General features: G+C 71.3%; 101 protein-coding genes and 2 tRNA genes. 38 read left to right on the forward strand and 65 right to left on the reverse strand.

The window, feature by feature from the left end; all coding sequences use genetic code 11:
• Positions 1–128 precede the first annotated feature (128 nt).
• From nadD to rplU, 10 genes are all read right to left on the reverse strand, one after another.
• Entirely contained in the window at positions 129–725 is a 597-nt protein-coding gene (gene nadD, locus QM626_RS12915) for a nicotinate-nucleotide adenylyltransferase (protein WP_415077361.1), read from the reverse strand.
• Positions 726–730: 5 nt separating this feature from the next.
• Complete coding sequence (locus QM626_RS12920) at positions 731–952, reverse strand: hypothetical protein (protein ID WP_415077362.1); 222 nt, start codon at positions 950–952, stop codon at positions 731–733.
• Positions 953–997: 45 nt separating this feature from the next.
• Positions 998–2,257 carry a glutamate-5-semialdehyde dehydrogenase gene (locus tag QM626_RS12925; protein WP_415077363.1) on the reverse strand — a complete coding sequence of 420 codons (1,260 nt, stop codon included), beginning with the start codon at positions 2,255–2,257 and terminating at the stop codon, positions 998–1,000.
• A 9-nt stretch (positions 2,258–2,266) separates the two neighbouring features.
• The gene (locus QM626_RS12930; RefSeq protein ID WP_415077364.1) at positions 2,267–2,545 is read right to left on the reverse strand and encodes an SHOCT domain-containing protein; all 279 of its coding nucleotides are present in this window, start codon (positions 2,543–2,545) and stop codon (positions 2,267–2,269) included.
• Between the two features lie 129 nt (positions 2,546–2,674).
• A complete protein-coding gene (locus QM626_RS12935; protein ID WP_415077365.1) occupies positions 2,675–3,337 on the reverse strand; it encodes a response regulator in 663 nt (220 codons plus the stop codon).
• Positions 3,334–4,506, reverse strand: a complete 1,173-nt coding sequence (locus QM626_RS12940; RefSeq protein ID WP_415077366.1) for a histidine kinase — start codon at positions 4,504–4,506, stop codon at positions 3,334–3,336. The genes QM626_RS12935 and QM626_RS12940 overlap by 4 nt, the downstream gene beginning before the upstream one ends.
• An 88-nt stretch (positions 4,507–4,594) precedes the next feature.
• Positions 4,595–5,431 (reverse strand): glutamate 5-kinase, encoded by an 837-nt coding sequence (gene proB / locus QM626_RS12945; RefSeq protein ID WP_415077367.1) that lies wholly within the window; start codon positions 5,429–5,431, stop codon positions 4,595–4,597.
• Positions 5,428–6,915, reverse strand: a complete 1,488-nt coding sequence (gene obgE, locus QM626_RS12950) for a GTPase ObgE (RefSeq protein ID WP_415077368.1) — start codon at positions 6,913–6,915, stop codon at positions 5,428–5,430. The genes proB and obgE overlap by 4 nt, the downstream gene beginning before the upstream one ends.
• Positions 6,916–6,993: 78 nt before the next feature.
• Positions 6,994–7,251 (reverse strand): 50S ribosomal protein L27, encoded by a 258-nt coding sequence (gene rpmA / locus QM626_RS12955; protein ID WP_415077369.1) that lies wholly within the window; start codon positions 7,249–7,251, stop codon positions 6,994–6,996.
• Positions 7,252–7,271: 20 nt separating this feature from the next.
• Complete coding sequence (rplU, locus tag QM626_RS12960) at positions 7,272–7,580, reverse strand: 50S ribosomal protein L21 (protein ID WP_415077370.1); 309 nt, start codon at positions 7,578–7,580, stop codon at positions 7,272–7,274.
• Between the two features lie 152 nt (positions 7,581–7,732).
• Here rplU and QM626_RS12965 point away from each other — a divergent pair, with 152 nt between their 5' ends.
• A complete protein-coding gene (locus tag QM626_RS12965; RefSeq protein WP_415077371.1) occupies positions 7,733–8,026 on the forward strand; it encodes a DUF4031 domain-containing protein in 294 nt (97 codons plus the stop codon).
• Here QM626_RS12965 and QM626_RS12970 read toward each other — a convergent pair.
• On the reverse strand, positions 8,010–10,193 hold the full coding sequence (locus QM626_RS12970; RefSeq protein WP_415077459.1) for an Rne/Rng family ribonuclease: 2,184 nt from the start codon (positions 10,191–10,193) through the stop codon (positions 8,010–8,012). The two genes, QM626_RS12965 and QM626_RS12970, sit on opposite strands and share 17 nt — an antisense overlap.
• Positions 10,194–10,431: 238 nt before the next feature.
• Here QM626_RS12970 and QM626_RS12975 point away from each other — a divergent pair, with 238 nt between their 5' ends.
• Entirely contained in the window at positions 10,432–11,028 is a 597-nt protein-coding gene (locus QM626_RS12975; protein WP_415077372.1) for a vitamin K epoxide reductase family protein, read from the forward strand.
• Positions 11,029–11,039: 11 nt separating this feature from the next.
• Here QM626_RS12975 and ndk read toward each other — a convergent pair whose 3' ends face one another.
• From ndk to ileS, 4 genes are all read right to left on the reverse strand, one after another.
• The gene (gene ndk, locus QM626_RS12980; RefSeq protein ID WP_415077373.1) at positions 11,040–11,456 is read right to left on the reverse strand and encodes a nucleoside-diphosphate kinase; all 417 of its coding nucleotides are present in this window, start codon (positions 11,454–11,456) and stop codon (positions 11,040–11,042) included.
• A 4-nt stretch (positions 11,457–11,460) separates the two neighbouring features.
• The gene (locus QM626_RS12985; protein ID WP_415077374.1) at positions 11,461–11,862 is read right to left on the reverse strand and encodes a DUF4233 domain-containing protein; all 402 of its coding nucleotides are present in this window, start codon (positions 11,860–11,862) and stop codon (positions 11,461–11,463) included.
• The gene (locus QM626_RS12990) at positions 11,859–13,202 is read right to left on the reverse strand and encodes a bifunctional folylpolyglutamate synthase/dihydrofolate synthase (protein WP_415077375.1); all 1,344 of its coding nucleotides are present in this window, start codon (positions 13,200–13,202) and stop codon (positions 11,859–11,861) included. The genes QM626_RS12985 and QM626_RS12990 overlap by 4 nt, the downstream gene beginning before the upstream one ends.
• A gap of 106 nt (positions 13,203–13,308) precedes the next feature.
• Positions 13,309–16,659 carry an isoleucine--tRNA ligase gene (ileS, locus tag QM626_RS12995; protein WP_415077376.1) on the reverse strand — a complete coding sequence of 1,117 codons (3,351 nt, stop codon included), beginning with the start codon at positions 16,657–16,659 and terminating at the stop codon, positions 13,309–13,311.
• A 217-nt stretch (positions 16,660–16,876) separates the two neighbouring features.
• Here ileS and QM626_RS13000 point away from each other — a divergent pair, with 217 nt between their 5' ends.
• Both QM626_RS13000 and QM626_RS13005 read left to right on the forward strand, forming a co-directional pair.
• Positions 16,877–17,536 (forward strand): hypothetical protein, encoded by a 660-nt coding sequence (locus tag QM626_RS13000; RefSeq protein ID WP_415077377.1) that lies wholly within the window; start codon positions 16,877–16,879, stop codon positions 17,534–17,536.
• A 29-nt stretch (positions 17,537–17,565) separates the two neighbouring features.
• Entirely contained in the window at positions 17,566–18,873 is a 1,308-nt protein-coding gene (locus QM626_RS13005; protein WP_415077378.1) for an MFS transporter, read from the forward strand.
• 151 nt (positions 18,874–19,024) lie between these two features.
• On the opposite strand, the gene QM626_RS13010 is transcribed toward QM626_RS13005, so the two are convergent.
• On the reverse strand, positions 19,025–19,870 hold the full coding sequence (locus QM626_RS13010) for an endonuclease domain-containing protein (protein WP_415077379.1): 846 nt from the start codon (positions 19,868–19,870) through the stop codon (positions 19,025–19,027).
• A gap of 277 nt (positions 19,871–20,147) precedes the next feature.
• Between QM626_RS13010 and valS the strand changes: the two genes are divergently transcribed.
• From valS to QM626_RS13030, 4 genes are read left to right on the forward strand one after another with little or no spacing between them, the layout of a single operon-like run.
• Positions 20,148–22,718, forward strand: coding sequence for a valine--tRNA ligase (gene valS / locus QM626_RS13015; RefSeq protein ID WP_415077380.1), 2,571 nt, complete (start codon positions 20,148–20,150; stop codon positions 22,716–22,718).
• Between the two features lies 1 nt (position 22,719).
• A complete protein-coding gene (locus QM626_RS13020) occupies positions 22,720–22,968 on the forward strand; it encodes a hypothetical protein (RefSeq protein ID WP_415077381.1) in 249 nt (82 codons plus the stop codon).
• A gap of 21 nt (positions 22,969–22,989) precedes the next feature.
• On the forward strand, positions 22,990–25,032 hold the full coding sequence (locus QM626_RS13025) for a M3 family metallopeptidase (protein WP_415077382.1): 2,043 nt from the start codon (positions 22,990–22,992) through the stop codon (positions 25,030–25,032).
• Between the two features lie 17 nt (positions 25,033–25,049).
• Positions 25,050–26,627 carry an MFS transporter gene (locus QM626_RS13030; RefSeq protein WP_415077383.1) on the forward strand — a complete coding sequence of 526 codons (1,578 nt, stop codon included), beginning with the start codon at positions 25,050–25,052 and terminating at the stop codon, positions 26,625–26,627.
• A gap of 10 nt (positions 26,628–26,637) precedes the next feature.
• Here QM626_RS13030 and clpX read toward each other — a convergent pair whose 3' ends face one another.
• The 5 genes from clpX to QM626_RS13055 all read right to left on the reverse strand — a co-directional run bounded on the left by clpX (position 26,638) and on the right by QM626_RS13055 (position 31,037).
• The gene (gene clpX, locus QM626_RS13035; protein WP_415077384.1) at positions 26,638–27,906 is read right to left on the reverse strand and encodes an ATP-dependent Clp protease ATP-binding subunit ClpX; all 1,269 of its coding nucleotides are present in this window, start codon (positions 27,904–27,906) and stop codon (positions 26,638–26,640) included.
• Between the two features lie 128 nt (positions 27,907–28,034).
• Positions 28,035–28,700 carry an ATP-dependent Clp protease proteolytic subunit gene (locus QM626_RS13040; protein WP_415077385.1) on the reverse strand — a complete coding sequence of 222 codons (666 nt, stop codon included), beginning with the start codon at positions 28,698–28,700 and terminating at the stop codon, positions 28,035–28,037.
• A 31-nt stretch (positions 28,701–28,731) separates the two neighbouring features.
• Positions 28,732–29,316: an ATP-dependent Clp protease proteolytic subunit gene (locus QM626_RS13045; RefSeq protein WP_415077386.1), complete on the reverse strand. Its 585-nt coding sequence runs from the start codon at positions 29,314–29,316 to the stop codon at positions 28,732–28,734.
• Between the two features lie 141 nt (positions 29,317–29,457).
• On the reverse strand, positions 29,458–30,891 hold the full coding sequence (gene tig, locus QM626_RS13050; protein ID WP_415077387.1) for a trigger factor: 1,434 nt from the start codon (positions 30,889–30,891) through the stop codon (positions 29,458–29,460).
• A 72-nt stretch (positions 30,892–30,963) separates the two neighbouring features.
• Positions 30,964–31,037, reverse strand: a tRNA-Pro gene (locus QM626_RS13055).
• A gap of 135 nt (positions 31,038–31,172) precedes the next feature.
• Here QM626_RS13055 and QM626_RS13060 point away from each other — a divergent pair.
• Positions 31,173–31,243: transfer RNA gene (locus tag QM626_RS13060), tRNA-Gly, on the forward strand.
• Here the strand turns inward: QM626_RS13060 and QM626_RS13065 are convergent.
• The gene (locus QM626_RS13065; RefSeq protein ID WP_415077388.1) at positions 31,215–31,772 is read right to left on the reverse strand and encodes a gamma carbonic anhydrase family protein; all 558 of its coding nucleotides are present in this window, start codon (positions 31,770–31,772) and stop codon (positions 31,215–31,217) included. The two genes, QM626_RS13060 and QM626_RS13065, sit on opposite strands and share 29 nt — an antisense overlap.
• Positions 31,773–31,781: 9 nt before the next feature.
• The gene (locus QM626_RS13070; protein ID WP_415077389.1) at positions 31,782–33,914 is read right to left on the reverse strand and encodes an acyltransferase family protein; all 2,133 of its coding nucleotides are present in this window, start codon (positions 33,912–33,914) and stop codon (positions 31,782–31,784) included.
• Between the two features lie 171 nt (positions 33,915–34,085).
• On the opposite strand from QM626_RS13070, the gene QM626_RS13075 reads away from it, so the two are divergent.
• A complete protein-coding gene (locus QM626_RS13075) occupies positions 34,086–34,571 on the forward strand; it encodes a Dps family protein (protein ID WP_415077390.1) in 486 nt (161 codons plus the stop codon).
• 33 nt (positions 34,572–34,604) lie between these two features.
• Here the strand turns inward: QM626_RS13075 and QM626_RS13080 are convergent, their stop codons facing one another.
• Genes QM626_RS13080 through QM626_RS13090 form a run of 3 tightly spaced genes read right to left on the reverse strand, consistent with a single transcriptional unit; the run spans position 34,605 to position 37,386 of the window.
• On the reverse strand, positions 34,605–35,606 hold the full coding sequence (locus QM626_RS13080; RefSeq protein ID WP_415077391.1) for an Fpg/Nei family DNA glycosylase: 1,002 nt from the start codon (positions 35,604–35,606) through the stop codon (positions 34,605–34,607).
• Positions 35,606–36,151: a ribose-5-phosphate isomerase gene (locus tag QM626_RS13085; protein WP_415077392.1), complete on the reverse strand. Its 546-nt coding sequence runs from the start codon at positions 36,149–36,151 to the stop codon at positions 35,606–35,608. Before QM626_RS13085 ends, QM626_RS13080 begins: the two co-directional genes overlap by 1 nt.
• 23 nt (positions 36,152–36,174) lie before the next feature.
• On the reverse strand, positions 36,175–37,386 hold the full coding sequence (locus tag QM626_RS13090; RefSeq protein WP_415077393.1) for a ferrochelatase: 1,212 nt from the start codon (positions 37,384–37,386) through the stop codon (positions 36,175–36,177).
• 329 nt (positions 37,387–37,715) lie between these two features.
• Here QM626_RS13090 and pepN point away from each other — a divergent pair, with 329 nt between their 5' ends.
• From pepN to QM626_RS13110, 4 genes are read left to right on the forward strand one after another with little or no spacing between them, the layout of a single operon-like run.
• Positions 37,716–40,265 (forward strand): aminopeptidase N, encoded by a 2,550-nt coding sequence (gene pepN, locus QM626_RS13095; protein WP_415077394.1) that lies wholly within the window; start codon positions 37,716–37,718, stop codon positions 40,263–40,265.
• A 7-nt stretch (positions 40,266–40,272) separates the two neighbouring features.
• Positions 40,273–41,340, forward strand: a complete 1,068-nt coding sequence (locus QM626_RS13100; protein ID WP_415077395.1) for a mechanosensitive ion channel family protein — start codon at positions 40,273–40,275, stop codon at positions 41,338–41,340.
• On the forward strand, positions 41,337–41,726 hold the full coding sequence (locus QM626_RS13105; protein WP_415077396.1) for a globin: 390 nt from the start codon (positions 41,337–41,339) through the stop codon (positions 41,724–41,726). The genes QM626_RS13100 and QM626_RS13105 overlap by 4 nt, the downstream gene beginning before the upstream one ends.
• A gap of 19 nt (positions 41,727–41,745) precedes the next feature.
• Positions 41,746–43,407: an FAD-binding dehydrogenase gene (locus tag QM626_RS13110; RefSeq protein WP_415077397.1), complete on the forward strand. Its 1,662-nt coding sequence runs from the start codon at positions 41,746–41,748 to the stop codon at positions 43,405–43,407.
• 6 nt (positions 43,408–43,413) lie between these two features.
• Here QM626_RS13110 and QM626_RS13115 read toward each other — a convergent pair whose 3' ends face one another.
• The gene (locus tag QM626_RS13115; RefSeq protein WP_415077398.1) at positions 43,414–44,124 is read right to left on the reverse strand and encodes a beta-ketoacyl-ACP reductase; all 711 of its coding nucleotides are present in this window, start codon (positions 44,122–44,124) and stop codon (positions 43,414–43,416) included.
• A gap of 126 nt (positions 44,125–44,250) precedes the next feature.
• On the opposite strand from QM626_RS13115, the gene QM626_RS13120 reads away from it, so the two are divergent.
• The 5 genes from QM626_RS13120 to QM626_RS13140 are packed head-to-tail and all read left to right on the forward strand — an operon-like array spanning position 44,251 to position 46,461.
• Entirely contained in the window at positions 44,251–44,577 is a 327-nt protein-coding gene (locus QM626_RS13120) for a DUF4190 domain-containing protein (RefSeq protein WP_415077399.1), read from the forward strand.
• Between the two features lie 7 nt (positions 44,578–44,584).
• Positions 44,585–44,971: a DUF4190 domain-containing protein gene (locus QM626_RS13125; protein WP_415077400.1), complete on the forward strand. Its 387-nt coding sequence runs from the start codon at positions 44,585–44,587 to the stop codon at positions 44,969–44,971.
• Between the two features lie 40 nt (positions 44,972–45,011).
• Positions 45,012–45,371, forward strand: coding sequence for a DUF3099 domain-containing protein (locus tag QM626_RS13130; RefSeq protein WP_415077401.1), 360 nt, complete (start codon positions 45,012–45,014; stop codon positions 45,369–45,371).
• Positions 45,368–45,571 carry a hypothetical protein gene (locus QM626_RS13135; RefSeq protein ID WP_415077402.1) on the forward strand — a complete coding sequence of 68 codons (204 nt, stop codon included), beginning with the start codon at positions 45,368–45,370 and terminating at the stop codon, positions 45,569–45,571. Before QM626_RS13130 ends, QM626_RS13135 begins: the two co-directional genes overlap by 4 nt.
• A complete protein-coding gene (locus QM626_RS13140; RefSeq protein ID WP_415077403.1) occupies positions 45,568–46,461 on the forward strand; it encodes an SURF1 family protein in 894 nt (297 codons plus the stop codon). The genes QM626_RS13135 and QM626_RS13140 overlap by 4 nt, the downstream gene beginning before the upstream one ends.
• Positions 46,462–46,492: 31 nt before the next feature.
• Here the strand turns inward: QM626_RS13140 and QM626_RS13145 are convergent, their stop codons facing one another.
• Entirely contained in the window at positions 46,493–48,091 is a 1,599-nt protein-coding gene (locus QM626_RS13145) for an ABC-F family ATP-binding cassette domain-containing protein (RefSeq protein ID WP_415077404.1), read from the reverse strand.
• 197 nt (positions 48,092–48,288) lie between these two features.
• Between QM626_RS13145 and QM626_RS13150 the strand changes: the two genes are divergently transcribed.
• Positions 48,289–48,942, forward strand: a complete 654-nt coding sequence (locus QM626_RS13150) for a biotin transporter BioY (RefSeq protein WP_415077405.1) — start codon at positions 48,289–48,291, stop codon at positions 48,940–48,942.
• Positions 48,943–49,005: 63 nt separating this feature from the next.
• Here QM626_RS13150 and QM626_RS13155 read toward each other — a convergent pair whose 3' ends face one another.
• From QM626_RS13155 to sufB, 11 genes are read right to left on the reverse strand one after another with little or no spacing between them, the layout of a single operon-like run.
• Positions 49,006–50,040 (reverse strand): iron-siderophore ABC transporter substrate-binding protein, encoded by a 1,035-nt coding sequence (locus tag QM626_RS13155; protein ID WP_415077406.1) that lies wholly within the window; start codon positions 50,038–50,040, stop codon positions 49,006–49,008.
• A gap of 28 nt (positions 50,041–50,068) precedes the next feature.
• Positions 50,069–50,890 (reverse strand): ABC transporter ATP-binding protein, encoded by an 822-nt coding sequence (locus QM626_RS13160; protein ID WP_415077407.1) that lies wholly within the window; start codon positions 50,888–50,890, stop codon positions 50,069–50,071.
• Entirely contained in the window at positions 50,887–51,936 is a 1,050-nt protein-coding gene (locus QM626_RS13165) for a FecCD family ABC transporter permease (protein ID WP_415077408.1), read from the reverse strand. The genes QM626_RS13160 and QM626_RS13165 overlap by 4 nt, the downstream gene beginning before the upstream one ends.
• Complete coding sequence (locus QM626_RS13170) at positions 51,933–52,946, reverse strand: FecCD family ABC transporter permease (RefSeq protein WP_415077409.1); 1,014 nt, start codon at positions 52,944–52,946, stop codon at positions 51,933–51,935. The genes QM626_RS13165 and QM626_RS13170 overlap by 4 nt, the downstream gene beginning before the upstream one ends.
• Positions 52,943–53,866, reverse strand: coding sequence for a siderophore-interacting protein (locus tag QM626_RS13175; RefSeq protein WP_415077410.1), 924 nt, complete (start codon positions 53,864–53,866; stop codon positions 52,943–52,945). The genes QM626_RS13170 and QM626_RS13175 overlap by 4 nt, the downstream gene beginning before the upstream one ends.
• Before the next feature lie 45 nt (positions 53,867–53,911).
• Positions 53,912–55,066 carry a MalY/PatB family protein gene (locus tag QM626_RS13180; protein WP_415077411.1) on the reverse strand — a complete coding sequence of 385 codons (1,155 nt, stop codon included), beginning with the start codon at positions 55,064–55,066 and terminating at the stop codon, positions 53,912–53,914.
• A gap of 16 nt (positions 55,067–55,082) precedes the next feature.
• Positions 55,083–55,412, reverse strand: a complete 330-nt coding sequence (locus QM626_RS13185; RefSeq protein ID WP_415077412.1) for a metal-sulfur cluster assembly factor — start codon at positions 55,410–55,412, stop codon at positions 55,083–55,085.
• A gap of 9 nt (positions 55,413–55,421) precedes the next feature.
• Positions 55,422–56,192 carry a Fe-S cluster assembly ATPase SufC gene (gene sufC, locus QM626_RS13190; RefSeq protein WP_415077413.1) on the reverse strand — a complete coding sequence of 257 codons (771 nt, stop codon included), beginning with the start codon at positions 56,190–56,192 and terminating at the stop codon, positions 55,422–55,424.
• Between the two features lie 2 nt (positions 56,193–56,194).
• The gene (locus tag QM626_RS13195; protein WP_415077414.1) at positions 56,195–56,521 is read right to left on the reverse strand and encodes a non-heme iron oxygenase ferredoxin subunit; all 327 of its coding nucleotides are present in this window, start codon (positions 56,519–56,521) and stop codon (positions 56,195–56,197) included.
• Positions 56,518–57,705 (reverse strand): Fe-S cluster assembly protein SufD, encoded by a 1,188-nt coding sequence (gene sufD / locus QM626_RS13200; RefSeq protein WP_415077415.1) that lies wholly within the window; start codon positions 57,703–57,705, stop codon positions 56,518–56,520. Before sufD ends, QM626_RS13195 begins: the two co-directional genes overlap by 4 nt.
• Before the next feature lie 34 nt (positions 57,706–57,739).
• On the reverse strand, positions 57,740–59,158 hold the full coding sequence (gene sufB / locus QM626_RS13205; protein ID WP_415077416.1) for a Fe-S cluster assembly protein SufB: 1,419 nt from the start codon (positions 59,156–59,158) through the stop codon (positions 57,740–57,742).
• Positions 59,159–59,412: 254 nt separating this feature from the next.
• Between sufB and QM626_RS13210 the strand changes: the two genes are divergently transcribed.
• Complete coding sequence (locus QM626_RS13210) at positions 59,413–60,387, forward strand: COX15/CtaA family protein (RefSeq protein ID WP_415077417.1); 975 nt, start codon at positions 59,413–59,415, stop codon at positions 60,385–60,387.
• 87 nt (positions 60,388–60,474) lie between these two features.
• Positions 60,475–60,885, forward strand: coding sequence for a hypothetical protein (locus QM626_RS13215; RefSeq protein ID WP_415077418.1), 411 nt, complete (start codon positions 60,475–60,477; stop codon positions 60,883–60,885).
• A 132-nt stretch (positions 60,886–61,017) separates the two neighbouring features.
• On the opposite strand, the gene QM626_RS13220 is transcribed toward QM626_RS13215, so the two are convergent.
• Positions 61,018–61,941, reverse strand: coding sequence for a heme o synthase (locus QM626_RS13220; protein ID WP_415077419.1), 924 nt, complete (start codon positions 61,939–61,941; stop codon positions 61,018–61,020).
• Between the two features lie 333 nt (positions 61,942–62,274).
• On the opposite strand from QM626_RS13220, the gene tkt reads away from it, so the two are divergent.
• Genes tkt through pgl form a run of 6 tightly spaced genes read left to right on the forward strand, consistent with a single transcriptional unit; the run spans position 62,275 to position 70,375 of the window.
• A complete protein-coding gene (gene tkt, locus QM626_RS13225) occupies positions 62,275–64,371 on the forward strand; it encodes a transketolase (protein WP_415077420.1) in 2,097 nt (698 codons plus the stop codon).
• Positions 64,368–65,480, forward strand: a complete 1,113-nt coding sequence (gene tal / locus QM626_RS13230) for a transaldolase (protein WP_415077421.1) — start codon at positions 64,368–64,370, stop codon at positions 65,478–65,480. The genes tkt and tal overlap by 4 nt, the downstream gene beginning before the upstream one ends.
• Positions 65,477–67,096 (forward strand): glucose-6-phosphate isomerase, encoded by a 1,620-nt coding sequence (locus QM626_RS13235; protein WP_415077422.1) that lies wholly within the window; start codon positions 65,477–65,479, stop codon positions 67,094–67,096. The genes tal and QM626_RS13235 overlap by 4 nt, the downstream gene beginning before the upstream one ends.
• A 13-nt stretch (positions 67,097–67,109) precedes the next feature.
• Complete coding sequence (gene zwf / locus QM626_RS13240) at positions 67,110–68,660, forward strand: glucose-6-phosphate dehydrogenase (RefSeq protein WP_415077423.1); 1,551 nt, start codon at positions 67,110–67,112, stop codon at positions 68,658–68,660.
• The gene (locus QM626_RS13245) at positions 68,657–69,592 is read left to right on the forward strand and encodes a glucose-6-phosphate dehydrogenase assembly protein OpcA (RefSeq protein WP_415077424.1); all 936 of its coding nucleotides are present in this window, start codon (positions 68,657–68,659) and stop codon (positions 69,590–69,592) included. The genes zwf and QM626_RS13245 overlap by 4 nt, the downstream gene beginning before the upstream one ends.
• An 18-nt stretch (positions 69,593–69,610) precedes the next feature.
• Positions 69,611–70,375 (forward strand): 6-phosphogluconolactonase, encoded by a 765-nt coding sequence (gene pgl / locus QM626_RS13250; RefSeq protein ID WP_415077460.1) that lies wholly within the window; start codon positions 69,611–69,613, stop codon positions 70,373–70,375.
• A 1-nt stretch (position 70,376) separates the two neighbouring features.
• On the opposite strand, the gene QM626_RS13255 is transcribed toward pgl, so the two are convergent.
• The 11 genes from QM626_RS13255 to QM626_RS13305 form a co-directional block, all read right to left on the reverse strand.
• The gene (locus tag QM626_RS13255; RefSeq protein WP_415077425.1) at positions 70,377–70,730 is read right to left on the reverse strand and encodes an RNA polymerase-binding protein RbpA; all 354 of its coding nucleotides are present in this window, start codon (positions 70,728–70,730) and stop codon (positions 70,377–70,379) included.
• A gap of 2 nt (positions 70,731–70,732) precedes the next feature.
• Positions 70,733–70,984, reverse strand: coding sequence for a preprotein translocase subunit SecG (gene secG, locus QM626_RS13260; RefSeq protein WP_415077426.1), 252 nt, complete (start codon positions 70,982–70,984; stop codon positions 70,733–70,735).
• 61 nt (positions 70,985–71,045) lie between these two features.
• Positions 71,046–71,834, reverse strand: coding sequence for a triose-phosphate isomerase (tpiA, locus tag QM626_RS13265; protein WP_415077427.1), 789 nt, complete (start codon positions 71,832–71,834; stop codon positions 71,046–71,048).
• Positions 71,825–73,039, reverse strand: coding sequence for a phosphoglycerate kinase (locus QM626_RS13270; RefSeq protein ID WP_415077428.1), 1,215 nt, complete (start codon positions 73,037–73,039; stop codon positions 71,825–71,827). The genes tpiA and QM626_RS13270 overlap by 10 nt, the downstream gene beginning before the upstream one ends.
• 9 nt (positions 73,040–73,048) lie before the next feature.
• Positions 73,049–74,059 (reverse strand): type I glyceraldehyde-3-phosphate dehydrogenase, encoded by a 1,011-nt coding sequence (gap, locus tag QM626_RS13275; RefSeq protein ID WP_415077429.1) that lies wholly within the window; start codon positions 74,057–74,059, stop codon positions 73,049–73,051.
• A 123-nt stretch (positions 74,060–74,182) separates the two neighbouring features.
• Positions 74,183–74,809, reverse strand: a complete 627-nt coding sequence (locus QM626_RS13280) for a superoxide dismutase (RefSeq protein WP_415077430.1) — start codon at positions 74,807–74,809, stop codon at positions 74,183–74,185.
• Positions 74,810–74,933: 124 nt separating this feature from the next.
• Positions 74,934–75,911 (reverse strand): DNA-binding protein WhiA, encoded by a 978-nt coding sequence (whiA, locus tag QM626_RS13285; RefSeq protein WP_415077431.1) that lies wholly within the window; start codon positions 75,909–75,911, stop codon positions 74,934–74,936.
• Positions 75,912–75,951: 40 nt separating this feature from the next.
• On the reverse strand, positions 75,952–76,833 hold the full coding sequence (rapZ, locus tag QM626_RS13290; protein ID WP_415077432.1) for an RNase adapter RapZ: 882 nt from the start codon (positions 76,831–76,833) through the stop codon (positions 75,952–75,954).
• A 25-nt stretch (positions 76,834–76,858) separates the two neighbouring features.
• On the reverse strand, positions 76,859–78,721 hold the full coding sequence (uvrC, locus tag QM626_RS13295) for an excinuclease ABC subunit UvrC (RefSeq protein ID WP_415077433.1): 1,863 nt from the start codon (positions 78,719–78,721) through the stop codon (positions 76,859–76,861).
• A gap of 1 nt (position 78,722) precedes the next feature.
• Positions 78,723–81,620: an excinuclease ABC subunit UvrA gene (uvrA, locus tag QM626_RS13300; protein WP_415077434.1), complete on the reverse strand. Its 2,898-nt coding sequence runs from the start codon at positions 81,618–81,620 to the stop codon at positions 78,723–78,725.
• A gap of 67 nt (positions 81,621–81,687) precedes the next feature.
• Positions 81,688–82,122, reverse strand: a complete 435-nt coding sequence (locus QM626_RS13305) for a MarR family winged helix-turn-helix transcriptional regulator (RefSeq protein WP_415077435.1) — start codon at positions 82,120–82,122, stop codon at positions 81,688–81,690.
• 31 nt (positions 82,123–82,153) lie between these two features.
• Between QM626_RS13305 and QM626_RS13310 the strand changes: the two genes are divergently transcribed.
• Positions 82,154–82,396 (forward strand): hypothetical protein, encoded by a 243-nt coding sequence (locus tag QM626_RS13310; protein WP_415077436.1) that lies wholly within the window; start codon positions 82,154–82,156, stop codon positions 82,394–82,396.
• 93 nt (positions 82,397–82,489) lie between these two features.
• Positions 82,490–82,648, forward strand: a complete 159-nt coding sequence (locus QM626_RS13315) for a hypothetical protein (protein WP_415077437.1) — start codon at positions 82,490–82,492, stop codon at positions 82,646–82,648.
• A gap of 28 nt (positions 82,649–82,676) precedes the next feature.
• Here the strand turns inward: QM626_RS13315 and uvrB are convergent, their stop codons facing one another.
• The 7 genes from uvrB to rpsA all read right to left on the reverse strand — a co-directional run bounded on the left by uvrB (position 82,677) and on the right by rpsA (position 93,012).
• Positions 82,677–84,755 carry an excinuclease ABC subunit UvrB gene (uvrB, locus tag QM626_RS13320; protein WP_415077438.1) on the reverse strand — a complete coding sequence of 693 codons (2,079 nt, stop codon included), beginning with the start codon at positions 84,753–84,755 and terminating at the stop codon, positions 82,677–82,679.
• A gap of 54 nt (positions 84,756–84,809) precedes the next feature.
• Entirely contained in the window at positions 84,810–85,406 is a 597-nt protein-coding gene (coaE, locus tag QM626_RS13325) for a dephospho-CoA kinase (RefSeq protein ID WP_415077439.1), read from the reverse strand.
• Positions 85,407–85,434: 28 nt separating this feature from the next.
• Complete coding sequence (locus QM626_RS13330; protein ID WP_415077440.1) at positions 85,435–86,619, reverse strand: hypothetical protein; 1,185 nt, start codon at positions 86,617–86,619, stop codon at positions 85,435–85,437.
• Between the two features lie 5 nt (positions 86,620–86,624).
• On the reverse strand, positions 86,625–88,364 hold the full coding sequence (locus QM626_RS13335; protein WP_415077441.1) for an ATP-binding protein: 1,740 nt from the start codon (positions 88,362–88,364) through the stop codon (positions 86,625–86,627).
• A 49-nt stretch (positions 88,365–88,413) separates the two neighbouring features.
• Entirely contained in the window at positions 88,414–89,619 is a 1,206-nt protein-coding gene (locus QM626_RS13340; RefSeq protein ID WP_415077442.1) for a hypothetical protein, read from the reverse strand.
• Complete coding sequence (locus QM626_RS13345; protein ID WP_415077443.1) at positions 89,616–91,382, reverse strand: sensor histidine kinase; 1,767 nt, start codon at positions 91,380–91,382, stop codon at positions 89,616–89,618. Before QM626_RS13345 ends, QM626_RS13340 begins: the two co-directional genes overlap by 4 nt.
• 175 nt (positions 91,383–91,557) lie before the next feature.
• Positions 91,558–93,012: a 30S ribosomal protein S1 gene (rpsA, locus tag QM626_RS13350; protein ID WP_415077444.1), complete on the reverse strand. Its 1,455-nt coding sequence runs from the start codon at positions 93,010–93,012 to the stop codon at positions 91,558–91,560.
• Positions 93,013–93,270: 258 nt separating this feature from the next.
• Here rpsA and msrA point away from each other — a divergent pair, with 258 nt between their 5' ends.
• The 3 genes from msrA to QM626_RS13365 all read left to right on the forward strand — a co-directional run bounded on the left by msrA (position 93,271) and on the right by QM626_RS13365 (position 96,334).
• Positions 93,271–93,816: a peptide-methionine (S)-S-oxide reductase MsrA gene (gene msrA / locus QM626_RS13355; protein ID WP_415077445.1), complete on the forward strand. Its 546-nt coding sequence runs from the start codon at positions 93,271–93,273 to the stop codon at positions 93,814–93,816.
• Between the two features lie 46 nt (positions 93,817–93,862).
• Positions 93,863–94,894, forward strand: a complete 1,032-nt coding sequence (locus QM626_RS13360; RefSeq protein ID WP_415077446.1) for an LLM class flavin-dependent oxidoreductase — start codon at positions 93,863–93,865, stop codon at positions 94,892–94,894.
• Between the two features lie 102 nt (positions 94,895–94,996).
• Entirely contained in the window at positions 94,997–96,334 is a 1,338-nt protein-coding gene (locus QM626_RS13365; protein WP_415077447.1) for a DUF222 domain-containing protein, read from the forward strand.
• A 26-nt stretch (positions 96,335–96,360) separates the two neighbouring features.
• Here the strand turns inward: QM626_RS13365 and arr are convergent, their stop codons facing one another.
• From arr to QM626_RS13385, 4 genes are read right to left on the reverse strand one after another with little or no spacing between them, the layout of a single operon-like run.
• The gene (gene arr / locus QM626_RS13370) at positions 96,361–96,783 is read right to left on the reverse strand and encodes an NAD(+)--rifampin ADP-ribosyltransferase (protein WP_415077461.1); all 423 of its coding nucleotides are present in this window, start codon (positions 96,781–96,783) and stop codon (positions 96,361–96,363) included.
• 22 nt (positions 96,784–96,805) lie between these two features.
• Positions 96,806–97,372: a YdeI/OmpD-associated family protein gene (locus tag QM626_RS13375; protein WP_415077448.1), complete on the reverse strand. Its 567-nt coding sequence runs from the start codon at positions 97,370–97,372 to the stop codon at positions 96,806–96,808.
• Positions 97,369–97,935, reverse strand: coding sequence for a ribonuclease H family protein (locus QM626_RS13380; protein WP_415077449.1), 567 nt, complete (start codon positions 97,933–97,935; stop codon positions 97,369–97,371). The genes QM626_RS13375 and QM626_RS13380 overlap by 4 nt, the downstream gene beginning before the upstream one ends.
• Before the next feature lie 22 nt (positions 97,936–97,957).
• Positions 97,958–98,536: a flavin reductase family protein gene (locus tag QM626_RS13385; protein ID WP_415077450.1), complete on the reverse strand. Its 579-nt coding sequence runs from the start codon at positions 98,534–98,536 to the stop codon at positions 97,958–97,960.
• A 90-nt stretch (positions 98,537–98,626) separates the two neighbouring features.
• Here QM626_RS13385 and QM626_RS13390 point away from each other — a divergent pair, with 90 nt between their 5' ends.
• Genes QM626_RS13390 through QM626_RS13400 form a run of 3 tightly spaced genes read left to right on the forward strand, consistent with a single transcriptional unit; the run spans position 98,627 to position 100,837 of the window.
• Complete coding sequence (locus tag QM626_RS13390) at positions 98,627–99,289, forward strand: LON peptidase substrate-binding domain-containing protein (RefSeq protein WP_415077451.1); 663 nt, start codon at positions 98,627–98,629, stop codon at positions 99,287–99,289.
• A 22-nt stretch (positions 99,290–99,311) separates the two neighbouring features.
• On the forward strand, positions 99,312–99,788 hold the full coding sequence (locus tag QM626_RS13395; RefSeq protein WP_415077452.1) for a hypothetical protein: 477 nt from the start codon (positions 99,312–99,314) through the stop codon (positions 99,786–99,788).
• A gap of 17 nt (positions 99,789–99,805) precedes the next feature.
• A complete protein-coding gene (locus QM626_RS13400; RefSeq protein ID WP_415077453.1) occupies positions 99,806–100,837 on the forward strand; it encodes an FUSC family protein in 1,032 nt (343 codons plus the stop codon).
• A gap of 3 nt (positions 100,838–100,840) precedes the next feature.
• Here the strand turns inward: QM626_RS13400 and QM626_RS13405 are convergent, their stop codons facing one another.
• On the reverse strand, positions 100,841–101,182 hold the full coding sequence (locus tag QM626_RS13405) for a TraR/DksA family transcriptional regulator (protein ID WP_415077454.1): 342 nt from the start codon (positions 101,180–101,182) through the stop codon (positions 100,841–100,843).
• A gap of 20 nt (positions 101,183–101,202) precedes the next feature.
• Positions 101,203–101,793, reverse strand: a complete 591-nt coding sequence (locus tag QM626_RS13410; protein WP_415077455.1) for a nucleoside deaminase — start codon at positions 101,791–101,793, stop codon at positions 101,203–101,205.
• 96 nt (positions 101,794–101,889) lie between these two features.
• Here QM626_RS13410 and QM626_RS13415 point away from each other — a divergent pair, with 96 nt between their 5' ends.
• On the forward strand, positions 101,890–102,426 hold the full coding sequence (locus QM626_RS13415) for a hypothetical protein (protein WP_415077456.1): 537 nt from the start codon (positions 101,890–101,892) through the stop codon (positions 102,424–102,426).
• A complete protein-coding gene (locus tag QM626_RS13420; protein WP_415077457.1) occupies positions 102,417–103,181 on the forward strand; it encodes a hypothetical protein in 765 nt (254 codons plus the stop codon). The genes QM626_RS13415 and QM626_RS13420 overlap by 10 nt, the downstream gene beginning before the upstream one ends.
• A gap of 1 nt (position 103,182) precedes the next feature.
• Here QM626_RS13420 and QM626_RS13425 read toward each other — a convergent pair whose 3' ends face one another.
• On the reverse strand, positions 103,183–103,893 hold the full coding sequence (locus tag QM626_RS13425; RefSeq protein ID WP_415077458.1) for an IclR family transcriptional regulator: 711 nt from the start codon (positions 103,891–103,893) through the stop codon (positions 103,183–103,185).
• Positions 103,894–104,041: the final 148 nt, after the last annotated feature.

Here is a 104,041-nt window from a genome sequence, read left to right on the forward strand (position 1 = left end):
GGCCGCGCGCGGCAGCGGCGCGGGCTCCGCCGGCGGGGGCGCGGCGGGGACCACCGGCGTCGCACCGGTGTTGCGGATCTCCCGCATCTGGCGCCGGGTCAGCGGCGGGGTGGGCTCTTCAGGGGTGCTCATGCCTTGCTCCGATAGAGGTCGTGCTTCGCAATGTACTGGACGACCCCGTCCGGTACGAGGTACCACACCGGCTTGCCGCGGCGAACGCGATCACGGCAGTCGGTGGACGAGATCGCCAGCGCGGGGATCTCCAGCAGGCTGACCTCGTCGCTGGGGAGGTCGGCCGCCGAGAGGGCGTGACCGGGGCGCGACACGGCGACGAAGTGCGCCATCCCCCAGAGCTCCTCGTGGTCACGCCAGCTGAGGATCTGCGCGACGGCGTCCGCTCCCGAGATGAAGAACAGCTCGGCGCCCGGGCGCTGCGCCTGCAGGTCTCGCAGCGTGTCGATCGTGTAGGTCGGCCCGGCTCGATCGATGTCCACCCGGCTGACGGTGAAATCCGGGTTGGCGGCGGTCGCGATGACGGTCATCAGGTAGCGATGCTCGCTGGGCGTGACCTTCGCCTTCTGCCACGGCTGACCGGTGGGCACGAACACGACCTCGTCGAGGTCGAAGGATGCCGCGACCTCGCTCGCCGCCACCAGATGGCCGTGGTGGATGGGATCGAACGTCCCACCCATCACCCCGATCCGCGGGGGTCGCTTCGCCGACATCGCCCTCAGTGGCCGTGCTCCGTAGGCTGCAGATCCTTCGCGTGCTTCTCGGCGTACGCGGCGGACTTGTGCGGGTGACGGTTGGCCACGTTGCGGTACGACAACGCCACGAGAGCCAGCGCGATGAAGGCCACGGCCGCGATGATCGGGAAGACGGCGGTCTCGAGCATCACGTTTCCGTGCGACTCGGTCTCCTCGGCGGCAACGGCCAGCAGCGTGGCGATCATGTCAGAAGGCTCCGTTCGGGTGGGTCGGTCGTGTCAGTCTATCGCTCAGGCCCGCACCTGACCGGCGCCCCGGACCAGCCACTTCTGGCTCGTGAGCTCGGGCAGGCCCATCGGGCCGCGGGCGTGGAGCTTCTGGGTCGAGATGCCCACCTCCGCGCCGAAGCCGAACTCGCCGCCATCGGTGAAGCGGGTGGAGGCGTTGGCCATCACGACCGCGGAGTCGACCTCGGCGAGGAAGCGCTCGGCGACCGCGTCGTCGTCGGTGATGATCGACTCGGTGTGATGGGTGGAGTAGGTGCGGATGTGCTCGAGCGCCGCGTCGACATCGTCGACCACCCGCATCGAGAGGTCGAGGCTGAGGTGCTCGGTGGCCCAGTCCGTCTCGTCTGCGGGCAGGATGCCGTCGGCCCGCGCAGCGGTCGCGGCGTCCCCGTGCACGGTGACGCCGGCATCCTGGAGCGCCGCCACGACGGGGCCCACGAGCCGGTCGGCCGCCCCGCTGTGCACGAGCACGGTCTCGACCGCGTTGCACACGCTGGGGCGCTGCACCTTGGCGTTGACGACGATGTCGCGGGCGCGGTCGAGCGGGGCCGTCTCGTCGAGGTAGATGTGCACGACCCCGGCTCCGGTCTCGATGACCGGCACGGTCGATTCGGTGACGACGCGCTCGATGAGCGCGGCGCTGCCGCGCGGCACGAGCACGTCGACGAGCCCGCGGGCATGCATGAGCTCGGCCGCGCCGTCGCGTCCGAAGGAGTCCAGCGTCTGAATCGCCTCGGGGTCGACGCCTTCGGCGGCGAGAGCGCCCCGCATCGCGGTCACCAGCGCCGCGTTCGTCTGCTCTGCCGCGGTGCCGCCGCGCAGCACGACCGCGTTGCCGCTGCGCAACGCGAGGGCGGCGATGTCGACGGTGACGTTGGGGCGCGCCTCGTAGATCGCGCCCACGACACCGAACGGCACCGCGACCTTCGTCAGCTCCAGCCCGTTGGGCAGCGTGCGCCGCTCGAGCTCCCGACCGACCGGGTCGGGAAGCTCGGCGACGTCGCGCACCGCGGCTGCGAGGCCGGCCACACGGGCCTCGTCGAGCCGGAGGCGGTCCTGCAATCCCTCGCTCAGGCCGTTCTCACGGCCCCGCCGCAGGTCCTCCGCGTTGGCGGCCACGATCTCGGCCGCCGCGGTCTCGATCGCGTCCGCCATCGCCCGCAGCACGGACGCCTTCTCGGCGTCGCCGAGCAGCCCGATCCGGCGAGAGGACTCCTTCGCCAGGAGCAGGCGCTCCGCAGCGGTCGCGGCGGTGAGGGTCATCCCTCCAGTCTACCGAGCGCGCAGCGTCTCGAGCCGAGCGCGGTACTCGGCCTCCTCGATCTCGCCCCGGGCGAAACGCTCGGCGAGGATCTGCTCGGCCGAGGCCCGACCAGCCCACGGCGGCCCGTACGTCGCGAACCGGCGGCGGCGGAACACGAGGCCGAAGATCAGCCCGAGCACGAGCAGGAACAGCAGCGGGAACACGATGAAGAACGGCCAGAACGGCGCGCCGGCCCAGACGCCCGCATGCGTCGCGACGGAGAGAGCGGTGACGGTGGTGGTGATCATGATGTGCATCCTTCGATCCGGCCGGCCGCCTTCCGGCCGGCACGATCCCAGCCTCGCCGTGGCCGCCCGGGCGCGAATCCCGCCGGCGACGTCTTCTCGGATGCTCCCGCGGGAGTAGCGGGGCCGGCCTCACTGCCATCCGGGGGAGACCAGGCCGGTCTCGTAGGCGACGACGACCAGGTGCACGCGGTCCCGCGCCTGCAGCTTCGCCATGATCCGGGACACGTGCGTCTTGGCGGTGAGCGGGCTCAGGAACAGCTCGCGCGCGATCTCGTCGTTGGTGAGACCGAGACCGACCAGCCGCAGCACCTCGCGTTCCCGAGCGGTGAGCGCGTCCAGCGCGGCGCCCGCGGGGACCTCGCGCGTCCCGCTCGCCACACGGGCGAGCAGACGCCGGGTCACGCCGGGCGACAGCAGCGCGTCACCGGCGTGGGCGGCGCGGACGGCGCGGACCAGATCGCGCGGCTCGGTGTCCTTGACGAGGAAGCCCGCGGCGCCCGCGCGCACCGCCCGGATAACGTACTCGTCCAGCTCGAAGGTCGTCACGATGACGACGTGGATGCCGGCCAGCGCAGGATCGGCGGCGATCTGCTCGGTCGCCCAGAGCCCGTCGCCGTCCGGCATCCGGATGTCCATCAGGACGACGTCGACGGGGGTGCGGCGGAGCGCGTCGAGCAGCGCGTGACCGCCGGCCGCCTCGACGACGACCTCGATGTCCGGCTCGGCGTCCAGCAGCGCCCGGAACCCGGCGCGCACGAGCAGCTGATCGTCGGCCAGCGCGACCCTGATCATGCCGTCGACCCCCATGGGAGGACCGCGACGATGCGCGCGCCGCCGGCCGCGGCGTCGCCGGTCTCGACCGTGCCCCCCAGCAGGGCGGCGCGCTCGCGCATGCCGCGGATGCCGCGGCGATCGGCGTCCTCCGGGCCGGTCCGGCCGAAGCCGACGCCGTCGTCCTCGATCGTCACGATCAGCGCGGGTCGTGCGCCCTCGACGCGATCGAGCGTGACCGTCACCCACGTGGCACGCGCGTGACGCAGCGTGTTGGTGAGCGCCTCCTGCACGATCCGGTAGACCGCCAGCTGCGTGGCCTGCGACGGACGTGCGCCGTCGAGGCGATCCGTCAGCACCGCTCGCAGCCCGGGTCCCGCCGTGCGCTCGACGAGCTGCGGCAGCTCATCGAGCCCGGACGACGGTGCGAGCGGCGCCTCGCCGTCACGAAGCACTCCGAGCACGCCCCGCACCTCGTCGAGCGCGAGCTTCGAGGCCTCCCTCACGTTCGCCAGCGCCGCCCTCGCCTGTTCCGGGTCGCGGTCGAACAGGTGCAGGCCGACGCCGGCCTGCACGCTGATCTGGGACAGCGCGTGACCCAGCACGTCGTGCAGCTCCCTCGCGATCCGCACCCGCTCCCGCTCCTCCGCGCTGACGCGATGGCGCATCGCCGCCTCCCGCGAGGCCAGCGCCCGTGCGCGGCGACCGCGGATGAATCCGCCGACCCCGAAGCACGCCACGAGCCCGAGAGTGGCCGCGACGACGACCGGCGGACGCCATTCCCGCCCGCCGAGCGAGGCGACGAGGATCGCGGTCGACCATCCGATGCCCACCGACACGGCCGCCCAGGCGGTCGCGCCGCGGGCCACCGCCGCGATGATCGCGAAGCCGAGCGCGACGTACGGCGGACCCGCCACCGGGACCGCCAGCACGTCCGTCAACGCGAATGCGCTGACCAGTGCGACGACCGGACCCGGCCAGCGCCGCCCGGCGAGCAGCGCGAGCGGACCGAGGACCGACAGCGCCAGGTGCAGCACCGCGATGGGGGTCGCGAGCCGTGCCGGGTTCGCCGTGTACCAGACGGACGCCGGCACCTGCACCAGCGCGCTGATGACCACGGGGGCGATCAGACGGGCGCGAGCGGACGGCCGCCGCCGGCGGGCGAACGCGCTCTCGTCGGCTTCCGGCATCCCCCGATGCTATTCCCGCCGCCCCGCCGCCCACATCAGCCCCTCGCAGGCGGCCGCCGTACTCCCCCGGGCGTAGTGCGCCCCCCGCTCAGTCGCGGCCGGCGACGGTGGGAACCGATCCGGTGAGCGGCGGGCGCACGGCATCCGGGTTCGGCTCGAACCAGGTGCCGACCTGCTGGCCGGCCAGCGCCGGGGTGACCAGGTCGATGCTCGTCACGAGCACGGCGATCCCGGACGCCGATGCGACCTTCGCGGCGGAGGCCTTCGTGGCCGCTCCTCCGGTGCCGACGCTGTTGACCACGACCGAGCCGAACTGGAAGCCGGAGAGGTCGTCGTCGTGGGCGACGCGATCGATGGGTCTCGCGCCGGGCTCGTCCGGCGGGCGGGTGTAGAGGCAGTCGATGTCGCTGAGGAGCACGAGCGCGTCGGCGCCGATGAGCCGGGCCACGAGCGCCGCGAGCCGGTCGTTGTCGCCGAAACGGATCTCATGGGTGGCGACGGTGTCGTTCTCGTTGACGATCGGGAGGATCCGCAGGCCCAGCAGTCGCTCCATGGCGCGGCGGGCGTTGGAGCGGGGCGTGGGGTCTTCGAGGTCGCCCGCGGTGAGCAGCACCTGCCCGGCGACGATCTCGAACGGGCGCAACGCCGCCTGGTAGCGGTAGACGAGCACGTTCTGACCCACCGCGGCGGCGGCCTGCTGGGTGGCCAGGTCGCTCGGACGCGTGTCGAGGTTCAGGAACGGCATCCCGGTGGCGATCGCGCCGGAGGAGACGAGCACGACCTCGGTGCCGCGCGCGTGCGCGGCGGCCAGCGCCCCGACGAGCGGCTGGATGTTGGCGGCGTTCTCGCCGCTGATCGAGGACGATCCGACCTTCACGACCACGCGCCTGGCGGTGGCCAGCTCGGCGCGCTCGCGCAGGGTCATTCGCCGTCTCCGGTCCGCTCGGCCTCGAGCTCGACGCGGGCCGCGGCCTTCGCGTCCATGCGCTCGTGGTACTGCTCGCGACGCTGGCTCGTGGTGCGGCGCGTGCTGTCGTCGAGGCGGGGGTCGGTGCCGCGGGGCGCGACCATGACCTCGGCGGCCGAGGTGAGCGAGGGCTGCCAGTCGAAGACGATGCCGTCGCCCTCGCCGATGACGACGGTGGCCCCGGCCGTGGCGCCGGCACGCACCAGCTCGTCCTCGACGCCCAGCTTGTTGAGCCGGTCGGCGAGGAAGCCGACCGCCTCGTCGTTCTGGAAGTCGGTCTGCGCCACCCAGCGCACCGGCTTCTCGCCCAGGATGCGGTAGACCGGGCCGTACGTGCCGCCCTCGACGCGTACGCGGAACTCCTGCTCCGCGCCGCGCGGACGGATGACGATGCGCTCCGGCGCGGGCGCGTTCGCGACGGCCACGCGGTGCTCCTCGACGAGGCCGGCCAGGGCGAAGCTGAGCTCACGCAGCCCGGCGCGGCTGACGGTGGAGATCTCGAACACGCGGTAGCCGCGTTCCTCGATCTCGCCGCGGACGAAGTCCGCCAGCTCGTGCGCCTCGGGCACGTCGACCTTGTTCAGCGCCACGACCTGCGGGCGTTCGAGCAGCGGCGTCTGACCGGCCGGCACCGGGTAGGCCGCCAGCTCGGCGAGGATGACGTCGAGGTCGCTGAGCGGGTCGCGCCCGGGCTCGAGCGTGGCGCAGTCGAGCACGTGCACGAGCGCGCTGCACCGCTCGACGTGACGCAGGAACTCGAGGCCGAGACCTCGTCCCTCGCTCGCGCCCTCGATGAGACCGGGCACGTCGGCGACGGTGTAGCGGATGTCGCCGGCCTGCACGACGCCGAGGTTGGGATGCAGGGTCGTGAAGGGGTAGTCCGCGATCTTCGGCCGCGCCGCCGACAGCGCCGCGATGAGGCTCGACTTGCCCGCCGACGGGAAGCCGACCAGAGCGACGTCGGCGACGGTCTTCAGCTCGAGGAGGACGTCCCCCTCCCAGCCCGGGGTGCCGAGCAGGGCGAAGCCGGGCGCCTTGCGCTTGGGCGACGCCAGCGCCGCGTTGCCGAGGCCGCCGCGGCCGCCGGGGGCCGCGATGAAACGCATCCCGGGCTCGACCATGTCGACCAGCACCGTGCCGTCGGCGTCCTTCACGACGGTGCCGACCGGCACCGGCAGCTCGAGAGACTCGCCCAGGGCGCCCGAACGGTTGTCGCCCATGCCGAAGCCGCCGTTTCCGGCGGAGCGATGCGGTGAGTGGTGATACGAGAGCAGGGTCGTGGTCTGCGGGTCGGCGACGAGCACGATGTCGCCGCCGTTGCCGCCGTTGCCGCCGTCGGGACCGGCGAGCGGCTTGAACTTCTCGCGGCGCACGGAGACGCAGCCGTTGCCGCCCTTGCCGGCGCGCAGGTGCAGGGTCACGCCGTCGACGAAGGTGACCATGGAGCCTGCTCTCTGTGAAAGAAGGCGAGGGGCGAGCCGAAGCCCGCCCCTCGCCGAAGAATCTGCGCGAACGCGGAGTTACTCCGCGGCCGCCACGATGTTGACGACCTTGCGGCCGCCCTTCGTGCCGAACTCGACGGCACCGGCGGACAGCGCGAACAGCGTGTCGTCGCCGCCACGGCCGACGTTCACGCCGGGGTGGAAGTGGGTGCCGCGCTGGCGGACGATGATCTCGCCGGCGTTGACGGTCTGGCCGCCGAAACGCTTGACGCCGAGGCGCTGCGCGTTCGAGTCACGGCCGTTGCGGGTGGAGCTTGCGCCCTTCTTGTGTGCCATCTGTTCCGTCCCCTCTGGCCTTACTTGATGCCGGTGATCTTGACGCGCGTGAGGTCCTGACGGTGACCCTGGCGCTTCTTGTAGCCGGTCTTGTTCTTGAACTTCTGGATCACGATCTTCGGACCGCGCTCCTCGCCGATCACCTCGGCGGTCACGGTCACCTTCGCGAGCTTGTCCGCGTCGGTCGTCACGGTCTCGCCGTCCACGTGCAGCACCGCGGGCAGCTCGATGGTGTCGCCCACCGACGCCGCCTGACGGTCGAGCACGACGATCGTGCCGACCTCGACCTTTTCCTGCCGGCCGCCGGCGCGCACAACTGCGTAGACCACTTCACACCTGTTTCGTCTGGGGAGCGCTCGGCTCCGATATCTGAAGACCCGGTGCGGATGTCTCGACGCACCAAAGGAATACTTTACCCGATGGATCACGCTCGGGCAAAAGCGCTCCGGGCCGTGTCGCGGACCGCTCCTAGGATGGCGCCGTGACCATCCTGATCGACGACCCGCGGTGGCCGGCGCACGACCGGCTGTGGGCGCACCTGATCAGCGACACCGACCTCGAAGAGCTGCACGCGTTCGCGCTGGCCAACGGCATCCCGCGTCGCGCGTTCGATCTCGACCACTACGACGTGCCCGCCCAGGCGCACGCCCGGCTCGTCGCCGCCGGGGCCACCCATGTCGACGGGCACACCCTCGTGCGCACGCTCATCGCGTCGGGGCTGCGCGTCACGGCGCGCCAACGCCGCGGGCGCGGACCGGCTACGACGGATCGGTGAGGTTGTCGACCGGGGTGCCGCTGAGCGCCGCGGTGGTGACCCGGCGACGCGAACGCCCCTGACCGGGCGCCTTCGGCTCGGGCAGGGCGCTCAGCACCGAGTCGAGCAGCAGCTCCTTCTCGGTCTTGGGCGCGGCGGCCTTCGGCGCGCTCTCCCGCTTCTTGCGCTGCTTGCGCGGCCGCTCCTCCGCCGCGACCTCGACCGGGGCGGCGTCCGGAACCGTCTCGGCCTCGTCATGGTGGATCGTGGACGCCGCGATCTGCGCGAGCGCCGACTTCACGCCCTCGGTGATCACATGCGTTCCGCCCGCCACGCCCGCGGCGGTCGGGGCGGTGCGCCCGCGTCGGCCGTTGCCGTTCGCCTGGCCGCCGCTCTGGGCCCCGGCGCGGTGCTTGACCACCGGATCGTGATGGACGATCACGCCACGGCCGGCGCAGATCTCGCACGGCTCGCTGAAGGTCTCCAGGAGCCCCAGACCGAGCTTCTTGCGGGTCATCTGCACGAGGCCGAGCGAGGTCACCTCGGCCACCTGGTGCTTCGTGCGGTCGCGGCTCAGGCACTCGACGAGTCGGCGCAGCACGAGGTCGCGGTTGGACTCCAGCACCATGTCGATGAAGTCGACGACGATGATGCCGCCGATGTCGCGCAGCCGCAGCTGGCGCACGATCTCCTCGGCCGCCTCGAGGTTGTTCTTGGTGACGGTCTCCTCGAGGTTCCCGCCGGAGCCGACGAACTTCCCCGTGTTCACGTCGACGACGGTCATCGCCTCGGTGCGGTCGATGACGAGCGACCCGCCGGAGGGCAGCCACACCTTGCGGTCCAGCGCCTTCTCGATCTGCTCGGTGACGCGGAACTCGTCGAACGGGTCGCGCTCGCCCTCGTAGCGCTCGACGCGCTCGAGGAGGTCGGGGGCGACGCCGGCGAGGTAGCTCTCGATCGTGTGCTGGGCCTCTTCGCCCTGGATGAGCATCTTGGTGAAGTCCTCGTTGAAGACGTCGCGGACGATCTTCACGAGGAGGTCCGGCTCGGAGTGCAGCAGCGCCGGGGCCTGCTGGGTCTCCACCAGCCGGCTGATGTGCTCCCACTGCGAGGTGAGGCGCTGCACGTCGTGTGTCAGCTGCTCCTCGGTGGCGCCCTCGGCGGCTGTCCGCACGATCACACCGCTGGAGGAGGGCAGCACCTCCTTGAGGATGCGCTTGAGGCGCGCCCGCTCGGTGTCGGGCAGCTTGCGCGAGATGCCGTTCATGGCCCCGCCGGGCACGTACACGAGGTAGCGGCCGGGCAGCGAGATCTGGCTCGTCAGGCGGGCGCCCTTGTGCCCCACCGGGTCCTTCGTGACCTGCACGAGCACGCGGTCGCCGGACTTCAACGCCAGCTCGATGCGGCGCGGCTGGTTGCCGGTCTCCACCCCATCCCAGTCGACCTCTCCGGAGTAGAGCACGGCGTTGCGGCCGCGGCCGATGTCGACGAACGCCGCCTCCATGCTGGGCAGCACGTTCTGGACCCGGCCGAGGTACACGTTCCCGATCAGCGACGCGTCCTGGTTGCGGGCGACGTAGTGCTCGACCAGCACGTGGTCCTCGATCACCGCGATCTGGATGCGGCCGTTCTTGGAGCGCACGACCATGACGCGGTCGACGGCCTCGCGCCGGGCGAGGAACTCGGCCTCGGTGACGACCGGCCGCCGGCGTCCGGCGTCGCGGCCGTCGCGGCGGCGCTGCTTCTTGGCCTCGAGCCGCGTGGAGCCCTTGATGCGCTGCGGCTCGGTGATGACCTCCACCGCGCGCTGCTTCGACTGCCTGGCCGTCTCGTTCTGCGTCCCGACGCCGTCGGCCGCGCGCTCGGCGGCGGTGCGACGGCGACGGCGACGCGCGGCGCTGGTCGACGGCTCGTCGGTCTCGTCCTCGGGCAGCGCGGGCAGGGCGACGACCTCGGGGGCATAGAAGTGCAGCGCCGTGCTGACGGCGGACACGAAGGTCTCGGGCAGCAGGCCGAGCGACACCGCCGTGGGGAGGGCGGGGACCTCAGGCTCGGCTGTCGGCTTCTCCTCGGCCGTCACGGACGGCGCATCCGCGCCCGAGTCGTCACCTGGATACTGTTCTGCGTCATCGGCGTTCACCGGCGTACTCCCGGCCGGAGACGGCACCGCGCGCCGTCCCGGCGAAATCTCGTGCGGCGCCGCACCAGCGGTGCCGCGAACTCACTCGGTCTGCAGCCGGCCTGTGGCACGGGCTGCGCGGGCGCTCATCGCCCGAAAGTCTGCGTCGATGCCCACGCGGCGCGGCCGCGGGTGGCATCGACGTCCATTATCGCATCCCTGTCGCGAATGTGCGTATGCGGGGGCGTCGGCGCGTTTCTCCCGGTGCGTCAGGCTCCGATCGGGCGCGTGTGGAAGGATCCGAGGCATGTCCGATGCACCGCTGACCCGCCCGCCGATCGCTCTGGCGAGCCTGCTCGTCGTCGGGGGGCTGCTCGGCCTCCTGGCAGCGTTCTCGCTCACGATGGACGAGATCCTGCTGCTGAAGGATCCCGATGCGGGCCTCACCTGCAACGTCAACACGTATCTCCAGTGCGGCGCGAACATCCAGTCGCCCCAGGGCAGCGTGTTCGGCTTCCCCAACCCGCTGCTGGGGCTGATGTGCTTCCCCGCCCCCGTCGCGGTCGGTGTCGCGCTGCTGGCCCGGGCCCGCTTCTCGGCGTGGTTCTGGTGGCTGTTCGATGCGGGGATGACCTTCGCGATCGTGTTCGTGTTCTGGCTGGCCTTCCAAAGCATCTTCGTGATCGGCACGCTGTGCCCCTGGTGCGCGCTGGTGTATCTGGTCGTGGTGCCGATGTGGACGGCGGTGACCGTCCGCAATCTCGGTGCCGGCCTGGCCGGCGCCACGCTGCAGCGCGTCGGGCAGGCGCTCGCCTGGTGGGTGCCGCTGATCAGCCTCGGCGGTCTGCTCGTGATCTTCGGGGCGGCGCAGGCGCACCTCGACATCCTCGGCTCGCTGTTCTGAGGCCCCGCCGCTCAGCCGAACCAGATGCCGAGCTCGCGGGCGGCCGACTCCGGGCTGTCGCTGCCGTGCACGAGGTTCTGCTGCACCTTCACGCCCCAGTCGCGGCCGAGATCGCCGCGGATCGTCCCCGGCGCCGCCGTCGTCGGATCGGTGGTCCCCGCCAGGGAGCGGAAGCCCTCGATCACGCGGTGCCCGGACAGGCGGACGGCGACCGAGGGGCCGGAGAGCATGAACTCCAGCAGCGGCTCGTAGAACGGCTTGCCCTCGTGCTCGGCGTAGTGCTCGGCGAGGCGATCGCGATCCGGCTGCACCAGGCGCAGGTCCACGATCGCGTACCCCTTCGCCTCGATGCGGGCGAGGATCACGCCGGTCAGCCCCCGCGCGACGCCGTCCGGCTTGACCAGGACGAGGGTTTCTTCAGCGGCCATGGTGTCAGTCTCCGTTCACATCGGCGGCCTGTGCCGCCAGCAGGGCGTTGCGGCGGTCCAGCTGCGCCCCCTTGATGGTCGCATACGCCCACATGCCGCCGAAAATGAGGACGACGATCAGGATCGCCGGCACCAGGAGGGCGGCGGCGAGCACGACGACCTGGAGCGCCCAGCCGAGCACGATGCCCCATCTGCGCCGCAGGGTGCCGGTCGCCGCGACCATCACGACCGCGACGAGACTGCCGCCGACGATCCCCCACCACGACTCCACACCGGCGGGCAGCGCCTTGAGGCCGAAGATCACGAGGCCCGCGAGGAACACGATGACGGCCTCGAACCCCAGCACCACCTGGCCGAGCGACTCCTGCGCGCCGCGGACGCGGCGCACGCGCGGTTCGCGGCTCATGCGCTCCTCCAGTCCTCGGCTGCGGCGAGCGTGAGCGCCTCGCCGGCCAGCACGACGGATCCGACGATGACGACGGCGCGACGATCGGATGCCGAGGCCCATTCCCGCGCGGCCTCCGCGGCGTCCGCGAGGTCCCGATGCACGGTCACGGGGATCTCGGCCCGCTCCGCGAGGTCGGCGACGGCGTCGGCGTCCCGCGCACGTTCCGAGTCCGGCGCGGTGGCGAACACCGTCGTCGCGACCGGGGCGAGCTCGGCGACGATGCCCGCGGCGTCCTTGTCCGACAGCACGCCGAGCACGACCCCCCATTCGTCGAAGTCGAACGCCTCGGTCAGAGCCGCCGTCAGCGCGTGCGCGCCGTGCGGGTTGTGGGCGGCGTCCACGAGCACCGTCGGGTTCGTGCCGATCAGCTGCAGGCGTCCGGGCGAGGTCACCTGTCCGAAGCCCTCGGTCACGAGGTCGGGTGAGAGCCGCTCCCCCTCATGGCCGATGAGCGACTCGACCGCCGCCAGCGCGAGTGCGGCGTTGCGGCCCTGATGCGCACCGTAGATCGGCAGGTACTGCTCCTCGTACCGGCCGCCGAGGCCACGGATGTCCAGCAGCTGGCCGCCGACGGCGAGCCGCTGCCCGTCGAGTCCGAACTCCCGCCCCTCGACGGCGAGCGTCGCGCCCGCCGCGTCGGCGGCGCGGGCGATGGCCTCCGCCGCCGACGGCTCCTGCGCGGCCGAGACGACGGCGGCGCCCGACTTGATGATCCCGGCCTTGACGGTCGCGATCTCGGCGATCGTGTCGCCGAGGCGGTCGGCGTGGTCCATGCCCACCGGGGCGATCACGGCCACGTCGCCGTCGGCGGTGTTGGTGGAGTCCCATGCGCCGCCCATGCCGACCTCGACCACGGCGACGTCGATCGGCGCATCGGCGAACGCGACGAAGGCGAGAACGGTGAGCAGCTCGAAGAAGGTGAGGGGCGCGTCCCCCGCCGCCGTCAGCTCGGCGTCGACGAGGTGGACGAATGGCTCGATCTCGTCCCACGCCTCGGCGACCGCGGCGTCCTGGATCGGCTCGCCGTCGATCACGATGCGCTCGGTGAAGCGCTCCAGGTGCGGGCTCGTGAACAGGCCGGTGCGCAGGCCGTGGGCACGCAGCAGGCTCTCGATCATGCGGCTCGTCGAGGTCTTGCCGTTCGTGCCCGTGACGTGCACGACCCGGTAGGTGCGCTGCGGATCGTCGAGCAGCTCCAGCACCCGCCGGGTGCGCTCGACGCGGGGTTGCACCCACTGCTCGCCCTGCCGTGTCAGCAGCGACGCGTAGACGGCGTCCGCCCTGCTCCGGTCGCTCATGCGGTGCCCTCATGTCCCAGTTTGATGCGGTTGATGTCCCAGTTCGGCGCGGTATGGCAGGCCGATTCCGCGCCGAACTGGGACATGGATACGGCCGACACATCGCTCATGCGGCGCCTCCGATCCGGGTGACGGCGACGGTGAACGCGCCGCGGTTCGCGAAGTCGGCCGCGGCGAAGGATGCGGTGTGCTCGGCGGCGGATGCCGCGTCGAAGGTGCTGCCGACGAGCACCTCGCCGTTCACCGTCGCGCTCAGGGCGAGGGTCTCGGCGGCGACGCCGGCAGCCGCGAACGCGCCGCGCACGGCATCCGCGTCGTCGGCGTCGTCGAAGGCGAGGGACAGCGCGATGCGGTCGCTCACCTCGAAACCCGCCGCCTTGCGCGTGTCCTGCACCGCGCGGATCACGTCGCGGGCCAGTCCCTCCGCCTCCAGCTCCGGGGTCGTGGCGGTCGCCAGCAGCACGAAGCCGCCGCCGGAGAGCACGGCGAGCGCCTCCCCCTCGGGCCGCCCCGAGGTCTCGAGCACGAGGTCGTACTCCCCCGGTTCGAGCACGACGCCGCCGACGGTGACGATGCCGTCGTGCTCGGTCCAGTCGCCGGCGCGCGCGGCGCCGATGACCTGCTGCACCTGCTTGCCGAGGCGTGGGCCGGCGGCGCGCGCGTTGACGGTGAGGCGGTGCGTGATGCCGTACTCGGCGGCGGTGTGCGCGCGCAGCTCGGCGAGCTCGACCGCCTTCACGTTGAGCTCCTCGCGCAGGATGTCGTCGAACTGGGCGAGCGTCTCGGCGTCCGGCACCACGACCGTCAGCAGCGGCAGCGGCAGGCGCACGCGCCTGCCCTCCTTCTTGCGCAGGGCGTTGGCGACCGACGACACCTCGCGCACGGCATCCATCGCCGTTCGGATGTCGGCGGCGTCTGGGAAGGCCCCGGCGTCCGGCCAGTCCTGCAGGTGCACGCTGCGCCCGCCGGTGAGGCCCTGCCAGACGCGCTCCGCGATCAGCGGGACGAGCGGTGCGGCGACGCGGGTGACCGTCTCGAGCACGGTGAACAGCGTGTCGAAGGCCTCCGTCGAACGGGGATCATCGGTCGCGCCGAGCCAGAACCGGTCGCGCGAGCGACGGATGTACCAGTTGGTCAGCACCTCGGCGAAGTCGCGCAGCCGCTCCGCGGCGGTCGTGGAGTCGAGCTGCTCCAGGTCGGCGGCGACATCGCGCACGAGGTCGCCGGTGAGCGCCAGGATGTAGCGGTCGAGCACGTCGGTCGAGTCGGTGCGCCACGACGCCGTGTACCCGTCGGCGCCGGAGGCGTTCGCGTACGTCGCGAAGAAGTACCACGCGTTCCACAGCGGCAGCAGGAACTCGCGGACGCCGGCGCGGATGCCCTCCTCGGTGACGACGAGGTTGCCGCCGCGCAGCACCGAGCTGGACATCAGGAACCAGCGCATCGCGTCGGAGCCGTCGCGGGTGAAGACCTCGCCGACGTCCGGGTAGTTGCGCAGCGACTTCGACATCTTCTGGCCGTCGCTGCCGAGCACGATGCCGTGGCAGCTCACCCCGATGAACGCGGGACGGTCGAACAGCGCTGTCGAGAGCACGTGCATGACGTAGAACCAGCCGCGCGTCTGCCCGATGTACTCCACGATGAAGTCGGCCGGCGAGTGCTCGTCGAACCAGTCGCGGTTCTCGAACGGGTAGTGCACCTGCGCGTAGGGCATCGAGCCGGAGTCGAACCAGACGTCGAACACGTCCTCGATGCGGCGCATCGTGCTGCGCCCGGTGGGGTCGTCGGGATTCGGCCGGGTCAGCTCGTCGATGTACGGCCGGTGCAGGTCGACCTGGCCCTCGTCGTTGCGGGGCAGGCGGCCGAAGTCGCGCTCCAGGTCGGCGAGGGAGCCGTACACGTCGACGCGCGGGAACGCGGGATCGTCGCTCTTCCACACCGGGATCGGCGAGCCCCAGTAGCGGTTCCGGCTGACCGACCAGTCGCGAGCGCCCTCCAGCCACTTGCCGAACTGGCCGTGCTTGACGTTCTCCGGCGCCCACGTGATCTGCTCGTTGAGCTCGACCATGCGGTCCTTGAACTCTGTCACGCGCACGAACCAGCTGGAGACGGCCTTGTAGATCAGCGGGTTCCGGCAGCGCCAGCAGTGCGGGTAGGAGTGCTCGTACGACGCCTCGCGCAGGAGCCGCCCCTCGGCCTTCAGGAGCCGGATCAGCGGCCGGTTGGCATCCATCCACAGCTCGCCCGCGACGTCGGCGACCTGCGGCAGGAAGCGGCCGCCGTCGTCGAGGCTGACGATGGTCGGGATGCCGGCGGCGTCCGCCACGCGCTTGTCGTCCTCGCCGTAGGCGGGTGCCTGGTGCACGATGCCGGTGCCGTCGGTCGTGGTGACGTAGTCGTCGACCAGGATGCGCCAGGCCTCGCCCGTGCCCCAGACGTCGACGTCCGCGTAGTAGTCGAACAGGCGGTCGTAGGCGACGCCGTCGAGCTCGCTGCCTGCGAGCTCGCGCTCGACCGCGGCGGCGGCCGCCTCGGCCGACTCGTATCCGAGATCCTTCGCATAGCCGGCCAGCAGGTCGGCGGCCAGCAGATACCGGTGCGCCAGCGCGCTCTCCGTGTCGTCGCCGGCCGGCACGTCGGCGGCGCCGTTCGGGCCGCCGGGCACCACGACGTAGCGGATGCCGCCTCCGACGGCGAGCGCGAGGTTCGTCGGCAGCGTCCACGGGGTCGTGGTCCAGGCGAGCACCCGCACCCCGGTCAGGCCCAGCGCCTCCGCCTTGACCCCGACCAGCGGGAAGGTCACCGTGACCGACGGGTCCTGGCGCATCTTGTAGACGTCGTCGTCCATGCGCAGTTCGTGGTTGGACAGCGGCGTCTCGTCGCGCCAGCAGTACGGCAGCACGCGGTAGCCCTCGTAGGCGAGCCCCTTCTCGTACAGGCTCGCGAACGCCCACAGCACGGACTCCATGAAGCCGAGGTCGAGCGTCTTGTAGCCGCGCTCGAAGTCGACCCAGCGCGCCTGACGCGTGACGTAGTCCTCCCACTCGCGCGTGTAGGTCAGCACCGACTCGCGGGCCTTCGCGTTGAAGGTCGCGAGCCCCATGGCCTCGATCTCGCTCTTCTCGGTGATGCCGAGCTGCTTCATCGCCTCCAGCTCTGCGGGCAGACCGTGGGTGTCCCAGCCGAACACGCGGTCCACCTTCTTGCCGCGCATGGTCTGGAAGCGCGGGAACACGTCCTTGGCGTAGCCGGTCAGCAGATGGCCGTAGTGCGGCAGCCCGTTCGCGAACGGCGGCCCGTCGTAGAAGACCCACTCCGGGGCCCCGTCGCGCTGCGCGACCGAGGCGCGGAAGGTGTCGTCGCGCCGCCAGAACGCGAGCACGTCCTCCTCGATCGCGGGGAAGCGCGGGCTCGGGGTGAGGTCCGGGACGGACGCGGAAGGCTTCGGGTAGGTCATCTCACTCCAGCAGGTCGCAATGCTCTCCTGCGAGGACGATCCTCGGACCGCGGTACCACCCCGCTTGCCGGATGCTCCGGCCCCTCTCACCGCGGCTGTGACGGGCCTGCCCCGCTCGGTTCTACCAGGCTTGCGCCGTTCTTCCGAGAGCTCCCCGGTGATGGCCGGATCGATGCCGATGCGAACGATTCTATCCGCCCCGACCTATGCTCGGCACGTGCCCCGCTCCGTTCCGCGTCCGCTGTCCCCGCGGCCGGTGGTCCCGGACGTCGCCGCCGACCTGACCGAGGCTCCCGCACCCTCCCCCGGCGCCGATCTGACCGGCGTCGCCATCGACGGCCTGCGGGGGGACGTCGACGCCACCCGGTCCGCGTTGACGGCCAGCGCTCTCACCGACGCGGCGGTGCAGCGGCTCGTGCTCACCCACGCCCGGCTCCTCGACGTGGCCATCGTCGACCTGCGCGCCACCGAGGTCCCGGCCGCGCACTCGCGGTGGCGGGAGGTCTCGATCGATGGCGGCCGCATCGGCACCCTCGACCTCACCGGCGCGGTCGTCGACGGCCTCGTGCTGCGCGGCGTGCGGGTCGACTACCTGGGTCTGCGGCAGGCGCGCATCGAGGACCTGCTGCTGGTCGGCTGCCGCATCGGCGCCCTCGATCTGCCGGAGGCCGAGCTGGCGCGGGTGCGGTGCGAGGACTGCGACATCGACGACATCGACACCCGCGGCATGCGGGCCCGCGACACCGATCTGCGCGGCGTCGACGTGCTCACCGTGACGGATGCCGCGGCGCTGCGCGGCACGACCCTGACACCCGTGCAGGCACTCGGCCTGGCCGAGGCCCTCGCCCTCGCCGCCGGCATCGACGTGAAGGACTGAGCCGGGTTTCTGGACCCGTGCCAGGATGGATGTCCGTGACTTCTGCGACATCCACGGCATCCGTCCCCTCGCCGATCTCCGTCCCGCCCCGCCGCGTCGCGTGGGCGTCGATGGTGGGGACGTCGCTGGAGTCGTTCGACTTCTACGTCTTCGCCTATTTCTCGGCGTTCTTCGTCGGCCCGCTGTTCTTCGAGCCGTTGGGCGCCGCCGGCGCGACCCTCGCCTCGTTCACGACGATCGCGGTCGCGTTCGTGGTGCGCCCGATCGGCGCCCTCGTGTTCGGGTGGATGGGCGACCGGCTCGGCCGGCGCACGACGCTGCTGTGGACGGTGGGCGTCATGGGCGTCGCCACCGGGCTGATCGGCGTGCTGCCGACCTACGGGCAGGCCGGGTGGCTCGGCGCCGTGCTGCTGGTGGTGCTGCGCGTGGCGCAGGGACTGTCCCTGGGCGGCGAATGGGGCGGGTCGATCCTGCTGGCGACCGAGCACTCCTCGCGGGTGAAGCGAGCCTTCTACGCCGCGATCCCGCAGCTCGGGTCGCCGGTGGGCTCCATCCTGTCGGCCACGGTGTTCATCGTGCTGGTGTCCGCTCTGCCGACGGATCAGCTCGCGGCGTGGGGCTGGCGCATCCCGTTCCTCGTGGCGCTGCCGCTGCTGCTGGTGTCGCTGTACCTGCGCTGGTCGATCTCGGAGACGCCGGTGTTCGACGAGCTCGTCGCCGAGCACCGCCGTGACCGCGCGCCCGTGCTGACGATGTTCCGCGAGCGCCCGGTCGCCCTGCTGGTCGCCGTGGGCGCGGCGCTGCTCGGCATCGGCTCGTACTCGCTCATGAACACCTACACGATGAACTACGGCTCGACCCAGCTGGGATACAGCTACATGGACCTGCTGTCCGCCGCCACGATCGGCGCGCTGCTGCAGCTGGTGACGGTGCCGCTGTTCGGTGCGTGGGCCGCCCGCATCGGGTCCGCGCAGGTCGTCGCCTGGGGCGCGGTGGGCACGCTCGTGATCGCGTTCCCGATGTATGCGCTGCTGCAGTCGGCCGGCTTCGGGGTGCTGGTGGGCATGATGGTGGTCGGCGGCATCCTGCCGACCATGTCGTGGGCGGCGCTCGGCGGGCTCATGGCAGACCTGTTCCCGGACCGGTTCGGCTACTCCGCGCTGTCGTTCGCGTACGCGATCGCCGCGACCGTCAGCGGTTTCATCCCGCTCGCGACTGCCGCCCTCGGCGAGGCGACCGGTCAGGCCTGGTGGCATCCGGGCCTCGTGCTGGCCCTGCTGTCCGCGGTGACCCTCGTGGCGTCGCTCGCCGCGCGCTCTCTCGCGGTACGTGGTTGACCGCTCGCCGTCTCCCACTCGACATGCCGCACCTGGGCTTCGCGCCGCCTCCCTGCTTCGCACAACCTCAGCGATCCGCACAACCTCAGCCGGAATCCCCCACCGCAACGGAGGTTGCGCGAATCGCTGATGTTGCGGCGAGAACGACCGCCTAGGCCCGATGCAGTCCCTGTGCGACGGCCTGCATGATGAGGTCCTGCACCTCATGCCAGCAGTGCATGACCTGGTCGTAACCGACGCGGATGACGTGGTAGCCCATGAGCGTGAGCTCGGCGTCGTGCCGGATGTCCTCGGCGCGCTGCGCACCGACGTGGTGGCCGCCGTCGATCTGCACGACCAGCCGGTCGCCGATGAGGATGTCGACGCGGTGACCACGAATCCAGATCTGAGTGCGAATGGGCAGCCCCATCCATCTCAGGCGCACGACGAACAGCGTCTCGAGCCCGGAGTCGGCCCACGGCGTGACCTCGACGGCGAGTACCCGCGCCGTGCCGGTCCATGGCAGCCGCGCCAGCGCCGACAGCTCCACCAGCCGCTTGTTCAACGCCGACTCCCAGATCGCCTTCGCCCGCTCGTAGGGCTGGCAGCATGCCACGGTCATCAGCACGTTCTGCACGGTGTCCTCGAGCGCGTCGGGATGCCGCGGCACGACGGGATGCTGCCAGTGCACCACGGCTCCCGGCAGCCGGGCCACCCGGCCGTGGCCGGGATGTGCGACGTGCGGCAGCGCGGGAGCCTCCGCGACCCACAGCCCCAGCCGCCGCGCCATCGTCACGCACGACAGCACGACGCCGTTCCGCGCGGCGGCGATGAGCTGCGGATCGGCGGACGGAGTCGCCACCCAGTCGCGACGCACCCGCACCAGCAGCCCGGCATCCAGCGCCTGCCCGACCCGGTAGCGGCTGTGACCCTCGCGAGCAAGCACCGTCGGACGGGCGACGCCGCCGAGGGCGGTCACGCGCGACACCACGGCGCGGACGGGGTCGGAGCGGTCCATGAGGGGATCCTGTCGCCGCCGGGCACGACACCTCCGCCCGCGTCGCGATCTGTGCATGACCGGTCGCTTCCACCGGTCTGTGGAGAACCGGGCGGCCTGCGCAACCTCTGCGATTCGCATAGCCTCCGCCGATTCGGCGCCGCGCAGCTGAGGTTGCGCGAATCGCGGAGGTTGCGAGAGGCACGGACGCCGGCACGGACACGACCCCGCCGGTAGACTGTTCCGGTTCCCACACTCAGGCACGCACACACGGTGCCGCACATATCGAGGAGTCCCCATGGCCGTTCCCGACAAGCCCGCTCTCGAGGGTCTCGAGTCGACCTGGGATGCCGCATGGCGCGAGCGGGGGACGTACCTGTTCGACCGCGACGCCGCCAAGGCGAGCGGCCGCGCCGGCGTCTTCTCGGTGGACACTCCCCCGCCGACGGCGTCGGGGAGCCTCCACATCGGCCACGTCTTCAGCTTCACGCACACCGACCTCAAGGCCCGGTTCGAGCGGATGCGCGGCAAGACCGTGTTCTACCCGATGGGCTGGGACGACAACGGGCTGCCCACCGAGCGCCGGGTGCAGAACTACTACGGCGTGCGCTGCGACCCGAGCCTGCCGTACGACGCCGACTTCACCCCGCCCTTCGAGGGCGGCGACAACAAGTCCACGAAGGCCGCGGACCAGATCCCGATCAGCCGCCGCAACTTCATCGAGCTGTGCGAGCGGCTGACGGTCGAGGACGAGAAGCAGTTCGAGGACCTGTTCCGCACGCTCGGCCTGTCCGTGGACTGGACGCAGACCTACCGCACCATCTCGGACGACACGATCCGCACCAGCCAGCTCGCGTTCCTGCGCAACCTGGAGCGGGGCGAGGCGTATCAGGCCCTCGCCCCCACCCTGTGGGACGTGGACTTCCGCTCCGCGATCGCGCAGGCCGAGCTCGAGGACCGCGAGCAGCAGGCCTCCTACCACCGGCTCGCCTTCCACCGCACCGACGGTGAGGGCGAGGTGCTCATCGAGACGACCCGGCCCGAGCTGCTCGCGGCGTGCGTCGCCCTCGTCGCCCACCCCGACGACGAGAGGTACCAGCCGCTGTTCGGCACGACCGTGACGACGCCCCTGTTCGGCGTCGAGGTGCCGGTCAGGCCGCATCCGCTCGCCCAGCCGGACAAGGGGTCGGGCATCGCCATGATCTGCACCTTCGGCGACGTGACCGACATCATCTGGTGGCGCGAGCTCGACCTGCCCAATCGCACGATCATCGGCCAGGACGGCCGGGTCGTCGCCGATGCGCCCGACGTGATCACGACGGATGCCGCCCGCGCGGCCTATGCCGAGCTCGCCGGCAAGACGGTCTTCAGCGCCAAGAAGCGCATCGTCGAGCTGCTCGAGGAGTCGGGCGACCTGCGCGAGGTGTCGACGCCGTTCACCCACCCGGTGAAGTTCTTCGAGAAGGGCGACCGGCCGCTGGAGATCGTCTCGACCCGGCAGTGGTACCTGCGCAACGGCGCCCGCGATGCGGCGCTGCGCGAGAAGCTCATCGAGCTCGGCCGCGAGCTGAGGTGGCACCCGGACTTCATGCGCGTGCGCTACGAGAACTGGACGAACGGCCTGACCGGCGACTGGCTCGTCAGCCGGCAGCGGTTCTTCGGCGTGCCGATCCCGGTCTGGTACGGCCTCGACGCCGACGGCGAACGCGACTACGACCGCGTCCTCATCCCCGATCTCGCTCAGCTGCCGGTCGACCCGACCGTGGACGTGCCCCCGGGGTTCTCCGAAGCCCAGCGCGGCGCACCGGGCGGGTTCGACGCGGAGCGCGACATCTTCGACACCTGGGCGACGAGCTCGCTCACCCCGCAGCTGGCCGGCGGCTGGCAGCGCGACGACGAGCTGTGGGACCTGGTCGCCCCCTTCGACCTGCGCCCGCAGGGGCAGGACATCATCCGCACCTGGCTGTTCTCGACCATGCTGCGCAGCGCGCTCGAGGACGACCGGTCGCCCTGGACGGATGCCGCCATCAGCGGCTTCATCGTCGACCCCGACCGCAAGAAGATGTCGAAGTCGAAGGGCAACGTCGTCACCCCGGCGGCGATCCTCGACCAGCACGGCTCCGACGCGGTGCGCTACTGGGCGGCCTCGAGCCGCCTGGGCACGGATGCCGCGTTCGACGCGCAGAACCCGACACAGGTCAAGATCGGCCGCCGCCTGGCGATCAAGGTGCTCAACGCCGCGAAGTTCGTGCTGTCGTTCCCGGTGCCGGACGGCGCGCAGATCACGCACGCGCTGGACGCCTCCATGCTCGCGACGCTCGACCAGGTGGTCCGCGACGCGACCCGCGCGTTCGAGGCGTACGACCACGCCCGCGCGCTGGAGGTCACCGAGGCGTTCTTCTGGACGTTCTGCGACGACTACCTCGAGCTCGTCAAGGAGCGCGCCTACGATCGGACCGACGTCGGCCAGGCCTCCGCCGCCCTCGCGCTGCGCATCGCGCTCGACACGCTGCTGCGGCTGCTCGCCCCGGTGCTCGCCTTCGCCGCGGAGGAGGCGTGGTCGTGGTTCCACGACGACTCGGTGCATCTCGCCTCGTGGCCGGAGCCCACCGGCATCGAGGGCGACCCGGCGGTCCTCGCAGCGGTGGGCGAGGCACTCATCGCGATCCGCCGTGCGAAGACGGAGGCGAAGGCCTCGCAGAAGACACCCGTGGCGCGTCTCGCGCTCGCCGCGCCCGCGGACGTGCGTGACGTGCTCGCCCTCGCCGAGGGCGATCTGAAGGCCGTCGGCCGCATCGCCGACCTCGGATTCCAGGACGCCGAGGAGATCGGCATCCTGGAGATCGAGTTCGCACCGCAGGAGGCCTGACATGCGGCTCGGCACCCGTTGGACCGCACGCACGCAGCCCCCCGCCGCCGTGCCGGCGGCGTTGCGCCCTCAGATCGCCGCGGTCGAGGAGGCGTTGCCGCCGGATCAGCTGGGTCAGCCCGCGCCGAGCTGGACGCTGACCTTCCTCGAGGGCCGGCCGGTCGCCGAGCTCGACACCGGCATCGTCGTCCAGATCGACCGCGACGGCGAGGTCGTGGTGCATCACGACCCGGACGACGAGTTCGCCTGAGCCACGTTCTACGCTGACAGGGTGACGGATGCCGCCAACCCCCTGCTGAGTCCGAGCCCGCTGCCGTACGGCATCCCGTCGTATCCCGACATCCGCCCCGAGCACTACCTGCCCGCGTTCGAGGCGGCTTTCGCCGAGCACCGGGACGAGATCGCCGCGATCACACGGGTGCGCTCGACGCCGACCTTCGAGAACACGCTGCTGCCGCTGGAGCGCGCGGGGGGCCTCCTCGCCCGGGTGAGCCGCGCGTTCTACAACGTCTCCTCCGCGGACGCCACACCCGACATCCAGGCGATCGACGAGCGGCTCGCGCCGCTCATGTCCGCGCACTGGGACGCGATCACCCTGGACGCGGCGCTGTTCGCCCGCATCGGCGCGGTCCACGACGAACGGGACGCCGCCGGTCTCACGCCCGAGCAGCGCTATCTCGTGGAGCGCCGCTTCACGGGCATGTCCCGCGCCGGCGCCGGCCTGGACGACGAGGCGAAGGCGCGGCTGACCGCGATCAACACGCGGCTCTCGACGCTGACCACGCAGTTCGAGAAGCACCTGCTCGCCGACACGAACGAGCTGGCGGTCATCGTGACGGATGCCGCCGAGCTCGACGGCCTCGCCGCCGGCGAGCGGTCGGCCGCCGCTCGCGCGGCCGCCGACCGCGGCATCGAGGACGCGTGGCTGGTCACCCTGCCGCTGTTCACCGGGCATCCGTGGCTCGCGCAGCTGCGTGACCGCGGCACGCGCGAGCGCATCATGGCGGCGTCGCGCAGCCGCGGCACCCGAGGCGGTGCCAACGACAACCGGGCGACGCTGCGCGAGATCGTCGCGCTGCGCGCCGAGCGCGCCGGAGTGCTCGGCTATGACAGCCACGCCGCCTACGTGACGGCCGACCAGACCGCCGGCTCCCCCGGGGCGGTCCTCGACCTGCTGCGCCGGCTGGCCGTCCCGGCCGCGGCGAACGCCACGAGGGAGAAAGCCGCCCTGCAGGCGCTGAGCGATGACATTCCGATCGAGGCATACGACTGGGCGTTCGTGACGGAGAAGGTGCGCCAGGCCGAGTACGACATCGACTCCGCGGCGCTGCGGCCGTGGTTCGAAGCGGAGCGCGTGCTGCGGGACGGCGTCTTCTTCGCCGCCGAGCGGCTGTACGGCGTGACGTTCGCCGAGCGCACGGACATCCCGGCGTATCACCCCGAGGTGCGGGTCTTCGAGGTCCGTGAGCAGGACGGCACCCCGATCGGGCTGTACCTGCTCGACCTCTACACCCGCGACACGAAACGCGGCGGCGCCTGGATGAACTCGCTCGTCACGCAGTCGGGACTGCGCGGCACGGCTCCCGTCGTCGTCAACAACCTCAATGTCGCCCGGCCCGAGCCGGGCACGGCGACGCTGCTGACGCTGGACGAGGTCACCACGCTGTTCCATGAGTTCGGCCATGCCCTGCACGGCCTGTTCGCGAGAGTCGAATACCCGTCGTTCGCGGGCACCGCGGTACGGCGCGACTTCGTCGAGTTCCCGAGCCAGGTCAACGAGATGTGGATCCTGTGGCCGGAGGTGCTCGCGAACTACGCGCGCCACGTCGAGACCGGCGAGCCGCTGCCCGCGGACGTCGTCGAACGGCTGCACGCGAGCGAGGTCGCGGGCCAGGGCTTCGCCACGAGCGAGTACCTCGCCGCATCCTGGCTGGACATGGCCTGGCACACCCTCACCCCCGCGCAGGCTGCGGAGGCGACCGACGTCGCCGCGTTCGAGACCGCGGCGCTGCGCGAGATCGGCCTCGACGACCCGGCGGTGCCGCCGCGGTACGCCAGCACGTACTTCGCGCACGTCTTCTCGGGCGGCTACAGCGCCGGGTACTACTCGTACATCTGGAGCGAGGTGCTCGACGCGGACACCGTGGAGTGGTTCCGCGAGAACGGCGGTCTCACCCGCGCGAACGGCGAGCGGTTCCGCCGGCGCCTGCTCGGCGTCGGCGGATCGGTCGACCCGCTGGCCGCCTATCGCGACTTCCGCGGCCGGGACGCGGAGATCGAGCCGTTGCTGCGTCGCCGCGGGCTGGGCGGCTGACTGCAAGAATCGGACCCATGACGACAGCTGCCGCTGCCCCGACCGGCGCGCCCGCCCGCGCCGGGATCGCCCTGACCGCGCTCACCCTCGGGGCGCTCGTGTGCAACATCAACCTCGCCGTCGCGAACGTCGCCCTCCCCGACATCGGCCGCGCCTTCGCGGCATCGCAGACCTCGCTCAATCTGATCGCGATCGGCTGCACCCTGGGCTTGGCGATGTCGGTGCTGTACTTCGGCGCGGTCGGCGACAGGTACGGCCGCAAGCAGCTGCTCGTCATCGGCCTGGCGGGCACGATCGGTGCGAGTCTGCTGTCGGCGTACGCGCCCGGCGACGCGTTCCTGGCGGCCGCACGGCTGCTGACCGGGCTGTTCGGCGGGATGTCGTACCCCACCACCCTGGCGCTCATCACCGCCCTGTGGGCACCGGGCATCCGGCGCACGAGGGCGATCGCCCTGTGGTCCGGGGTCAGCGCCGGTGCCGCGTCGCTGGGGCCCGCGGTCGCCGGGTTCCTGCTGAGCGTCTTCTGGTGGGGCTCGGTGTTCCTCGTCGTCGTGCCGCTGGCCGCCATCACGCTCGTGCTGGTGATCGTCTGCATCCCGAAGGGCGTCAACGAGTCGACCGACAGGGTGGACCACCTCGGCGGCGTCCTGTCGGTGGTGATGGTCGGCGCCTTCGTGCTCTCGCTGAGCCTCGTGGCGTCCCGCCCGACCCGCGTGCTCGCCCTCCTCGGCTTCGTCGTGTCCGTCGTCGCCCTGGTGCTGTTCTTCTGGCGGCAGCGGGCGGCGACCAGCCCGCTGTACGACCTGCGCATCGCCCGGCGCCGACTGTTCTGGGTGCCCGCGGTGGGCGGCATGATCGTGTTCGGCTCGCTGATGGGTGCCGCCTTCGTCGGCCAGCAGTTCCTGCAGAACGTCGTCGGCGCGAGTCCGGCGGTCGCGGGACTGTCCGGTCTGCCCTGCGCCGTGTTCCTGGTGATCGCCGCGCAGCTGTCGGCGCGACTGGTCGTCGCCCGCGGCTCACGGTTCACGATGGTGCTCGGCTACGCGTTCGTGCTGGTCGCGTTCGTGTCGATGTTCTTCTGGAGCCAGGACACGGGCTACGCCCTCGCGATCGCGACCTTCGTCCTCGTCGGCTCCGGTGCCGGCCTGGCCCTGACCCCGGCGTCGCGCTCGCTCACCGGCAGCACGCCGGTCCGACGCGTCGGCATGGCCTCGGCGACGTCGGACCTGCAGCGCGATCTCGGCGGCTCGGTCATGCAGGCGCTGTTCGGCACGATCCTCGCCGCCGGGTTCGCGGCCAGCTTCGCGCAGCAGATCGCCGACTCCGCGGACGCGTCGGGCATCGGCGCCGACGTGCAGAACCAGCTGCGCTCGTCGTTCTCCTCCGCCGCCGAGACGGCGCAGCAGTTCCCGCAGTACGCCGACCAGATCATCGCCGCGGCGAAGGAGTCGTTCCTGCACGGATCGCTGCTCGTGTTCGTCGCCGGAGCGGTCGCGGTCGTGCTCGGCGGACTCGTCGTGCTGCTCTCGATGCCCGGCCGGCGCATCGAGCAGGAGCTCACCGAGGAGTACGCGAGAGAGGACGCCGTCGCCTGAGCGCGACGCGTCAGGCGCTCTTGCGCTTCTGCGCGAGCACGAGCGTCGGCTCGGCGCCGTCCTCCACCGCTGCCCGGGTGACGACGACCTTGGCGACGTCGCTGTTCGAGGGGATCTCGAACATGATCGGGCCGAGCACGTCCTCGAGGATCGCCCGCAGGCCCCGCGCGCCGGTCTTGCGCGCCACGGCCAGGTCGGCGATCGCCGCGAGCGCGTCGTCGTCGAAGTCGAGCTCGACCCCGTCCAGCTCGAACATGCGCTGATACTGCTTGATCAGCGCGTTCTTCGGCTCGGTGAGGATCTCCATCAGCGCGCTCCGGTCCAGCGGCGACACCGACGCGACCACGGGGAGGCGGCCGATGAACTCGGGGATCAGGCCGAACTTGTGCAGGTCCTCGGGCAGCACCTCGCTGAACAGGTCGGGCGCGTCGTCCTTGCGCTGCAGCGGCGCGCCGAAGCCGACGCCGTGCTTGCCGATGCGCGAGGAGATGATGTCCTCCAGGCCTGCGAACGCACCGGCGACGATGAACAGCACGTTCGTCGTGTCGATCTGGATGAACTCCTGGTGGGGGTGCTTGCGGCCGCCCTGCGGCGGCACGGAGGCCACGGTGCCCTCGAGGATCTTCAGCAGCGCCTGCTGCACGCCCTCGCCGGACACGTCGCGGGTGATCGACGGGTTCTCGGCCTTGCGGGCGATCTTGTCGACCTCGTCGATGTAGATGATGCCGGTCTCGGCCCGCTTCGTGTCGAAGTCGGCGGCCTGCAGGAGCTTGAGCAGGATGTTCTCGACGTCCTCGCCGACGTAGCCGGCCTCGGTGAGGGCCGTGGCGTCGGCGACCGCGAACGGCACGTTGAGCCGCTTCGCGAGGGTCTGCGCGAGGTACGTCTTGCCGCAGCCGGTCGGGCCGAGCATGAGGATGTTGCTCTTGGCGATCTCGACCTCTTCCGCGCGCTGCTCGGCCGAGGTGATCGTCGACTGCGCGCGCACGCGCTTGTAGTGGTTGTAGACGGCGACCGCGAGGGCCCGCTTGGCGGAGTCCTGGCCGACCACGTACTCCTCGAGGAAGGTGAAGATCTCGCGCGGCTTGGGGAGGTCGAACTCGGCGGCGACGCCGTCGCCCTGCTCCGCCATCCGCTCTTCGATGATCTCGTTGCACAGCTCGACGCACTCGTCGCAGATGTACACGCCGGGGCCGGCGATGAGCTGCTGCACCTGCTTCTGACTCTTCCCACAGAACGAGCACTTGAACAGATCGGCGCTCTCTCCGATGCGAGCCATGGTGCCCCCTTCCTCCGCGGTCGTCCCGCTGCGTCGAGCCTAATCGCTGCCGACGACGCGTGCGGGTATTGCGTGATGCGTGGTCATCTGACGAAGGCCCCGGCGCGATGCCGGGGCCTTCCGACCGGTCAGCTCGTGAGCGCCGCCGGCGTCCGCTTGCGCGTCGTGAGCACCTGGTCGACGATGCCGTACTCCTGCGCCTCGGCGGCCGACAGGATCTTGTCGCGGTCGATGTCCTTGTTGACCTTCGCGACGTCCTGCCCGGTGTGCTTGGCCATCGTCTCCTCGAGCCACGTGCGCATGCGCAGGATCTCGGTCGCCTGGATCTCGATGTCGGAGGCCTGGCCGTGCCCGGACTCGCCCATCGCCGGCTGATGCATGAGGATGCGGGCGTTGGGCAGCGCGAGCCGCTTGCCGGGCGCGCCGGCGGCCAGCAGCACGGAGGCCGCGGAGGCCGCCTGGCCGAGCACGACCGTCTGGATCTGCGGCGAGACGTACTGCATCGTGTCGTAGATCGCGGTCATGGCGGTGAAGGAGCCGCCGGGCGAGTTGATGTACATGATGATGTCGCGGTCGGGATCCTGGGACTCGAGCACCAGGAGCTGCGCCATCACGTCGTCGGCCGAGGCGTCGTCCACCTGCACGCCGAGGAAGATCACGCGATCCTCGAACAGCTTGTTGTACGGATCCTGGCGCTTGTAGCCGTAGGCGGTGCGCTCCTCGAACTGCGGCAGCACGTAACGGCTGGACGGCATCTGCAGGCCCTGGGGGATGCCGAAGCTGGGGGTGTTCATCGGGTTCTCTCTCTTCTGCAGCCTGTGTCGCCTAGTTCTCGGTCCCGCCGCCGCCGATGACGTCGGTCGCGGACTCGCGGATGTGGTCCACGAAGCCGTACTCGAGCGCCTCCTCGGCGGTGAACCAGCGGTCGCGGTCGCCGTCGGCGTTGATCTGCTCGACGGACTTCCCGGTCTGGGCCGCGGTGATCTCGGCGAGGCGGTTCTTCATGGAGACGATCAGCTGCGCCTGGGTCTGGATGTCGCTCGCGGTGCCGCCGAAGCCGCCGTGCGGCTGGTGCAGCAGAACGCGTGCGTTCGGGGTGATGTAGCGCTTGCCCTTGGTGCCGGCGGTCAGCAGCAGCTGGCCCATGGACGCCGCCATGCCGATGCCGACGGTGACGATGTCGTTCGGGACGAACTGCATGGTGTCGTAGATCGCCATGCCGGCCGTGATCGAGCCGCCCGGGGAGTTGACGTAGAGGTAGATGTCCTTCTCGGAGTCCTCCGCCGCCAGCAGCAGGATCTTCGCGCAGATCTCGTTGGCGTTGTCGTCGCGCACCTCGGACCCCAGCCAGATGATGCGGTCCTTCAGCAGCCTGTCGAAGACACTCGTCGCGACAAGGGGTTCGGCCATGTTCACTCCCGTTCCGGTGATCGTGGGATCGAATCTACCGGCGTGCTCCAGACGCCTCGCCCGTGTTCGCCGTCGGCATACCGCAGACGGAATGAGGGGCGGATGCCGTCGGCATCCGCCCCTCATTCGACCGCGTCGCGCTTACTCGGCGTCGGCCTTCTTGGTGGTCCTCTTCGCCGCCGGCTTCTTGGCGGGGACCTTCTTCGCGGGCGTGGCCGCCGCGACCGGCTCCTCCGCGGCGGCCTCGGTGATCTCCTCGGCCTCCTCGACCACGTCGGCCTCGGCGGCGGGCTCGTCCTCGAGGGCGACGAAGCCTGCGAGGTCGACGCTCTTGCCGTCGGTGTCGACGACGTTCACGCGGCCCAGCGCGATCGCGAGGGCCTTGTTGCGGCCGACCTCGCCGACGAGGGAGGGCAGCTGGTTCGCCTGCTGCAGGGCCTCGACGAACTCCTGCGGAGCCATGCCGTACTGCGCGGCGGACTGGATGAGGTACTGGGTCAGCTCCTCCTGCGAGACCTGCACGCCCGTCTGCTCGGCGAGCTTGTCGAGCACGAGCTGGGTGCGGAACTGCTTCTCGCTGGCGGCGGTGACCTCGGCGCGGTGCTCGTCGTCCTCGAGGCGTCCCTCGCCCTCGAGGTGGGCGTGCACCTCGGCCTCGACGACGCCGGCCGGGACGGGGATGTCGGCCTGCTCGACGAGCTGCTCGACGAGCTTGTCGCGGGCGGCGGCGCCCTGCGTGAAGGTCGACTGCTGCGCGACCCGCTCGGCGAGCGACGCCCGCAGCTCGTCGACGGTGTCGAACTCGCTGGCCATCTGGGCGAAGTCGTCGTCGGCGTCCGGCAGCTCGCGCTCCTTGACGGCCTTGACGCTGACCGCGACCTCGGCCTCCTCGCCGGCGTGGTCGCCGCCGACGAGCGTGGAGCGGAAGGTGGTGTCCTCGCCGGCGGTGAGCGAGTCGATGGCCTCGTCGATGCCGTCGAGCAGCTCGCCCGAGCCGACCTCGTACGAGACGCCGTCGGCGCGGTCGATCTCGGCGCCGTCGATCGTGGCGACCAGGTCCAGCTCGACGAAGTCGCCGGCCGTGGCGGGACGGTCGACGGTGATCAGGGTGCCGAAGCGGGCACGCAGGCGGTCGAGCTCGGCGTCGATGGCGGCGTCGTCGGTCTCGACGGCATCCACCGTGATGGTGATGCCCTCGTAGGCGGGCAGCTCGAACTCGGGGCGCACGTCGACCTCGACGGTCACCTTCAGGTCGCCGGAGAAGTCCTTCAGCTCGGGCAGCTCGACGATCTCCGCCTCGGGGCGGCCGATGGCGCGCACCTCGTTCGCCTCGATCGCCTGACGGTAGAAGCCGTCGAGGCCCTCGTTGACGGCATGCTCGAGCACGACGCCACGGCCGATGCGCTGGTCGATGATGGGCGCGGGCACCTTGCCCTTGCGGAAGCCGGGGATCTGCACGTCCTGAGCGATGTGCTCGTAGGCGTGCTGGATGCTGTGCTTCAGATCCTCGGGCGAGACCGTGATGTGGAGCTTGACCCGGGTGGGGCTGAGCTGCTCGACGGTGCTGGTGACCATGCCTGTCGTTCTCCTCGTTTTCCCACGGCGGCACGCGGCGGCCGCGGGGGTTGTGATGTCGGGGGTCGTTCGTCGGGGCGACAGGATTTGAACCTGCGGCCTCCCGCTCCCAAAGCGGGCGCTCTACCAAGCTGAGCTACGCCCCGGGCGGGCTGCACGCGCACGTGCGCCGACAACGGCCCACAGAAGTCTAGCCGACCTGCGCCGTCTGATCCCGCGTCCTGTCAGGCGGCGCCCAGAGGTCGCTATAGACTGTCGGATGCTGCGTCCGTCGCAGCCTCGGGGATGTAGCTCAATGGTAGAGCCTCAGTCTTCCAAACTGATTACGCGGGTTCGATTCCCGTCATCCCCTCCGTGGCCTCCGTGTGCTCGTCGATGTGGCCCAGGTACGCCGCCGCATTGCGGATCAGGCCCTCGCGCTCCTCGTCGGTGAGCGGGCGCCGCACCTTGGCCGGGACTCCCGCCACCAGGGAGCCCTCGGGGACGACCGTCCCCTCGAGCACGACCGCGCCGGCCGCCACGAGCGAACCCGCCCCGATGACCGCGCCGCTGAGCACCACGCTGCCCATGCCGATCAGCGCGCCGTCGCCGATCGTGCAGCCGTGCACGACCGCGTTGTGGCCGACCGAGACGTCCTCGCCGAGCAGCACCGGAGCGCCGCGGTCGACGTGCACCGAGACGTTGTCCTGCAGGTTGCTGCGCGCCCCGATCGTGATCGGAGCGCTGTCCGCGCGCAGGACCGCGTTGTACCAGACGCTCGCCCGGTCGCCGAGCGTCACCGCGCCGAGCACGCGCGCGCCGTCGGCGACGAAGGCCGTGTCGGCCAGTGCGGGGACGGCGTCCTCGAGGCGGAGCACGGATGCGGAGGCGGCGACGGTCATGGGCCGAGCCTATCCGCGTGAGGCGAGGGCCGCGGAGATCGCGGCGGTGTACTGGGGCTCCAGGGTGTTGAGGAACGTCACCGTGAGATGGTCCTGATCGCGGTACAGGTTCGCCCCGCCGACGACCGGGAAGCAGGTGGTGTCGTCGCAGTAGACGTCGGTGAAGTCGAGCAGGGTGACGTCGGCCATGCCGGTCGCGGCATCCCGCAGCGGGTCGTCCGTGGCGAGGGCGTCCGCCCGCGCCACCGTGCACGACGACGCGTCGCGTGTCCGCAGGCACTTGTTCGGGTCGGTCTCGTACGCCGGGTTGTCCACGACGGTCACGACCGGGACCCCGATCGCGGTCATCGCGCTCCATGCGTCCTGGTAGCCGGCCACGGCAGCGTCGTGCGCGGAGTCGTAGCCGTCCGCCGAGTACGGCGTGGAGGCCAGCGCCGCGGTGAACACGACGTCGGGCGGATCCTCGTCCAGCGCCTGGATCACCTGCGCCCGCCAGTCGGAGCAGGCCTGGCCGAACGCGCCGGGCGTGGACAGCGGCGTCGTGTTCCAGGGGCACGCGCCCTTGAAGTAGGTGACGAGCCGCCAGCCGTTCTCGTCGGCGATCTCCTCGAACGTCGACAGCAGCTGGTAGGCGTGGCTGTCGCCGACGAGCGCGACGACGGGCGCGTCCGGGTCGTCGGAGCCGAAGGTGCACGACGTCGGCCGGGAGTCGGTGAGCTGCACGAAGCACTGGTCCTCGTCCGGGCCGTCGGCCCCCGCGAACCCGGGCGAGGGCAGGATCGTGTCGCCGAAGTCGGTCCCCGCGCAGGACGGGTCGAGCACGGATGCCGCACCGAAGCAGGCGGGCGGGTTCGCCCGCGTCTCGGCCACCTGCGCGACGCCCTCCTGGTACGCCGACGCGTTGACGGCCCAGCCGCCCAGCGCCACGGCGCCGACCAGCACCATCGCCCCGAGCGACGCCCACAGCGTCACCCGCGGCCGGCGCCGCAGCAGCGGCTTCCAGCGCCGCACCGGATCCTCCACGAATCGCTTGGTGAGCCATGCGAGCACGAAGCAGATGCCGAGCAGCGCGACGCGGTGGTAGATGGTCAGTCCCCAGAACGGCACGGAGGGCGCGATGACGATGAGCGGCCAGTGCCACAGGTACAGCGAGTACGAGATGTCGCCGACGAAGCGGGCCGGGCGCAGCGCCAGCACCCGCGTCGGCTGCCACCAGCGTCCCGAGTTCGACGCCGCGATGACGGCCGCCGCACCCAAAGCCGGCAGCAGCGCGGCGTAGCCGGGGAACACGGTCGTGCCGTCGAAGCGGAATGCGGTGTAGACGAGGGCGATCACGCCCGCCCAGCCGAGCACGAAGCCGCCGATCGCGTTGCGGATGCGCAGCGCCGGCACGAGCGCGAGCATCGCACCCAGGCCGAACTCCCACATCCGTCCGAACGTCACGAAGTAGGCGGGGGCGGGGTTCGTCGCGGTGAACAGGATGCAGAAGATGAGCGAGGCGATGCTGACCGCGCTCAGGACCATGAGGATCCACGCACGTCGACGCCCCCGGAACCACTTCACCGCCAGCCACGCCGCCACCAGGATCAGCAGCGGCCACATGACGTAGAACTGCTCCTCGAGCGACAGCGACCAGTAGTGCTGCACCGTGGTGGAGGAGGAGTGCGCGAGGTAGTCGGCCGAGGTGAACGCGAGGAACCAGTTCTCGACGTAGAAGGTGGAGGCGACGATCTCGTCGATCTCGCGCTGCAGGCCGGACAGCGGGAACAGGTACGCCGACGAGACGCAGAGCGCGCAGAACACCAGCACCAGCAGGGATGCCGGCAGCAGCCGTCGGGCGCGCCGGGCCCAGAACTGCGCGAGCGCGATGCCGCCGGTCGCGGTCAGCTCGCGCAGCAGGTGCCCGGTGATGAGGAACCCGGAGATGACGAAGAAGACGTCGACGCCGACGTAGCCGCCGGGAAGCCGGGCCGGCCAGAAGTGGTAGAGCACGACCAGCAGCACCGCGATCGCGCGCAGACCCTGCACGTGCGGGATGAAGTGCGACGGCTCCGCGTGCTCGGGCGAGGCGCCGCGCGGTTCACGGCGCACCGGAGCCGACGGGGTGTCGAGCTCCTGCGGGGGACGTTCCGGCGAGGCCACCTGACGACGCTATCCCGACCTGCCGCGGGTGCGCTGGTGCGACGCGGCGGAGCGGTCCCACGAGCCCGGAAAACCCTTGATAAGCACAGCCTCAACTTGCTTGCGGAATGTGGGCGGATGGCTACCGTTGATCTCAAGCAGGCGCATTCTGCGCGAGACGGAGGCACGAACATGACGAACACCCAGACCATCCCGGCGGCAGCTGTCGACCCCAACGTGGCGGCGGGAACGGCGCAGTTCCTCTCCCCCGTCGTGCTGGGTCTGCAGGCCCTCGCCGTCAACGGCAAGCAGGCGCACTGGCACGTGCGCGGCGCCAATTTCATCGGCGTCCACGAGCTCTTCGACTCCGTGGTCGAGCACGCTCAGGAATGGGCCGACACCGCGGCGGAGCGCATCGTCGCCCTCGGCCTCCCGATCGACGCCCGCGTGCAGACCGTGGCGGCCAAGGTCGGCGTCACGGAGGTTCCCGCCGGCTTCGCCCCCTCCGACGTGGTGATCCGCGCGCTGATCGCCGACATCGACGCCGTGCTGGTGGACGTCCAGGCCGCGGTCGACGAGCTGGACGAGATCGACCAGTCGAGCCAGGATGTCGCGATCGAGATCAAGCGCGGGCTCGACAAGGACCGCTGGTTCCTGTTCGCGCACGTCGCCGCCTGACCGCCGGCGCGCGTCCCGCGTCCGGGTGCGCTCTCACGCCTGACAGCGCGGGCACCAGTACAGCTTGCGGGAGGCCATGTCCTCGAGCGCGACGTGGGTGCCGCACACCCGGCACGGCAGGCCGGCGCGGTGATACACCCAGTGCCGGTCGTCGCGGTGAGCCATCGCGGCTCGCCACTGGGCCGGGGTGAGGTCGTCCATCGTCATCATCTGACCGGTCTCGACCCCGATGCGCAGCAGGCGCGTCCAATCCCGCCAGAGCTCGCGCACGAGCTCCTCCGGCACCTCGCGGCCGGGCGTGTGGGGGTTCAGCCGGGCGCGGAACAGCAGCTCCGCCCGGTAGACGTTGCCGATGCCGCTGACGACGTTCTGGTCCATGAGCAGCAGGCCGATCGGCGTGGCCTTCTTGCGCACCGCGGCGACGAACCGCTCCTCCCCCGCGGCCGGGTCGTCCACCAGCGGGTCGGGCCCGAGCTTCGCGATGGTCGCGAGCATCTCGTCGGGGGTCTGCAGCTGGCAGGCGGTCGGGCCGCGCAGGTCGGCGCAGGTGGCGTCGGTGAGCAGCCGCAGTCGCACCTGGCCCACCACCGGCGGCGGCCATTCCGGGCCCTCCTCGGCCAGGCCCGTCGTCTGCTCGCTCATGCGCACGTGCACGCGGGCGCGGCGGGGTGCGCCGATCGAGGTCAGCGAGTTCTCGCCCGCGGCGTCCATCACGGCCTCGTCCGGCAGGATCGTGCCGCGCTGGTTCGTCTGCCCCATGCGGCCGCCCGCGGAGGCGATCGTCGGATCCGCCTGGATCTCGCCGGCGAAGTCCCACGCGCCGTACAGCCCGAGGTGCACGCGCAGCCAGAGGTCGGAGTCGAAGCCGAGGAACATCTGCTTGCCGACGGCCTTCGCCGTCGTCGCCTCACGTCCGTCCAGCAGCGCGGCTCCCTCGGCGAACCGGCCCTGCGGACTGGACGCCGCCACCGCCCGGCCGACGAAGTTGCGGTCGAACTGCCGCGCGATGCGGTGGACGGAATGCCCCTCCGGCATCAGCCCGCTTCCGGGTCGAAGCTGCTGGAGTCGTCGGCGAGCACATCGGCCTGCGCGGCGGCCGCCCTCGGGTCGGGCAGCAGCGAGCCGTCGCGTTCGAAGTCCGCGATCTGCGCGATGCGGCGCTCATGACGCTCCTCGAACGAGAACGGGGTGGCGATGAAGCGATCGATGAACGAGGCCGCCTCCTCGAAGGTGTGCTGCCGCGCCCCGATCGCGATCACGTTCGCGTCGTTGTGCTGACGGGCCAGCTCCGCCGTCGAGATGTTCCACACCAGCGCGGCGCGCACGCCCTCGACCTTGTTCGCCGAGATCTGCTCGCCGTTGCCGGAGCCGCCGAACACGACGCCGAGGGTGTCGACGCCGTCGGCCTGGTCGCGCACCACGGCCTGGGCGGCGCGGATGCAGAACGCCGGGTAGTCGTCGACCGGATCGTAGGTGAGCGGCCCGTGGTCGACGACCTCGTGCCCCTGCGCGCTCAAGTGCTGTTGCAGCCGGGTGGAGAAATCGAGACCGGCGTGGTCGGTGGCGATGTGGATGCGCATGCACTCATCCTTCCACCCCGACGCTACGGGGCGAGACCCGCGACGGCGGGGCGGAATCCCAGCCGCGCGTTCTCGCAGCACCCCGCGCGGCACACGTCGAACCAGGGCCCCAGCGTGGTGACGTGCGGCCGATCGGATGCCGGCGTGCCGTGCAGCCGCTCCTCGATCAGGTCGACGAGGCCCGCGACATAGCCCGGGTCGGCGCCCGGGGTCGGCGTGCGCACGGCACGCAGCCCCGCCTCGGCCGCCGCGTCCATCGCCTCGGTGTCGAGGTCCCAGAGCACCTCCATGTGGTCGCTCACGAAGCCCAGGGGCACGATCACGACCGCCTCCACCCGCTGCGCGGGCAGCCCGGCGATGACGTCGCACACGTCGGGCTCGAGCCAGGGCTGGGTCGCGGGGCCCGATCGCGACTGGAACACGAGCTCCCATCTCGCGCCGGCCGCCGCCGGCGACCGCGCCGCCACCTGCGCCATGACGGCGGCGGCGACCGCCTCGTGCTGCGCCTGATACGCGCCTCCCGGGCCGAAGCCGACGTCGCGCGGACCGGAGCGCTGCGCGTCCCCGAGAGGGATGCTGTGGGTCGAGAACAGCACGCGGATGCGGCCGGGGGCGATCCCCTCGGCGATCAGCCCGCTCAGCGCGTCGCCGACGCCCGCCACGAACACGTCGACGAACGAGGGATGGTCGAAGAACTGGCGGACCTTGTCGATCGTGACGGCCCCGCCGAGCCCGGTCTCGTCGAGCACCCGGGCGAAGTCCTCCCGGTACTGCCGGCAGCTCGAGTAGGAGCTGTAGGCGCTGGTCGCGAGCGCCAGCAGGCTCGTCGCGCCGGCCGCGGCGGCGTCGCCGACCGCGTCGGCCAGGTAGGGCGCCCAGTTCCGGTTGCCCCAGTACACCGGCAGCGTCACGCCGCGCCGGTCGAGCTCGGCCTCGAGCGCGGCCTTCAGCGCACGGTTCTGCGCGTTGATGGGGCTGACGCCGCCGAAGTGCCGGTAGTGGTGCGCCACCTCCTCCAGGCGTTCGTCCGGGATGCCGCGTCCTCGCGTCACATTGCGCAGGAACGGGATGACGTCCTCCTGCCCCTCGGGACCCCCGAAGCCGGCGAGGAGGATCGCATCGTAAGCGACAGGCTCCTCGATGTGCGGGCGACCGCCGGCCGCCGCCGGCGACGCGAACAGCACGGCCCGATCGGAGACGGCGGGGAGGGAGGCGGCGACGTCAGAGGAGCTCACCCCTCCATCCTCGCATCGCGCGAAGTGCCGGCAGCCGCCACCGGCGCCGGTCCTCCGTCTCGGGTCGGCGCAAAAGTCCGGCGCGAAAAACAGGACGCCGGGCGCGACGCGCCGCCGGATGCCTCCTCGCAGCCCGCACAGCGGCGAATGTCCTGTCTTTTGCGCCGGCACAGCGCCGTCAAAGGCGGCCACGGGCCCGGCAGCATCGCGGCGAGCAGCTGAGCGGGATCCATACGGTCCGCATAGGCGTCACCGCATAGGCTGGACGAAGCGCGCCGCGACCGGCCTGCGGCGGCCCCGAGACCCCCGACACCCCTGGGAGTGACACCGTGCCCGGAGAGAACCTCACCCGCATCGAGGCGCAGGAGCGCCGCGCCGTCGTCGACACGCACGCGTACGAGATCGCCCTCGACCTCACCCGCGGACCGGAGGTGTTCGGCTCCGTCACGACGGTGCGCTTCGCCGCGACCCCGGGAGCGTCGACGTTCATCGACCTGATCGCCGCCGAGGTGCACGGGATCACCCTCAACGGGCAGGCGCTCGATCCGGCGGCATCCTTCGCCGACAGCCGCATCGCGCTCGACGGCCTCGAGGCGGAGAACGTGCTGACCGTCGACGCCGACTGCCGGTACACGAACACGGGCGAGGGCCTGCACCGCTTCGTCGACCCGGTCGACGGGGCGGTGTACCTGTACTCGCAGTTCGAGGTGCCGGACTCGCGCCGGGTCTACACGGTGTTCGAGCAGCCCGATCTGAAGGCGACGTTCCAGTTCACCGTCACCGCCCCGGCCGACTGGAAGGTCGTCTCGAACTCCCCCACCCCGGAGCCCGTCGCCGCCGGCGACGGCACGGCGACCTGGGCCTTCGAGCCCACCCCGCGCATCTCCTCGTACATCACCGCGCTCATCGCCGGCCCCTACGAGGCGACGTCCTCCGAGCTCACGAGCGCCTCGGGGCGTGTGGTCCCGCTGGGCGTCTACGCGCGCAAGAGCCTGTGGCAGCACCTCGACGCGGACTACGTCTTCGAGAAGACCCGGCAGGGCTTCGCCTACTACGAGGAGAGGTTCGGCGTCCCCTACCCGTTCGCGAAGTACGACCAGCTCTTCGTGCCGGAGTTCAACGCCGGCGCCATGGAGAACGCCGGGGCCGTGACCTTCACCGAGACCTACGTCTTCCGCTCCAAGGTGACCGATGCCGTCAAGGAGCGGCGTGTGGTCACGATCCTGCACGAGCTGGCCCACATGTGGTTCGGCGACCTCGTGACCATGAAGTGGTGGAACGACCTATGGCTGAACGAGTCGTTCGCCGAGTGGGCGTCCACGATCGCCACCGCCGAGGCCACCGAGTGGACCGAGGCATGGACGACCTTCAACGCCATGGAGAAGACCTGGGCGTACCGGCAGGACCAGCTGCCTTCGACGCACCCCGTCGTCGCGACGATCGCGGACCTGGAGGACGTGCAGGTCAACTTCGACGGCATCACCTATGCCAAGGGCGGGTCGGTGCTCAAGCAGCTCGCCGCCTGGGTCGGGATCGACGAGTTCTTCGCCGGCGTGGGCGCGTACTTCCGGAAGCACCAGTGGGGCAACACCGAGCTGCGCGACCTGCTCGTGGAGCTCGAGGCCACCAGCGGCCGCGACCTGTCCGGCTGGTCGAAGAAGTGGCTCGAGACGGCGGGGGTGAACACCCTCACGCCGTCGGTCGAGGATGCCGCCGACGGCACGATCACGAGGTTCTCGATCATCCAGACCGCGCCCGCCGACTATCCGACGATCCGCCCGCACCGGCTCGGCGTCGGCTTCTACGAGCTGCGCGGGGACGAGCTGGTGCGCGTCCACCACGCGGAACTGGACGTGGACGGCGACCGCACCGACGTCGCCGAGCTCGTCGGCCACCGGCGGCCCGACCTCGTGCTCCTGAACGACGAGGACCTCGCGTACGCGAAGATCCGCCTCGACGAGCGGTCGCTGGCTGCCGCGGTCGCGCATCTCGGCAAGATCAGCGACCCCCTGGCGCGGTCGCTCGTGTGGGGCGCCGCCTGGGATCAGACCCGGGACGCCGAGGCCGCCGCATCCGACTACATCGACCTGGTGCTGCAGAACATCGGCTCCGAGACGGAGTCGACCACCGTGCGCACGACCCTCGCGCAGCTGCAGCTGACCGCGAACTCGTACGTCGCGCCGCCTGTGCGCGACGCCGCCCGTACGAAGGTCGCCGACGGCCTGTGGGAGCTGGCGCAGCAGGCCGCGGCCGGCAGCGACAGCCAGCTGCAGTTCGTCACCGCCTTCGCGGGCGCCGCGGCCACGCACACCCAGTTCGAGACCGTGCGGGCGCTGCGCGACGGCGCGATCTCACTGCCCGGCCTCGAGATCGACGCCGACCTGTCGTGGACGCTGCTGGTGTCGGTCGCGGCCGGGGGCCTGGTCGCCGCGGCCGACATCGACGCCGCGCTCGCCGCCGACAACACCGCCAAGGGCGCCGAGTTCGCCGCTCAGGCCCGGGCGGCGCTGCCGACCGCCGAGGCCAAGCGCGAGGCGTGGTCGCAGCTGGTCGATCGCGACGAGCTGCCGAACACGGTGCTGCGCGCCGCCGCCGCCGGGTTCGGCCACCCCGCGGGCCGGGAGCTGCTCGAGGAGTTCGTGCCGCGGTATTTCGACGCCGTGCTGCCGATCTGGCGTGATCGCACATACCAGATCGCGAGCTATCTCATCGTCGGCCTCTACCCCGCCGCCCTCGCGAATGTCGCCCTGCGCGATGCGGCCCGCACCTGGCTCGACGAGCACGACGACGCCCCGCCCGCGCTGCGTCGCCTGGTCGCCGAGAACCTCGCCGGCACCGAGCGCGCCCTCGAGGTGCAGGAGCGCGACGCGGAGGACTGACGCAGCGATGCAGCCGATCATCCTCGTATCCGCCGACACCGACGACACGTTCTGGACGTCGGTGCTCTCCGCGCTGTCCACCGTGGGCTGGAACGCGATCGGCGTCGTGATCGCGATCGCGCTCGGGCTGCTCGCGGCATGGGTCATGCGCGGCATCATCCACCGGCTCGTGAACCGCATCGTCAACGGCGCGAAGAACAAGGCCCGCGTCGACGACACGCAGGCGCTGGACCGCTCGCCGCTGGCGGCGGTGCGGCTGGTGCAGCGCACCCGCACGCTCGGATCGATCCTGACCAACATCCTGAACATCACGATCGTGGTCATCGTGCTCATCACGATCGTGAACATCCTCGCCCCCGACGCGCTCGGCTCGCTGACGCTGCTGACCGCCGCAGTCGGCGCCGGCCTCGGCTTCGGCGCGCAGAACATCGTCAAGGACGTGCTCAACGGCATCTTCATCGTCGCCGAGGACCAGGTCGGGATCGGCGACGTCGTCGACCTGGGCCTGGCCACCGGGGTCGTCGAGTACGTCAGCGTGCGCGTCACGCACGTGCGCGACGTCAACGGCACGCTGTGGTACGTGCGCAACGGCGAGATCACCCGCATCGGCAACATGTCGCAGGGCTGGTCGCGCGTCATCATCGACCTCGCCGTGCCGGTGGATGCCGACGTGCCCGCCGTCGAGAAGGCGATGCTGGCGGCCGCCAAGGGTCTGGCCAAGGACGCCAAGTGGCGCACGCGGATCATCGAGCAGCCGGAGATCTGGGGGCTCGAGTCCATCTCCGGCGACGCCCTCGTCATCCGCCTGGTCGTGAAGACCCGCTCCAACGCGAAGGACGACGTCGCCCGCGAGCTGCGGATGCGGCTGAAGCTCGCGATCGACGACCTGGGGGTCGAGCTGCCGCAGCTGAACTCGATCACGCTCACCGGCATGGAGGGCGCGATGAGCGTCCGGGGCGCGAGGCCGCCGCGGACCCGGCCGACACCGGTCGCGACCGCCATCGACGAGAAGCCGGTGTGGAAGCCCAAGCGCACCTCGAAGGCGAAGACCGAGGACCCGGAGGCGGAGACGTGACGGACGCCCCGTCGAGCTTCTACGACCAGGTCGGCGGCCACGACGTCTTCGTCCGGCTCGTGGACCTGTTCTACGCCGGCGTCGCCGAGGACGAGGTGCTGCGCCCGATGTACCCGGAGGCGGATCTCGGCCCGGCGAAGGAACGCCTGACGCTGTTCCTCGAGCAGTACTGGGGCGGGCCGACCACCTACAGCGAGCAGCGCGGACACCCGCGGCTGCGGATGCGGCACGCGCCGTTCCACGTGAACCCCGATGCCCGGGACCGGTGGCTCGCGCACATGCGCGCCGCGGTCGACGGCCTCGGCCTGCCCCCGTTGGCCGAGCACGCGCTGTGGGACTACCTCGAGCGCGCCGCCTATGCCATGGTGAACACATTCGAGCCCTGAGCCGACGAAGGAGTCGCCCGTGACCCGCAGCCACCACGCCGACGTGCTCGTGATCGGGTGGGGGCTCGCGGGGCTCGTCGCCGCCGCCGAGGCCGTCGCCGCCGGCCGGCGCGTGATCGTCGTCGACCAGGAGCCGCGCCAGAACCTCGGTGGCCAGGCCTGGTGGTCGTTCGGCGGCCTGTTCCTCGTCGACTCCCCCGAGCAGCGACGCATGGGCATCCACGACAGCCTCGAGCTGGCACGGCAGGACTGGTTCGCCACCGCGGGCTTCGACCGCGACGACGACGCGTGGCCCAGACGCTGGGCGGAGGCGTACCTGGCGTTCGCGCACGGCGAGAAGCGCGCCTGGCTCGCGGAGCGGGGCGTGCGTTTCTTCCCCGTCGTCGGGTGGGCCGAGCGCGGCGGCTACACCGCGAACGGGCCGGGCAACTCCGTGCCGCGCTTCCACATCACCTGGGGCACCGGCCCGGGCCTGGTCGCCCCGTTCCAGGCCGCGGTGGAGGAGGCGGAGACGGCCGGACGGCTCACGATCCTGCCCCGACACCGGGTGGTCGCCCTGACGGTGCACGGCGGCGTCGTGACCGGCGCCACGGGCGAGGTGCTCGCCGGCTCCGACGCCCCGCGCGGCGCGGCGACGAGCCGGGAGGTCGTCGACGCCTTCGAGATCACCGCGGGCGCGACGATCGTGTCGTCCGGCGGCATCGGCGGCAACCACGACCTCGTGCGCCGCAACTGGCCTGCGCGGCTCGGCGAGCCGCCGACGACGATGGTCACCGGCGTCCCGGCCTACGTCGACGGCGCGATGCTCGACGTGGCCGAGGCCGCCGGTGCCCGCGTGATAGGCCGTGACCGGATGTGGCACTACGTCGAGGGCATCCAGAACTGGAACCCGGTCTGGCCCGGCCACGGCATCCGCATCCTGCCCGGTCCGTCCTCGGTGTGGCTCGACGCGACCGGCGCGCGACTGCCGGTGCCGCTGTTCCCGGGATTCGACACGCTCGGGACGCTCTCCCACCTGCGGGCGACCGGACACGACCATTCCTGGTTCGTGCTCTCGCGGAAGATCGTGGAGAAGGAGTTCACGCTCTCCGGCAGCGAGCAGAACCCCGACCTGACCGGCAAGGACATCCCGCTGCTGCTGCGATCACGGCTCGGGCGGGGTGCCGCAGGCCCGGTGCAGGCCTTCCTCGACCACGGCGCCGACTTCGTCGTGCGGGACTCGCTCGACGCCCTCATCGACGGGATGCGGAGGCTTCCCGGCGGCGAGCTGCTCGACCCGGCGCGCGTGCGCACCGAGATCGAGGCGCGCGACCGGGAGATGGCCAACGAGTTCACCAAGGACGCGCAGATCGCGATGCTGCGCTCGGCCCGCTCCTATCGCGGCGACCGGCTGGTGCGCACGGCGGCGCCCCACCGCATCCTGGACCCGCACGCCGGGCCCCTCATCGCGGTGAAGCTGCATGTGCTGACCCGCAAGAGCCTCGGCGGCATCGAGACCGACCTGGACGCCCGCGTGCTCGGGGCGGACGGGTCGCCGGTGCCGGGACTGTACGCGGCCGGCGAGGCCGCCGGATTCGGCGGCGGCGGCGTCCACGGCTACCGCGCCCTGGAGGGCACCTTCGTCGGAGGGTGCCTGTTCACGGGACGTGCCGCGGGTCGGGTCGCCGCCCGCGCGGTGTGACCCGGGTCAGTGCCCCATCCCGAGGCCGCCGTCGACCGGGATGACGGCGCCGGAGATGTAGGCGGCGTCGTCCGAGGCGAGCCAGGCGACCACGCCGGCGACCTCTGCCGGGGTCGCGAACCGGCCGGCGGGGATGCTGCGCTTGTACTCGGCCTGGGTGTCGGCGGGCAGCTCGGCGGTCATGTCGGTCTCGATGAAGCCCGGGGCCACGACGTTGGTGGTGATGCCGCGGGCGCCGAGCTCACGCGTCAGCGACCGGGCGAAGCCGACCAGCGCGCTCTTCGAGCTGGCGTAGTTGATCTGACCGGCGGAGCCGTACAGGCCCACGACGCTGGAGATCAGGATGACGCGACCCCACCTGGCGCGCAGGAGTCCCTTCGCCGCGCGCTTGACGACGCGGAAGGTGCCGCCCAGGTTCGTGTTCACGACGTCGTCGAAGTCGTCCTCGGTCATGCGCAGGAGCAGCGTGTCCTTCGTGATGCCGGCGTTGGCGACGACGATCTCGACCGGCCCGAGCTCGGCCTCGACCTGCGTGTACGCGGCGTCGACGGATGCCGCGTCCGTGACGTCGGCGCGGACGGTCAGCGTCCCCTCGGGGCCCTCGCCGCTGCGCGCGGTGACCGCGACCCGGTATCCCTCGGCGACGAAGCGCTCGGCGATGGCGCGGCCGATGCCGCGGTTGCCGCCGGTGACGAGGACGACGCGATCGGTGGACATGGGGCACTCCCGTCTGTGGCGGACTCCGACCCCACAGCCTATCGAGCCGCGCCGTCACCGTGATTGACACAGCCGCGCACGACCTGAAAACCTGGGAGCCAGCCGAGAAGAAGAGAGGCGTCTCCCATGAGCGACCAGACCCCGAACCAGCCTTCGCAGTACACGCCACCGGCCTACCCGGCCGCTCCGCCGGCGCCTGGCTCCTACGCCGCCGCCGCGAAGACCAACGTGATGGCGATCCTGTCGCTCGTGTTCGCGTTCGTGTTCTCGATCCTCGGCATCGTCTTCGGGCACATCGCGCTGAACCAGATCAAGCGCACCGGCGAGGGCGGCCACGGCCTCGCGGTCGCCGGCCTCATCCTGGGCTATGTCTTCACCGCGATCGGTGTGATCTACTTCATCGTCATCATCGTGATCGTCGCCGTCGCGGCCAGCTCGCCGTCGTACTACTGAGGCCGTCGTGACGAACCAGCCTCCTCCCTACCCGGGCGGCACCCCCGCGCAGCCTCCCGCGCAGCCGGTGGTGCCGGCCCCGGCCTACCCGCCGCCCGCGTACGGGTATCCGCCCTATCCGGCATACCCGCCGCCGGCGCGGACGAACGTGATGGCGATCCTTTCGCTCGTGTTCGCGTTCGTGTTCCCGGTCCTCGGCGTCGTGTTCGGGCACATCTCCCTGAACCAGATCAAGCGCACCGGCGAGGAAGGACGCGGACTGGCTCTGGCGGGGCTGATCCTCGGGTACGTCTTCGTCGGACTCGTCGTGGTCTACATCGTGTTCTGGATCATCTGGGTCTTCTTCATCATCGGGATGGTGGGCGCCAGCTCGGGGTACTCGTACTACTCCTGAGCCGCCTGCGCGGTGGTCCCGGGCGTAGGCTGGGACCACCGTGAAGACCTCAGCCCAGCCGCAGTCGGCGACGTCGCTGCCCCGCGCGCCGCGCGAGGACGAGCGCGCCCGTTTCGTCAAGTACATGGCGATGATGGCGGTGCGCATCGCGTGCTTCCTGCTGATGGTGCTCGTGACGCCTTATGGCTGGTACACCTGGGTGTTCGGCGCCGGGGCGGTCGTGCTGCCGTACATCGCGGTGGTCATCGCGAACGTCGGCGAGGACGTCTCGTCCACCGGCGCGGAGAGCCCCGAGCGCACCCTCGACGGGGCGGTCTCCCCCGACGCGCCGCGCCCGGATCCGGCGCAGCCCGGCGTGATCCGCATCCACGAGTCGCCCCGGACGGAGGAGTCGCCGTGACGGATGCGGTGTGCTCGCGGGCGGGATGCCGCGCCCCGGCGCGGTGGCGCATCGACTGGCGCAATCCGCGCATCCACGACGCATCGCGCCGTAAGACGTGGGTCGCCTGCGACGAGCACCTGCCGTTCCTACGCGACTACCTCGCCAGTCGCGGCTTCCCGCTCGAGGTCGCGGCCCTCGCGGAGCCGGCCGCCCGATGAGTCCGCGTTCCGCCACCGCGGTGCGGTGGACCGTCTACGTCGCGATCGCGATCGTGTTCGCGATCGCCTGCGGGTTCCTGTCCCACTGGCAGTTCAGCCGCAACGCCGACCGTTCGGCCCAGCTCGCCCTCGTGTCCGACAACTATGACGCCGATCCGGTCCCGCTGTCGGCGGCGATCACCGGGCTCGACGACTTCGACGGCTCCTACGAGTGGCACCCGGTCCAGCTGCACGGCACCTACCTCGTCGACGAGCAGCTCGTGGTGCGCAACCGCCCGCACGGCGGGACGTCGGCGTTCGAGGTGCTGACCCCGCTGCTGCTCGACGACGGCCGCATCCTGATCATCGATCGCGGCTGGGTCATGGCCGCCGACAGCGGCGACGGACCGGCGGCGATCCCCGACCCGCCGTCGGGCGAGGTCACGGTCGTGGCTCGGCTGCGCCCGAGCGAGGCGCTGCCGTCGTCGGGCCGCAGCGCGCCTGCCGGGCAGGTGCCGACCCTGAACCTGCCGCTCGTCGCCGAGACGACCGGCGCCGAAACCGTCACGAGCGCGTACGGGGCGCTCGTGAGCGAGTCGCCGTCGGTCGCCGACATGCCGAACGCCCTCGAGGCGCCGTCCGACGACCCCGGTCCGTTCCTGTCCTACGCGGTGCAGTGGATCCTGTTCGCCATCATGGGCTTCGTCTTCATCTGGTATGTGATCCGTTCCGAGCGCCGGCACCGCCGCGAGGAGGCGGAGGAGGCCGCCGAGGCTGCAGCGCGTGCCGTGCACGGCGAACCCGAACCCGAGCCGGTCCTCGAGCCGGTGCCGCGCCGCAAGCTCTTCGAGCGCCGTCCGGATCGCGATATGAGCGACGAGGACGCGCTGCTGGACAGCATCGAGCGCTGAGCCGTCGTCACGCGAGCGCGGGCAGCCGGCGCTACGCGAGGGTGACGAGGTCCGCGTAGTCGCGGCCCCAGATGTCCTCGACGCCGTCGGGGAGGATCAGCACGCGCTCCGGGTTCAGCGCCTCGACCGCCCCCTCGTCGTGCGAGACCAGCACGACCGAGCCCTCGTAGTGCGCGAGCGCGCCGAGGATCTCGTCGCGGGATGCCGGGTCGAGGTTGTTCGTCGGCTCGTCCAGCAGCAGCACGTTGGCGCTGGAGACCACGAGCGTCGCCAGCGAGAGCCGCGTCTTCTCGCCGCCGGAGAGGACGCCCGCCGGCTTGAGCACGTCGTCGCCGGTGAACAGGAACGACCCGAGCACCTTGCGCGCCTCGGTCGCGTTCAGATCCGGAGCCGCCGACATCATGTTCTCGAGCACAGACCGCGACGTGTCGAGGTTCTCGTGCTCCTGCGCGTAGTAGCCGATCTTCAGGCCGTGGCCGGGCTCGACCTGCCCGGTGTCCGGGGCGTCGACGCCCGCCAGCATCCGCAGCAGCGTCGTCTTGCCGGCGCCGTTGAGCCCCAGCACGACCACGCGCGACCCGCGGTCGATCGCGAGGTCCACGTCGGTGAAGATCTCCAGCGACCCGTACGACTTGCTCAGCCCGCTGGCGCGCAACGGTGTCTTGCCGCACGGCGCCGGCTTGGGGAACCGGAGCTTCGCCACCCGGTCGTCCTGACGCACCTCGTCGAGCCCGGCCAGCAGCTTCTCCGCACGCGCGACCATCTGGTGCGCGGCGGCGGCCTTCGTCGCCTTCGCGCCGAACCGGGCGGCCTGCTGCTGCAGCGCCGTCGCCTTCTTCTCGGCGTTGGCGCGCTCCTTCTTGCGCCGCTCCTCGTCGGCCACGCGCTGGCGCTGATAGTTCTTCCAGCCCATGTTGTAGACGTCGATGACCTGCCGGTTCGCGTCCAGGTAGAACACGCGGTTCACGGTCTCGCCGACCAGCTCGACATCGTGGCTGATGACGATCAGACCGCCCTTGTAGCCCTTGAGGAACTCGCGCAGCCATATCACCGAGTCGGCGTCGAGGTGGTTGGTCGGCTCGTCGAGGATCATCGTCTGCGCGTCGGAGAACAGGATGCGGGCCAGCTCGATGCGCCGCCGCTGTCCGCCCGACAGCGTCTTCAGCGGCTGGTCGAGGATACGGTCGGGCAGGGAGAGGTTGTGGGCGATGGATGCCGCCTCGGCCTCCGCCGCATAGCCGCCGAGCGCCTCGAACCGCTCCGTCAGGTTGCCGTAGCGGCGCATGGCCCGCGCCGCGGCATCCGGGTCGTCGTCGCCCATCGCCAACGACGCCTCGTGCATGCCGATCGCGAGCGTGCCGAGGCCGCGGGCGTCGAGGATGCGGGTGCGCGCGAGCATCTCCGGATCGCCCGTGCGCGGGTCCTGCGGCAGGTAGCCGAGCTCGCCGCTGCGTTCGACCGACCCGGAGCTTGCCAGCAGGTCGCCGGCGAGCACCTTCGTCAGCGTGGTCTTGCCGGCGCCGTTGCGCCCGACCAGTCCCACCTTGTCGCCGTCGCCGACGCGGAACGAGACGTCCTGCATGAGCACGCGGGCGCCCACGCGGATCTCGAGATCGTGCACGGCGAGCACAGCGGACGTCCGTTTCTGGCGAGGTGGGATGCGGCCGAGCGGCCGGTCTCCAGTGTACCGGCGGCGGGAGTGCACGATCCGCACAGCCGACGCGGCGAACCTCGGTGGACTGCGTCCAAGAACTCGGCCTGCTCTCCCCCTAGGCTGGGTCGCGACTCGCGTCAACCGACGCGCCGCCCGTCGCCAAAGGAGACCGCATGTCCCTCGCCGCCGCATCCGGCCCCCGCGTCCTCGCGGACGCCCTCGTCCCCACCCGCTCGCGTGCCGCCGCGCTCGTCGCCGACGCCGCCCTCGTCGTGGCCGGCACCGCGTTGGTCGCCGTCGCCGCCCAGGTCGCCATTCCGTTCTGGCCGGTGCCGCTGACTCTGCAGACCTTCGCGGTGCTGCTGGTCGGCACCGCGCTCGGCCCGGTCCGCGGCGCCTCCTCGCTCGGGCTGTACCTCGTGCTCGGCGTCGTGGGTCTGCCGATCTTCTCCGAGGGCGCCTCCGGCAACCTGTTCGCGATGACCAGCGGCGGCTTCATCGTCGGCTTCGTGTTCGCCGCGGCCCTGACCGGCTGGCTCGCCCGCCGGAGATGGGACCGCAAGGTGGTGGGCACCCTGGTCTCGTTCCTCGCCGGCAGCGTGGTGATGTATGCGTTCGGCCTGCCGTGGCTGTACGTCTCGCTGCAGAGCCTCGGCGCCGCGGTGTGGCACGACTACCTGGGCTACGACAGCCTGCTGGCCGCGACCATCGGCGCAGGCCTGCTCCCGTTCCTCGTCGGTGATGTGCTCAAGGCGATCTTCGCAGCCGTGCTCCTGCCGCTGACCTGGCGCGGCGTCGATGCCGTCGACGCCCGCACGGCCCGCTGACCCGCACCCGGCACGAAGGCCCGGTGGATCGCTCCACCGGGCCTTCGCACATCCGCGGAGGGATCAGCCCTGGGCCTTGGCGGTCGCCTCGGCGAGCGCGTCGACCAGCGTCGGCAGGATGTAGGGGATGGTCAGCGCGGTCGGCGACACCGCGTCGCTGTCGACGTTGCCGACGATGGCGGCGACGGCACCGGTCTGCACCGCCGGGATCACGCTGGTGCGCGTCGAGGTCAGGAACGTGTTCAGCGCATCGTCGTCGGCGGCGTAGACGAAGATGACGTCCGCGTCGATCTGATCGAGGTTCTCCTCGCTGACGGTCGTGTAGAACGTCGACTCGCCGGTGTCGAGCGCCTCGACGGACGGGGCGCTGGTGAATCCGAGGTCCTCGAGGATCTCGACTCGCGCGTCGGCCGGCAGGTACAGGTAGAACGTGTCGATGTCATCCGCGGCGAACGCGATGGTGGTGCCCTCGAACTCGGGGTGCTCGGCCGCGGCGTCCGCGATCTGGCCGTCGAGGTCGTCGAGCAGCGCAGCCGCCTCGTCCTCCAGGCCCAGCGCCTTTCCGGTGTCGGTGATGACATCGCGCCACGGCGTCTCCCACAGGCCCTGGGCCGGAGCGACGACCGCCACGCCCGCGGCGGTGAGCTGGTCGTACTCGTCCTGTGTGATGCCCGAGTAGGAGGCGATCAGCACGTCGGGGTCGGTCGCCAGGATCGCCTCGACGGGCAGGTCGCCGCTCGCGTCGAGCAGCGTGGGCTCGTCGCCGCCGACCTCGTCGATGGCGTCCTGGATCCACGGCGTGATGCCGGTGTCCGGGGCGCCGTAGGTGTCGTCCGGGATCGCGACCGGCATGACGCCGAGGGCGAGCACGGCGTCGGTCGCGCCCCAGCCCCAGGTGGCGACGCGCTCGGGCTTCTCGGTGATGGTCGTCTCGCCGTAGATGTGCTCGAACGTCACCGGGAAGGTGCCCTCGGCGGCGGCGTCCGAGTCCGAGGACGACGAGGAGGCGGTCGAGCTGCCGGCGCAGCCGGTGAGGGCCAGCGCACCGGCCACGGCGAGCGCGGCGACGGCGCGCCACCGGAAGGTGTGTCGGGACATGCTGTGTGTTCCTTTCTTCAGGGGGACGTCACCCTTCGTCCGCGGCGGCGCGGGCGCCGCCGGGGACGGGGATGACGAGGGGGGTCTGGGTGAGCGGGTCGGGCATGACCAGCGCGTCGAGGTCGAACGCCTCGGCCACCACCTCGCGGGTCAGGATGTCGGCGGGCGCGCCCTGCGCGATCACGCGTCCCGCGCACATCACGATGAGATCGTCGGCGTAGCGGGCCGCGAGGTTCAGCTCGTGCAGGACGGCGATGATCGTCGTGCCGGTCGAGCGGTTCAGGTCGCGCATGAGATCGAGCACCTCGATCTGGTGGCTGAGGTCGAGGAACGTCGTGGGCTCGTCCAGCAGCAGGATGCGGGGCTCCTGGGCGAGGGCCATGGCGATCCACACCCGCTGACGCTGGCCGCCGGAGAGGTCGCCGACGGGGCGGTCGGCGAGGGCGGCGACGCCGGTCGTGGCCATCGCCTCGTCCACGCGCGCGCTGTCGGCGGAGCTCCAGCGCGCGAACACCCCGCGGTGCGGGTGCCTGCCGCGCGAGACCAGCTCGGCCACGGTGAGCCCGTCGGGGGCGGTCGGCTGCTGCGGCAGCAGGCCCACCTGCTGCGCGAACCGGCGACGCGAGAGGGAGGCGGCATCCGCCCCGTCGAGCTCGACACGACCCGCGGTCGGGGTCAGCAGGCGGGCGAGGGCGCCGAGCAGGGTGGACTTGCCGCAGGCGTTGGCCCCGATGACGGCGGTGATGCGGCCGGGGGCGAAGGCGAGGTCGAGGCCTTCGATGACCGGGCGGCCGGGGTAGCCGACGGCGAGGCCGTGCACGCTCAGACGCGGCGGCGCGATGACGGTCACAGGTGTCGTCCTTTCGAGGTGGCCAGCAGCCAGAGCAGGAACACGGCGCCGAGGGCGCCGGTGATGACGCCGACCGGGACCGAGTGGCCGGGGATCGCGAACTGCGCCACGAGGTCGGCGCCGGTCAGCAGCACCGCCCCGACCAGCGCGCTCGTGCCGATGCCGACGGCCCCGTGCCCGAGCAACGGCCGGGCGATCGCCGGCGCGCACAACGAGATGAAGGAGATGGGCCCGGTGAACGCGCAGGTGACGGCCACCAGCAGCACGGCCACGATCACCGCGGTCAGACGCACGGTGCCGCTGCGCACCCCGAGGGATGCCGCTGTCGCCTCGCCCATCTGCACGATCGGCAGCCAACGCGCGCACGCCACGATCGCCGGCAGCGCGACCACGCCGACGACGAGCACCGTGAGCACGTTCCACCACGGCGTCGCCGAGAGGCTGCCGGTCAGCCACACCAGCGCGTCCTGCGCGAGCTGCAGCTTGGCGCGCACCATCAGGTAGCCGGTGATCGAGGAGCAGAGGAACGCGATGCCGACGCCCGCCATGATCAGGCGGAAGCCGCCGTCGGCGCGACGGTGCCCCGCCAGCAGCAGGAAGGCCGCGACGGCGAGACCGCCGACGAAGGCGGCGAAAGCCAGCGCGGGACCGGTCACGCCGACGACCAGGAGCATGAACACCGCGGCGACCCCCGCGCCGCCGCTGATCCCCAGCAGGTCGGGGCTGGCCAGCGGGTTGCCCAGCAGCGACTGCAGCAGGGCGCCGGCCACGCCGAGGCAGGCCCCGACGAGCACCGCCATCGCGAGTCGCGGCATCCGCACCTGGAACACGACGTAGTTCTGCAGTCGTTCGCCGCCGCCCCACAGCGTGCGCCACAGGTCGGCGGGCGCGAGCGGATAGTCGCCGACCGACAGCGCCACGACGGCCGCCAGCAGCACGGCGATCAACGCGACTCCGACGACGATGCGCCGCCGTCGGCGTACTCGGGCGCGGACGTGCGCGACCGAGCCGGCCACCGCGTCCGGGGACATCGACAGCGCGCTCACAGCAGCACCCGCCCTCGCCGCAGGACGAGCCAGATCAGCATCGGGGCGCCGACGAACGCCACGACCAGACCCGCCTGGACCTCTCCGGGAGGGGCGATCACGCGGCCGATGACGTCGGCGCACACCAGCAGGGCGGCACCCACCGGGGCGCCCACGAGCATCAGCCATCGGTGCTCGGTGCCGACCAGCGGTCGCAGCACGTGCGGCACGACGAGCCCGACGAACACGATCGGGCCGGCGATCGCCGTGGCGCCGCCGCACAGCAGCACGGCGGCGAGGATGCCGAGCCACCGCGTGCGGGCGACGTCGTGGCCCAGGGCCGTCGCGCTCTCGTCCCCCAGTGCGAGCAGGTCGAGACCGCGTGCGCACACGATCGCGACGACCGCCCCCGCGATCAGCGGCGCGGCGACCACGGCGACCGAGTCCAGGCCGCGGGAGGTGAGACCGCCGACCTCCCAGTAGCGGTAGACGTCGTAGGTGAGGATCGAGGTGACGAGGATGAGCGTGGAGACGGCGGTCAGGCCGGCGGTGACGGCGGCTCCGGTCAGTGCGAGCTTGGCGGGGTTCGCCCCCTCCGGTCCCCGCGCGCCGATCACCGCGACCACGACCGCCGCGATGGCCGCGCCGGCGAACGCGAACCAGACGAACGCGCTCGGGTTGGTCAGCCCGAAGAACGTGATGGCGATGAGCACCGCCACCGAGGCGCCGGCGTTGACGCCGAGCAGTCCCGGATCGGCGAGCGGGTTGCGGGTGAGCCCCTGCATGAGGGTTCCGGCGAGTGCCAGCGCGGCGCCGGCGACGACGCCGATCACGGTGCGGGGCACGCGCTGCGTGACCACGACGAGGTGATCGGTGGATGCCGGGTCGAAGCGCAGCAGCGCGTCGACGACCACGGCCGGCGCGATCTCGCGTGCTCCGACCATGAGGCTGACCACGATCATGACCGCCAGCAGCACGAGGGCCGCCACGAAGGCGATCCGGGTGCGGCGGCGGCGTGAGGCGAGCGTCATTCCATCCGTTCCGACTGGCCGGCGCGCCAGTAGCCCATGAAGGCCACCCGCTTCCGGTCGACGCCGTGGCCCTGCACCAGCAGGCGGCGCAGCGTCTTGACCGTGCTCGACTCGCCCGCGATCCAGGCGTAGAACTCCCCCTCGGCGTCCGTCGGGCTGTCCCACAGCAGCTCGGTGTCGACGTCGATGTCCTCGAGCTCCTGCGGGCGCGGCGCCGCCGCGGCGGCGAGCGTGTCGCCGGCCACGCGGGTCCAGGCCGTGACCGCGTCGATGAGCGCGGCGCCGTAGTCGCGCTCGCCGCGCGCGATCCAGTGCACGCGCGCGTGCGGCGCCTCGATCGCCAGCGCGTCGTCCGCTCCGGGCACCTCGATGAAGGCGTCGACGTCATGCTCGGCGCCGAGCGTCTCGAGAATGGCGCAGATCGCCGGCGCCGCGGTCTCGTCGCCGGCGAGCAGCAGCCGCCGAGCGGTGCCGGGGTGCCAGTCGTAGCCGCCGAGAGCCGGGCCGCCTCGCTCGTCCGCCCCGACGAGGAGCAGCTGCTGGCCCTCCGCCGCACCGGCGGCCCAGGCGCCGGCGGGCCCCTCGTCCCCGTGCACGACGAAGTCGACGTCGATGCGGTGCGAGGCACGGTCGAGAGCGCGCACCGTGTAGGTGCGGAACGGGTTGCGCTCCGCGACGGGAAGGGCGCGCCACCGGTCGTACCAGTCGCTGCCGTCGCCGTGCTGGCCGAGGTCGGCGAAGCCGCCGTCGGCGTGCGGCAGGATCACCTTGATGCGCTGGTCCGGTCCGGCGACGCCGAAGTGCTCGAAGTCCTCACCTCCGAACGTGATCCGCACGAAGTGCGGGCTCAGCCGCCGCACGTGGGTCACGTGGGCGATGTAGGGGTGGTAGGAGGGTCGGGCGGCGCGGGAGGTCGTCACCGTATGAGGGTAGCCTTACCTCGCCGAGTCTTCAAAGCGAGCGGGTCACAGAAGGGCACCGATGCGGCGCACCGCGTCGGTGAGAACCTCGGGCGCGCAGCCGACGTTGATGCGCACGTGGCCGTCGCCGCCCTCCCCGAACTTCGGGCCGCGATGCAGCGCCACCCTGGCCTCGGCGAGGATGCGACGGCCGGGGTCGTCGCCCCAGCCGAGCGCCGACAGGTCGACCCATGCCAGGTAACCGGCGTCGGGGATGCGGAAGCGGGCGGCGGGGAGGTGCTCGGCCAGCAGCTCCGCCAGCAGGAGCTGATTCGCGCCGATCGCCGCGATCAGCGAATCGAGCCAGGCGTCGCTGTCCGCCGAGAACGCCGCGACCCCGGCGAGAGCGCCGAACAGGCCGGTGCGCAGATGCACCTCGTAGGGCAGGCGCCGCACGACGGCGGCGGTGTCCTCGTGCGCCGTGACGATGAGCGCGCACTTGAGCCCGGCGAGGTTGAACGCCTTGCTCGCCGAGGTGACGGCGAAGCCGACGCGCGCCGCGGTCGCGGAGGCTGCGAGGAACGGCGTGTACGTCACGCCCGGACGGGTGAGGGGCGCGTGGATCTCGTCGCTGATCACGGCCGCGCCGAACCCGGCGGCGATGTCGGCGAGCTCGCGCAGCGCCGGCGCGGAGTGGACGGTGCCGGTGGGGTTGTGCGGGTTGCACAGCAGGATCACGCGGGCGCCGCCGGCGAACGCCGCCTCGACGCCCAGCAGGTCCAGCTCGAACCCCGCGTCCGTCTCGATCAGGGGCACCGGCTCGAGAACGCCGCCCGCCTCCGGGACGGCCTCGAAGAACGGCGGGTAGACCGGCGGGGTGACGATGACGCGGTCGCCGGGGCCGACGACGCGGCGCAGCAGCTCGACGACGCCCATGATGACGTCGCCGGTCGTGCGGATGCCGGACGGGTCGAGCTCCCAGCCGAACCGGCGCCGCGCGAACCCGGCGTACGCGTCGCGGATGCCGGGGTCGTACGGCGTGTAGCCGGTGTCGCCGAGCGCGACGGCGTCGGCGAGCACCCGTGTCACAGCGGGTGCGAGGGGGTAGTCGGTCTCCGCCACGAACAGCGGGAGCACGTCCTCCGGATAGGCGCGCCACTTGACGCTGCGCCGGCGGCGCAGCTGCTCGATCGGGAGGGCCTGCAGGGGCTGGATGCTCACCCCTCGAGGCTATCCGTCAGATCGCGAAGCCGAGGGCGCGCATCATGTCGCGACCGTCGTCGGTGATCCGTTCCGGACCCCACGGCGGCATCCACACCCAGTTGATGCGGAAGCGCTCCACCACGCCGTCCAGCGCCTGACCGGTCTGCTCCTCGAGCACGTCGGTCAGCGGGCACCCGGCGCTGGTGAGCGTCATATGGATGACCAGCGCGTCGTTCTCGTCGTCCCAGGCGAGGTCGTAGATCAGGCCCAGATCGACGACGTTGATCCCCAGCTCGGGGTCCATGACGTCTTTGAGCGCCTCGGTGACCTCGTCGAACTTCTCCGGGGTGAGAGTCGCGGTCATACCGGAATCCTACGCGTCCAGCGCGGCGTCGGCCGGGAGGAACCGGTCGTAGCCCTCGTTCTCGAGCTGCTCGGCGAGCTCGGGGCCGCCCTCCTCGACGATCTTGCCCTTGACCATCACGTGCACGAACTCGGGACGGATGTAGCGCAGGATGCGGGTGTAGTGCGTGATCAGCAGCACGCCGAGGTCGGTGGCCGCCTTGGCACGGTTGACGCCCTCGGAGACGATCTTCAGCGCGTCGACGTCGAGGCCGGAGTCGGTCTCGTCGAGCACGGCGATCTTCGGCTTCAGCAGCTCGAGCTGCAGGATCTCGTGCCGCTTCTTCTCCCCGCCGGAGAACCCCTCGTTCACGTTGCGCTGCGCGAACTTGGGGTCCATGCGCAGGTCCTTCATCGCCGCCTTGACCTCTTTGGTCCAGGTGCGGATGGCGGGAGCCTCGCCGTCGAGCGCGGTCTTGGCGGTCCGCAGGAAGTTCGTGACGGTCACGCCGGGGATCTCCACCGGGTACTGCATCGCGAGGAACAGGCCGGCGCGGGCGCGCTCGTCGACGCTCATCGCCAGCACGTCCTCGCCGTCGAGCGTGATCGAGCCGCCGGTGACGGTGTACTTGGGGTGGCCGGCGATCGTGTACGCGAGGGTCGACTTGCCGGAGCCGTTGGGGCCCATGATGGCGTGCGTCTCGCCGGTGCGCACCGTCAGGTCCAGACCGTTGAGGATGGCGGTCGTGCCCTCCTCCGTCTCGACCGTCACGTGCAGGTCGCGGATCTCCAGGACGGACATGTTCAGACTTCCTTCGTGATGGCGGGGTCGATCAGCACGTCGTCGCCGTCGATCGTGACCTCGAAAACAGGGACCGGCTCGTACGCCGGCAGGTTCAGGGGACGGCCGGTGAGGAGCGAGAAGGCGGAGCCGTGGGCCCAGCACTCGATGGTCTCGCCCTCCACGAACCCGTCCGAGAGGGAGATGTCGCCGTGGGTGCACACGTCGCCGATCGCGTGGACGTCGCCGTTGGAGTCGAGCACCACGGCGATGGCGACGCCGTCGACCTCGACCCGGTGGGCCTCGTCCTGCACCAGCTCGCTCAGGGCGCACACGCGGCTCGCGCTCACGCGGCGGCTCCTTCCGCGAGCTCGCGCTCGATGGCCTCGACGAGCTCGTCCTCCAGCGCCGGGATGCCGGTCTTCTGCGCGATCTCGCTGAGGAAGCCGAGCACCACCAGCCGCCGCGCCTCGTCCTCGCGGATGCCCCGGGCCTGCAGGTAGAACAGCTGCTCGTCGTCGAACCGACCGGTGGCGCTGGCGTGGCCGGCGCCGAGGATGTCGCCGGTCTCGATCTCGAGGTTCGGGATGGAGTCGGCGCGCGCCCCCTCGGTGAGCACCAGGTTGCGGTTGGCCTCGTACGAGTCCGTGCCCACGGCGTCCGGGCCGATGAGGACGTCGCCGATCCAGACGGTGCGCGCGGATGCGCCCTGCAGCGCGGCCTTGTACAGCACGTCGCCGACGGTGTGCGGGCCCTCGTGATGCAGGTACACCTGGCTCTCGAGGTGCTGGCCGGCATCCGCGAAGGCCAGGCCGAACAGGCGCCCCTCCGCCCCTGCGCCGGCGAGCTCGACCGACGGGTTGACGCGCACGACGCCGCCGCCGAGGCTGACCACGACGTGGGTGAGCGCGGCGGACCGCTCGACGCGCGCCTGGTGCGAGGCGAGGTGGACGGCGTGCTGCCCCCACCGCTGCACCGAGACGAGCGTGAGCGCGGCGCCCTCGCGGACGATGATCTCGACGTTCTGCCCCAGGTGGGTCTCGCCGTCGTGACGCAGCACGATGGTGGCGCGCGAGTTCGGCTGCGCCTCGATGACCAGGTGCTCGAATGCGGTGCCGGGGCGGCCGTGCACCTCCACGGTGACCGGCTCGGCGAGCTCCACGCCGGCGGGGACCCGCAGCAGGCTCGCGCGACGGTCGCGCTGCCAGACGGCGGCCGCGACGACGTCCTCGGGGACGAACACCTCGCCGCGAGGGGCCTCCCCGGCCGCCAGCTGTCCGACCTCGAGCTGCTCATGGCCGGTGATAAGGGTCACGAGCGCGTCCTCGTCAGGGACGGCGTCGGCCACCAGCAGCGGCGCGATGCGGTCGAGCGGGGTGTGCTTCCAGTTGACCTCGCGACCGGTCGGCGTGCCGAAGTCGGCCGGATCGAACGACGCGGGTCGCTCGGAGCGGGTCTGCACCGGCACGAAGGCGGCGGCAGGGTCGATGTGGCCCTTCTCGGTCTGACCGGGGGCCGTGGTGGTGGAGCTCATCAGCCGGCAGCTCCGATCGTCGTGAGAACGATGATCATCCGACGCTGCCTTCCATGCCCATCTCGATCAGCTTGTTGAGCTCGAGGGCGTATTCCATCGGCAGCTCGCGTGCGATGGGCTCGATGAACCCCCGCACGATCATCGCCATCGCCTCGTCCTCGGCGAGGCCGCGGCTCATGAGGTAGAAGAGCTGCTCCTCGCTGACCTTGGAGACCGTGGCCTCGTGCCCCAGCTGGACGTCATCGACGCGGATGTCGATGGCCGGGTAGGTGTCGGAGCGCGAGATCGTGTCGACCAGCAGCGCGTCGCACCGCACCGTGTTGGCGGCGTGATGGGCGCCCTCGTCGACGCGGACCTCGCCCCGGTAGCCGGCCCGGCCGCCGCCGCGGGCGATCGACTTGGAGACGATCGAGGACTGCGTGTACGGCGCCATGTGGATCATCTTCGCGCCGGCGTCCTGATGCTGTCCGGGACCGGCGAAGGCGACCGACAGCGTCTCGCCCTTGGCGCGCTCGCCCACCAGGTAGATCGACGGGTACTTCATCGTCACCTTGGAGCCGATGTTGCCGTCGACCCACTCCATCGTCGCGCCCTCGTGGGCCACGGCACGCTTGGTCACGAGGTTGTAGACGTTGTTCGACCAGTTCTGGATCGTCGTGTACCGGACACGGGCGTCCTTCTTCACGATGATCTCGACCACGGCCGAGTGCAGCGAGTCGCTCTTGTAGATCGGCGCGGTGCAGCCCTCGATGTAGTGGACGTACGAGCCCTCGTCGGCGATGATCAGCGTCCGCTCGAACTGGCCCATGTTCTCGGTGTTGATGCGGAAGTACGCCTGCAGCGGGATGTCGACGTGCACGCCCTTCGGCACGTACACGAACGACCCGCCCGACCACACCGCCGTGTTCAGCGCCGCGAACTTGTTGTCGCCGGCGGGGATGACGGTGCCGAAGTACTCCTCGAAGAACTCGGGGTGCTCCTTGAGGGCGGTGTCGGTGTCCATGAAGATGACGCCCTGCCGCTCCAGGTCCTCCTGGATCTGGTGGTAGACCACCTCGGACTCGTACTGCGCGGCCACGCCCGCGACCAGGCGCGCACGCTCCGCCTCGGGGATGCCGAGCTTCTCGTACGTGTTGCGGATGTCCTCGGGCAGCTCCTCCCAGGAGCCGGCCTGCTTCTCCGTCGAGCGCACGAAGTACTTGATGTTCTCGAAGTCGATCTCGGAGAGGTCCGCGCCCCAGGTGGGCATGGGCTTGCGGCCGAACAGCTGCAGGCCTTTGAGGCGGGTCTTCAGCATCCATTCCGGCTCGGCCTTCAGCGCCGAGATGTCGCGCACGACGGCTTCGCTGAGGCCGCGCTTCGCGCTGGCCCCGGCGGCATCCGGGTCGTGCCACCCGAACTCATAGACGCCGAGCCCTTCGAGCTCGGGACGATCGATCAGCACATCGGACATGGTGTGTCACTCTCCTCGGGGGTCCCAACGGTGTCATCCGTTCCGGCATTCCGACTCCCCCGTGGGAGTTCGCGAGGGGGAATGCCGCTTCCAGGCCCGGATCGGCGGGCGCGTGCGCCACCTAAACTGTCCGTGACGAGACGGCCATGCGCCGCATCCCGAACCCCTCGATTCTACAGGTATCCCCTCCGGCCGTGGGCCGGGTGGCGACCCACGGCGCACGCCCGGGGCGTGGCGCACCAGGAGGCACCCCCATGTCGACCTCGACGTCCGAGACATCGCGTCCGCGTCCGTGGACCCGGTTCCGCGGCTGGCTGCCGGACCGCGTCGACCGGCGGGTGCGCGTGATCGCGTGGCTGAACCTCGTCGGCAACGTCGTCATCATCGGCACCGGGGGCGCCGTGCGCCTCACCGACTCCGGGCTCGGCTGCGACACCTGGCCGCTGTGCACCGCCGGGTCGCTGGTGCCGACCGCGGCGCTCGTGGACGAGAGCGTGCACTCGCTGATCGAGTTCGGCAACCGGATGATGAGCCCGGTGCTGGGCGTCCTCGCGCTCCTCCTGCTGCTCGCGGTGTGGCGGCTGCGCCGGGCCCGGCGCGACCTGTTCGTGCTCGCGTGGATCGTGATGGCCGGGATCGTCGCGCAGGCGGTCGTGGGCGGGATCACGGTGTGGACCGGGCTGAACCCCTTCATCGTCGGGTTCCACTACGTCGCGTCCTTGACGCTCGTGTGCGTGTGCGCGGCGATCGTGGCGAGACTGGCCACGGCCCCCGGCCCGCGGCGGCGCGCGGTGCCCCGCTGGTACGCGATCACGACGCACGTGACCACCCTGGTGCTGGCGGTGACGATCGTGTTCGGCGTGCTGACGACGGGAGCCGGTCCGCATTCGGGCGACGACTCGGCCGGACGGAACGGGTTCGACGCCACGCTGCTGGAGCATGTGCACTCCTGGCCGGCCTATGCGCTGTTCGCCCTGACGATCGTGCTGGCGGCCGCGGCGTGGCTGCGGCGGCTGCCGACGCGGGGATGGCTCACCGTGCTCCTGGCGGTCGAGCTCGTGCAGATCGCGGTCGGGCTCTACCAGGCCCGCACCGGTCTGCCGGCCATCGCCGTCGGCATCCACATGGTCCTCGCGAGCCTGACCGCCGCGGCCATGACGGTCGTCGTGCTGCGCCTCCGCGCGCCGGCGGCGTCCCCCGCGACGGTGTCATCCTCAGTGAATGCATAGGGTTCGCATTGACAGCGCTGGGTCGTATTCGGCACAGTGACGGATGCTGCGGCAGCCCGTGCCGCACGTTCGAGGAGTGACCCCGCAATGAACACCACCCCCCGCCTGACGCGCAGCTTCCCCTTCTGGCTGCTGCTCGTGGCCTCCCTCGCCAGCCTCGGCTACGGCGCCTGGCTGACGATCGACAAGCTCACCGTCATGACCAACACCCTGAACGACGGCACCGCGACCGGCGTCGAGGTGTACGTCGGCCAGTCGTGGGCCGTCTTCGCCGCCGCCTTCATCGGCGCGGGCCTGTTCGGCCTGTTCCTCACGCTCGCGCTCGTGATCGTGAAGTCGTTCGTCGCGCGGCCGGTCGAGGTCGTCGAGGCCATCGACTGGACCGACGAGGAGTACGCGGTCGACGACGAGCCCGTCGCCGAGGACGTCGTCGTCGAGACCGAGGTCGTCGCCGACGACGCCGACGCCGACGCCGACGAGAAGAGCGCGAAGCGCTGAGCGCCTTTCGCGAGCCCGTACTCCATCCGCGAACCCGTACCGGATCCACGGATTTCGAGTACGGGCTCGCGGCATGAGTACGGGCTCGCGGGAGTCGCGTCATGCGGCGGGGCGCGCCGCGGGGCGCCGCCGTCAGAACGGCAGCAGCGGGTCGACGGCGATCGCGACGAACAGCAGGGTCAGATACGTGATGGAGGCGTGGAACACGCGCATCGGTCGCGGCTCGGTGCCGCGCACCGCGCGGCCGTACATGCGGTGGGACTCGTACAGGAACCAGCCGCCGAACACGAACGCGGCGACGCCGTAGACCAGCCCCATCTGCGCGACCGGGATCAGCAGCAGCGAGCAGGCCACGGTCGCCCAGGCGTACAGGATGACCTGGAGGCCGACCTGCGAGCCGTTGCGGGTCGCGCCGAGCATGGGCACGTCGACGTCCTCGTACTCGTCCCGGTACTTCATCGACAGCGGCCAGTAGTGCGGCGGCGTCCATAGGAACACGAGCACGAACAGGATGCCGGCCGCCCACGACAGCGTGCCCGTCACGGCGCTCCAGCCGATCACGACCGGGAAGCAGCCCGCGATCCCGCCCCACACGATGTTCTGCTCGGTGCGGCGCTTGAGCAGGATCGTGTAGATCACGACGTAGAAGAAGATGGCGGCGGCCGAGAGCGCGGCGGCGAGCCAGTTGGTGGTCACGAGCAGCCACAGCGTGGAGACGACCGCGAGCGTCCACGCGAAGATCAGGGCGCCGCGCGGCGAGACCTCGCCGGTGACCAGCGGCCGGTTCTCGGTGCGCTGCATGTGCGCGTCGATGTCACGATCGAGGTACATGTTGAACGCCGCGGCCGATCCGGCGCTCAGCGAGCCTCCGACGACGGTGGCGAGCACGAGCCACAGGCTCGGCAGACCGCCCTGCGCGAGGATCATCACCGGCACCGTCGTCACCAGCAGCAGCTCGAGCACCCGCGGCTTGGTCAGCGCGATGTAGGCGCGGACCGTGGCGCCGAGCGAGTGGTGGCCGACCGTGGCGTCGATCCCCGTGGTCGTGATGTCCATCTCCCCCGCATTTCGCCGGCTGCGCAACTCCCCCAAGTCTATGGCATCGCCCGGAGCCGCCTCCGCCGGCGCCGGGGCCGGCGAGGGCGCTCTCACAACGGCCGGTCCGTGCTCGTGAGCGGATCGTGATGCGCGCGTCATCCTCCCGTCACCGGGCGCGCCGACGCGTGCCGAAGAGTATGTCGCGCAGTTGCCTCTCATGGCCTCGGCGGCGAGCCGCTTCGCTATGCTGGGCAATACGCGCGCCCGGCGCCGATCCCCCTTCTCCACCCGGACAAGGGCCGCGGTTCGGTCATGGCCTGGGCGCTCCGAATCCATGAGAAAGGCGGCCCGGTGTCGGAGCTTCGTTGGGATGAGATCGACCGGCGCGCGGTGGACACCGCGCGGGTGCTCGCGGCGGACGCGGTGGAGAAGGTCGGCAACGGCCACCCCGGCACCGCGATGAGCCTGGCCCCGGCCGCGTACCTGCTGTATCAGCGCGTGCTGCGTCACGACCCCGCGGACCCGCACTGGCTCGGCCGCGACCGCTTCGTCCTCTCCGCCGGCCACTCGTCGCTGACCCAGTACGTGCAGCTCTACCTCGGCGGGTTCGGGCTCGAGCTGACCGACCTGGAGGCGCTGCGCACCTGGGGCTCGCTGACGCCCGGCCATCCCGAGTACGGGCACACCAAGGGCGTCGAGATCACGACCGGCCCGCTCGGCCAGGGCCTGGCCTCCTCGGTCGGCTTCGCGTACGCGTCCCGCTACGAGCGCGGCCTGTTCGACCCGGATGCCGCGCCCGGCACCTCCCCGTTCGACCACTTCATCTACGTCATCGCCTCCGACGGCGACCTGGAGGAGGGCGTGACCAGCGAGGCGTCGAGCCTGGCCGGCCACCAGCAGCTCGGCAACCTCGTCGTCATCTACGACTCCAACCAGATCTCCATCGAGGACGACACGAACGTCGCGTTCACCGAGGACGTCGCCGCCCGGTACGAGGCCTACGGCTGGCAGGTCCAGACCGTGGACTGGAAGAAGACCGGCCAGTACGTCGAGGACGTCGCGGAGCTGTACGACGCGATCGAGCGGGCCAAGGGCGAGACCGACAAGCCGAGCCTGATCATCCTCAAGACGATCATCGGCTGGCCCTCCCCCGGCAAGCAGAACTCCGGCAAGGTGCACGGCTCGGCGCTCGGGGCGGAGGAGCTGGCCGCGACCAAGAAGGTGCTCGGCTTCGACCCGGAGCAGCACTTCGCCGTCGCCGACGACGTCATCGCCCACACCCGCGAGCTGGTGACCCGCGGCGAGGCCGAGAAGGCCGCCTGGCAGCAGGCGTTCGACGAATGGGCGGCCGCGAACCCGGAGCGGAAGGCGCTCCTGGACCGGCTGCAGGCCCGCGAGCTGCCGGAGGACATCGCCGACGCGCTGCCGGTGTTCCCCGCGGGCAAGGACGTCTCGACCCGTGCGGCGTCCGGGCAGGTCATCAACGCCCTCGCCGAGCGGCTGCCGGAGCTGTGGGGCGGCTCGGCCGACCTGGCCGAGTCGAACCTCACGACGATCAAGGGCGCGGCGTCCTTCATCCCGCAGGAGTGGTCGACGCACGAGTGGAGCGGCTCGCCGTACGGGCGGGTGCTCCACTTCGGCATCCGCGAGCACGCGATGGGCTCGATCCTCAACGGCATCGTGCTCCACGGGCCGACGCGTCCGTTCGGCGGCACGTTCCTGATCTTCAGCGACTACATGCGCCCGCCGGTGCGGCTGTCCGCCCTCATGAACATCCCGACGCTGTTCGTGTGGACGCACGACTCGATCGCCCTGGGCGAGGACGGCCCCACGCACCAGCCGATCGAGCAGCTGGCCACGCTGCGCGCCATCCCGAACTTCACGCTGGTGCGTCCCGCCGACGCGACCGAGACCGCCGTGGTGTGGCTCGAGCTGCTGCGCCGGCACGGCGGACCCGCCGGTCTCGCCCTGACCCGCCAGAACATCCCGGTGTACGAGCGCGGCGACGGGGACGCCGACGGCGACACGTTCGCGTCCGCCGCCGCGGCCGTGCGCGGCGCGTACGTGCTCGCCGAGGCCCCCGAGGGGAGGATCGACGTCATCCTGATCGCCACCGGCTCCGAGGTGTCCCTCGCCGTCGACGCCCGCGCACGGCTCGCCGACGTCGGCATCGGCGCCCGTGTCGTGTCGGCCCCGAGCCTGGAGTGGTTCGCCGAGCAGGACGCGGACTACCGCGAGGCGGTGCTGCCGAGCGCCGTCAAGGCCCGCGTGTCGATCGAGGCGGGCACGGCGCTGAGCTGGCGCGGCATCGTCGGGGACACCGGCCGGTCGATCTCCATCGAGCACTTCGGCGCCTCCGCCGACTACAAGACGCTGTTCGAGAAGTTCGGCTTCACCACCGAGGCCGTCGTTTCGGCGGCGTCCGAGACCATCAAGGAGAACGCATGAGCACGCCCACCGAGCAGCTGTCCGCCGCCGGAGTGAGCATCTGGCTCGACGACCTCTCGCGTTCGCGCATCACCTCCGGCAACCTCGCCGACCTGATCGCGTCGCGAGACGTCGTGGGGGTCACGACGAACCCGACGATCTTCCAGGGCGCGATCGGCAACAAGGACGACGACTCCTATGCGGCGAGGCTGGCCGAGCTCGCGCAGCAGGGCGCGGATGTCGACGCGGCGATCTTCGCCCTGACGACCGAGGACGTGCAGGCCGCGGCCGACATCTTCCGTCCCGTGTACGAGGCGACCGACGGCGTGGACGGCCGGGTGTCGATCGAGGTGTCCCCCGACCTCGCCCACGACACGGCGGCCACGATCGCCGAGGCGAAGAAGCTGTGGGCGAAGGTCGACCGTCCGAACGCGCTCATCAAGATCCCCGCCACGAAGGCGGGCCTGCCCGCCATCACCGAGGTGATCGGGGCGGGCATCAGCGTGAACGTCACCCTCATCTTCTCGCTCGAGCGCTACGCCGAGGTCATCGAGGCCTACCTCGCCGGCGTCGAGAAGGCGCGGGACGCCGGGATCGACGTGTCCAAGATCCAGTCCGTCGCGTCGTTCTTCGTCTCGCGGGTGGACACCGAGGTCGACAAGCGGCTGACCGCGATCGGCACGGATGCCGCGCTGGCGCTGAAGTCGAAGGCGGGGGTGGCCAACGCCCGGCTCGCGTACGAGCTGTTCGAGCAGGCCTTCGGCACCTCGCGCGCCCGCGACCTCGTCGAGGGCGGCGCGACGGTGCAGCGTCCGCTGTGGGCCTCCACGGGCGTGAAGGACCCCGCCCTGCCCGACACGCTGTATGTGACCGAGCTGGTCGCGGCCGGCACGGTGAACACGATGCCGGCCAAGACGCTCGAGGCGGCGTTCGACCACGCCGTGATCACGGGTGACACGGTCACCGGCGAGTACGCCGACGCGCACGCCGTGTTCGACGACCTCGCCGCGGTCGGCGTCGACTTCGCCGACGTCACCCAGGTGCTCGAGGACGAGGGGGTCGAGAAGTTCATCGTCTCGTGGCACGACCTCCAGGACACCGTCCGCGCCGCCCTGGAGCAGGCCAAGTGAGCTTCGAGATCCACCTGAGCGGCCCCGTCCAGGACGTCGTGGCGCAGACGCTCCCGGGGCTGGCGTCCTCGCTCGTGGCGTCCGGGATCACCGCGCAGGACGCCGCCCTCTGGGGCGCGGCCGCCGAGGCGGAGGCCGCGAGACGCCTGGGCTGGGTCGACGCGGTCACCGTCTCCCGGCCGCTCGTGTCCGAGATCGAGACGCTGCGGGACGTGCTCCGCGCGGACGGCGTCACCCGCATCGTGCTGGCCGGCATGGGCGGGTCGTCGCTGGCGCCCGAGGTCATCGCCGCGACCTCCGGCGTGCCGCTGGTCGTCCTCGACTCGACCGCTCCCGGACAGGTGCTCGCCGCTCTCGACGGCGACGCCGAGGCCGGCGGGCTGGCCCAGACGGCGCTCGTCGTCGCGTCCAAGAGCGGCTCCACGGTCGAGACGGATTCCGCCAAGCGCGCGTTCGAGGCCGCGTTCCGCGATCTGGGCATCGACCCGGCCGGCCGGATCGTCGTGGTCACCGACCCGGGTTCCCCGCTGGACGTGTCGGCGCGCGCCGACGGGTACACCGTCTTCAACGCCGACCCGACCGTCGGCGGCCGCTACTCCGCGCTGACCGCCTTCGGGCTGGTGCCGGCGGGCCTGGCCGGCGCCGACATCGGCGAGCTGCTCGACGAGGCCGAGGCCACCCTGCTCGAGGTCTCCATCGACGATCCGCGCAATCCGGCCCTGGTCCTCGCGGCGGCGATCGCCGGCGGCGAGCCCCGCAAGGACAAGCTGGGCCTGGTCTCCGACGGGACGCACATCCAGGGCCTGCCGGACTGGATCGAGCAGCTGATCGCCGAGTCCACCGGCAAGGACGGCACCGGCATCCTGCCGGTCGTGCTCCTGCCGGTCTCGCCCGAGGTCGAGAACCCCCCGGCCGACCTGCAGATCGTGCGGTTCGTCGACAACGCCCACCACGACCACCTGTTCGAGCGCCATCACGGCGAGGTGCTGATCGCGGGATCGCTGGGCGCCCAGTTCATCGTGTGGAAGTACGCCACGGCGATCGCCGGCCGGATGCTGGGCATCGATCCGTTCGACCAGCCCGACGTCGAGTCCGCCAAGGAGGCGACCCGCGGGCTGCTGGACGCCAGGCCGGAGCAGGCCGCGCCGGCGTTCACCGCCGCGGGCGTCGAGGTGCGCGTCAGCGACCCGGAGCTGGCCGCCTCCGGCACGGTCGCCGGTGTCCTGGACGCCCTGTGGGCCCGGGTGCCGGACGACGGCTACGTCGCGATCCAGGCCTACGTGAACCGGCTCGAGCTGCCCCAGCTGGAGGGGCTCCGGGAGCTCGCCGCCGCGGACTCGGGCCGGCCCGCCACGTTCGGCTGGGGTCCGCGGTTCCTGCACTCGACGGGGCAGTTCCACAAGGGCGGGCCCGCCACCGGGGTCTTTCTGCAGATCCTCGAGCAGACGGACGTCGACGTCGAGATCCCCGGCCGGCCGTTCACCTTCGGCGAGCTGATCGCGGCGCAGGCCGCCGGCGACGCGAGCGTGCTCGCCGCGCACGGCCGTCCGGTCGTCACGATCACCCTCACCGATCCGCAGGCAGAGGTCCTCACCCTCTTCGAAGCCGCCCAGTAGGAGGCCAGGCCCCATGACCGTGGCGATCTCACGCTCCCACAACCCGCTGCGCGATCCGGACGACCGCCGGCTCAGCCGCATCGCCGGCCCCAGCGCACTGGTGATCTTCGGCGTGACCGGCGACCTGTCGCGCAAGAAGCTCATGCCGGCGGTGTACGACCTCGCCAACCGGGGGCTGCTGCCCCCCGGGTTCGGTCTCGTCGGGTTCGCCCGGCGAGACTGGGCCGACGAGGACTTCGCCCAGGTGGTGTACGACGCGGTGCGCACGCATTCCCGCACCGAGTTCCGCGAGGAGACCTGGCAGCAGCTGCTGCAGGGGATCCGCTTCGTCCAGGGCGAGTTCGACGACCCGGAGGCGTTCCGGCGGCTCCGCGACACCGTCGAGAGGCTCGACACCGAGCGCGGCACGATGGGCAACCACGCCTACTACCTGTCGATCCCGCCGAAGAACTTCGCGACCGTGGCCCGGCAGCTCAAGGACTCCGGTCTCGTCGACGACACCGCGGGCGCCTCCGACCGGTGGCGGCGCGTCGTGATCGAGAAGCCGTTCGGGCACGACCTCGACTCCGCCCGGGCGCTGAACGACGCGCTGCGCAGCGCCTTCCCGGCCGACTCGATCTTCCGCATCGACCACTACCTCGGCAAGGAGACGGTGCAGAACATCCTCGCGCTCCGTTTCGCCAACGAGCTGTACGAGCCGATCTGGAACCGCAACTACGTCGACCACGTGCAGATCACGATGGCCGAGGACATCGGCGTCGGCGGCCGCGCCGGCTACTACGACGGCATCGGCGCGGCGCGCGACGTCATCCAGAACCACCTGCTGCAGCTGCTCGCCCTGACGGCGATGGAGGAGCCCATCGGCTTCGACGCGACGCAGCTGCGGGCGGAGAAGGAGAAGGTGCTGGCCGCGGTCAGCGTGCCCGACGACCTCGCGCTCGCGACCGCGCGCGGCCAGTACGCCGGCGGCTGGCAGGGCGGCGAGAAGGTGACCGGCTTCCTCGACGAGGACGGCATGGACCCGCGCTCGACGACCGAGACCTACGCCGCCGTCAAGCTCGAGATAGGCACCCGCCGCTGGTCCGGCGTCCCGTTCTACCTGCGCACCGGCAAACGCCTCGGACGCCGCGTCACCGAGATCGCGGTCGTGTTCAAGCGCGCCCCCGAGCACCTGTTCGGCCGCCACGCGATCTCCAGCCTCGGTCAGAACGCGCTGGTCATCCGGGTGCAGCCCGACGAGGGCGTGACGATCCGGTTCGGGTCGAAGGTGCCGGGCGCCGACACGCAGGTCCGCGACGTGACGATGGACTTCGGCTACGGGCACGCGTTCACGGAGGCCAGCCCCGAGGCGTACGAACGCCTCATCCTGGACGTGCTGCTGGGCGACCCGCCCCTGTTCCCCCGCCACGAGGAGGTCGAGCTCAGCTGGAAGATCCTCGACCCGATCGAGCGGTTCTGGACCGCGGAGGGCGGACCGCTGGAGCAGTACGCCCCCGGCTCCTGGGGCCCGGCGTCCGCCGATGAGCTCCTCGCCCGCGATGGCCGCACCTGGAGGCGCCCGTGATCGTCGACCTGCCCGACACGAACGTCAGCAAGATCTCGAAGGCGCTCGTGAGCGTCCGCGAGGAGGGCGGCGCCGTCGCCCTCGGCCGCGTGCTGACCCTCATCATCCTCAGCCACCACGGCGTCGACGAGGAGGCCATCGAGGCCGCCAACGACGCCTCGCGCGAGCATCCGATGCGCGTCATCGTGCTGATCGAGAAGGATCCGGACGCCGAGCCGCGACTCGACGCGCAGATCCGCGTCGGCGGCGACGCCGGCGCGAGCGAGGTCGTCGTGCTGCACGCGTACGGGGCGGCCGGGTCGAACTCGGAGAGCCTGGTGACCGGTCTGCTGCTGCCGGACGCCCCGGTCGTGGCCTGGTGGCCGGGTGACACCCCGCCGGTGCCGTCGCAGACCGCGATCGGCCGGATCGCGCAGCGCCGCATCACGGACGCCGCCACGCAGGCCGACCCGCACGCGTGGGTCGCGGGCCTGGGCGCCCTCTACGCCCCCGGCGACACCGACCTCGCGTGGACGCGGCTGACCCGCTGGCGCGAGCAGCTCGCGGCCGTGCTCGACCAGCCGCCGTACGAGACGGTGACCGCCGCGGAGGTGCTCGGCGGCGTCGACTCGCCATCGACGCCGCTGCTGGCCGCGTGGCTCGGGCTGCAGCTGGACGTGCCGGTCAGCTGGCGGTACCTGCCGACCGACGAATGGGCCAGCGGCATCAAGTCGGTGCGCCTGACCCGCGCGGACGGCGACATCCTGCTGGCCCGCCCCGAGTCGGCGGTCGCCGTGCTGACCCAGCCCGGCCAGCCGACCCACGAGCTCGCCTTCCCCCGCCGTTCGCTGCGCGAATGCCTCGCGGAGGAGCTGCGACGCCTCGACCCCGACCTCCTGTATGGTCGGGTCATCACCCAGAGCCGCGTGCTGCTGGATCTGAGCGACGCCTAGGAGGCATGCGTGGCCGGGATCACCGCCGAGAAGCGAGTCGTGGTCCGACCGGATGCGGAGTCGCTGGCGGCCGAGGTCGCCGCCCGGTTCATCGGACGTCTCCTCGCCCGCACCTCGGCCGGCAAGACGACCCACGTCTCGCTGACGGGCGGGTCGATGGGCGCCCGCGTGCTGGCCGCCGCGGCCGCTGATCCCCGCCGGGACCAGGTCGACTGGTCGCTCGTGCACTTCTGGTGGAGCGACGAGCGCTTCGTCCCGCGCGGAGACGCCGACCGCAACGACGTCGGCGCCTTCGCCGCGCTGCTGGACCAGGTCGCGACCCCCGGGAACGTGCACACGATGGCCGGCAGCGACGACGGGCTGGGCCTGGACGCCGCCGCCGACGCCTATGCCGCAGAGCTGGCGCGCTTCGCGGACCCCGACGTGGGCGCGTGGCCCTCGTTCGACATCTGCTTCCTGGGCGTCGGTCCCGACGCCCACATCGCATCGCTGTTCCCGGACCGCCCGGAGATCCGCGTGACCGAGCGCGCCGCGCTCGCCGTGCGGGACTCGCCCAAGCCGCCGCCCGAGCGCATCACGGTGACCCGGCCGGTCATCAACTCGTCACGCCGCGTGTGGCTCGTGCTGACCGGGGCCGACAAGGCGTCCGCCCTGGGTCTCGCGGTCGCCGGCGCCAGCTATCAGAGCGTCCCCGCGGCGGGAGCCAAGGGACGCAAGGCCACCGTGTTCTTCGTCGACGAGGCCGCGGCGGCGCAGCTGCCCCCGCAGTCGATCGAGGACTGAGCTACTGCCCGCGACGCGCGCGCAGCTTCTGCAGCGCCTCGTCGAGCAGCTGCTCGGCCTCGTCCTCGGTGCGACGCTCCTTCACGTAGGCCAGGTGCGTCTTGTAGGGCTCCGTCTTCGACAGCGCCGGCGGGTTCTCCCTGTCGCGACCGGCGGGAAGACCCGAATGGGGCGAGTCGATCGTGTCCGGGATCTCCTCCTCCGGGATGCCGGCGGCGAAGTAGCGGACGGTCTCGTTGCCCAGCGCGTCCCAGTACGAGACCGCGACACGGTCGGCGTGGAAGCCGTGGTCCTGCTCCCCCATGGGACCGGCCCCGACACGCGTGCCGCGGATGGCGTTGCCCCCCGTGGCCACGGCTACACCAGCCCCGTGAACTTGGTGATCAGCCCGAGCGCCACGATCGAGACGAACCACAGCAGCGCCAGCACCACCGTGAAGCGGTTGAGGTTCCGCTCGGCGAGGCCGGACGAGCCGAGCGCCGAGCTCATGCCGCCGCCGAACATGTCGGACAAGCCGCCGCCACGCCCCTTGTGGAGCAGGATCAGCAGGGTCAGCAGCAGGCTCGTGATGCCGAGGATCACCTGCAGCACGAACTCGAGGATCTCCACGGGTCGCAACCTTTCCGTGCGCCCGTTCTCCGGTCGCACGAGGATCAAGTATACGGCGGCGTCAGACGCCGACGTGCTTCTGGTACCGGATGATGGCGGCGAACTCGTCGGCGACCAGGCTCGCGCCACCCACCAGGGCGCCGTCCACGTCGGGCTCGCGCATGAAGCTCGCGATGTTCGAGGACTTCACCGAGCCGCCGTACAGGATGCGGGTGCGTGCCGCGGCATCCGCTCCGACCACGCGCGCGACGACCTCCCGGAGCTTCGCGCACACCTCCTGCGCCTGCTCGGGCGTCGCGGCCTGGCCGGAGCCGATGGCCCACACCGGCTCGTAGGCGACGACGATGTCGGCGTCGGCGGGCACTCCCGCCAGCGCGATCTCGAGCTGGCCCACCGGGACGGCGCTCGCGCCGAACTCCTCCAGGTCCGCCGCGGTCTCTCCCACGCAGATCACCGGCACCAGGCCGTGCCGGAGAGCGGCCTGCACCTTCGCCGCGACGACCTCGTCGGTCTCGTCGTGGTACTCGCGCCGCTCGGAGTGGCCGATGATGACGTAACGGCAGTCGAGCTTGGCCAGGAACGCGCCCGACACCTCGCCCGTGTACGCCCCCGAGTCGTGGACCGAGAGGTCCTGCGCGCCGAGCGCGAACGCGATCTTGTCCGCGTCGATGAGCGTCTGCGCGGTGCGCAGATCGGTGAACGGCGGGAAGATCGCCACCTCCACCGAGTCGTTCTCGTGACCGGCGTCCTTGAGCGTCCAGTGCAGCTTCTGCACCAGCGCCACGGTCTGCAGGTGGTCGAGGTTCATCTTCCAGTTGCCCGCGATCAGCGGGGTTCGGCTCAGGACCATCCGAGCACCTCCAGTCCGGGAAGCTTCTTGCCTTCGAGGAACTCCAGGCTCGCCCCGCCGCCGGTGGAGATGTGGCCGAAGTCGGAGTCCGCGAACCCGAGCTGCCGCACCGCCGCGGCGGAGTCGCCGCCGCCGACGACGGACAGGCCGTCGACCTGGGTCAGGGCCTTCGCGACCGCCTTGGTGCCCGCGGCGAACGCCGGCATCTCGAACACGCCCATCGGGCCGTTCCAGAAGACCGTCTTCGACCCGCGGATCGCGTCGGCGAAGATCTCCGCCGTCGCCGGACCGATGTCCAGGCCCAGACCGTCGGCGCCGAACGCGGTGTCCTCGAGCGCGTCGGCGGGGGCGACCACGTGCTCGGCGTCCGCGCTGAAGGACGCCGCCATCACGGCGTCGACGGGCAGGAGCAGCTCGACGCCCTTCTCCGCCGCGGTGGCCATGTAGCCGGTGACGGTGTCGATCTGGTCCGCCTCGAGCAGCGACGTGCCGACGCGGTAGCCCTTCGCGGCGAGGAAGGTGAACAGCATCCCGCCGCCGACGAGGATCTTGTCCGCGCGCGGCAGCAGGTGCGCGATGACGCCCAGCTTGTCGCTGACCTTCGAGCCGCCGAGCACGACCGTGTACGGCCGCTCCGGGTTCTCGGTGAGACGGTCGAGCACGTCGACCTCCTTCTCGATGAGGAACCCGGCGGCGGAGGGGATGAGCTCGGCGAGGTCGTAGACGCTGGCCTGCTTGCGGTGCACCACCCCGAAGCCGTCGGAGACGAGCACCTCTCCCAGCTCCGCCAGCCGACCGGCGAAGGCGCGGCGCTCGGCGTCGTCCTTCGCCGTCTCTCCGGGGTTGAACCGCAGGTTCTCGATGACGGCGACATCCCCGTCCGCGAGGGAGGCGACGGCCTCGTGCGCCGACTCGCCCACGGTGTCGCGGGCGAACGCGACCGGCTTGCCGAGCAGCTCGGACAGTCGCTGCGCGACCGGCTCGAGGCTGTACTTCGGGTCGGGGGCGCCGTCGGGGCGGCCCAGGTGCGAGCAGACGATCAGGCGAGCGCCCTGCTCGATCAGGGCGTCGAGGGTCGGGAGCGTCGCCCGCACACGGCCGTCGTCCGTGATGACCCCGTCCCGCAGGGGGACGTTCAGGTCAGCACGGACGATGACGCGCTTGCCGGCGAGCGCCCCCAGCGAGGCGAGGGTGCGCAGTGCCATGGCCGGATCTCAGAGCTTGGCGGCGACGAGCTCGGTCAGGTCGACGAGGCGGTTGGAGTAGCCCCACTCGTTGTCGTACCACGACGACACCTTGACCAGGTTGCCGCTGACGTTGGTCTGTCCGGCGTCGAAGACCGAGGAGTGCGGGTCGTGCACGATGTCGGTCGACACGATCGCGTCGGTGTTGTACTTCAGGTAGCCCACCAGGGCGCCCTCGGCGGCGGCCTTCTCGTAGGCGGCGTTGATCGCCTCGGCGGTCAGTCCCTCCGTGGGCGTGATCAGCGTGAGGTCGACGATCGAGCCGGTGGGCACCGGGACACGGTAGGACGAGCCGCTGAGCTTGCCGTTGAGCTCGGGCAGCACCAGGCCGATCGCCTTGGCCGCGCCGGTCGCGGCCGGGACGATGTTGATGGCGGCGGCACGCGCGCGGTGCAGGTCGCCGTGCGGGCCGTCCTGCAGGTTCTGGTCGGCCGTGTAGGCGTGCGCGGTCATCATGAAGCCGCGCTCGATGCCGAAGTTGTCGTTGAACACCTTCGCGAGCGGGGCGAGGCAGTTGGTGGTGCAGGAGGCGTTGGAGATGACGTGCATCGTCGCCGGGTCGTAGTCGCCGTCGTTGACGCCCATGACGAAGGTGCCGTCGACGTCGGTGCCGGGCGCGGAGATGATGACCTTCTTGGCGCCGCCGTCGATGTGCTTCTTCGCGTCGACGGCCTTCGTGAACCGGCCGGTGGACTCGATCACGATGTCGACGCCCAGCTCGCCCCAGGGGAGGTTCGCGGGGTCGCGCTCTTCGAACACCTTGATGCTCTTGCCGCCGACGGTGATGGAGTCGCCGTCGTAGGAGACCTCCTCGGCGAGGCGTCCGCCGACCGAGTCGTACTTCAGGAGATGCGCGAGGGTCTTGTTGTCGGTGAGGTCGTTCACCGCCACGATGTCCAGGTCCGCGCCCTGCTCGAGGGCCGCTCGCAGGAAGTTGCGTCCGATCCGGCCGAAGCCGTTGATGCCGATCTTGACGGTCACGGTGTCTCCCGTTTTCTTGTCGCGCCGCGAAGGCTCGTTGCCTCGCGCGGCAGGAGGTTTGGAGGGTGTGGCAGGAGGATGCCGGGGCCCCGCGGTACGGGACCCCGGAGCATCCTCAACCGGTCACGACACTACCAGCAGACCCGCCGTCTTCTCGCGGGCGGCGGCGAAGCGGGACTGCACGTTTGCCCAGTTCACGATGTTCCAGAACGCCTTCACGTAGTCCGCGCGGACGTTCTTGTAGTCGAGGTAATACGCGTGCTCCCACACGTCCAGCAGCAGCAGCGGAACGGTGCCCGCGGCGAACTGGGACTGCTGGTCGAAGAACTGCTGGATGATCAGGTTCTCGCCGATCGAGTCCCAGAACAGCCCGGCCCAGCCGGAGCCCTGCACGCCGAGGGCGGCGGCGGTGAAGTGGGCCTGGAACTTGTCGAACGAGCCGAAGTGGTCGCCGATCGCCGCCTCGAGCTCGCCGGTGGGCTTGTCGCCGCCGTCCGGGGAGAGGTTGGTCCACCAGATGGTGTGGTTGGTGTGTCCGCCGAGGTTGAACGCGAGGTCCTTCTCGAGCTTGTTCACGTTCGCGAGGTTCCCGCTGTCACGGGCCTCCGCGAGCTGCTCGAGCGCGGTGTTCGCACCCGTCACATACGCCTGGTGGTGCTTGTCGTGGTGCAACTCCGTGATCGTCGCGCTGATGTGCGGCTCCAGCGCGGCGTAGTCGTACGGGAGCTCGGGCAACGTGTACTTCGCCATGTCCTCTTCTTCCTGTCGGCGCCGCGCCGGACTCCCCGACGCGGCGAGGGTGACGGTGTTCATCCTAGTGACCGGGAACGGGGCGGCACCGGGGTTGATTCCCATGTGACGGCATGCGACGAGCTCAGTCCTCGACGCCGGCCGGCACCGCCGACTCGGTGCCGGGGACGCCGTCGGCCTCGGCCTTCTTGTCCGCCATGGCGAGCAGGCGCCGGATGCGGCCGGCCACGGCGTCCTTCGTCAGCGGCGGGTCGGCGTGGTGACCGAGCTCGTCCAGGCTCGCGTCACGGTGCGCGAGGCGCAGCTCGCCGGCCTCCCGCAGGTGATCGGGGATCGAGTCGCCGAGGATCTGCATCGCGCGCTCCACCCGCGCGCATGCCGCGACGGCCGCCTGCGCGGAGCGACGCAGGTTCGCATCGTCGAAGTTGACGAGCCGGTTGACGCCCGCGCGCACCTCGCGACGCTGACGGAGCTGGTCCCATTCCTCGGCTGCGCTGCGTGCGCCCATCTCGGCCAGAGCGGTCCGGATGGCCTCGCCCTCGCGCACCACGACGCGCGGCGCGCCGCGCACCTCGCGCGCCTTCGCGCCGATGCCGATGCGGTGGCCCGCGCCCACGAGCGCCATGGCGGCCTCCCCCGTCGGGCATGCGATCTCGAGCGCGGCGGAGCGACCGGGGTCGGTGAGGGTGCCGGCGGCGAGGAACGCCCCCCGCCAGACGGCCGCGAGGTCGGGGCGCGCGCCGGTGGTGAGCCGGTTGGGCAGACCCCGCACCGGCCGACGGCGCACGTCGAGCAGCCCGGTCTGACGGGCGAGGGTCTCGCCGCCCTCGATGACGCGCACGGCGACGTGGCTGCCGGCGCGACCGGCGGAGCCCTGCACGTGGGCGAGCTCCGGGCGCACGCCGTACAGCTCGACGAGGTCGCGGCCGACGCGGCGGGCGAGCTGCTCCGAGTCGAGCTCGGCCTCCACGGCGACGCGGCCCGCGATCGAGTGCAGGCCCCCGGCGAACCGGAGCACGGTCGTCAGTTCCGCCGCCCGGGCGGAGGGACGCGGGTCCCGCACCGTGATGAGTTCGGCCTTCACGTCGGCGGTCAGCGGCACAGTACTCCTCAAGCAGGCGGATGGGGAACGACGTCCCAGCCTACTCGCGCCCGAGGTCGCGGTGCGTGACGGCGACCGCCACGCCGTGCACGTCGGCGAGCAGCCCGGCGAGCTCCTGCGCCATGACCACCGAGCGGTGCTTCCCCCCGGTGCAGCCGATGGCCACGATGGAATGCCGCTTGTTCTCGCGCTGATACCCCTCCAGCACCGGGCGCAGCGCTCGCGCATAGGCGTCGAGGAACTCCCGCGCGCCGGGCTGGTCGAGCACGAAGTCCTTGACCGCCTCGTCCTGCCCGGTGAGGGAGCGCAGCTCCTCGGTCCAGAACGGGTTGGGCAGGAACCGCATGTCGGCGACGAGGTCGGCGTCCGGGGGCAGCCCGTATTTGAAGCCGAAGCTCATCACGGTCAGCGTGTGGGCCGGCGCGCCCTCGGCGGCGAACAGCTCGCCGATCCTCGTCGTGAGATCGTGGACGTTGTACGTGCTCGTGTCGAGGATCACGTCGGCGCTCTCGCGCAGCGGGGCGAGCAGCGCGCGTTCGCGTCGGATGCCGTCGACGATCGTCCCGCGCTGCTGCAGCGGATGTGGACGCCGCACCGCCTCGAACCGGCGCACCAGCACGTCGTCGCTCGCGTCGAGGAACAGCACCCGCACGGGGCGCCCGTCCCGCAGCGACAGCGCCGCCTCCGGGAGACCGGCGAACATCTCCCGGCCGCGCACGTCGACGACGGCCGCGACGCGCGGCACCGCGCCCTGGGCGAGGTCGGAGAGCTCGAGCAGCGGGCGCAGCATCTGCGGCGGCAGGTTGTCCACGACGTACCAGTCGAGGTCCTCGAGCGCGTTCGCGACCGTCGATCGGCCGGCGCCGGACATGCCGGTGACGATGAGCACCTCGCCTGCGTTCCGGGCCTGATCTTCCGACATTCTCCCGCTCTCGTTCGCGCCCAGCCTAGCGAGCGGCGAGATGCTCGTGCACCGCGGTCGCGAGCTTCGGGCCGATCCCCGGCAGCTCGGCGATCTCGGCGGCCGACGCCTTGCGCAGCGCGGCGACGGAGCCGAAGCGGCGCAGGAGCGCCTTGATGCGCGCCTCGCCGAGGCCGGGGACCTCGGTCAGCACCGTCGTGATGTCGCGTCCCCGCCGTCTGCGCTGGTGCGTGATCGCGAACCGGTGGGCCTCGTCGCGCAGCCGTTGCACGAGATAGAGCGCCTCGGAGGTGCGGGGCAGGATGACCGGGTAGTCCTGGTCCGGCAGCCAGATCTCCTCGAGCCGCTTCGCGATGCCGCACAGCGCGATCTCGGGGTGACCGGCGCCTGCCAGCGCCCGCGCGGCCGCGGCGACCTGCGGCTGCCCGCCGTCGACGACGAGCAGCTGCGGCGGATACGCGAAGCGGGGGCGCTTGCCGCCCTCCTCCGACTGCGGCTCGGGCCGGTCGAGGTAGGCGAGGCGGCGGGTCAGCACCTGGAACAGCGAGTCGGTGTCGTCGGTGGTCTCGGGCACCGAGAACGAGCGGTACTGGTCCTTGCGCGGCAGCCCGTCCTCGAACACGACCATGGAGGCGACGACGTTCGTGCCGGACAGGTGGGACACGTCGTAGCACTCGATGCGCAGCGGCGCCTCCGCCAGGTCGAGCGCCTCCTGCAGGTCGGTGAGCGCCTGCGTGCGGGCGACGTAGTCGCTGGAGCGACGGGTCTTGTGCAGCATCAGCGCCTGCTGCGCGTTCAGCGTCGCCGTCTTCATCAGCTCGGCCTTGCGCCCCCGCTGCGCGACCTGCACCGAGACGCTGCGCCCGCGCTTCTCGCGCAGCCACTGCTCGAGCTCGGCCGCGTCGTCGGGCAGCTGCGGCACGAGCACCTGCTTCGGGATGTCGGCGGCCGCGGCGTCCCCGTAGGTGCGCTGGAGCACCTGATCGACGAGGTCGGCGCCGGAGATGTCGATCTCCTTGTCGACGGTGGTGGCGCGCACGCCGCGCACCCGCCCGCCGCGCACGACGAAGTGCTGCACGGCGGCGGCCAGCTCGTCCTCGGCGATGCCGAACAGGTCCGCATCCGTGTCGCCTGGCAGCACGAGCGCGCTGCGGGTGAGCACGGCGTCGATCGCGGCCAGCTTGTCGCGGTACGCGGCGGCCGCCTCGTACTCCATGGCCGCGGCGGCGTCGTTCATGCGGGCGGTGAGCTCGCGGGTGAACCGCTGGTCGCCGCCGGACATGAAGGCGACGAAGTCGTCGACGATGGCGCGGTGCTCGGCGATCGTGACGGTCATCGAGCACGGGCCCCCGCAGCGTCCGATCTGCCCCGGGAAGCACGGGCGGCCGGTCGCCATCGCCTTCTTGTACGACGCGTCCGAGCAGGTGCGGATCGGGAACACCTTGATCATCAGGTCGATCGTGTCGTGCACCGCCCACACCTTCGGGTACGGCCCGAAGTACTTCGCCCCTGAGATGCGGTGGTTGCGCGTGACGATGACGCGGGGCGCCTCGTCGGCGAGCGTGATCGCCAGGTACGGGTAGGACTTGTCGTCCTTGTAGCGCACGTTGAACGGCGGCGTGAACTCCTGGATCCACATGTACTCGAGCTGGAGCGCCTCGACGTCGCTGCCGACCACGGTCCACTCGACGGATGCCGCCGTGGTGACCATGCGGCGGGTGCGCTCGTGCAGCGTGTGCAGCGGGGCGAAGTAGTTCGAGAGCCGCGCGCGCAGGTTCTTCGCCTTGCCGACGTAGAGGATACGGCCGTCGGCGTCGCGGAACCGGTAGACGCCGGGGCTGGTCGGGATCTCCCCCGCCTTCGGCCGGTACGGCAGCACGTCCGCCATCTCAGCCGGCCTTGCGCGCGGCGGGCGCCCCCAGGATCTCGGCGAGGAACGCGCCGGTGTGGCTGGCCGGCTCCGCGGCGATCTGCTCGGGGGTCCCGGTGGCCACGACCGTGCCCCCGCCGGAGCCGCCCTCGGGGCCGAGGTCCACGACCCAGTCGGCGGACTTGATGACATCGAGGTTGTGCTCGATGACGATGACGGTGTTCCCCTTGTCGACCAGCCCGTTCAGCACCTCGAGGAGCTTTCGGACGTCTTCGAAGTGCAGACCCGTGGTCGGCTCGTCGAGGACGTAGACGCTGCGCCCGTTGGACCGGCGCTGCAGCTCGGTCGCGAGCTTGACGCGCTGCGCCTCCCCGCCCGACAGCGTCGTCGCGGACTGGCCGAGCCGCACATAGCCGAGGCCGACCTCGACGAGCGTCCGCAGATAGCGGTGGATCGCCTGGATCGGCTCGAAGAACACGGCCGCCTCGGCGATCGGCATGTCGAGCACCTCGGCGATGTTCTTGCCCTTGTAGTGCACCGTCAGCGTGTCGCGGTTGTACCGCTGGCCGTGACAGACCTCGCAGTCGACGTACACGTCGGGCAGGAAGTTCATCTCGATCTTGATGGTGCCGTCGCCCGCGCACGCCTCGCAGCGCCCGCCCTTGACGTTGAAGCTGAACCGGCCCGGCTGATAGCCGCGCGCCTTCGCCTCCGGCGTCTCGCTGAACAGGGTCCGGATGCGGTCGAACACCCCGGTGTAGGTCGCCGGGTTCGAGCGGGGCGTGCGCCCGATGGGGGCCTGGTCGACGTGCACGACCTTGTCGAGCTCCTCCAGTCCGGTGACGCGCGTGTGCTTGCCCGGCACGGTGCGGGCGCCGTTCAGGCGCGCGGCGAGCACCTGGTACAGGATGTCGTTCACGAGCGACGACTTGCCCGAGCCGCTGACGCCGGTGACCGCGGTCATCACCCCGAGCGGGAAGGACGCCGTGATGTTGCGCAGGTTGTTCTCCCGCGCGCCGACGACGGTCAGCTGACGCTTGCGGTCGATGCGTCGACGCGTCGACGGCGTCGGGATGGCGCGGCGGCCGGCGAGGTAGTCGCCGGTGAGCGAGGACTTCTCGGCCAGCAGCTCGGCGTAGGGGCCGGAGTGCACGACCGTGCCGCCGTCGACGCCGGCACGCGGGCCGATGTCGACGATCCAGTCGGCGGCCTGGATGGTCTCCTCGTCGTGCTCGACGACGATGAGGGTGTTCCCCAGGTCCTTCAGCGTCGTCAGCGTCTCGATGAGCCGGCGGTTGTCCCGCTGGTGCAGCCCGATCGAGGGCTCGTCGAGCACGTACAGGACGCCGGTCAGGCCCGATCCGATCTGGGTGGCCAGGCGGATCCGCTGCGCCTCCCCGCCGGAGAGCGAGCCGGCCGAGCGACCGAGGCTCAGGTAGTTCAGGCCCACCTGGATCAGGAAGTCGAGCCGCGCCCGGATCTCGCGCAGCACGGCGGCGGCGATCGTCGCCTCCCGGTCGGTGAGCTCGAGGTCGGCGAAGTAGCGCTGCGCCTCGGCGAGGCTCAGCCGCGAGGCGTCGGCGATCGAGTGACCGTGCACCAGCACGGCGAGCACCTCGGGCTTGAGCCGGTCGCCGGCGCACACCGGGCACGGCACCTCGCGCAGGTACTCCCCCCATCGCGCCCGCTGGTTGTCGGACTCCGCCTGCTGGTACTGCCGCTCGATGTAGGGCACGACGCCCTCGAAGCCGGAGGTGTAGCGCATCTCCCGGCCGTAGCGGTTCTTGAACCGGACGGTGACCTTGAAGTTGTCGCCGTGCAGCACGGCGTCCCGGATCTCGGGCGGCAGGTCCTTCCACGACGTCGACAGCGAGAAGCCCAGGTCGTCGGCGAGCCCTTCGAGCAGCCGCTCGTAGTACTGGAACAGTCCCTTGCCCTGCGTGGTCCACGGGATCAGCACGCCGTCACGGATCGAGAGCTCCTCGTCGCCGAGCATCAGGTCGGTGTCCACCGACATGCGCGTGCCCAGGCCGGAGCAGGCGGGGCAGGCGCCGAAGGGCGCGTTGAACGAGAAGGTCCGGGGCTCGATCTCGGTCAGCGCCAGCGGGTGGCCGTTCGGGCAGGCGAGCTTCTCGCTGAAGCTCTGCCACGCGGCATCCCCCTCCTCGTCGACGAAGTTGACCTGCACGATGCCGCCGGTGAGCCCCAGCGCGGTCTCCACCGAGTCGGTGACACGGCTCAGGATGTCGGGGCCGGCCACGAGCCGGTCGACGACGACCGCGATGTCGTGCTTGTAGCTCTTCTTCAGCGCCGGCGGCTCGGACAGCTGCACGAGCTCGCCGTCGACCACCGCACGTGCGTAGCCCTTCGCGCTGAGCTCGGCGAACAGGTCGACGAACTCGCCCTTCTTCTGCGTGACCACCGGCGCCACGATCTGATACCGCGTGCGCTCCGGCAGCTCCATCAGCCGGTCCGCGATCTGCTGCACGGTCTGCCGCTGGATGACCTCGCCGCACTCGGGGCAGTGCGGCACGCCGATGCGCGCCCACAGCAGACGCATGTAGTCGTGGATCTCGGTGATGGTGCCGACCGTGGAGCGCGGGTTGCGGTTGGTCGACTTCTGGTCGATGCTCACCGCGGGACTCAGCCCCTCGATGAAGTCGACGTCGGGACGGTCGACCTGGCCGAGGAACTGCCGCGCGTAGGAGCTCAGCGACTCGACGTAGCGGCGCTGCCCTTCCGCGAAGATCGTGTCGAACGCGAGGCTCGACTTGCCCGACCCGGACAGACCCGTGAACACGACGAGGCTCTCCCGGGGGATGTCGACGTCGACGTCGCGCAGATTGTGGACGCGGGCGCCGCGGACGCTGAGCTTTCCGGCGCTGTGGGCATGGTCGGACACGGGGACGATGGGCACGCGCCAAGTCTAGGCAGGGCCTCGGACACGGGCTCCGCGCTTCGCTCTGGGCGCACGTCCGGTCGTGTCAGGATGCCGCGCGCCGGCCCGCGAAGGGGGCGAGACCGTCGCGCAGCGCCGCGAGCTCGTCGGCGTCCATGCCCACGGCGGCCATGATCTGCTCGGGCACCCGCAGCGCCCGCTGCCGGAGAGCCCGACCGGCGTCGGTGAGCGAGATGTCGAGGATGCGCTCGTCGTCGCTGCGGCGGCTGCGGCGCAGCCGCCCCTGCGCCTCGAGCCGTTTCACCAGCGGCGAGAGCGTCGCCGGCTCCATCGCCAGCTCCGCCGCCAGCTCCCGGAGCGACCGGGGTGACCGCTCCCACAGCGCGAGCATGACGAGGTACTGCGGATGGGTCAGGCCCAGCGGCTCGAGCACGGGGCGGTAGATCGAGACGACGTTGCGCGCCGCGGTGACCAGGGCGAAGCACACCTGGTTCTCGAGCTTCAGCAGGTCGTCGGTCATGGCCTCATCCTAACAATTAGTTAGTACACTAATGTTCATGGAACGAACGGGAGACGACAGGCGCCCCCTGCGCGAGCGGGTGCGCGAGGCCGGCGGCTGGTACGCGTTCGTCAACTCGCGACTCATCCGCGCCGCGGGACCGGCCGCCGTCGGTCCGTACGAGACGGAGCCCGAACCGCAGCGCGCCGAGCGGCCGTGTCCGCTGTGCGGTGAGCCGATGTCGCGTCACACCTTCGATCGCTCCGGGTCCAAGCCGCTGATGTTCTGCCCGTAGCGGCCGGTTCCGGCGCCGCGGTCCTCTAGCGCGCGAGACCGCCGTCGTCAACGGGCAACCGGGTACGGGAGCGGACGCGGCATGATCGCAGTCATGACCGCTCTCGCTCTGATCCTGCTCGTCGTCGGCATCGTCCTGCTCCTGCTGGGCGTCTTCGTCGCCGCGGCGAAGTTCCTGCTCTGGGTGGGCATCGTGATCATCGTGATCGCGATCATCGCCTGGCTGCTGCGCTTCATCCGCCGCCAGGTCTGAGCCCGTCACCGTTCGGCCGGCGTGCCGGTCAGGCGTGACCGGCACGCTCCATGGCGCGCAGCTCCTTCTTCAGGTCCTGCACCTCGTCGCGCAGCCGCGCGGCCAGCTCGAACTTGAGCTCGGACGCCGCTGCCAGCATCTGATCCGAGAGGTCTCCGATCGTCGCCTCGAGCTGAGCGGCCCCCTCGGCGGCGATGCCCTCGCGTCGGAGGTTCGGGGTGGGGGACTTCCCCTTGCCGGCCTTGCCCATCGCCGTCTGCCGCGCGAGCATCGCCTTCGTGTCGGCTCCCTCGCGGATCAGGGCGTCGGTGATGTCCGCGATCTTCTTGCGCAGCGGCTGCGGGTCGATGCCGTTCGCGGTGTTGTAGGCGATCTGCTTCTCCCGCCGCCGCTCGGTCTCGTCGATGGCGCCTCGCATCGAGTCGGTGATCGTGTCGGCGTACATGTGCACCTGACCGGAGACGTTGCGGGCAGCACGCCCGATCGTCTGGATGAGGGACGTGCCGCTGCGCAGGAAGCCCTCCTTGTCGGCATCCAGGATCGAGACCAGCGACACCTCCGGCAGGTCGAGGCCCTCGCGCAGCAGGTTGATGCCGACCAGCACGTCGTAGACGCCCGCGCGCAGCTCCGTGAGCAGCTCGACGCGGCGGAGCGTGTCGACGTCGGAGTGCAGGTATCGCACGCGCACGCCGTGCTCGCCGAGGAAGTCGGTGAGCTCCTCCGCCATCTTCTTGGTCAGGGTCGTCACGAGCACGCGCTCGTCGCGCTCGACGCGGATGCGGATCTCTTCCAGCAGGTCGTCGATCTGTCCCTTGGACGGCTTCACCACGATCTCGGGATCGACCAGTCCGGTCGGGCGGATGATCTGCTCGACGACCCCGTCGGCGATCCCCATCTCGTAGCGGCCGGGCGTGGCCGACAGGTACACGGTCTGACCGATGCGCTCCTTGAACTCGTCGAAGCGCAGCGGCCGGTTGTCGAGCGCCGACGGCAGGCGGAAGCCGTGCTCGACGAGGGTGCGCTTGCGCGACGCGTCGCCCTCGTACATCGCCCCGATCTGCGGCACCGTCACGTGCGACTCGTCGATCACGAGCAGGAAGTCGTCGGGGAAGAAGTCGAGCAGGGTGTGCGGCGGCTCGCCCGCCGTCCGCCCGTCGAGGTGCCTCGAGTAGTTCTCGATGCCGCTGCAGAACCCGAGCTGCTGCAGCATCTCCAGGTCGAACGTGGTGCGCATCCGCAGCCGCTGCGCCTCGAGCAGCTTGCCCTGCCGCTCGAACTCCGCCAGCCGCTCGGCGAGCTCGGCCTCGATCGTGCCGATCGCACGCTGCACGACGTCGGTGCCGGCGACGTAGTGGGAGGCCGGGAAGATCGGCACCGACTCCATCCTCCGGATGACCTCGCCGGTCAGCGGATGCAGCGTGTACAGCGCCTCGATCTCGTCGCCGAACAGCTCGATGCGGATCGCGTACTCCTCGTACACCGGGATGATCTCGATCGTGTCGCCGCGCACGCGGAAGTTGCCGCGGGAGAAGTCGACGTCGTTGCGGTTGTACTGCATCGCGATGAACTGGCGGATGAGCGCGTCGCGGTCGTAGCGCTCCCCCACCTGCAGGGCGACCATCGCCCGCAGGTACTCCTCCGGCGCGCCCAGGCCGTAGATGCACGACACGGTGCTGACCACGACGACGTCGCGCCGGCTCAGCAGCGAGTTCGTGGTGGAATGCCGCAGCCGCTCGACCTCGGCGTTGACCGAGCTGTCCTTCTCGATGAACGTGTCCGTCTGCGGCACGTAGGCCTCGGGCTGGTAGTAGTCGTAGTACGAGACGAAGTACTCCACGGCGTTGTGCGGCATGAGCTCGCGGAACTCGTTGGCCAGCTGCGCGGCGAGGGTCTTGTTGTGCGCGAGGACGAGGGTCGGTCGCTGCACCTGCTCGATCAGCCACGCCGTCGTCGCCGACTTGCCGGTGCCGGTCGCGCCCAGCAGCACCACATCGGTCTCACCGGCGTTGATGCGCGCGGCGAGATCGGCGATCGCCTGCGGCTGGTCGCCACTGGGGGCGTATTCGCTGACGACCTCGAAGGGCCGCACGGATCTGGTGGTCTGCACCCTCCCAGGCTAGGCGCCCCCTCGGACATCGGCGCCGTGTTCGCGGCGCCGGAGTCAGGCGCGCAGCCGCTCCCACAGCGCATCGACCTGGGCGAGGGTGTCCGCCTCGGCCCCGGCGGTGTCGATGACCTCGTCCGCGATCGCCAGACGCTCGGCATCCGTCGCCTGCGCCGCGATGCGCGCCGCCGCGTCCTCCGGGCTCATGCCCCGCAACGACACGAGCCGCTGGGCGCGCACCTCGGCCGGCGCGTGCGCGACCACGACCAGGTCCCACCGGTCGCCGCCTCGCGCCTCCACGAGCAGCGGCACGTCGTAGACGACCACGGCGGCCGGATCGGCCGCGAACGCGGCCTCGAACCGGCGCTGCGACTCGGCGCGGACGGCGGGATGCACGATCGCGTTGAGCCGGGCGAGCGCGTCGGCGTCGCCGAAGACCCGCGCCCCCAGCGCGGCCCGGTCGAGGGTGCCGTCCTCGCGGAGCACGTCGGCACCGAATTCGGCGGCGATGCGCGCGAGGGCGGGAGTGCCGGGGGCCTGCACGTCGCGGACGATCTGGTCGGCGTCCACGATCACGGCGCCGTGCTCGGCGAGCCGGCGCGCGACGGTCGACTTCCCGCCGGCGATGCCGCCGGTCAGCGCGATGAGAGGCATGCTCCGAGCATGCCATGCGGCGTCGATCTCACTCGATCAGACGCCGCGCCGCGTCCGAGCTGCCGCCGAAGACGACCGAGGAGTCCGGGTTCACCGCGGCGGACATGGCCGCCTCGCGGGCCGCCGTGATCAGGCCCTCGGTGTCGTAGCCGACCGTCTCGCTCAGGGCCACCCCCACCCCGACCACCGGGATGACCGCGCCGGTGACGGCGCCCAGCGTGTCGAAGAGGCCGCGATAGATCGCCGCCGCCTGACGCCGGGCCTCGGCGGCCGTGGCCGGGACCGTCGCCACCAGCAGCCCCCGGCCGTCGTCCTCCCCCACGAACGAGGTCGACGGCGCGAATCTTCTGACGCCCTGGCGCCACGCGCCCTCGACATCCCCTGCGACGTCCATCCCGAAGGCGGTCGCGATCTGGCGCAGGTCCTCCACCCGCACCGAGATCACTCCCACCAGCTCCCCGCGCCAGCCCGCCCGTTCCGTGATGTCGGTCACGGCGCTCGCGAAGGTCGGTCCGAGCATGATGCCGTCGCTGGTCACCCCGCTGCGGCTCATCCACGCGTATGCTCGCAGATCGGCCCGGGTCGCCCGCAGCACCGAGGTCACGACCACCGCGACGATCGTCAGCGTCACGGTGACGATGCTGGCGGAGTTCGAGCCGAAGTAGATCGCGAACAGGTCGCTCTCGGGCCCGGCCGTCATGAACACCGCCAAGCGCACGGCGTAGTACGCGGCCGCGACCGCCAGCACCACGGCGAGCGCCCACGAGGTCCGGATCCGCCCCATCGGCCGCCGCACCGTCTCGATCGCCGCGCACACCGACAGCACGATCAGCACCGCGCCCATCACCGGCCAGCCCGCCCAGCCTCCGCCGTCCGGCCCGTAGAAGATCACGGCGACGGCGGTGAGCAGTCCGCCCGCCACGACGACGAGGACCGCGGGCGGCATCCGCCGATGATTGAACCGCCGGGATCCCAGCCACATGCACCCCATGGTGCTGACGAACAGCGCATTGCCGGCCGCGACCGCGACGAAGCCGCCGATCCCCGCCGCCCACATCATGTACGCGACCGTGGTGGCCATGCCGCTCAGGTAGGCCAGCGACCACGCGCGACCGGCGCCTTCGTCACGTCGCAGCAACGTCTCGACCAGGTAGACCGCGCCGGCGACGTTGCAGACGATCGCCGTGAGGAGGGTGGTGGTGAACAGATCCATCCCGGTCACTCCCCGTCCGGCGGCGCATCCGTCGCGGACGCCGCCAGCCGCGCGGCCTCCGCGCTGGCCGGGATGCGCACGATGAAGGTCGATCCGGCCCCGAGCGCCGAATGCACGGTCACGTCGCCCCCGTGGGCGCGCACGATGTCGCGGCTGATGGAGAGGCCGAGCCCGGTGCCGTCCACCCCGGTGCGGGCGCGGAAGAAGCGCTCGAACAGCCGCTTCTGATCGGCGTCGTCGATGCCGATGCCGGTGTCGCGCACGAGCACCCAGGTCGAGACGCCGTCGGTCGTGGTGCCGAGGACCACCTCGCCGCCGTCGCGGTTGTACTTCACCGCGTTGCTGATGAGGTTGTCGACGACCTGACGGATCCGGAGCGGGTCGGCGTACGCCCGCGCCGCCTCGACGCCGGTGTCGGCGATGCTGATGGCCTGCTCCGCGGCGCGCGGTCGCCACGCCTGCGCCGCGGTCCGGACGATCTCGGCCATGTCGACGTCCTCGGGCGAGATGGTCATGTCCACCGACAGCCGGGAGGAGCTGGAGGCGGCGAGGATGTCGGAGACGATCTCCAGCAGACGCTCCCCGTTCTTGCCCGCGACCTCGAGGTCCTTCGCCGCCTGCTCCGGATGGTCGAGGTGGTCGATGGCGAGGTCGATGTAGCCGAGCACCGAGGTCAGCGGGGTGCGCAGCTCATGCGACACCGAGGCGACGAGCCGGTCCCGGGCCCGCAACGCCGTCATCTCGCTGGTGACATCACGTGCCATGAGCACGCAGCCGGCGTCCTTGCCGTCCGCGTCGCGCAGCCGCCGCGCCGTCATGCTCATGGCCCAGCGACGCTCGCCCGGGGACGTGTACCAGACGATCTGGTTGTCGAACACCTCGCCGCGCAGCGCGCGGCGCAGCGGACGCTCGTCCACCGGCAACGGCGTCGTGCCGTCGGCCCGGAACGCGTCGCCATCCGGCTGGTCGACGTTGCCGAACCCGGGGATGCGGCTCTGGAAGCGGCCGAGCGCCTCGTTCACGACCGTCACGGTGCCGTCGGGACCGACCCGCACGACGCCGAAGTCGACCGCGTCGAGCACCTCGGTCACCAGCTGCTCCTGGTGCTGCGCGCGATGCATGGCACCGGTCAGGAGCACGGCCTGCTTGTCCAGCAGCACCTGCTGCGCCGTGAACCGTCGCGTGCTGAGGAAGCTCGTCATGGCGATCGCGAGGATGACGACCGGCAGCAGCACCGTCGAGTACGCGAACGCCGCCTGCGTGTCCAGCGCGACGATCGTCCAGTACGCGGCGGTGATCGTCGCGAACTGCACGATGAAGCCGATGACGCCGAGCGTCGCCATCCACATCGCCGGGAACGCCCACAGCAGCCCGAGGCCGCCGGTGGGCTGCGCCTGGCGCAGCAGCGCGATGGCGAAGATGTCCGCCAGGGGCACGAGCAGCATCCAGCCTCGCGCGATCGCCTGCCACGGCACGACGAGCGTGACCGCGCCGCCGACGAAGACGACCAGCATCCCGACCAGGAACAGCCCCGCCCCGTCCGGAGACCCGAGCGCGACCACCATCGCCGCGACCACCAGGACGATGGCGCACAGCAGGAGCTGGTTCAGCATCGCCGAGCGGCTTCGGCTGCGCTCGGTGTGGCTGCGCGGCGGATCCGCCAGCTCCGCGCGCAGGCCCTGCCACAGCGGCCGCGCCGCGGCGGCGCCGCCGGGCTCCGCCGTCGCGTGCGTGTCGGGATGCATAGGCCCGACGTTAGCGGAGCGGGTCCGCCGGCGCGTCGAGACCCGCACGTCAGACCGGCTCGGCCGGGAACGGGTCGACGGCGAGGTCGCGCACCGTCGCGATGACGACGGAGGCCTCTTCGCTCGCGCCTGCCTCCTCGGCGGCGGCGAGGGCGCCGGCCAGGAGCACGTCGGCGTCGTATCCGAGGGCGTGGCTCAGCGCGACGCCGATCCCGATGCCCGGCACCACGATGTCGCGCGATTCGATGAAGTCCCGCACGATGCCGCGGTACAGCAGGCCCGCCTGCCGTCGGGCGTCGGCGGCGCTGGATGCCAGCGTGGCCACGTGCATCGTGCTGCTGTCCGCGGCCTCGCCGACCAGCGCGATCGGCGAGGCGAAGCGCCGGACGCCGGCGCGCAGCGCCGCGGCCATCTGATCGGCGGGCTCACGCCCGAACGCGACCGTGACCGCCGGCACGTCGTCGATGCGGACCGCGATCACCGCGACGAGCTCGAGCCGCTCCGTGGAGCGGCGGAGCAGGGACTGGAGCCTGCCGCGGAAGACCGGCAGCGGCAGGATGTCGGGATCGTCGGCCCCGACGCCCCGGGAACCGCCGACGAGCACCGCGCGCAGGACGAAGACGCTGATGCCGATGAGCACGACGACGACGACGACCACGATCGCGGTGGTCGCCATCCCGAACCAGCGGGTGTAGGCGTCGCCGTCGCCGCCGGCCGTGAACAGGACGATCACGCGGACCGCGGAGTACGCGCCCAGGATGATGCCGCCGAGCGCCATGAGCAGGCTGATCGCCCTCGCCCGCAGACTGCCGGTGACGGCGTGATAGATGACGCCGACGGACAGGCCGCTCAGCGACAGCAGCAGCCACAGCTCACCCGGCGCCGAGACGGCGCGGACGGTCTCGGCGATCGTGGCGGCGCCGGTCAGCAGCGCGAGCCCGACGATGAAGAAGGCGGGTCCCTCGACGTTCGCCTGGTTGTATGCGCGGGCGCCGAGGACCAGCGCGCCGACCGACCCCACGAGCGCCGCGTGGCTCAGGCCGAGCCCCCAGGCGAACGGCCACGACGAGTCCCCCGCGATGGAGCACACGTAGGCGAAGACCACCGCCATCGCCAGCAGGACCGCGGCGAGGGCCCACAGTCGCGCGCCGCCGACGTCGCGCGCGAGCATCGAGACGACGATGTACGCGACCGCGATCACCATCACGACCGCTCCTGCGACGACCGACGCCGTGGCACCGTCCAGCGCGATCACGGCTGCTCCTCGCTCGCCCGGATGATCGTGACGTCGGCGGGCTCGACCTCCGCCGGGGTGAGGCCGTCCAGGCTCTCCGCCGTCGCCGGCAGCCGCACGCTGAAGGTGGTGCCGATGCCCAGCCGGCTCGTCACCGTCACGTCGCCGCCGTGCGCGCGCACGAGGTCACGGCTGATCGCGAGGCCCAGGCCGGTGCCGCCCCGGTTGGCGTCGTCGGCGCGGAAGAAGCGCTCGAAGAGGCGTCCGAGGCTCTCCTCGGACAGGCCGATGCCGGTGTCGGTCACCGTGAGGGTCGTGGTCAGACCGTCGCTGTGCGTGCGGAGCGAGACGACGCCGCCGTCGCGGTTGTACTTGACGGCGTTGCTGATCAGGTTGTCGATCACCTGGCGCATCCGCAGCGGGTCGGCGTAGGCCGGGGCGCTGACCACGGCATCCACGTCGACCTCGATCGCGCGTTCGGCCGCGGCCGGGCGCCACGACTCACCGGCCGCCCGCACGAGATCGGCCAGGTCGATGTGCTGCTGCGAGATGGTGAGGTCGGCGCTCATCTCCGACCGGCTGGAGGCCGTGAGGATGTCGGAGACGATCTCCAGCAGCCGGGACGCGTTGCGCTCGGCCACCTCGAGGTTGTTCCGTGCCTGGGCCGGCACCCGCGGGTCGTCGACCGCGAGCTCCAGATATCCGATGATCGAGGTCAGCGGTGTGCGCAGCTCGTGCGACACCGAGGACACGAGCGAGTCCCGCGCCCGCAGCGCGGTCAGCTCCGTCGTGACGTCGCGCGAGACGATCACCGCGCCGGTGTCGGATCCGTCCCCGGCGTAGGTGCGGCGGGCGGTGATGCTCAGCGCTCGCCGTCGGCCGCCTTCGGAGCCGAACCAGACGATCTGGTTGTCGAACACCTCGCCGCGCGCCGCGCGCGCGAAGGGGATGTCCTCCCGTTCGATCGGCGTCTTCCCGTCGGCCGCGAACACGGCCCCCTGCTCCAGGCCGACGGCGTCGGCGGTGCGCACCGCGCGTTGCAGGCGGGCATGCGCCTCGTTCGCGACGGTCGTCGAGCCGTCGATGGCGATGCGGATGACGCCGAAGTCGACCGTGTCGAGCACCTCCGCCAGCAGCTCCTCCTGCCGCTGCGTGCGACGGAGGGTGCGCGCCATCGTCCGCGTCTGCCGCTCGAACAGCCGCTGCTGGGCGACCAGCCGTCGCGAGAGCACCAGCGCGATCGTGGCGACGAGCACGATCATGAGCGGGAACGTGAGGTTGTAGTAGGTGAGGGTCTGGCCGGGCGTGAGGATCGTCGCGGCGAGCATGATCGCAGGCACGACCAGGATGCTGATGATGTACCCGATCAGCCCGAAGAACACCGACATCCAGATCGCCGGCACGAAGAACAGCAGGCTGAAGCCGGCGGACGGATCGGCCTGGCGCAGCAGCGTGATGCCGACCAGGTCGGCCAGCGGAACCGACAGCAGCACCCAGGGCGAGATCAGATGCCACGGGGTGAGCACCACGGCGCAGCCGAGCGCCAGCAGGATCACCGCGCCGATGAGGAACAGGCTCATGTCGCCCGAGAGCGGGAACGGCACGACCAGGATCGCGAACACCAGGACGATGGCGCACAGGCTGAGCTGCAGCGTGGTGGCCATGCTCCCGCGTCCCCCGGTGAGGAAGGGCGGCAGGGCGAGCGTGCGGAGGAGTCCGCCGACGGACGGCGGCGGGGCCGATGGCGTGTCCGGCTCGGACGGCTCCGCCTCGGGGATCGTCATAGGTCGACGTTACCGTTCCGTGGGGCGCGTTCCGGCACCGTGCCGAGAGAGGGGGATGCGGTCACGTCGCGCCTTCCTCCGATCGATCCGGCGGGCGCCAGCGTAGCAGCCCGAGGCCCAGACGGCGGAAGGGCCGGGACCCGACGGTCCCGGCCCTTCCGTGGAGGGGTGATGCTCAGCGACCCGCGAGCTTCTCGCGGAGGGCGGCCAGCGCCTCGTCGTCGGCGAGGGTGCCCGCCGGCGAGGAGTCGCTCGAGTAGGTCGAGCCGCCGACGGCGGCCTCGCCGATCGCGGTGGCCTCGGCCTCGAGCGCCTTGGCGACCTGCGCCTTGTGCGCCTCCCAGCGGGCCTGCGCGGCGGCGTACTCGGCCTCCCACGCGATGCGCTGCTCGTCGAAGCCTTCCTTCCAGGCGTTGGTCTCCGGGTCGAAGCCCTCGGGGTACTTGTACTCCCCGTTCTCGTCGTACTCGGTGACCATGCCGTACAGGGCCGGGTCGAACTCGGTGCCGTTGATGTCGACGGCCTCATTGGCCTGCTTGAGCGACAGCGAGATGCGGCGACGCTCCAGGTCGATGTCGATGACCTTGACGAAGACCTCTTCGCCGACCGAGACGACCTGCTCGGCGAGCTCCACGTGCTTGCCCGACAGCTCGGAGATGTGCACGAGGCCCTCGATGCCGTCCGCGACGCGGACGAACGCGCCGAACGGGACCAGCTTGGTGACCTTGCCCGGGGCGATCTGGCCGATCGCGTGGGTGCGGGCGAAGACCTGCCACGGGTCCTCCTGCGTCGCCTTCAGCGACAGCGAGACGCGCTCGCGGTCCAGGTCGACCTCGAGGATCTCGACGGTGACCTCCTGGCCCACCTCGACGACCTCGCTGGCGTGCTCGATGTGCTTCCACGACAGCTCGGAGACGTGCACGAGGCCGTCCACGCCGCCCAGGTCGACGAACGCGCCGAAGTTGACGATCGAGGACACCGTGCCCTTGCGGACCTGGCCCTTGTGCAGGTTGTTGAGGAAGTTGGAGCGGGACTCCGACTGCGTCTGCTCGAGCAGGGCGCGGCGCGAGAGCACCACGTTGTTGCGGTTCTTGTCGAGCTCGAGGATCTTCGCCTCGATCTCCTGGCCGAGGTAGGGCGTCAGGTCGCGGACGCGGCGGAGCTCGATGAGCGACGCCGGCAGGAAGCCGCGCAGGCCGATGTCGACGATCAGGCCGCCCTTGACGACCTCGATCACCTGACCGGTGACCACGCCGTCGTTCTCCTTGATCTTCTCGACGTCGCCCCAGGCGCGCTCGTACTGCGCACGCTTCTTGGAGAGGATGAGGCGGCCTTCCTTGTCCTCCTTCTGGAGGACGAGGGCTTCGACCTCGTCACCGACGGAGACGACCTCGTTGGGGTCCACGTCGTGCTTGATGGAGAGCTCGCGGGAGGGGATGACACCCTCGGTCTTGAAGCCGACATCGAGGAGGACCTCGTCGCGGTCGACCTTCACGACGGTGCCGGAGATGAGGTCGCCGTCGTTGAAGGACTTGATGGTCAGTTCGACCGCGGCCAGGAAGTCCTCAGCGGATCCGATGTCGTTGATCGCGATCTGCTTGGTGGCCGGGGCGGTCGTTGCGGTAGTCATGTAGTGGGTTGTCCTTGTATGGGTAGGGAGTCGGGCCGGAGCACACGCGAACACGGCGACCGGTCTCCCAGCCAAACGGATGCGCACGCCACGGCGAAGCGGATTGTTCATGCGGCGTCACACGGGCACGCCGAAAGCAGGCGCACAGAAATGACACTTCAGCGTACCAGAACCGGCTTTCGGGCTGGGAGGATGCGGAACGGGACCAAAATCGGACCGCCGCGCGTTGGTACCGGATGGACAGAGAGGATGCTGCTCATGACAGACACCGGAGAGATCACCCGCCGCGAGGGCACCGAGACCGCCGTGCTGGCCGGGGGCTGCTTCTGGGGGGTGGAGGAGCTGATCCGCCATCAGCCGGGGGTGCTCGACACCCGCGTCGGCTATACCGGCGGCAGCAACGATCACGCCACCTACCGGCACCACCCGGGGCACGCGGAGGCGGTCGAGATCGTCTTCGACCCGGCGCGGACGTCGTACCGCGACGTCCTGGCGTTCTTCTTCCAGATGCACGACCCCTCGACGCTGAACCGGCAGGGCAACGACATCGGCACGAGCTACCGCTCCGCGATCTTCCCGCTCACGCCGGAGCAGGAGCGGGTCGCGCGCGAGACGATCGCGGATGTCGACGCCTCCGGCCTGTGGCCGGGTCCGGCCGTGACCACGATCGAGCCGGCAGCCGCGTTCTGGGAGGCGGAGCCCGAGCACCAGGACTACCTGCAGCGCATCCCGTTCGGCTATACGTGCCACTTCCCCCGCCCGGGCTGGGTGCTGCCGCACCGCGACGAGGCCGGCGCCGGCTGATCGTATTCAGCGGAATGGATGGCGGTGCCGGGGCGTTGCCGCCGACATGGAACGCTTCGGAACCCTGTCCTTCGGACATTACGGCCCGCTCGGCGGCGGTCGCATCCTGACCGCCCGCGACTCGATGCTCCAGGCGATCGACCTGGCGCAGGGCATGGACGAGCTCGGGGTGAACGGCGTCTACTTCCGGGTGCATCACTTCGCCCGGCAGCAGTCCTCCCCCATGCCGCTGCTGGCGGCGATCGCGGCGACGACATCGCGCATCGAGATGGGCACGGGCGTCATCGACATGCGGTACGAGAACCCGCTGTATCTCGCCGAGGAGGCGGCATCCGTCGATCTCATCAGCGGCGGCCGGCTGGCGCTGGGTGTGAGTCGCGGCTCACCCGAGTCGGTCGTGCGCGGCTACGAGGCGTTCGGCTACATCGGATCCGACGACGAGCGCGGCGCCGACATCGCCCGCGCACATTTCGACACCTTCCTCCGTGCCGTCGACGGGGCGCCGATGGCGCAGCGCGACCCGGCGAGCCCCTTCGGCGGCGGGACGGGCGGGCAGCAGATCGAGCCGCACTCGGTGGGTCTGCGGTCGCGCGTCTGGTGGGGCGCGGGCAACCGGGACAGCGCCCGGTGGGCAGGACGCATCGGGGTGAACCTCATGTCGTCGACCCTGCTCACCGAGGCGACGGGTCAGCCGCTCGACGTGCTGCAGGCCGAGCAGATCGACGAGTTCCGCGCCGCGTGGGCCGAGGCCGGTCACGAGGGCACGCCACGGGTGTCCGTGAGCCGCAGCATCTTCCCGATCACGACCGCGCAGGACGCGATGTACTTCGGCCGCAGCCAGGACCAGGACGGCATCGGCATCATCGACGGCGTCCGCTCCACGTTCGGCCGCACCTATGCCGCGGAGCCGGATGTGCTGATCGAGCAGCTGCAGCAGGATGCCGCGATCGCCGCGGCCGACACGCTCATGCTCACGATCCCCTCGCAGCTGGGCGTCGAGTTCAATCTGCACGTCGCCGAGTCGTTCGCGCAGTACGTCGCTCCGGCCCTCGGGTGGGTGCCGACCACGGAGAAGTGACGCGCAGCTGCGGTACCGTCCCGCAGACATTTTCGAACAGGAGTTATCCACAGACTGCACTTTCATCGTATATACGTCTGATGTGGGTGCGAGGATTCTGCTATGAAGACGACGCCGCTCACCCCCGCGGACCGACGGGCCGCCGAGCGCATGGACGCGCTCTTGCCGCGGCTGGTCGAGACGCGGCGACGCCTGGCGCAGCTGCAGGCCGAAGAGGCGCGGCTGCTGGCGGAGACGGCGGCGGTCGCCGACGAGTGGCGGCAGGCGTGTCCGGCCTCGGAGGCCGAGATGCCGCACCGGATCGTCGCCGCGGAGATCGCGACGGCATGGCGGGTCAGCGATCGCACGGTGCAGCGGGAGATGTCGGATGCCGTGAGCCTGGTGCGCGATTTCCCCGAGACGTTCGCCGCCCTGGAACGGGGGGCCGTGTCGCGGGCGCACGTGCGGGTGATCCTGGGCGCGGGCACGCCGATCGAACGCCCCGAGCTGCGCGCCGAGTTCGAGGGGGCGGTGCTGCCGTATGCCGAGAAGGCGTCCGCATCCCGCCTCGCGCCGCTCGCACGACGCCGCGCCGAGTGGTACCTGGAGGAGACGATCGCTCAGCGCCACCGGCGCGCCTGCGAGGGCCGCCACGCTCGGCTCACCGACCTCGATGACGGCATCGCCCAGCTGGTCATCGTCGGTTCGGCGGTGCTGCTGCACGGCATCTACGACCGCGCCACCGCCCTCGCCCACGCCGACGCGGACGCCACGAAGAACCCGACCGGCACCCGCGACGCGGTCGGCGGGCCCGAGACCGGGAGCGGAGACGGCGACGGGCCCGACCGGCGCACGATCGAGCAGCGCCGCGTCGACGTCCTCACCGATCTGCTGCTCAGCGCCGACCCGACCGCGCACGGCGTCCCGACCGGTGCCGACGCGATCCGCGCGACGGTCTCGGTGACCGTGCCGGTGCTGGCCCTGATCGAAGACCGGGTCGCCGACCCGTTCGAGACGGCTGTCCTCGACGGGTACGGGCCGATCGACGTCGGCACCGCTCGGGGGCTGGCGGCCAACGCGCCGGGATGGGACCGCATCCTCACCCATCCGATCAGTGGCGCAGTGCTCGCCGTGGATCGCTACCGACCCTCGAAGAAGATGCACCGGCATCTGCGCGTGCGCGACCAGCACTGCCGGTTCCCCGGATGTCGCGCGCACGTCGATCATGGCGACATCGATCACACCGTCGACCACGCGCTCGGCGGCCCGACAGACGTGCGCAATCTCGCGGGCCTGTGCCGTCGACATCACACCCTGAAACATCATTCGACCTGGCAGGTGCGCCAGACCGGCGGCGGAGACCTCGAATGGACCAGCCCGACCGGACGCGTCTACACCGACCGCCCGGTGAGCACGGTCGCCTTCGCGACCGATGCCGAGTTCGATCCCGCCCCGTTCTGATCCCGGAGCGCCCGGCCGGCTTCGCGTCAGTTGATGATCTCTGCCCGCGGATCCGCACGCAGCGCCGCCAGTCTCTCCCGCCACAGTGCGAGCGCCTCCGGCGTCAGCCGCGTCCACTCCGCGACCTCTTCGACGACCCGGAGCGGCGCCGTGCTGCGGTATGAGCGCGTGGGGTTGCCGGGGAACTTCTTGTCGGTGACGTTCGGGTCGTCCTCGAACGGACCGGTCGGCTCCACGAGGTACACGCGCGGGACGGCGTCGCCCCCGGCGAGCTCGGCCGCGATCTCCGCCGCGAGTCCGGCGCCGTCGACGAGGGCCGTGAAGTAGACGTGGTTCATCACCACCTCGGGGCGGTAGTTCGACCTGCGCCCCGACGTGAGCAGCTCCCCCGGGCGCAACACGGCGACCGTGCCGTGGAAGAACGGTCCCGCCTCGAGCGCTGCAGCCATCATCCGATCCTCCTATGCCGCGTCACTGCGGGTACGGGTATTCCCCGCGCGCGAGCCCGTCCACCAGCCGCGCCACGCGGCCGGCGCGAGCCGCGGGCGTCGCCGTGGCGATGCGGTGCAGGATCGCGTAGCGGTTCGTGCGGCTCGCCGCGGCGAAGGCGACGGTCGCGGCCGGGGAGTCGGCGAGGGCGGCCGCGAGATCGGCGGGCACCGCTATGGCCGCCGCCCCCGCATAGGCGCGATCCCAGCGTCCGTCCGCCTGCGCACGATCGATCTCGGTCTGGCCGCGAGGCCGCATCCGCCCCTGCTCGAGCAGCACCGCGACTAGGGTCACGTTGCGCTGCGACCACAACGACGCCTTCCGCCGGGGCGTGAACCGCTGCAGGAACGTGGTCTCGTCGCGCCCGCGTTTCTGACCGTCGATCCATCCGCTGCACAGCGCCTCCTCGAGCGCCTCGGCGTATGTGAGCGAGGTCGGCTCCCGAGTGCCCTTCTTGGCGAGCACGACCCAGCCCCCGTCGTGGACGTCCTCGTTCTCGTCCAGCCAGGCACGCCAGGCCGCCGCATCCGGCAGCAGGATCTCGCTCATCGGCCGGCCCGGTCTGCGGCGGCGCGCGGCGGGTCGACGCTGACGTCGATCGGGTCGAGGCCGCGCAGCGAGGTCCACACGAGCTGCTCGCCCTTCGCCGCATGCTGCGAGGCGCGCACAGCGCGCTCGTCCGCCCAGCTGTTGAGGCGGTGGCCGGCATGGCCCCGCACGTGCTCGAGCACGACGTCGGGCCTGCCCGCCGCGCGACGCGCGTCACGGGCCGCGATCAGCTGCTCCAGGATGTCGCGGTTCGCGACCGGCTTCTTCGCGCTCGTCACCCAGCCGCGACGGCGGTGACCGTCCATCCACGACGAATACGTGTCGATCGCGTACTTCGAGTCGGCCTGGATGACGAGCTGCTCGACATCCGCGTGATCGGTGATCGCGTGCAAGAGACCGAGCAGCTCGCCGATGTTGTTCGTCCCGGCCGGCAGCGAGCCCGCCGCCCAGTGGCCGTCCTCTCCGACCCACGCCCAGCCGGCCGGGCCGGGATTGCCCTTGCAGGCGCCGTCGGTCGCGACGATGTAGCGGTCGGTGGGATGCGGGGAGCTCTCGGACGGCACTCCCCCAGTCTTCCAGGCCGCGTCAGTCCCGGATGCGGGAATGCTCCCCGAGGCGGTGCCAGGTGCGGTTGTGGTACACCAGCGCGTCGCCGTGCTCGCCCGGGGTGACGTCGCGGGCGATGTCCGACTGCAGCGCGTGGGCGGCGATCACGGTGGAGCCGCCCGCGTTCATGCGCTCGACGATCGAGCAGCGCACCCAGGCGCGGACGCCGTTGTACACGGGCTCGCCCGTGACCAGCCGCGTCCAGATGCGGTGATCGGCGAACCGGTCGACGCCGCTGGTCGAGGCGAGCCGCGCGACATCGAGGTCGTCGGCGTCGAGCAGGTGGACGACGATGGTCTCGGCCGCGAGGATCGCCGGGGTCGCGGAGGACAGCGCGGAGACGGAGAAGATGAGCAGCGGCGGGTCCACGCTCACCGACGCGACCGAGGTCGCCGTCAGCGCGACCGGGCCGTCGGGGCCTTCCGCCGTGATGACCGCGACGCCGCCCGGGTGTCCCCGGAACAGTGCCTTGAACTCCTCGGCCGACAGGGAGGCCGCGAGCGCCCGCTCGTGCTCGCTGAGGTGGCTCTCGTCGCCGTGAACGGATGCGCTGCTCATGGTTCGACCGTACGAGTCGCAGCCGGTGCCGGCGTTCGGCGATGAAACACAACGCAATGCGCCCGGCTCCGGCGGTGGTTGACTGGGCGCATGGAACCGGTCGCGATGTTCCCGCTGAACACGGTCCTCCTGCCGGCGATGCCGCTGCCGCTGCGCATCTTCGAAGAGCGCTACCGCATCATGCTCGGCCGGGTGCTCGACGAGGACGAGCCCGAGTTCGGCGTGGTGCTCATCGCGCGCGGCCACGAGGCCGGCGGCGGCGACGTGCGCCACGACGTCGGCACCATGGCGCGCATCGCACGGGTCACGGCGGGCGAAGGGGATGTGGGGGTGCTCGCGGTGGGCGGCCGCCGCATCCGCGTCGCCGAATGGCTTCCGGACGACCCCTACCCGCGCGCGCTCGTCGAGGAGATCCCGCCGCTGACCTTCGCCGAGCCGCTGGCGCCGCTGCTGGAGACGGTGGACGCGACGGTGCGTCGGGTGCTCGCGCGCGCGGTCGAATACGGCGACACCCGCTGGGACGCCTCGATCCGGCTGAGCGACGACCCCGTCGCCGCGGCGTGGCAGCTCGCCGGCATCGCCCCGGTCGGCCAGCTCGACCGGTTGGCGCTCGTCGGCGCCGGCACGCTCGGCGAGCTGCTGCAACGCACGCTCGACCTCACGATCGCGGCCGAGCCGGGCCTGACGGCCGACGGCGAGCCCGACGACGTGGACGCCGCGATCGAGCAGCTGCTGCGCGACGAGGACGACTGAACGGCGCGCGTAGGCTGGATCGGTGCCCGCCCCCGTCCGCTTCCGGCCGCCGCGCGGCCGGGTCGTCGCCCTGCTGGTCGCCTGCCTGCTGATCGCGGTGCTCGGCGTCGTCATCGTCGCGCTCAACCTCGACAACCTCGTGAGCCTGCTCATCGGCGCCGCCGCGGTCGGCCTGTTCGGCATCGGCGGCACGTTCTCGCTCGTGGGTCAGCTGCGCACGCCCACGCTGCGGGCGGATGCCGAGGGCTTGCGCATCGGACGGGTCGGCACCGCCCCATGGCCCGATGTCGAGCGGTTCGGCACGACCACGCGGGACGAGCTCGGCGTGCGCTTCCGCCGCACCGACGCGCTGCTGGCGAAGGCTCCGCGCGCGACGACCCGTGAGACGACGCTGCGGCAGACCCGCGCCGCCAGCGGCTACGACATGCTGTTCACCCGGCGCGAGCTCGGCGCCGGCCCCGCCGACGCGGCCGCCGCGCTGCGGCCGTTCCTGTCCTGACGCGTAGCGTGGGGGCCATGCAGGTCACCGCCGCCTTCCGCGCGCCTCGACGGTCGCCGCTGCTGCAGGTCGTCAAGTCCGCGCTCGCGATGGCGGCGGCGTGGCTGCTGGCGGGATGGCTGATCCAGGGGCCGTTGCCGGTGTTCGCCGCGATCGCGGCGCTGCTGGTCGTGCAGCCGAGTCTGAACCAGTCGTTCGCGAAGGCGATCGAACGCTCGATCGGCGTGATCGCGGGCGTCGTGATCGCCTCGATCCTCGGCCTCGTCTTCGGCAGCGGGACCTGGGTGATCCTCGTCGCCGCGACGCTCGGCCTGCTGCTGGCCTGGGCGGTGCGGATGACGGCGGGCGGCGCGAGCCAGGTGGCGATCAGCGCCGTGCTCGTGCTCGCCCTCGGCACCACCACACCGGGGTACGCGCTCGATCGCATCCTCGAGACGCTGCTGGGGGCTCTGGTCGGCTTCGCCGTGAACGTCGCCCTGGTGCCGCCGGTCGCGGTCACGCCGGCGCGCGATGCGATCACGCTGCTCGGGCAGGAGCTCGGCGCGACCTTCATCCGTCTGGCCGACGCCCTCGAACGTCCGCTCACGCCGGCCGAGCGGCAGGGGCTGCTCGTCGAGGCACGACTGCTGCGCCCCATGCTCGAGAAGGCCGAGAAGGCCCTGGACACGGCGGGCGAGTCGTTGACGCTCAACCCGCGGAGCGCCCGGCACCGGGCCGACCTGGCGCGGATGCGGCACCTGCTCGACCTGTACACGCCCATGATCACGCAGCTCATCGGCATGACCCGCACCGTCTGCGACGGCTACAGCGCCGACCTCGTCGACGAGCCGGGCGTGCGCGCGATCGCCGAGCAGCTGCGCCGCGCCGCGCACGACCTCGCGCTGATCGACACCGACGCCCCGGCCGCCGCGGAGGAGCCGCCGGCGCTGACGACCATGCTGCAGCTGCCGACGCCCTCGCCCACGCACTGGGTGCTGATCGGGTCGCTGCTGGAGGATCTGCATCGCATCCACCTCACCCTCCGCGAGGGCGTCGAAGCCGCCGGGTGACCGTCAGCGGTGCCGCGCGGCGCACGACACGCAACGCGTCGCGGCAGGCAGCGCCTCGAGGCGGGCGAGCGGGATCGCCGCGCCGCAGTCCACGCAGACGCCGTAGACGCCGGCATCCAGCCGCGCCTGCGCCTCATCCAGCGCCGCCAGCTCGGCGACGGCCTCGACCCGCAGGCCTGCGAGGCGGGACCATTCGCCCGAGGCCGTCGCCCCCTCCGGATCGTGTTCGTCGTCGGCCCCGGCCGTGTCGCCGCGGGCGGCGAGGAGCGCGGCGACGTTCGTCTCGATCGACGCCAGCCGCGCAGTCACCGCACGCCGGCGCGCGGCGAGAAGATGAGCGTCCACGCCTCCAGTATCGTCGCGGCCTACTCGACCTGGCCGCGCGCGTTGTAGACGAGCGAGTCGCTGTCACCGTAGGCGCGGAACACCGCGACCGCCTCGTCGTGACGCACGCCGATCGTCACCCGGATGCCGCGGGCCTCGAACTGGGCGGCCCAGTCGTCGACGACCGGTCCCTCGTCGAATCCGCTGAGCTCCTCCAGCTCCGGGCCCTCGCCCGCGACGACGAGCGAACGGACGCCGCTCCACATCGTCGCGCCGTAGCACATGACGCACGGACGCCAGTTGACGACGAGCTCCAGGTCCGCCCCGCCGGCACCGAGGTCCCAGCGCCCGAGCGCGGTCTGGGCGAGGCTCAGCGTCGTCACCTCGGCGTGCATCGAGCTGAGCCCCGACGCGAGCACCACGTTGACGCCGGCCGAGACCAGGGCGCCGGACGCCGCGTCCACCACGATCGCCGCGAACGGACCGCCGCTGCCCTCACGCCAGTTGCGATCGGCGAGCGCGTTGACGAAGTCCATGCGGTCCTCGAGCGTCGGCAGCACGGCGGGAAGCGTGTCGAGCTCGGCGGTGAGCCAGGCGGGCAGGGAGGCGGAGACGTGGGTCGCGAGGGTCATGGGGCAATCCTGACCGCTGTGGATGACGGCCCTGTTACGACGCGTGCTGTGGAGAACAGCGAGCGGCGCCGGATGCCGCTGGCTAGCGTGTGAGCCATGACACTGCGCGTCGGGACGGCCGCCGCCGGGATCGTGCTCGCCGCGGCGCTGCTGGCCGGCTGCGTGCCCGACCCCGATCCGACGCCGAGCGCCACCGGCTTCGCCGACGAGGACGCCGCCTTCGCCGCGGCGGAGGCGACGTACCGGGCGTATGTGGATGCGCTCAACCAGGTCGACCTCAGCGATCCCGCCACGTTCGAGGAGGTGTACCGGTGGACGACGGGGGATGCACTTTCGCAAGAGAAAGAATCGCTCTCCACCATGCACGCCGATGGATGGATAGTAAGCGGCGCTTCTTCAGTAATCGCGTTTCGTTCGGTTGCCGTCGATCTCGTAACGGGTGATGGGAATGCACTCGCGTGCGTCGACGTCTCAGCCGTAACGTTGGTAGACGCAAACGGAGCTTCCCAGGTCTCTGCTGACCGTCCCGACATACAAACGGTCACGGTTGCATTCGAGTTCTCCTCCACATCCCCCACGTTGGCCCTGCTGACCAGCTTGGAGGGTGCCGCCGAGGATGTCGCATGCGACTGACCGGCTTCCTGATTGCAGCAACGCTGGCGATCTCTCCAGTGGTCGTCACTGCTGAGGAGGCAGGTTGTGGTTCCAGCGGAATCTGGGGCAGCGACTGCACCATCGAGAACACCGGCACCGAGGTCGACATCGGCGCGACGATGAGCGATGCCGGCACGTCGGGTGACAGCGGTGGGTCCGGCGGCTCCGGTGACAGCGGTGCCGCGGAGATGCTCGAGCCCGTCGTGTGCACGAGCGAGCTGTGCCGTGGCAACTACTCCGCGGTCCGCATCCCCGACGTCACGATGGCGGACCTCGCCTCCTTCCGGCCGGCGTCCCCGTCCATCTCCTCCGAGCCGGCCGGGATCGGCCTGGTCGGCATGCCCACCAACCTCGTGACGGCTGCCGAGACCCGCACCGTGTCCGGCGAGCTGTTCGGCTACGCCGTCACCGTCCGCTTCACTCCCGCGGCGTACGTGTTCGACCACGGCGACGGCACCAGCCGGCGCGCCACGACCGGCGGCACGACCTGGGCGGCCCTCGGGCAGGCCGACTTCACGCCGACCGCGACGAGCTACGCCTACTCGTCGCGCGGCACGTACACCGTCGTCGCCTCCGTCGAGTACACCGCGCAGGTCGACTTCGGCGGCGGCTGGCGTGCCGTCCCCGGCATCCTGACGCTCGCGTCGTCCGGCTACGACGTGCGGATCGTCGAGGCCCGCACCGCTCTCGTCGCCCGCACCTGCCTCGAGAATCCGACCGGTCCCGGCTGCTGAGCTACGTGAGCAACGGCCTCAGCCGCTCCGCGGTCGCACGCAGCGCCGGCAGCACCTCGTCCGGATCCTCGATCCGGTGCCGCGGGCCGGAGAAGGCCACCGCCGCCACGAGCACCTCGCGCTCGTCCCGGATCGCCACCGCGAGGCACCCGAACCCCGGCACGACCTCTCCCACCTGACGGGTCGCGCCGAACGCGCGGAGGTCGGCCCGCGCCTGCGCGACGATCGGTCCCGCCTCTCCCCGCTCCGCCAGCAGCAGCCGCCCGAAGGCGAAGCGCCCCGGCTCGCGCGCCAGCCGACGCTCGTCGCTGAACGGGAAGTCGGGGTCGGCGTCCACGATCGTGATCCTGCCCTCGTCGTACCGCACGACGTGCACGCCGCCGCGGATGCCGGCACGGGCCTCGGCGAGGACCGTCCGCGCCGCCGAGGGGAACCGGGCGGGCGCCGCCGCGGAGGCCAGCTGGACCACCTTGGCGCCGAGCGCGAAGCCCGCCAGGTCGGGCGTGCGCACCAGGTACTCGTCCTGCACCAGCAGGTTCAACAGCCGATAGGTCGTGGCGCGCGGCAGGCCCAGCGCGGCCGACACCTCCCGGGCCGACACCCCGGCCCCCAGGCCCGCGACCGCCTCCAGCACCGCCAGCGCGCTGTGGATCGCGCGCGGCTGCCGGGCGGTCAGCGTCGGGACGGGCTCCGGCGCGGGGATGTCAGCCATCGTCCGACGCCGCCTCCTTCGCCACCCCGCCCAGCACCTCGGCGGCGATCGGCTCGTCGTAGGAGCCCACGCGACGCAGACCCGCGCGGTCGCGGCGCACGCGCACGACGACGGCCGCCGCCACCGCCACCGCGACCGCCGCGGCGAC

The organism is Microbacterium sp., from assembly GCF_047606385.1.
Classification (GTDB): Bacteria; Actinomycetota; Actinomycetes; order Actinomycetales; family Microbacteriaceae; genus Microbacterium.

Bases quoted from the DNA above. Each gene is read 5' to 3' on its own strand.
- QM626_RS13390 (WP_415077451.1), top strand. From the start codon at position 98,627: ATGGAACCGGTCGCGATGTTCCCGCTGAACACGGTCCTCCTGCCGGCG.
- QM626_RS13040 (WP_415077385.1), bottom strand. From the start codon at position 28,700: ATGAACACCCCCAGCTTCGGCATCCCCCAGGGCCTGCAGATGCCGTCC.
- QM626_RS13030 (WP_415077383.1), top strand. From the start codon at position 25,050: ATGACGACAGCTGCCGCTGCCCCGACCGGCGCGCCCGCCCGCGCCGGG.
- QM626_RS13115 (WP_415077398.1), bottom strand. From the start codon at position 44,124: ATGTCCACCGATCGCGTCGTCCTCGTCACCGGCGGCAACCGCGGCATC.
- coaE (WP_415077439.1), bottom strand. From the start codon at position 85,406: ATGCCTCTCATCGCGCTGACCGGCGGCATCGCCGGCGGGAAGTCGACC.
- QM626_RS13310 (WP_415077436.1), top strand. From the start codon at position 82,154: ATGTTCATGGAACGAACGGGAGACGACAGGCGCCCCCTGCGCGAGCGG.
- QM626_RS13365 (WP_415077447.1), top strand. From the start codon at position 94,997: ATGAAGACGACGCCGCTCACCCCCGCGGACCGACGGGCCGCCGAGCGC.
- QM626_RS12985 (WP_415077374.1), bottom strand. From the start codon at position 11,862: ATGAGCCGCGAACCGCGCGTGCGCCGCGTCCGCGGCGCGCAGGAGTCG.
- QM626_RS13215 (WP_415077418.1), top strand. From the start codon at position 60,475: ATGAACACCACCCCCCGCCTGACGCGCAGCTTCCCCTTCTGGCTGCTG.
- QM626_RS13075 (WP_415077390.1), top strand. From the start codon at position 34,086: ATGACGAACACCCAGACCATCCCGGCGGCAGCTGTCGACCCCAACGTG.
- QM626_RS13305 (WP_415077435.1), bottom strand. From the start codon at position 82,122: ATGACCGACGACCTGCTGAAGCTCGAGAACCAGGTGTGCTTCGCCCTG.
- QM626_RS12975 (WP_415077372.1), top strand. From the start codon at position 10,432: ATGTCCGATGCACCGCTGACCCGCCCGCCGATCGCTCTGGCGAGCCTG.
- zwf (WP_415077423.1), top strand. From the start codon at position 67,110: ATGACCGTGGCGATCTCACGCTCCCACAACCCGCTGCGCGATCCGGAC.
- QM626_RS13425 (WP_415077458.1), bottom strand. From the start codon at position 103,893: ATGGCTGACATCCCCGCGCCGGAGCCCGTCCCGACGCTGACCGCCCGG.
- valS (WP_415077380.1), top strand. From the start codon at position 20,148: ATGGCCGTTCCCGACAAGCCCGCTCTCGAGGGTCTCGAGTCGACCTGG.
- tig (WP_415077387.1), bottom strand. From the start codon at position 30,891: ATGGTCACCAGCACCGTCGAGCAGCTCAGCCCCACCCGGGTCAAGCTC.
- QM626_RS13085 (WP_415077392.1), bottom strand. From the start codon at position 36,151: ATGCGCATCCACATCGCCACCGACCACGCCGGTCTCGATTTCTCCACC.
- QM626_RS13120 (WP_415077399.1), top strand. From the start codon at position 44,251: ATGAGCGACCAGACCCCGAACCAGCCTTCGCAGTACACGCCACCGGCC.
- sufC (WP_415077413.1), bottom strand. From the start codon at position 56,192: ATGTCCGTCCTGGAGATCCGCGACCTGCACGTGACGGTCGAGACGGAG.
- QM626_RS13140 (WP_415077403.1), top strand. From the start codon at position 45,568: ATGAGTCCGCGTTCCGCCACCGCGGTGCGGTGGACCGTCTACGTCGCG.
- tal (WP_415077421.1), top strand. From the start codon at position 64,368: ATGAGCACGCCCACCGAGCAGCTGTCCGCCGCCGGAGTGAGCATCTGG.
- proB (WP_415077367.1), bottom strand. From the start codon at position 5,431: ATGACCCTGCGCGAGCGCGCCGAGCTGGCCACCGCCAGGCGCGTGGTC.
- QM626_RS12925 (WP_415077363.1), bottom strand. From the start codon at position 2,257: ATGACCCTCACCGCCGCGACCGCTGCGGAGCGCCTGCTCCTGGCGAAG.
- uvrC (WP_415077433.1), bottom strand. From the start codon at position 78,721: ATGGCGGACGTGCTGCCGTACCGGCCGAAGGCGGGGGAGATCCCGACC.
- QM626_RS13345 (WP_415077443.1), bottom strand. From the start codon at position 91,382: ATGACGATCCCCGAGGCGGAGCCGTCCGAGCCGGACACGCCATCGGCC.
- QM626_RS13080 (WP_415077391.1), bottom strand. From the start codon at position 35,606: ATGCCGGAGGGGCATTCCGTCCACCGCATCGCGCGGCAGTTCGACCGC.
- QM626_RS13375 (WP_415077448.1), bottom strand. From the start codon at position 97,372: ATGAGCGAGATCCTGCTGCCGGATGCGGCGGCCTGGCGTGCCTGGCTG.
- QM626_RS13010 (WP_415077379.1), bottom strand. From the start codon at position 19,870: ATGGACCGCTCCGACCCCGTCCGCGCCGTGGTGTCGCGCGTGACCGCC.
- QM626_RS13170 (WP_415077409.1), bottom strand. From the start codon at position 52,946: ATGACGCTCGCCTCACGCCGCCGCCGCACCCGGATCGCCTTCGTGGCG.
- QM626_RS13330 (WP_415077440.1), bottom strand. From the start codon at position 86,619: ATGGATCTGTTCACCACCACCCTCCTCACGGCGATCGTCTGCAACGTC.
- QM626_RS13420 (WP_415077457.1), top strand. From the start codon at position 102,417: ATGCGACTGACCGGCTTCCTGATTGCAGCAACGCTGGCGATCTCTCCA.
- QM626_RS13335 (WP_415077441.1), bottom strand. From the start codon at position 88,364: ATGCATCCCGACACGCACGCGACGGCGGAGCCCGGCGGCGCCGCCGCG.
- QM626_RS12930 (WP_415077364.1), bottom strand. From the start codon at position 2,545: ATGATCACCACCACCGTCACCGCTCTCTCCGTCGCGACGCATGCGGGC.
- obgE (WP_415077368.1), bottom strand. From the start codon at position 6,915: ATGGTCACCTTCGTCGACGGCGTGACCCTGCACCTGCGCGCCGGCAAG.
- QM626_RS13045 (WP_415077386.1), bottom strand. From the start codon at position 29,316: ATGGCCGAACCCCTTGTCGCGACGAGTGTCTTCGACAGGCTGCTGAAG.
- QM626_RS13210 (WP_415077417.1), top strand. From the start codon at position 59,413: ATGTCGACCTCGACGTCCGAGACATCGCGTCCGCGTCCGTGGACCCGG.
- nadD (WP_415077361.1), bottom strand. From the start codon at position 725: ATGTCGGCGAAGCGACCCCCGCGGATCGGGGTGATGGGTGGGACGTTC.
- arr (WP_415077461.1), bottom strand. From the start codon at position 96,783: ATGGCTGCAGCGCTCGAGGCGGGACCGTTCTTCCACGGCACGGTCGCC.
- QM626_RS13185 (WP_415077412.1), bottom strand. From the start codon at position 55,412: ATGACCGCGACTCTCACCCCGGAGAAGTTCGACGAGGTCACCGAGGCG.
- QM626_RS12940 (WP_415077366.1), bottom strand. From the start codon at position 4,506: ATGCCGGAAGCCGACGAGAGCGCGTTCGCCCGCCGGCGGCGGCCGTCC.
- QM626_RS13400 (WP_415077453.1), top strand. From the start codon at position 99,806: ATGCAGGTCACCGCCGCCTTCCGCGCGCCTCGACGGTCGCCGCTGCTG.
- QM626_RS13020 (WP_415077381.1), top strand. From the start codon at position 22,720: ATGCGGCTCGGCACCCGTTGGACCGCACGCACGCAGCCCCCCGCCGCC.
- sufD (WP_415077415.1), bottom strand. From the start codon at position 57,705: ATGAGCTCCACCACCACGGCCCCCGGTCAGACCGAGAAGGGCCACATC.
- sufB (WP_415077416.1), bottom strand. From the start codon at position 59,158: ATGTCCGATGTGCTGATCGATCGTCCCGAGCTCGAAGGGCTCGGCGTC.
- tpiA (WP_415077427.1), bottom strand. From the start codon at position 71,834: ATGGTCCTGAGCCGAACCCCGCTGATCGCGGGCAACTGGAAGATGAAC.
- ndk (WP_415077373.1), bottom strand. From the start codon at position 11,456: ATGGCCGCTGAAGAAACCCTCGTCCTGGTCAAGCCGGACGGCGTCGCG.
- QM626_RS12990 (WP_415077375.1), bottom strand. From the start codon at position 13,202: ATGAGCGACCGGAGCAGGGCGGACGCCGTCTACGCGTCGCTGCTGACA.
- QM626_RS13280 (WP_415077430.1), bottom strand. From the start codon at position 74,809: ATGGCGAAGTACACGTTGCCCGAGCTCCCGTACGACTACGCCGCGCTG.
- QM626_RS13415 (WP_415077456.1), top strand. From the start codon at position 101,890: ATGACACTGCGCGTCGGGACGGCCGCCGCCGGGATCGTGCTCGCCGCG.
- QM626_RS13100 (WP_415077395.1), top strand. From the start codon at position 40,273: ATGCAGCCGATCATCCTCGTATCCGCCGACACCGACGACACGTTCTGG.
- QM626_RS13065 (WP_415077388.1), bottom strand. From the start codon at position 31,772: ATGACCGTCGCCGCCTCCGCATCCGTGCTCCGCCTCGAGGACGCCGTC.
- rpsA (WP_415077444.1), bottom strand. From the start codon at position 93,012: ATGACTACCGCAACGACCGCCCCGGCCACCAAGCAGATCGCGATCAAC.
- rapZ (WP_415077432.1), bottom strand. From the start codon at position 76,833: ATGTCGGAAGATCAGGCCCGGAACGCAGGCGAGGTGCTCATCGTCACC.
- QM626_RS13385 (WP_415077450.1), bottom strand. From the start codon at position 98,536: ATGAGCAGCGCATCCGTTCACGGCGACGAGAGCCACCTCAGCGAGCAC.
- QM626_RS13270 (WP_415077428.1), bottom strand. From the start codon at position 73,039: ATGGCACTGCGCACCCTCGCCTCGCTGGGGGCGCTCGCCGGCAAGCGC.
- rpmA (WP_415077369.1), bottom strand. From the start codon at position 7,251: ATGGCACACAAGAAGGGCGCAAGCTCCACCCGCAACGGCCGTGACTCG.
- msrA (WP_415077445.1), top strand. From the start codon at position 93,271: ATGACAGACACCGGAGAGATCACCCGCCGCGAGGGCACCGAGACCGCC.
- QM626_RS12920 (WP_415077362.1), bottom strand. From the start codon at position 952: ATGATCGCCACGCTGCTGGCCGTTGCCGCCGAGGAGACCGAGTCGCAC.
- clpX (WP_415077384.1), bottom strand. From the start codon at position 27,906: ATGGCTCGCATCGGAGAGAGCGCCGATCTGTTCAAGTGCTCGTTCTGT.
- ileS (WP_415077376.1), bottom strand. From the start codon at position 16,659: ATGACCTACCCGAAGCCTTCCGCGTCCGTCCCGGACCTCACCCCGAGC.
- QM626_RS13150 (WP_415077405.1), top strand. From the start codon at position 48,289: ATGTCCCTCGCCGCCGCATCCGGCCCCCGCGTCCTCGCGGACGCCCTC.
- QM626_RS13220 (WP_415077419.1), bottom strand. From the start codon at position 61,941: ATGGACATCACGACCACGGGGATCGACGCCACGGTCGGCCACCACTCG.
- QM626_RS12935 (WP_415077365.1), bottom strand. From the start codon at position 3,337: ATGATCAGGGTCGCGCTGGCCGACGATCAGCTGCTCGTGCGCGCCGGG.
- QM626_RS13005 (WP_415077378.1), top strand. From the start codon at position 17,566: ATGTCCGTGACTTCTGCGACATCCACGGCATCCGTCCCCTCGCCGATC.
- QM626_RS13410 (WP_415077455.1), bottom strand. From the start codon at position 101,793: ATGACCCTCGCGACCCACGTCTCCGCCTCCCTGCCCGCCTGGCTCACC.
- QM626_RS13315 (WP_415077437.1), top strand. From the start codon at position 82,490: ATGACCGCTCTCGCTCTGATCCTGCTCGTCGTCGGCATCGTCCTGCTC.
- QM626_RS13360 (WP_415077446.1), top strand. From the start codon at position 93,863: ATGGAACGCTTCGGAACCCTGTCCTTCGGACATTACGGCCCGCTCGGC.
- QM626_RS13155 (WP_415077406.1), bottom strand. From the start codon at position 50,040: ATGTCCCGACACACCTTCCGGTGGCGCGCCGTCGCCGCGCTCGCCGTG.